Origin of the sequence: Agrococcus sp. BE272, assembly GCF_031457935.1 — a bacterium.
GTDB lineage: Bacteria > Actinomycetota > Actinomycetes > Actinomycetales > Microbacteriaceae > Agrococcus > Agrococcus sediminis.
This window is the reverse complement of sequence record NZ_JAVDXL010000001.1, coordinates 1-114007: the sequence shown is the minus strand read 5'-3', so window position 1 is coordinate 114007 and position 114007 is coordinate 1. Positions and strand designations below refer to the sequence as shown.

The 114007-nt window shown below is 73.4% G+C and carries 102 protein-coding genes and 2 rRNA genes (1 of these 104 cut by a window edge); 85 read left to right on the top strand and 19 right to left on the bottom strand.

Annotated features, from left to right (window positions below):
- Nucleotides 1-921 carry the 5' portion of a gamma-glutamyltransferase gene (locus J2X49_RS00515; RefSeq protein ID WP_310121202.1) on the bottom strand. It extends 804 nt beyond the left edge of the window, so 921 of the gene's 1725 nt are visible here — the first part of the coding sequence; its start codon is at nucleotides 919-921; its stop codon lies off the left edge, out of view.
- Nucleotides 922-931: 10 nt separating this feature from the next.
- Nucleotides 932-3103: a heavy metal translocating P-type ATPase gene (locus J2X49_RS00510; protein ID WP_396130675.1), complete on the bottom strand. Its 2172-nt coding sequence runs from the start codon at nucleotides 3101-3103 to the stop codon at nucleotides 932-934.
- 113 nt (nucleotides 3104-3216) lie between these two features.
- Between J2X49_RS00510 and J2X49_RS00505 the strand changes: the two genes are divergently transcribed.
- The 9 genes from J2X49_RS00505 (at nucleotide 3217) to J2X49_RS00465 (ending at nucleotide 20482) form a co-directional block, all read left to right on the top strand.
- Nucleotides 3217-4269, top strand: coding sequence for a DUF4192 family protein (locus J2X49_RS00505; RefSeq protein WP_310121199.1), 1053 nt, complete (start codon nucleotides 3217-3219; stop codon nucleotides 4267-4269).
- A gap of 9 nt (nucleotides 4270-4278) precedes the next feature.
- Nucleotides 4279-5463 (top strand): FAD-dependent oxidoreductase, encoded by a 1185-nt coding sequence (locus tag J2X49_RS00500; protein WP_310121196.1) that lies wholly within the window; start codon nucleotides 4279-4281, stop codon nucleotides 5461-5463.
- A 46-nt stretch (nucleotides 5464-5509) separates the two neighbouring features.
- Complete coding sequence (locus J2X49_RS00495) at nucleotides 5510-6352, top strand: PP2C family serine/threonine-protein phosphatase (protein ID WP_240671383.1); 843 nt, start codon at nucleotides 5510-5512, stop codon at nucleotides 6350-6352.
- A complete protein-coding gene (locus J2X49_RS00490; RefSeq protein WP_310121190.1) occupies nucleotides 6352-7713 on the top strand; it encodes a serine/threonine-protein kinase in 1362 nt (453 codons plus the stop codon). The genes J2X49_RS00495 and J2X49_RS00490 overlap by 1 nt, the downstream gene beginning before the upstream one ends.
- Nucleotides 7710-13436 (top strand): Ig-like domain-containing protein, encoded by a 5727-nt coding sequence (locus J2X49_RS00485; protein WP_310121188.1) that lies wholly within the window; start codon nucleotides 7710-7712, stop codon nucleotides 13434-13436. Before J2X49_RS00490 ends, J2X49_RS00485 begins: the two co-directional genes overlap by 4 nt.
- Nucleotides 13424-14407: an AAA family ATPase gene (locus J2X49_RS00480; protein WP_396130672.1), complete on the top strand. Its 984-nt coding sequence runs from the start codon at nucleotides 13424-13426 to the stop codon at nucleotides 14405-14407. The genes J2X49_RS00485 and J2X49_RS00480 overlap by 13 nt, the downstream gene beginning before the upstream one ends.
- Before the next feature lies 1 nt (nucleotide 14408).
- Nucleotides 14409-15590 (top strand): DUF58 domain-containing protein, encoded by a 1182-nt coding sequence (locus J2X49_RS00475; protein ID WP_310121184.1) that lies wholly within the window; start codon nucleotides 14409-14411, stop codon nucleotides 15588-15590.
- Nucleotides 15587-17737: a transglutaminase domain-containing protein gene (locus tag J2X49_RS00470; RefSeq protein ID WP_310121182.1), complete on the top strand. Its 2151-nt coding sequence runs from the start codon at nucleotides 15587-15589 to the stop codon at nucleotides 17735-17737. Before J2X49_RS00475 ends, J2X49_RS00470 begins: the two co-directional genes overlap by 4 nt.
- 63 nt (nucleotides 17738-17800) lie before the next feature.
- Complete coding sequence (locus J2X49_RS00465; RefSeq protein ID WP_310121181.1) at nucleotides 17801-20482, top strand: FtsK/SpoIIIE domain-containing protein; 2682 nt, start codon at nucleotides 17801-17803, stop codon at nucleotides 20480-20482.
- On the opposite strand, the gene ald is transcribed toward J2X49_RS00465, so the two are convergent.
- Nucleotides 20449-21561, bottom strand: a complete 1113-nt coding sequence (gene ald / locus J2X49_RS00460) for an alanine dehydrogenase (RefSeq protein ID WP_310121179.1) — start codon at nucleotides 21559-21561, stop codon at nucleotides 20449-20451. The genes J2X49_RS00465 and ald overlap by 34 nt on opposite strands.
- Nucleotides 21561-22892 (bottom strand): aminotransferase class III-fold pyridoxal phosphate-dependent enzyme, encoded by a 1332-nt coding sequence (locus J2X49_RS00455; RefSeq protein ID WP_128190364.1) that lies wholly within the window; start codon nucleotides 22890-22892, stop codon nucleotides 21561-21563. Before J2X49_RS00455 ends, ald begins: the two co-directional genes overlap by 1 nt.
- Nucleotides 22893-22932: 40 nt before the next feature.
- Here J2X49_RS00455 and J2X49_RS00450 point away from each other — a divergent pair, with 40 nt between their 5' ends.
- Nucleotides 22933-23445: an OsmC family protein gene (locus J2X49_RS00450; protein WP_128190363.1), complete on the top strand. Its 513-nt coding sequence runs from the start codon at nucleotides 22933-22935 to the stop codon at nucleotides 23443-23445.
- Entirely contained in the window at nucleotides 23445-24551 is a 1107-nt protein-coding gene (gene dxr, locus J2X49_RS00445) for a 1-deoxy-D-xylulose-5-phosphate reductoisomerase (protein ID WP_310121177.1), read from the top strand. The genes J2X49_RS00450 and dxr overlap by 1 nt, the downstream gene beginning before the upstream one ends.
- Before the next feature lie 12 nt (nucleotides 24552-24563).
- Here dxr and J2X49_RS00440 read toward each other — a convergent pair whose 3' ends face one another.
- Complete coding sequence (locus J2X49_RS00440) at nucleotides 24564-25160, bottom strand: DHH family phosphoesterase (RefSeq protein ID WP_128190361.1); 597 nt, start codon at nucleotides 25158-25160, stop codon at nucleotides 24564-24566.
- 46 nt (nucleotides 25161-25206) lie between these two features.
- Here J2X49_RS00440 and J2X49_RS00435 point away from each other — a divergent pair, with 46 nt between their 5' ends.
- A complete protein-coding gene (locus tag J2X49_RS00435) occupies nucleotides 25207-26535 on the top strand; it encodes an RIP metalloprotease (RefSeq protein WP_128190360.1) in 1329 nt (442 codons plus the stop codon).
- A gap of 9 nt (nucleotides 26536-26544) precedes the next feature.
- Here the strand turns inward: J2X49_RS00435 and J2X49_RS00430 are convergent, their stop codons facing one another.
- Entirely contained in the window at nucleotides 26545-27138 is a 594-nt protein-coding gene (locus tag J2X49_RS00430) for a ribonuclease H (protein ID WP_310121174.1), read from the bottom strand.
- A 60-nt stretch (nucleotides 27139-27198) separates the two neighbouring features.
- Here J2X49_RS00430 and ispG point away from each other — a divergent pair, with 60 nt between their 5' ends.
- Genes ispG through J2X49_RS00385 form a run of 9 tightly spaced genes read left to right on the top strand, consistent with a single transcriptional unit; the run spans nucleotide 27199 to nucleotide 36524 of the window.
- A complete protein-coding gene (ispG, locus tag J2X49_RS00425) occupies nucleotides 27199-28341 on the top strand; it encodes a flavodoxin-dependent (E)-4-hydroxy-3-methylbut-2-enyl-diphosphate synthase (RefSeq protein ID WP_310121172.1) in 1143 nt (380 codons plus the stop codon).
- A 1-nt stretch (nucleotide 28342) separates the two neighbouring features.
- On the top strand, nucleotides 28343-29599 hold the full coding sequence (locus J2X49_RS00420; RefSeq protein ID WP_310121171.1) for an MFS transporter: 1257 nt from the start codon (nucleotides 28343-28345) through the stop codon (nucleotides 29597-29599).
- Nucleotides 29600-29610: 11 nt separating this feature from the next.
- Entirely contained in the window at nucleotides 29611-30618 is a 1008-nt protein-coding gene (locus tag J2X49_RS00415; protein WP_246990692.1) for a MoxR family ATPase, read from the top strand.
- Between the two features lie 9 nt (nucleotides 30619-30627).
- Nucleotides 30628-31515 (top strand): DUF58 domain-containing protein, encoded by an 888-nt coding sequence (locus tag J2X49_RS00410; RefSeq protein ID WP_128190692.1) that lies wholly within the window; start codon nucleotides 30628-30630, stop codon nucleotides 31513-31515.
- Nucleotides 31502-31999, top strand: a complete 498-nt coding sequence (locus tag J2X49_RS00405) for a hypothetical protein (protein ID WP_146357339.1) — start codon at nucleotides 31502-31504, stop codon at nucleotides 31997-31999. The genes J2X49_RS00410 and J2X49_RS00405 overlap by 14 nt, the downstream gene beginning before the upstream one ends.
- Nucleotides 31990-32979, top strand: a complete 990-nt coding sequence (locus tag J2X49_RS00400; protein ID WP_310121163.1) for a VWA domain-containing protein — start codon at nucleotides 31990-31992, stop codon at nucleotides 32977-32979. Before J2X49_RS00405 ends, J2X49_RS00400 begins: the two co-directional genes overlap by 10 nt.
- Nucleotides 32976-33962 (top strand): VWA domain-containing protein, encoded by a 987-nt coding sequence (locus tag J2X49_RS00395; RefSeq protein WP_310121161.1) that lies wholly within the window; start codon nucleotides 32976-32978, stop codon nucleotides 33960-33962. The genes J2X49_RS00400 and J2X49_RS00395 overlap by 4 nt, the downstream gene beginning before the upstream one ends.
- Nucleotides 33959-34732, top strand: coding sequence for a hypothetical protein (locus J2X49_RS00390; protein WP_310121160.1), 774 nt, complete (start codon nucleotides 33959-33961; stop codon nucleotides 34730-34732). Before J2X49_RS00395 ends, J2X49_RS00390 begins: the two co-directional genes overlap by 4 nt.
- A 28-nt stretch (nucleotides 34733-34760) precedes the next feature.
- A complete protein-coding gene (locus tag J2X49_RS00385) occupies nucleotides 34761-36524 on the top strand; it encodes a proline--tRNA ligase (protein ID WP_310121157.1) in 1764 nt (587 codons plus the stop codon).
- A 4-nt stretch (nucleotides 36525-36528) separates the two neighbouring features.
- On the opposite strand, the gene J2X49_RS00380 is transcribed toward J2X49_RS00385, so the two are convergent.
- Entirely contained in the window at nucleotides 36529-38010 is a 1482-nt protein-coding gene (locus J2X49_RS00380) for an alanine/glycine:cation symporter family protein (protein WP_310121154.1), read from the bottom strand.
- A gap of 85 nt (nucleotides 38011-38095) precedes the next feature.
- On the opposite strand from J2X49_RS00380, the gene nusA reads away from it, so the two are divergent.
- The 4 genes from nusA (at nucleotide 38096) to rbfA (ending at nucleotide 42688) form a co-directional block, all read left to right on the top strand.
- On the top strand, nucleotides 38096-39085 hold the full coding sequence (nusA, locus tag J2X49_RS00375) for a transcription termination factor NusA (RefSeq protein WP_128190517.1): 990 nt from the start codon (nucleotides 38096-38098) through the stop codon (nucleotides 39083-39085).
- Nucleotides 39086-39112: 27 nt separating this feature from the next.
- Entirely contained in the window at nucleotides 39113-39406 is a 294-nt protein-coding gene (locus J2X49_RS12930) for a YlxR family protein (RefSeq protein ID WP_205649682.1), read from the top strand.
- A 70-nt stretch (nucleotides 39407-39476) separates the two neighbouring features.
- On the top strand, nucleotides 39477-42185 hold the full coding sequence (gene infB / locus J2X49_RS00370) for a translation initiation factor IF-2 (RefSeq protein ID WP_192575922.1): 2709 nt from the start codon (nucleotides 39477-39479) through the stop codon (nucleotides 42183-42185).
- A gap of 65 nt (nucleotides 42186-42250) precedes the next feature.
- Nucleotides 42251-42688, top strand: coding sequence for a 30S ribosome-binding factor RbfA (gene rbfA, locus J2X49_RS00365; protein WP_128190689.1), 438 nt, complete (start codon nucleotides 42251-42253; stop codon nucleotides 42686-42688).
- Here the strand turns inward: rbfA and J2X49_RS00360 are convergent.
- Nucleotides 42685-44121, bottom strand: coding sequence for an RNB domain-containing ribonuclease (locus J2X49_RS00360; RefSeq protein ID WP_310121147.1), 1437 nt, complete (start codon nucleotides 44119-44121; stop codon nucleotides 42685-42687). The two genes, rbfA and J2X49_RS00360, sit on opposite strands and share 4 nt — an antisense overlap.
- Before the next feature lie 10 nt (nucleotides 44122-44131).
- A complete protein-coding gene (locus J2X49_RS00355; RefSeq protein ID WP_310121145.1) occupies nucleotides 44132-45004 on the bottom strand; it encodes an A/G-specific adenine glycosylase in 873 nt (290 codons plus the stop codon).
- A 33-nt stretch (nucleotides 45005-45037) separates the two neighbouring features.
- Here J2X49_RS00355 and J2X49_RS00350 point away from each other — a divergent pair, with 33 nt between their 5' ends.
- Nucleotides 45038-45739, top strand: coding sequence for a uridine kinase (locus J2X49_RS00350; RefSeq protein ID WP_310121143.1), 702 nt, complete (start codon nucleotides 45038-45040; stop codon nucleotides 45737-45739).
- On the opposite strand, the gene J2X49_RS00345 is transcribed toward J2X49_RS00350, so the two are convergent.
- Nucleotides 45736-46743, bottom strand: coding sequence for a 2-dehydropantoate 2-reductase (locus J2X49_RS00345; protein ID WP_310121140.1), 1008 nt, complete (start codon nucleotides 46741-46743; stop codon nucleotides 45736-45738). The genes J2X49_RS00350 and J2X49_RS00345 overlap by 4 nt on opposite strands.
- Before the next feature lie 33 nt (nucleotides 46744-46776).
- Here J2X49_RS00345 and truB point away from each other — a divergent pair, with 33 nt between their 5' ends.
- The 7 genes from truB to J2X49_RS00310 all read left to right on the top strand — a co-directional run bounded on the left by truB (nucleotide 46777) and on the right by J2X49_RS00310 (nucleotide 52879).
- Complete coding sequence (gene truB / locus J2X49_RS00340) at nucleotides 46777-47691, top strand: tRNA pseudouridine(55) synthase TruB (protein WP_310121138.1); 915 nt, start codon at nucleotides 46777-46779, stop codon at nucleotides 47689-47691.
- Nucleotides 47688-48059, top strand: coding sequence for a hypothetical protein (locus J2X49_RS00335; protein WP_146357361.1), 372 nt, complete (start codon nucleotides 47688-47690; stop codon nucleotides 48057-48059). The genes truB and J2X49_RS00335 overlap by 4 nt, the downstream gene beginning before the upstream one ends.
- 24 nt (nucleotides 48060-48083) lie before the next feature.
- A complete protein-coding gene (locus J2X49_RS00330; RefSeq protein WP_128190166.1) occupies nucleotides 48084-48485 on the top strand; it encodes a hypothetical protein in 402 nt (133 codons plus the stop codon).
- Nucleotides 48482-49432 carry a bifunctional riboflavin kinase/FAD synthetase gene (locus tag J2X49_RS00325; RefSeq protein WP_310121131.1) on the top strand — a complete coding sequence of 317 codons (951 nt, stop codon included), beginning with the start codon at nucleotides 48482-48484 and terminating at the stop codon, nucleotides 49430-49432. Before J2X49_RS00330 ends, J2X49_RS00325 begins: the two co-directional genes overlap by 4 nt.
- 101 nt (nucleotides 49433-49533) lie before the next feature.
- Nucleotides 49534-50544: a deoxyribose-phosphate aldolase gene (gene deoC, locus J2X49_RS00320; RefSeq protein WP_146357363.1), complete on the top strand. Its 1011-nt coding sequence runs from the start codon at nucleotides 49534-49536 to the stop codon at nucleotides 50542-50544.
- A gap of 8 nt (nucleotides 50545-50552) precedes the next feature.
- Nucleotides 50553-51992: an aldehyde dehydrogenase family protein gene (locus tag J2X49_RS00315; protein ID WP_146357365.1), complete on the top strand. Its 1440-nt coding sequence runs from the start codon at nucleotides 50553-50555 to the stop codon at nucleotides 51990-51992.
- Entirely contained in the window at nucleotides 51992-52879 is an 888-nt protein-coding gene (locus J2X49_RS00310; RefSeq protein ID WP_128190169.1) for an aldehyde dehydrogenase family protein, read from the top strand. Before J2X49_RS00315 ends, J2X49_RS00310 begins: the two co-directional genes overlap by 1 nt.
- A 47-nt stretch (nucleotides 52880-52926) precedes the next feature.
- Here J2X49_RS00310 and J2X49_RS00305 read toward each other — a convergent pair whose 3' ends face one another.
- On the bottom strand, nucleotides 52927-53331 hold the full coding sequence (locus J2X49_RS00305; protein WP_310121124.1) for a hypothetical protein: 405 nt from the start codon (nucleotides 53329-53331) through the stop codon (nucleotides 52927-52929).
- Entirely contained in the window at nucleotides 53331-54629 is a 1299-nt protein-coding gene (locus tag J2X49_RS00300; protein ID WP_310121122.1) for a M20/M25/M40 family metallo-hydrolase, read from the bottom strand. The genes J2X49_RS00305 and J2X49_RS00300 overlap by 1 nt, the downstream gene beginning before the upstream one ends.
- Nucleotides 54630-54705: 76 nt before the next feature.
- Here J2X49_RS00300 and J2X49_RS00295 point away from each other — a divergent pair, with 76 nt between their 5' ends.
- The 3 genes from J2X49_RS00295 to J2X49_RS00285 are packed head-to-tail and all read left to right on the top strand — an operon-like array spanning nucleotide 54706 to nucleotide 57811.
- Nucleotides 54706-55560, top strand: coding sequence for a tryptophan 2,3-dioxygenase (locus J2X49_RS00295; protein WP_128190172.1), 855 nt, complete (start codon nucleotides 54706-54708; stop codon nucleotides 55558-55560).
- Complete coding sequence (locus J2X49_RS00290; protein WP_310121119.1) at nucleotides 55557-56585, top strand: hydrolase; 1029 nt, start codon at nucleotides 55557-55559, stop codon at nucleotides 56583-56585. Before J2X49_RS00295 ends, J2X49_RS00290 begins: the two co-directional genes overlap by 4 nt.
- A complete protein-coding gene (locus J2X49_RS00285) occupies nucleotides 56582-57811 on the top strand; it encodes an aminotransferase class V-fold PLP-dependent enzyme (protein ID WP_310121117.1) in 1230 nt (409 codons plus the stop codon). The genes J2X49_RS00290 and J2X49_RS00285 overlap by 4 nt, the downstream gene beginning before the upstream one ends.
- Here J2X49_RS00285 and J2X49_RS00280 read toward each other — a convergent pair.
- A complete protein-coding gene (locus J2X49_RS00280) occupies nucleotides 57798-58436 on the bottom strand; it encodes a hypothetical protein (RefSeq protein WP_310121116.1) in 639 nt (212 codons plus the stop codon). The two genes, J2X49_RS00285 and J2X49_RS00280, sit on opposite strands and share 14 nt — an antisense overlap.
- A gap of 122 nt (nucleotides 58437-58558) precedes the next feature.
- On the opposite strand from J2X49_RS00280, the gene J2X49_RS00275 reads away from it, so the two are divergent.
- The 3 genes from J2X49_RS00275 (at nucleotide 58559) to rpsO (ending at nucleotide 61709) form a co-directional block, all read left to right on the top strand.
- Nucleotides 58559-60058, top strand: coding sequence for an aspartate ammonia-lyase (locus J2X49_RS00275; RefSeq protein WP_246990713.1), 1500 nt, complete (start codon nucleotides 58559-58561; stop codon nucleotides 60056-60058).
- A 34-nt stretch (nucleotides 60059-60092) separates the two neighbouring features.
- Entirely contained in the window at nucleotides 60093-61343 is a 1251-nt protein-coding gene (locus J2X49_RS00270) for a PrsW family intramembrane metalloprotease (protein ID WP_310121111.1), read from the top strand.
- Nucleotides 61344-61439: 96 nt separating this feature from the next.
- Nucleotides 61440-61709, top strand: a complete 270-nt coding sequence (gene rpsO, locus J2X49_RS00265; protein ID WP_128190649.1) for a 30S ribosomal protein S15 — start codon at nucleotides 61440-61442, stop codon at nucleotides 61707-61709.
- Nucleotides 61710-61826: 117 nt separating this feature from the next.
- Here rpsO and J2X49_RS00260 read toward each other — a convergent pair whose 3' ends face one another.
- A complete protein-coding gene (locus tag J2X49_RS00260) occupies nucleotides 61827-62903 on the bottom strand; it encodes a hypothetical protein (RefSeq protein ID WP_310121102.1) in 1077 nt (358 codons plus the stop codon).
- 237 nt (nucleotides 62904-63140) lie between these two features.
- Between J2X49_RS00260 and J2X49_RS00255 the strand changes: the two genes are divergently transcribed.
- From J2X49_RS00255 to J2X49_RS00245, 3 genes are all read left to right on the top strand, one after another.
- Nucleotides 63141-65420, top strand: coding sequence for a polyribonucleotide nucleotidyltransferase (locus J2X49_RS00255; protein WP_310121099.1), 2280 nt, complete (start codon nucleotides 63141-63143; stop codon nucleotides 65418-65420).
- A 74-nt stretch (nucleotides 65421-65494) separates the two neighbouring features.
- Nucleotides 65495-66868, top strand: a complete 1374-nt coding sequence (locus J2X49_RS00250; RefSeq protein WP_310121097.1) for a pitrilysin family protein — start codon at nucleotides 65495-65497, stop codon at nucleotides 66866-66868.
- A gap of 64 nt (nucleotides 66869-66932) precedes the next feature.
- On the top strand, nucleotides 66933-67535 hold the full coding sequence (locus J2X49_RS00245) for a histidine phosphatase family protein (RefSeq protein WP_128189571.1): 603 nt from the start codon (nucleotides 66933-66935) through the stop codon (nucleotides 67533-67535).
- Between the two features lie 10 nt (nucleotides 67536-67545).
- Here J2X49_RS00245 and J2X49_RS00240 read toward each other — a convergent pair whose 3' ends face one another.
- Entirely contained in the window at nucleotides 67546-68004 is a 459-nt protein-coding gene (locus J2X49_RS00240) for a GNAT family N-acetyltransferase (protein ID WP_310121091.1), read from the bottom strand.
- Nucleotides 68005-68056: 52 nt separating this feature from the next.
- On the opposite strand from J2X49_RS00240, the gene dapB reads away from it, so the two are divergent.
- The 4 genes from dapB to J2X49_RS00220 are packed head-to-tail and all read left to right on the top strand — an operon-like array spanning nucleotide 68057 to nucleotide 70546.
- Nucleotides 68057-68761 (top strand): 4-hydroxy-tetrahydrodipicolinate reductase, encoded by a 705-nt coding sequence (gene dapB, locus J2X49_RS00235; protein ID WP_310121088.1) that lies wholly within the window; start codon nucleotides 68057-68059, stop codon nucleotides 68759-68761.
- The gene (locus tag J2X49_RS00230; RefSeq protein WP_310121084.1) at nucleotides 68758-69237 is read left to right on the top strand and encodes a hypothetical protein; all 480 of its coding nucleotides are present in this window, start codon (nucleotides 68758-68760) and stop codon (nucleotides 69235-69237) included. Before dapB ends, J2X49_RS00230 begins: the two co-directional genes overlap by 4 nt.
- Nucleotides 69234-70031: a thymidylate synthase gene (locus tag J2X49_RS00225; RefSeq protein WP_310121081.1), complete on the top strand. Its 798-nt coding sequence runs from the start codon at nucleotides 69234-69236 to the stop codon at nucleotides 70029-70031. Before J2X49_RS00230 ends, J2X49_RS00225 begins: the two co-directional genes overlap by 4 nt.
- Before the next feature lie 8 nt (nucleotides 70032-70039).
- On the top strand, nucleotides 70040-70546 hold the full coding sequence (locus tag J2X49_RS00220) for a dihydrofolate reductase (protein ID WP_310121076.1): 507 nt from the start codon (nucleotides 70040-70042) through the stop codon (nucleotides 70544-70546).
- Between the two features lie 6 nt (nucleotides 70547-70552).
- Here J2X49_RS00220 and J2X49_RS00215 read toward each other — a convergent pair whose 3' ends face one another.
- Nucleotides 70553-72145: a cell wall-binding repeat-containing protein gene (locus J2X49_RS00215; RefSeq protein WP_310121074.1), complete on the bottom strand. Its 1593-nt coding sequence runs from the start codon at nucleotides 72143-72145 to the stop codon at nucleotides 70553-70555.
- 174 nt (nucleotides 72146-72319) lie between these two features.
- Between J2X49_RS00215 and dapA the strand changes: the two genes are divergently transcribed.
- From dapA to dapF, 13 genes are all read left to right on the top strand, one after another.
- Nucleotides 72320-73291 (top strand): 4-hydroxy-tetrahydrodipicolinate synthase, encoded by a 972-nt coding sequence (dapA, locus tag J2X49_RS00210; RefSeq protein ID WP_281439989.1) that lies wholly within the window; start codon nucleotides 72320-72322, stop codon nucleotides 73289-73291.
- 103 nt (nucleotides 73292-73394) lie between these two features.
- Complete coding sequence (locus J2X49_RS00205) at nucleotides 73395-75068, top strand: ribonuclease J (protein WP_281439990.1); 1674 nt, start codon at nucleotides 73395-73397, stop codon at nucleotides 75066-75068.
- A 67-nt stretch (nucleotides 75069-75135) separates the two neighbouring features.
- Nucleotides 75136-77934, top strand: coding sequence for a DNA translocase FtsK 4TM domain-containing protein (locus J2X49_RS00200; RefSeq protein WP_310121067.1), 2799 nt, complete (start codon nucleotides 75136-75138; stop codon nucleotides 77932-77934).
- A gap of 17 nt (nucleotides 77935-77951) precedes the next feature.
- Entirely contained in the window at nucleotides 77952-78551 is a 600-nt protein-coding gene (gene pgsA / locus J2X49_RS00195; RefSeq protein ID WP_128189562.1) for a CDP-diacylglycerol--glycerol-3-phosphate 3-phosphatidyltransferase, read from the top strand.
- Nucleotides 78551-79087 (top strand): CinA family protein, encoded by a 537-nt coding sequence (locus J2X49_RS00190; RefSeq protein WP_310121064.1) that lies wholly within the window; start codon nucleotides 78551-78553, stop codon nucleotides 79085-79087. Before pgsA ends, J2X49_RS00190 begins: the two co-directional genes overlap by 1 nt.
- A 121-nt stretch (nucleotides 79088-79208) precedes the next feature.
- On the top strand, nucleotides 79209-79538 hold the full coding sequence (locus J2X49_RS00185) for a helix-turn-helix domain-containing protein (RefSeq protein ID WP_128189574.1): 330 nt from the start codon (nucleotides 79209-79211) through the stop codon (nucleotides 79536-79538).
- A 10-nt stretch (nucleotides 79539-79548) separates the two neighbouring features.
- Nucleotides 79549-79770, top strand: coding sequence for a DUF3046 domain-containing protein (locus J2X49_RS00180; RefSeq protein WP_128189560.1), 222 nt, complete (start codon nucleotides 79549-79551; stop codon nucleotides 79768-79770).
- A 161-nt stretch (nucleotides 79771-79931) separates the two neighbouring features.
- On the top strand, nucleotides 79932-81005 hold the full coding sequence (gene recA / locus J2X49_RS00175; RefSeq protein WP_128189559.1) for a recombinase RecA: 1074 nt from the start codon (nucleotides 79932-79934) through the stop codon (nucleotides 81003-81005).
- Nucleotides 81002-81574 carry a regulatory protein RecX gene (locus tag J2X49_RS00170; protein WP_128189558.1) on the top strand — a complete coding sequence of 191 codons (573 nt, stop codon included), beginning with the start codon at nucleotides 81002-81004 and terminating at the stop codon, nucleotides 81572-81574. The genes recA and J2X49_RS00170 overlap by 4 nt, the downstream gene beginning before the upstream one ends.
- Nucleotides 81575-81644: 70 nt before the next feature.
- Nucleotides 81645-82094, top strand: coding sequence for a hypothetical protein (locus tag J2X49_RS00165; RefSeq protein ID WP_310121057.1), 450 nt, complete (start codon nucleotides 81645-81647; stop codon nucleotides 82092-82094).
- A gap of 88 nt (nucleotides 82095-82182) precedes the next feature.
- Nucleotides 82183-83679 (top strand): tRNA (N6-isopentenyl adenosine(37)-C2)-methylthiotransferase MiaB, encoded by a 1497-nt coding sequence (gene miaB / locus J2X49_RS00160; RefSeq protein ID WP_310121055.1) that lies wholly within the window; start codon nucleotides 82183-82185, stop codon nucleotides 83677-83679.
- Nucleotides 83676-84584 (top strand): tRNA (adenosine(37)-N6)-dimethylallyltransferase MiaA, encoded by a 909-nt coding sequence (gene miaA, locus J2X49_RS00155; RefSeq protein ID WP_310121053.1) that lies wholly within the window; start codon nucleotides 83676-83678, stop codon nucleotides 84582-84584. The genes miaB and miaA overlap by 4 nt, the downstream gene beginning before the upstream one ends.
- On the top strand, nucleotides 84581-85447 hold the full coding sequence (gene dapF, locus J2X49_RS00150; protein ID WP_310121050.1) for a diaminopimelate epimerase: 867 nt from the start codon (nucleotides 84581-84583) through the stop codon (nucleotides 85445-85447). The genes miaA and dapF overlap by 4 nt, the downstream gene beginning before the upstream one ends.
- On the opposite strand, the gene J2X49_RS00145 is transcribed toward dapF, so the two are convergent.
- Nucleotides 85431-86042, bottom strand: a complete 612-nt coding sequence (locus J2X49_RS00145; protein ID WP_396130653.1) for a class I SAM-dependent methyltransferase — start codon at nucleotides 86040-86042, stop codon at nucleotides 85431-85433. The two genes, dapF and J2X49_RS00145, sit on opposite strands and share 17 nt — an antisense overlap.
- Before the next feature lie 21 nt (nucleotides 86043-86063).
- On the opposite strand from J2X49_RS00145, the gene hflX reads away from it, so the two are divergent.
- Nucleotides 86064-87590 carry a GTPase HflX gene (hflX, locus tag J2X49_RS00140; RefSeq protein WP_310121047.1) on the top strand — a complete coding sequence of 509 codons (1527 nt, stop codon included), beginning with the start codon at nucleotides 86064-86066 and terminating at the stop codon, nucleotides 87588-87590.
- Nucleotides 87591-87627: 37 nt separating this feature from the next.
- Here hflX and lexA read toward each other — a convergent pair whose 3' ends face one another.
- The gene (lexA, locus tag J2X49_RS00135) at nucleotides 87628-88251 is read right to left on the bottom strand and encodes a transcriptional repressor LexA (RefSeq protein WP_128189552.1); all 624 of its coding nucleotides are present in this window, start codon (nucleotides 88249-88251) and stop codon (nucleotides 87628-87630) included.
- A 234-nt stretch (nucleotides 88252-88485) separates the two neighbouring features.
- Between lexA and J2X49_RS00130 the strand changes: the two genes are divergently transcribed.
- The 6 genes from J2X49_RS00130 (at nucleotide 88486) to J2X49_RS00105 (ending at nucleotide 92873) form a co-directional block, all read left to right on the top strand.
- A complete protein-coding gene (locus tag J2X49_RS00130; RefSeq protein ID WP_128189551.1) occupies nucleotides 88486-88836 on the top strand; it encodes a hypothetical protein in 351 nt (116 codons plus the stop codon).
- A 38-nt stretch (nucleotides 88837-88874) separates the two neighbouring features.
- A complete protein-coding gene (locus J2X49_RS00125; RefSeq protein WP_128189550.1) occupies nucleotides 88875-89954 on the top strand; it encodes a histidinol-phosphate transaminase in 1080 nt (359 codons plus the stop codon).
- Nucleotide 89955: 1 nt separating this feature from the next.
- Nucleotides 89956-90564, top strand: a complete 609-nt coding sequence (gene hisB, locus J2X49_RS00120; protein ID WP_192575789.1) for an imidazoleglycerol-phosphate dehydratase HisB — start codon at nucleotides 89956-89958, stop codon at nucleotides 90562-90564.
- Entirely contained in the window at nucleotides 90561-91208 is a 648-nt protein-coding gene (hisH, locus tag J2X49_RS00115) for an imidazole glycerol phosphate synthase subunit HisH (protein WP_128189548.1), read from the top strand. Before hisB ends, hisH begins: the two co-directional genes overlap by 4 nt.
- Before the next feature lie 68 nt (nucleotides 91209-91276).
- Nucleotides 91277-92026, top strand: coding sequence for a bifunctional 1-(5-phosphoribosyl)-5-((5-phosphoribosylamino)methylideneamino)imidazole-4-carboxamide isomerase/phosphoribosylanthranilate isomerase PriA (gene priA, locus J2X49_RS00110; protein ID WP_128189572.1), 750 nt, complete (start codon nucleotides 91277-91279; stop codon nucleotides 92024-92026).
- 4 nt (nucleotides 92027-92030) lie between these two features.
- Nucleotides 92031-92873: an SseB family protein gene (locus J2X49_RS00105; protein WP_310121035.1), complete on the top strand. Its 843-nt coding sequence runs from the start codon at nucleotides 92031-92033 to the stop codon at nucleotides 92871-92873.
- Between the two features lie 13 nt (nucleotides 92874-92886).
- On the opposite strand, the gene J2X49_RS00100 is transcribed toward J2X49_RS00105, so the two are convergent.
- Complete coding sequence (locus J2X49_RS00100; protein ID WP_128189997.1) at nucleotides 92887-93246, bottom strand: DUF1844 domain-containing protein; 360 nt, start codon at nucleotides 93244-93246, stop codon at nucleotides 92887-92889.
- A 221-nt stretch (nucleotides 93247-93467) separates the two neighbouring features.
- Between J2X49_RS00100 and infC the strand changes: the two genes are divergently transcribed.
- From infC to J2X49_RS00005, 19 genes are all read left to right on the top strand, one after another.
- The gene (infC, locus tag J2X49_RS00095) at nucleotides 93468-94583 is read left to right on the top strand and encodes a translation initiation factor IF-3 (RefSeq protein ID WP_128189996.1); all 1116 of its coding nucleotides are present in this window, start codon (nucleotides 93468-93470) and stop codon (nucleotides 94581-94583) included.
- A gap of 9 nt (nucleotides 94584-94592) precedes the next feature.
- Entirely contained in the window at nucleotides 94593-94787 is a 195-nt protein-coding gene (gene rpmI / locus J2X49_RS00090; RefSeq protein ID WP_128189995.1) for a 50S ribosomal protein L35, read from the top strand.
- 36 nt (nucleotides 94788-94823) lie between these two features.
- On the top strand, nucleotides 94824-95210 hold the full coding sequence (gene rplT / locus J2X49_RS00085) for a 50S ribosomal protein L20 (protein WP_128189994.1): 387 nt from the start codon (nucleotides 94824-94826) through the stop codon (nucleotides 95208-95210).
- Nucleotide 95211: 1 nt separating this feature from the next.
- Nucleotides 95212-96024: an RNA methyltransferase gene (locus tag J2X49_RS00080; RefSeq protein WP_310121026.1), complete on the top strand. Its 813-nt coding sequence runs from the start codon at nucleotides 95212-95214 to the stop codon at nucleotides 96022-96024.
- A gap of 63 nt (nucleotides 96025-96087) precedes the next feature.
- A complete protein-coding gene (locus J2X49_RS00075; protein ID WP_310121023.1) occupies nucleotides 96088-96825 on the top strand; it encodes an amino acid ABC transporter ATP-binding protein in 738 nt (245 codons plus the stop codon).
- Nucleotides 96826-96855: 30 nt separating this feature from the next.
- Nucleotides 96856-97779 (top strand): glutamate ABC transporter substrate-binding protein, encoded by a 924-nt coding sequence (locus J2X49_RS00070; RefSeq protein ID WP_246990734.1) that lies wholly within the window; start codon nucleotides 96856-96858, stop codon nucleotides 97777-97779.
- A 73-nt stretch (nucleotides 97780-97852) separates the two neighbouring features.
- A complete protein-coding gene (locus J2X49_RS00065) occupies nucleotides 97853-98500 on the top strand; it encodes an amino acid ABC transporter permease (protein WP_246990735.1) in 648 nt (215 codons plus the stop codon).
- Nucleotides 98497-99408, top strand: a complete 912-nt coding sequence (locus J2X49_RS00060) for an amino acid ABC transporter permease (protein WP_246990736.1) — start codon at nucleotides 98497-98499, stop codon at nucleotides 99406-99408. Before J2X49_RS00065 ends, J2X49_RS00060 begins: the two co-directional genes overlap by 4 nt.
- A 35-nt stretch (nucleotides 99409-99443) precedes the next feature.
- Nucleotides 99444-100490: a phenylalanine--tRNA ligase subunit alpha gene (gene pheS, locus J2X49_RS00055; protein ID WP_310121011.1), complete on the top strand. Its 1047-nt coding sequence runs from the start codon at nucleotides 99444-99446 to the stop codon at nucleotides 100488-100490.
- On the top strand, nucleotides 100490-102976 hold the full coding sequence (pheT, locus tag J2X49_RS00050; protein WP_310121008.1) for a phenylalanine--tRNA ligase subunit beta: 2487 nt from the start codon (nucleotides 100490-100492) through the stop codon (nucleotides 102974-102976). The genes pheS and pheT overlap by 1 nt, the downstream gene beginning before the upstream one ends.
- Nucleotides 102977-102986: 10 nt before the next feature.
- Entirely contained in the window at nucleotides 102987-103661 is a 675-nt protein-coding gene (locus J2X49_RS00045; RefSeq protein ID WP_310121005.1) for an SIMPL domain-containing protein, read from the top strand.
- 9 nt (nucleotides 103662-103670) lie between these two features.
- Nucleotides 103671-104717 carry an N-acetyl-gamma-glutamyl-phosphate reductase gene (argC, locus tag J2X49_RS00040; RefSeq protein WP_310121003.1) on the top strand — a complete coding sequence of 349 codons (1047 nt, stop codon included), beginning with the start codon at nucleotides 103671-103673 and terminating at the stop codon, nucleotides 104715-104717.
- The gene (gene argJ, locus J2X49_RS00035; protein ID WP_310121002.1) at nucleotides 104714-105886 is read left to right on the top strand and encodes a bifunctional glutamate N-acetyltransferase/amino-acid acetyltransferase ArgJ; all 1173 of its coding nucleotides are present in this window, start codon (nucleotides 104714-104716) and stop codon (nucleotides 105884-105886) included. Before argC ends, argJ begins: the two co-directional genes overlap by 4 nt.
- Complete coding sequence (gene argB, locus J2X49_RS00030; RefSeq protein WP_310120999.1) at nucleotides 105876-106796, top strand: acetylglutamate kinase; 921 nt, start codon at nucleotides 105876-105878, stop codon at nucleotides 106794-106796. Before argJ ends, argB begins: the two co-directional genes overlap by 11 nt.
- On the top strand, nucleotides 106793-107722 hold the full coding sequence (argF, locus tag J2X49_RS00025) for an ornithine carbamoyltransferase (protein WP_128189982.1): 930 nt from the start codon (nucleotides 106793-106795) through the stop codon (nucleotides 107720-107722). The genes argB and argF overlap by 4 nt, the downstream gene beginning before the upstream one ends.
- Nucleotides 107719-109143 carry an argininosuccinate lyase gene (argH, locus tag J2X49_RS00020; protein ID WP_310120996.1) on the top strand — a complete coding sequence of 475 codons (1425 nt, stop codon included), beginning with the start codon at nucleotides 107719-107721 and terminating at the stop codon, nucleotides 109141-109143. Before argF ends, argH begins: the two co-directional genes overlap by 4 nt.
- Nucleotides 109144-109162: 19 nt before the next feature.
- Entirely contained in the window at nucleotides 109163-110476 is a 1314-nt protein-coding gene (gene tyrS / locus J2X49_RS00015; RefSeq protein ID WP_146354264.1) for a tyrosine--tRNA ligase, read from the top strand.
- Nucleotides 110477-111103: 627 nt separating this feature from the next.
- Nucleotides 111104-112624 (top strand): 16S ribosomal RNA (locus J2X49_RS00010).
- A gap of 402 nt (nucleotides 112625-113026) precedes the next feature.
- Nucleotides 113027-114007 (top strand): 23S ribosomal RNA (locus J2X49_RS00005); the annotation flags it as partial.

The following is a 114007-nucleotide window of genomic DNA, read 5'->3' as shown; positions in this document are numbered from 1 at the left end:
CTCGGCTGCGGCGTGCACGATGTCGGCGTCGAAGGCGTCCGCGCGCTCCGGCAGCAGCGGGTCGAGGATGCCGAGCGCCTCGAGCAGCGCCGGGCCCTGCGTCCACGCGCCGGCCTTGTGCACGGTCGTGCCGCGCCAGGGCATCGCGAGCGACGGCTCCCAGGCGGGCCGCCACGCCGCCATGTCGTCGCCGGTGAGGAGGCCCTGGTGCGCGTCGCCGGAGGAGTCCATCGCCGCCTCGCGCCCGTGCCGGTCGACGGCCTCGGCGACGAAGCCCTCGCTCCACGCCGAGATCGCCGCGTCGCACGCGGCCTCGCGCCCCATGCCGCGGCCGGCGTCGGCGAGGCGGCGGTACGTCTCGGCGAGCGCGGGGTTGCGCACCACGTCCCATGCCTCGGGGGCCGGGTCGGCCCAGAGCGCCGCGGAGGCGGCCCAGTGCTCGCGGAAGAAGTCGGCGCGGCCGGCGATGGTGCGCGCGACGCGCGGCAGCACGCGGTGGCCCCGCTCCGCGAGCTCGATCGCGAACGCGAGCACGTCGGCCGGCGCCCACGTGCCGTGGTCGCGCACGAGCGTGAGCCACGCGGGCACCGCGCCCGGTACGACGGCGGCGAGCAGGCCGGTGCCGGGGATGTGCGCGATGCCCTCGGCGCGCATCCGCTCGATCGTGGCGGCGCCGGGCGTCACGCCCTGGCCGCACAGCACCTGCGGCTCCTGCCCGGGCAGCCGCACGATCGCCGGCAGGTCGCCGCCGGGGCCGTTGAGGTGCGGCTCGACGACGTGCAGCACGAAGCCGGCGGCGGCGGCCGCGTCGGCGGCATTGCCGCCCCGCTCGAGCACGGCCATGCCGCTCGACGAGGCGAGCCAGTGCGTCGAGGCGACGGCTCCGAACGATCCCTGCAGCGGCGGTCTGGTGCGCATCATGCGCGACACGCTATCGGGCGGCGCTGGCTGCCGGGTCGAGGTCGAGCCGCCGCAGCAGCTGCGCGTTGACCGCCACGACGATCGTCGACAGCGACATGAGCACGGCGCCGACCGACATCGGCAGCACGAAGCCGACCGGCGCGAGCACGCCCGCGGCCAGCGGCACCGAGATGAGGTTGTAGCCCGCCGCCCACCACAGGTTCTGCACCATCTTGCGGGCGCTCGCGGTCGAGAGCTCGACCACCGACAGCACGCTGCGCGGGTCGGAGCTCGCGAGGATCACGTCGGCCGAGGCGATCGCCACGTCGGTGCCGGCGCCGATCGCGAGGCCCACGTCGGCGCGCGCGAGCGCGGGCGCGTCGTTGACGCCGTCGCCCACGAACGCGACGGTGCGCCCCTCCTCCTGCAGCCGCGCCACCTCTCGCTCCTTGTGCTCGGGGCGCACGTTGGCGGCGACGCGGTCGATGCCGAGCTCGGCGGCGACAGCCTGCGCGACGGCGTCGGCGTCGCCCGTGACCATCGCGACCTGGATGCCCCGCCGGTGGAGCGCATCCACCGCCTGCCGCGACTCGGCCCGGATCTCGTCGGCGAGCCGCAGGGCACCGGCGACGCGGCCGTCGACGACGACGTGGAGGATGATCGCGCCGGCGTCCCGCCACGGCTCGACCTCGGGCAGCTCGTCGGCGCCCTCCTCCTGCAGCATGTGCGGGCCGCCGACCCGCACCGTGCTGCCCTCGACCGCGGCGGTGACGCCGACGGCGGGGGAGGAGGTGAAGTCGGATGCGCCGGGCACGTCGAGCGCGCCGTGCTCGGCGGCGCGCACGATCGCTCGCGCCAGCGGGTGCTCGCTCTGCGACTCTGCGGCGGCCGCGAGCCGCAGCAGCTGGTCGACGTCGCCGTCGACCGCGTGCGCCTCGACGACCGCGGGCTCGCCGGCGGTGAGGGTGCCGGTCTTGTCGAAGAGCACGACGTCGACGCGGCGCATCGTCTCGAGGGCGAGCCGGTCGGCGATCAGCACGCCGCCGCGCGCCGCGCGCTCGGTGGCGATCGACACGACGAGCGGGATCGCGAGGCCGAGCGCGTGCGGGCAGGCGATCACGAGCACGGTGACCGCGCGCACGACCGCGTCGTCGGGCATGCCCGCGACCGACCAGACGACGGCGGTGATCGCCGCCGCGGCGAGCGCGAACCAGAACAGCCAGCCGGCCGCGCGGTCGGCGAGCCGCTGCGCCCGCGACGAGGAGGCCTGCGCCTCGGCGACGAGGCGGCGGATGCCGGCGAGCGCGGTCTCGTCGCCGGTCGCGTCGACCTCGACCCGCACGCCGGAGTCGGTCGCGACCGTGCCGGCGACGACGCGGTCGCCCACGCCGCGCTCGACCGGCCGGGACTCGCCCGTGATCATCGACTCGTCGAAGCTCGCGGCGCCGCCGACGATCGCGCCGTCGGCCGGCACGCGGGCGCCGGGGCGCACGACGATCACGTCGCCGACGCGCAGCGCATCGGGGGCGACGCGCTCGGTGCCGCCGTCGACCTCGCGCTCCGCCTCGTCGGGCAGGAGCGCGGCAAGCGAGTCGAGCGCGGAGGAGGTCTGCGCGAGCGAGCGCATCTCGAGCCAGTGGCCGAGCAGCATGATGGCGACGAGCAGCGCGAGCTCCCACCAGAAGTCGAGCTGGTGGTCGGCGATGCCGAGCGTGGCCGCCCACGACGCGACGAAGGCCACGGTGATCGCGAGGCCGATGAGCAGCATCATCCCGGGCTTCCGCGCGCGGAGCTCCTCGACGGCGCCGGTGAGGAAGGGTCGCCCGCCGACCACGTACATGACGGTGCCGAGCAGCGGCGAGACCCAGGCGAGCCACGGCCAGTCGGGCAGGTCGTAGCCGACGATCATCGCGAACATGCCGCTCAGCAGCACGGTCGGCACCGCGAGCACGAGCATCGCCCAGAAGAGCCGCCGGTAGGTGGCGACGTGGTCGCCGTGGCCGGCGTGCCCCATGTGGCCGTCGGCGTGGCCCTCGCTGTGGCCCTGGGTGTGGTCGCCGTGGTCGCCGCTCGCCGGCTGCGCGGGGTGGTCCGCGTGCTCGGCCGTGACGGCCGGCGTCGCGCCGTGCTGCCCGTGGTCCTGCCCGTGCTCGTGGCCCTGGCCGTGGTCGTGATGCTGGTGGTTCCCCTGCGTCCCGCTCATGCACGCACGATATACCCCTAGGGGGTATAGCGCAAGGGGCTGCGGACGGTGCTTCTCCACAGGGGCGTCGACCGGCGGCGCGCGCTGCCTGGCCCATGCCGCACTGTCCCGCCATGGAGACCCTCCGCATCCGCACCCCGCAGTCCCTGCTCCGCCTGCTGCCGCACCTCGTCGGCGCCCCTGAGCCCCCGTGCCTCGTCGCGCTGCCGTTCGCCGGCGGGCGCTCCGGCATGCCGATGGTGCTCGACCTGCCGGATCGCAGCGCGGTCGCCGCGACCGCGCGGGCGGTCCGCGGCGGTGCGCGCGGCGCCGACGCCGTCGTGCTCGTCGCATGCCTCGCCGACCCGCTCGGAACCGGCGCGCTGCCGCGGCGGCTCGAGCTCGCGCGCGTGGCCGAGCGGCTCGAGCGCGCCGGCCTCCGCGTGCTCGACGCGCTCGCGCTCGGTCCCGACTCGTGGGGCGACTACGCGGCGCCGGATGCGGCGAGGGGCCCGCTCGCCGAGCTCGACCTGCTCGACGACCCGGCGCCCGGCGTGCCGCTGCCGGCACCGATCCCCGGCGCTCCGGAGACGGGCGACGACCGCTCGATCGCCGCGGTGCTCGGCTGGATCGACGCGCTCGGTGCCGCCGAGGTCGATGCCGCGCGCGACGACCCGATCGCCGCGCTCGAGCTCGCCGTCGAGCTCGCGCCCGGGCTCGGCAGCGGGCCGGGCGCGCTCGGCGTCGACCCGGCGAGGGCCGCCGCGCTCGCGATCGGCCTCGTCTGGAGCCCGCCCGTGCGCGACCTCGCCATCGAGCTCGCGCTCGACGGCGTCGACGCGGCGCGGGCCACGCTCGCCGCGCTCGACCGCGACGGCGACGTCGCGGGCGATGCCGCCGCGGCCCGCTTCCTCGGCACCGGCCCGGCGCCCGACGCCGCGCGCCTGCTCGACCGGCTGCGCCGCTGGAGCGCGATCGCCGAGGCCGCCCCGCTCGAGCTGCGCGCCCCGGTGCTCGTCATCGTCGGCTTCCTGCACTTCTTCGCGGGCCGGGGCCGCACGGCCGGCCGCTGCGCCGAGCTCGCGATGGCGATCGACCCGACGCTCACGATGGCCCCGCTGCTGCGCGACATCGTCGACGCCAAGGGCGCACCCGACTGGGTGCTGCGCCCAGCCGACCCGGAGTAGCGTCGCGGCATGGCGAGCGAGCAGCGGCATGACGTCCTCATCATCGGCGGCGGCAACGGCGGGCTCTCCGCCGCGGCGCACCTGCTGCGGCGCGGCTGCCGCGACGTGGCGCTCATCGAGCCGGCCGAGCAGCACGTCTACAAGCCGCTGCAGCACTACCTGGGCACCGGCATCGCATCCGAGCGCGAGCTCTCCCGGCCGCAGGCGTCGCTCATCCCCGACGGCGTGCGCTGGTACCGCAGCGCCGCGGTCGCCGTCGACCCCGAGCGCCGTGCGGTGCGCTGCGCCGACGGCACCGAGGTGCGCGGCGCCGACCTCATCGTCGCGCCCGGCGCCCGCATCGACTGGTCGCGCCTGCCCGGTGCCGAGCGCGCGCTCGCCGAGGGCACGGCCGTCACGACGTTCGTCGACGACCTGCTGCCCCGCACGAGGCAGCGCCTCGACGCCCTCGACCGCGGCCGCGCCGTCTTCCAGGTGCACGAGCAGCCCGCCTCGGGCCGCGAGACGGCGTTCAAGCCGCTGCTCATCTCGTGCGACCGCTGGCGCGCCCGCGGCGTGCTCGACCGCATCGAGGTGGTGCTCGTGCACGAGGGCGCGCGCCTGCACCCGGTCGCCGCGATCGAGGCGGAGATCCGCCGCCACCTCGACGACTACGGCATCGACGTGCGGCTCGGCACGCGCATCCGCAGCATCGACGGCGACGCCGTCGAGCTCGAGGGGCCCGCGGGGGAGACGACGCTGCAGGCCGATCTGCTGCACCTGCACCCGCCCTACGCGGCGCCCGCCTTCCTCGCCGAGTCGGGGCTCGACGACGCGAGCTCCGGCGGCTTCGCCGCGGTCGACCCCGAGACGCTCCGGCACCGCCGCCACCCGCGCGTGTGGGCCGTCGGCGACGGCGCCGACCTCGGGGACGCCCGCACCGGCGGCGCGCTCCGCGAGCAGGTGAAGACGGTGGTCGAGAACATCCGCCGCAGCCGCGCCGGTCAGCCGCTCGAGCGCTACGACGGCTACACGGTGGCGCCGATCGCCACCGCGCGGCGCAGCCTCTCCTTCGGCGAGTACGACCGCGCGCTGCGGGTGCGGCGCTCGCTGCCGGTCCCCGACGAGATCCGGTCGAGGCTCGTGTGGCACGTGCTCGACCGCTACGGCCTCCCGCAGGTGTACTGGCACCGCATCCTCAAGGGGCGGCTGTGATCGCGCGGTGCGAGAGTCACCGGCCGAGCATGGGAGACTGGAGGACGTGACCCACATCGGAGCTGCGACCGGCGAGCACGCCACCCAGGGGCCGGAGGCCCGGCAGTTCGCCGTGCGCTGGGCGGGGATGACCGACACCGGCTTCCGCCGCCAGCACAACGAGGACTCGCTCGTGACGCAGCCGCCCGTGTTCGCGGTGGCCGACGGCATGGGCGGCCACTCGCACGGCGACCTCGCGAGCCGGGCCGTCGTCGAGCAGCTCGGCACGCTCTCGACGCTCGAGAGCGTCGAGCCGATCGACGTCGTCGAGGCGCTCCGCCGCGCGACCGACGAGATCGAGAAGCTCGGCGAGGGCGAGGGCGCCGCGGGCACCACCGTCACCGGCTGCGCCTTCGCGATGCACGAGGGCGCGCCGCACTTCGCCGTCTTCAACGTCGGCGACTCGCGCACGTACGCGATGCTCGGCGAGCGGCTGACGCGCATCACCATCGACCACTCCGTCGTGCAGGAGCTCATCGACGCCGGGCTCCTCACCGAGGAGGAGGCCGAGACGCACCCCGAGGCGAACGTCGTCACGCGCGGCGTCGGCGCCGGCATCGACCCGGTGCCCGACTACTTCCTGCTGCCGATCATGCCGCAGCTGCGCCTGCTCGTCTGCTCCGACGGCCTCACGAAGGAGGTGCCCGACATCGAGATCGAGCGCCTGCTCTGGGAGCACGCGGAGCCGGCGGCAGCCGCGAACGCGCTCGTCAGCGCCGCGCTCGACAGCGGAGGCCGCGACAACGTCTCGGTCATCGTCGTCGACGTCACGAAGGCGCCCTCGGTCGACGACGTCGACCGCACCGTGCCGCGGACGACGCTGCGCGACGAGGAGACGCGGCGGGCCTGATGGCGAGGCGGCTCCCCTCCGCGCCGCCGGTCCTGCCCGGCTTCTCGCACCTCCACGTGCTCGGCACGGGCGGGTACGCCGATGTCTTCCTCTACGAGCAGGCGCTCCCGCGCCGGCCCGTCGCCGTCAAGGTGCTGCTCGCCGAGCTCGTCGACGAGGACGTCCGCCGCTCGTTCCGCAGCGAGGTCAACCTCATGGGCCGCCTCTCGGCGCACCCCGGCATCCTCACCGTCCACAGCGCATCCGTCGCGAGCGACGGCCGCCCCTACCTCGTGATGGAGCTCGCGAACCCCGAGCTCGGCGAGCGGTTCCGCTCCGAGCCGCTCCAGCCCGAGGCGGCGCTGCGCGTCGCGATCCGCATCGGCGCGGCCGTCGAGACCGCCCACCGCGCGGGCGTGCTGCACCGCGACATCAAGCCCGCCAACATCCTCAGCACGGCCTTCGGGCACCCGGTGCTCAGCGACTTCGGCATCGCCGGCCTCCAGCACGATGCGACCGAGGCCGCCGGCGTCTCGGTGCCGTGGGCGGCGCCCGAGGTGCTCCGCGGCGAGACGGGCGGCACCGTCGCGACCGAGGTCTGGTCGCTCGCCGCCACGATCTTCTCGCTCATCGCCGGCCGCAGCCCCGCCGAGCACCCGGGGCGCGCCAACGACCACGCGGCGCTCACCGAGCGGATCCTGGCCCACGACCTGCTGCCGTCGCGCGCCATCCCGGCGCCGCTGCGGCGCGTGCTCGACAAGGGCCTCGCCGCCAAGCCCTCCGACCGCTACGCGCGCGTCGAGGACATGCTCGTCGACCTGCAGGCCGTGCAGCGCGAGCTCGGCTTCGAGGAGACGCCGATCGAGGTCGAGATCGACGCGTGGGCAGCCGAGGCGCCCGCGGCGGACGCGGGCATCGACGAGGACTCGGATGCGCTGCGGCTGCGCCAGCGCCGCTCCCGTCGGTCGGCGGGCATCACGGGCAGCCGGGTCGACATCTCGCAGTCGACGGGTCGGCGCGAGCCGCAGAAGCCCAAGCGCTTCGCGATCGGCCTCGGCATCGCCGTCGCGAGCGCGGTGGTGCTCGGCATCGTCGCGATCGCCGCGATCGCGCTGTCGAGCGTGTCGTCGCAGATCCCGCTCGTCGCCGAGATCGCCGTCGCGCCCGACTCGGGCCGGGTGTCGTTCAGCTGGGAGGACCCGGGCCTCGTCGACACCGACACGTACCACGTGCGCACGTCCACGGGCGACGCCCTCATCCAGGGCGGGCGCGAGTTCACCCTCACCGGCGAGCCCGGCGAGGAGCTGTGCATCGAGGTCGCGGTCAACCGCGACGGCGCGACCGGCGAGGCGACCGAGGCCTGCGGGGAGCCGCTGCCGTGAAGCGCGGCACCGCGGGCGCCGCGCTCGGCACGCTCCTCGTCGCCGGCGTCGTCGCCGGAGCGGTGCTCAGCCCCGGCTACGCCGCCGTGGAGCCGCAGCTCGACGGCTCGAGCGTGTGGATCGCCGACGGCGAGGCCGGCGCGATCGGCCTCGCGAACACCGCGAACGCGACCATCGAGCGCGTGGTCGACGTCGGCGGCGTCGACGAGGCCCACCAGGCGGCGAGCGGCACCGTCATCGTCGACCGCGACGCCTCGACCATCCGGGTCGTCCGCGACGGCGCCACCCGCGCGGGCGCGGCCGTGCCGATCGCCTCGGGCGCCGACGTGCACGTGCGCGACGACCGCATCCTCATCACCTCGCCCTCCACCGGCGACGTGTGGCGCACGACGGTCGGCGCGGTCGCCGAGGGCGCGCGGCTCGAGGAGGAGGTCGTGGCGCTCGGCCGCGGCGGCGTCGCCGTGCTCGGCGAGCGCAGCGTGCTCGCCGCCTCGCCGGGGCTCGGCCGGGTGCTGCGCATCGACAGCGCGGGCGAGGTCGTCGCGACCGAGCGCGCGCCCGTGTCGCCCTCGGCGCCCGACCTGCAGCTCACGGCGCTCGGCGACGACTGGGTGCTCTACGACGCCGGCTCCGGCGTGCTCTCGACGAGCACGTGGCAGACGTCGGTCGACGCGAGCGGGGTGCGGCTGCAGCAGCCGGGGCCTGCGGCGCCGGAGGTGCTGTACGCCGCCGACGGCACGCTCGTGCAGCAGGTGCTCGGCGTGCAGTCCTCCGAGGTGCTCGCCTCCGGGGCGAGCGGCCGAGCGGCGCGGCCGGTGGTGTCCGACGGATGCGTGTTCTCGGCGTGGCGGGACGGCACGGCCTGGCGCGCCTGCGACGGCCAGGAGCCGGTGGTGCTCGGCCTCGAGGGCGTCGGCGCCGAGGCCGACCTCCGCATCGTGCAGCGCGGCAGCGCGACGGCGCTCGTCGACCCTGCGAGCGGCGACGCGTGGGCGATCGACCGCGACGGCGAGCGCATCGAGGGGTGGCAGGTCGAGAGCGACGAGCCGACCCCCGAGCAGCCGACCGAGGGCGAGATGGTCGAGGAGACGGTCGAGGCCGCCCCGGCGCCCCCGGTCGCCGAGGACGACGAGCTCGGCGCCCGCCCCGGCGCCGTCACGGTGCTGCCGGTGCTGCTCAACGACAGCGACGCGAACGGCGACCCGATCGTGATCACCGACGTCACCGCGACGCCCGACGTGATCCCCGCCTCGATCACGCCCGACGGCCGCGGCATCCGCCTCGAGGCGCCGGAGGAGGGGGGCGTGCAGATCGCCTACCGGGTCTCCGACGGCACCGCCGGCGACGAGGCCGTCGCGACCGTCAGCATCCGCTCGGGCAACGAGCCGCCTGAGCTCGTGCGCCCGGCGCAGGCGACGCTCGAGGCCGGCGGCACGGTCGTGCTCGACGCCCTCGACGGCTGGCTCGACCCCGACGGCGACCAGCTCGCGGTCGTCGAGGCGACGGCTGCGGCGCCCGACCGCGTGAGCGTGCGCGCCGACGGGAGGCTCGAGTTCCGCGACGGCGGCGCGGGCGCGCAGCGCGAGGTGCAGGTGACCGTCACCGACGGGCGCACCACCGCGACCGCGCCCATCGCGCTCACCGTGCACGCCGGCGCCGTGCCGATCAGCGCGCAGCCCGTGACGGCCGTCACGCGCGTCGGCCAGCAGCTCGTGCTCGAGCCGCTGCTCGCCGCGCAGGGCGGCTCGGGCGAGCTGAGCCTGCACAACGTGGTCGCGACCGGCCTGCCCGTGGAGCCGAGCCTCACCGAGGGCACCATCGCGGTCACGCCCACGGAGCCGGGCCTGCTGCGCTTCACCTACGTCGTCTCCGACGGCACGGCCACGCAGGACGGGCTCGTGGCGGTGCGGGTGCTCGAGGGTGCCGACGCCTCGTCGCCGCCCGTGACGATGCCCTCGCGCGCCGCGCTGCCCTCGATCGGCTCCGTCGAGCTCGACGTCGACGACCTCGCGTTCGACCCCTCGGGCGGCGTGGTCGCCCTCTCGCTCGCCTCGAGCGGCTCCGATGCGGTGCGGGCGGAGGTCATCGACGGCGAGCGGCTGCGCCTCGGCCTCGCCGACGAGCTCGAGGGCGAGGCGACGGTGCGGTACACCGTCACCAACGGCATCCAGAGCTCCGCCGGCGAGCTGCGCATCTCCGCCGCGGGCGGCGCCTCGGTGCAGGCGCCCATCGCGCGCGACGACGCGGTCTCGGTGCGGCCGGGCGGCCTCGTCGAGATCCCCGTGCTCCTGAACGACGAGCATCCGGACGGCCTCGCGATCGCGCTCGAGCCGCAGGTGGTGGCGACGCCGGAGGCGGGCCTCCTCTTCGTCGACGGCGACCGGATGCGCTACGTCGCCGGCGAGGAGCCCGGCACGTTCACGGCCACCTACGCGGTGCGCGGGCCCGACGGGCAGACGGCCACGGCCGACATCGCCCTGCGGGTCGCGGCTGCGGCGCGCACGACGAACGCCGCGCCGGAGGCCCCGACCGTCGAGGCGCGCGTCGTCGCGGGCGCGAGCGTCGACCTCGAGCTGCCGATCTCGAACGCCGACCCGAACGGCGACCCGGTGCAGCTGCTCGGGCCCTCGACGGCGCCCGCGCTCGGGTTCGTGACGCAGGCCGGCCGGTCGACGCTGCGCTACCAGGCGGGCGACTACTCGGCGGGGACCGACGAGTTCCGCTACCGCGTCGTCGACGACCTCGGCGCGGTGGGCGAGGGGGTCGTGCGCGTCGCCGTGGTCGAGCCGTCGCCCGCGCTGCCGCCCGTGCTCGGCGCCGACGAGGCCGTCATGCGCCCCGACTCGACGCTCGTCGTGCCGGTGCTCGAGAACGACCGCGACCCGGCCGGGCTGCCGCTCGAGATCGTCGGGGTCGACACTGCCTCGCCGGGCGCCTCCGCCGAGGTGCGCGACGGCGCCGTGCACGTCGCAGCCGGCCCCGACAGCGCCGACATCGGCATCGTCGTCACCGTCGAGAACTCCGCCGGCACGTCCGCGGCGAGCTGGCTGCGCGTGGAGGTCGACCCGGCCGCGCCGCCGCCGCCGCCCGACGTCGAGGACGTGCAGGTGGCCATCCAGTCGATCGCCGACGCCGACGCCGTGCGCATCGACCCGCTCGCGTACGCGAGCGTGCGCGACGGGCGCACCGACGTGCTCGAGGCGACCCTGCCGATGGTGGCCGCCGGCGTCGAGCTGCGCGAGGACGGCACCGTCGAGATCCCCGTCGGCGAGCGCACGCGCTTCGTGCCGTTCACGGTCGTGCGCACCGACGACCCCTCTGCCGTCGCGACCGGCGTCATCGCGGTGCCCGGCAGGCTCGACGCCCTGCCGCAGCTGCGGCCCGGGGTGGCGCCGCTGTCGGTGCGCTCCGGCGAGACGCTCGAGATCGCGATCGACGACGTGGTCGACACCGTCGACGGCGACGGCGCGGTGCTCACCGACGCGAGCGCCGTGCGCGCGTCGCCGACGGACGGCTCGAACCCGGTGATCGACGAGCGCACGCTGCGCTTCGTGCCCCCGCCGGGCTACTACGGGCCGGCGAGCATCACCTTCGAGGTCACCGACGGCGACAGCCCGACCGATCCGGACGGGCGGGTCGGCACGATCGTGCTGCCGATCGAGGTGCTCGCGGGCGACGACGTGCCGCTCACGGTGCAGGGGGCGTACGTGCAGCTCGAGCCCGGCACCGAGCGCGTCATCGACCTGACACGCATCACCCGCGCGCCCGACCCGGGGCGCCTCGACGGCGCCGCCTGGGAGTTGCTCGGCGACGTGCCGGCCGGCTTCGAGACGTCGGTGTCGGGCGCCGAGCTGACGGTGCGCGCGCTCGAGACCACGCCGGCCGGCACCACCGCCGAGCTGCAGCTCGGCGTGAGCGACGGCGCCGGGGAGGGGGTGCCGGGCGGCATCGTGCTCTCGGTCATCTCGTCGACCGCCCCGCGGGTGGCGCCGCTGCCCGACGAGGTGACGGTGCAGCGCGGCTCGAGCGCGCAGGTGGCGCCGCTCGCCAACGACGAGTCGTCGAACCCGTTCCCGGGCACGCCGTTGCGGCTCGGCGACCTCCGCACCGCAGGTGCCGCCGAGCGCGGCGTCGAGGCAAGCCTCGACGACGGCACGGTGACGATCTCGGTCGGCGCGGGAGCCTCGATCGGCGCGACGATCGTGCAGGTGCTCGTGCTCGACGCCACCGGCGACCCCCGCCGCGGCGTGTGGAGCCCGATCACCGTGACCGTGCAGGACGTGCCGGATGCGCCGGCGCCGCCCGTGCAGGCGTTCGACGAGCACGTCGACGGCGTGGTCTTCATGACCATCGAGCCGCCCGCCGCGAACGGCAGCCCGATCACCGGGTACCGGATCGTCGGCGACGGCGTCGACGTCGCGTGCGGCGCGGAGCCGCGCTGCCGCATCGACGGCCTGCCGCTCGGCCGCGACGTGCGGCTGCGCGCGATCGCGACCAACGCGCTCGGCGCGAGCGAGGCATCCGCCCCCTCCGAGCCCGTGCACGCCGACCGGCTGCCCGGCGCCGTGCCGCGCATCACGGCGACCCCGGCCGCGCAGCCCGGCGCCGTGCGCGTGCAGTGGCAGGGCGTCGCGCAGCCGCAGGGCGGCACACCCGTCGAGGCCTACCTCGTGCGCATCACGGGCAGCGGCATCGACCAGGTCATCCGCGTCGGCGCGGCCGAGCGCACCGTGACGGTGCCCGACCTCACGCCCGGCCGCGCGTACGCGGTCGAGGTGGCCGCGACGAACGACGCGGGCGTGCCCGACGCAGCGTGGCGCTGGCCCGCCGCGCCGGTGCCCATCACGGCGGTGGGGGAGCCCGGCACGGCACCCGTGCTCATCACCGGCCGCTCCGGCGGCTCGGTCACGGTGCGCTGGTCGGCGGTCGACGCCGGCGGCGCGGCGGCGGTCGGCTACACCGCGCGGATCGTGCCGGTCGCCGACGCCGCCTCGCTCGACTGCGCGAGCACCGGCACCGGCACGCCCGCCGGCAGCGCGCAGCTGAGCGCCACGCTCTCGGTCGCCCAGGGCTCGCGGGTCGTCGTCGCGGTCACCGCCGACAACGGCTGGCACTGCTCGGTGTCGGTCTCCGATCCCGTCTTCGGCACGCCCGCGCCCATCGACGCCTCCCAGGTCGAGGTCGCCTCGGGTGACGCGCAGGTGCGCGACGACGCGCGCGACCTGCAGCTCACCCGCGCGCCCGCGGTGCCGGAGGGGCAGTGGATCGAGGCGCGCGTGCGCCAGTCGCCGCAGGCCACCGAGCCCGGCTGGCGCCAGGTCGCGCAGGGCGCGTGGCTCACGCCCACCACCACCTCGTTCGTCTACGGCCGCGACGCGAGCGTCGAGCTGCGCGCGTGCGCGCCGTCGGGCGCCGGCTCCGGCTCGGTGTGCTCGGCGCCCACGACCGTCGGCAGCGCCATGCCGCTGAGCCTGAGCGCGATCGTCACCGCCTGCCGGCCGCTCGTGCCGCTCGAGGCGACGGCGCCCCAGAATGCGACCCTGTCGGCGCGCGGCAGCGTCGTCGCCTCGTACCTCGTCGACGGCGCGTGGACGGCGGAGCAGCCCGCGAGCCAGCGCGTGCCCGCCGGGGCGACGCGGGTGCGGGCCACGGGCGTCGTAACCTATCTGGAGTCCGGGCCCCACAGGGACCCCGTGCCGACCGTGGCGGGATGCGGGCTGTGATCAAGAGTGAGGAGCCTGCCGTGAGCGTCGACGTCGCGAGCATCCAGGAGCTGGCGGAGCACGTCGTCGAGCGCGTCGAGCGGGTGCTGGTGGGCAAGCCGCACGTGGTGCAGCTCGCGCTCACCGCCATGCTCAGCCACGGCCACCTGCTCATCGAGGACAACCCGGGCACGGGCAAGACGTCGCTCGCCCGCGCGCTCGCGGCGTCCATCCACGGCACCGCGAGCCGCATCCAGTTCACCCCCGACCTGCTGCCGGGCGACATCACCGGCGTCAGCATCTGGAACCAGGGCACGCGCGACTTCGAGTACCGCCCGGGCCCGGTGTTCGCGAACGTGGTGCTCGCCGACGAGATCAACCGCGCGAGCCCGAAGACGCAGTCGGCGCTGCTCGAGGTGATGCAGGAGGGCCGGGTCACCGTCGACGGCATCACGCACCCGGTGCCGCAGCCGTTCATGGTGATCGCGACGCAGAACCCCATCGAGCACGCGGGCACCTACCAGCTGCCCGAGGCGCAGCTCGACCGCTTCGCGCTCAAGGCGTCGATCGGCTACCCCGACCACGCGTCGACGCTGCGCATCCTCGCCGACTCGGGCGACGAGCAGTCGCCCGACGAGATCGTGGCGGTGGCGGATGCGCGGGCCGTGCAGGAGATGGCGGCCAGGATCCGGCAGGTCCACGTCGAGGCGTCGATCGTCGACTACGTCGCGCGGCTCGTCGAGGCGACGCGCGAGGCCGACGAGGTGCGGCTCGGGGTCTCCGTGCGCGGCGCGCTCGCGCTCGTCCGCACGTCGCGGGCATGGGCGGCCATCCACGGCCGCGACTACGTGACGCCGGACGACGTGAAGGCGCTCACCGTGCCGGCGCTCGCGCACCGGCTCGTGCTGCAGCCCGAGGCCGAGTTCGACGACGTCCGGCCCGAGAGCATCGTGCAGCAGCTCATGCTCACGGTGGCGCCGCCCAGGCGCTGACGTGCGCTGGCTCGACGCCGCCACGCGAGCGATCACCCCGTGGGGGTGGGCGCTGCTGGCGACCGTCGCGATGGGCGTCGTGCTCGCGCGCTCGCTCGGCTGGACGGAGGCGCTCGTCGCCGCCGTCGCGGCCGCGGTGCTCGTGCTCGGCGCCATCCCGTGGATCGTCGGCGAGCGCTGGGCGCGCGCCCGCATCGGGCTGAGCGCCGAGCGCGTGCCGGTCGGCACCGAGGCGCTCGCGCTCGTCGAGGTGTCCCGCCCGACCCGCGCGGCGACGCCGCGGCAGGTCGACCTCGACATCGGCGACGAGGAGGCGGTGCTCGAGATCCCGCCGCTCGAGGTCGGCGGCCGGGTGCTGCGCAGCGTGCCGCTCGACACGAGCAGGCGCGGGCTGCGCTCCATCGGCCCGGCGACGATCATGCGCACCGACCCCTTCGGCGTGCTCGAGCGCCGGCACCGGCTGACCGAGACGCGCACGCTCGTCGTGCACCCGCGCGTCGTGCGGCTGCCGGGCGGCGCGGGCGGCATCGTGCGCGACCTCGACGGCGAGGCGGCCGCGGAGCGCACCGCCGACGACGTCTCCTTCCACAGCCTGCGCGAGTACGCGCCGGGCGACGACCGACGGCTCGTGCACTGGCGCTCGAGCGCCCGCCACGGGGCGCTGCTCGTGCGGCAGTTCGAGCCGTCGCGCCGCGCCGACACCCTGATCGTGCTCTCCACCGACCCCGCCGAGTACGACGGCGACGACTTCGAGCTCGCGCTGTCGCTCGTGGGCACGCTCGGCCTCGCGGCGATGGCCGACCGGCGCGCGCTCCGGGTCGTCGAGAGCCCGCGCACCGAGCGCGGAGCGGCGCAGCCGGTCGACTCGGCCACCCGCGAGCGCCTGCTCGACGCGCTCGCGGTGCTCGAGCCGCGCAGCGGCCACGGCATCGCCCAGGCGGCGCGCGCCTCGCGCGGCGCCGCGGCCGGCAGCGTCGCGTGGCTCATCACCGGCTCCACCGTGCCGCCGCGCACGCTCCGCACCGCGGCGAACGGCATGCCCGCGGGCGTCGTCTCGGTCGTCGTGCGGGCCGCGGTCGGCGCGCTGCCGTCGCGCTCGCGGCTCGGCGACGCCGACGTGGTCACGGTCGGCGCGATCGAGGACCTCTCGCGCGGCATGGGCTCGGCGGGCGGCACCCGATGATCGCGCGCGCCCCGAGCGTCGGGCTGCTGCTGCTCGCCATGGTCGCCGCGTGCCTGCCGATGTGGTGGATCTTCGGCACCCTGCAGCTCGTCGTGGCGCTCTCGGTCGCGCTGCTCGTCGGCACCGCCATCGCCTGGCTCGGCGCCGTGCGCCGCTGGAGCTCGCTGTCGATGCTGCTCACCGGGCTCGGGGCGCTCGCGCTGCTCGCCGTGCCGCTCACCGCCCCGCAGCGCATCGCGCGCGGCGAGTGGGCGCCGGCGCTGCTCGACGCGGGGGCGGCCGTCGTGCTCTCCTGGCGACGGCTGCTGACCATCGGGCTGCCCGTCGGCACCGACGACGCGCTGCTCATGGCGCCGGTGATCCTCGTGCTCTTCGGCGCGATCATCGGCGTCGCGATCGCGCTGCGCTCGCCGCGCGCCGAGGTGGCGGTGCTCGTGCCCTCGATGATCGCGACGTGGAGCATCCTCTGGGGGCCCCGCGACCTGCCGCTGCCCTGGCTCTCGGCGCTCGTGACGGTCGCGCCGCTCATCGCGTACGTCACGGTCGTCCGCCAGGCGCGTCGGCGCAGCCGGGCGCCCCGGGCGCTGTCCTCCCTCGCGCGCCGCGTCGGCGCGGGCACCGTCGTCGCGCTGCTCGCAGCCGGGGCGGCAGGCGCGGCCGGGGCGCTCGCCGACCTGCCGGAGCGCATCGTGCTGCGCGGCGACAGCCCCACGTCGGTGACGCTCGACGGCGCGTCGCCGATGGCCGCCTACCGCGGCTTCTGGGAGGCCGAGGCCCGCGACGCCGGACAGCTCACCGCCACCGGGCTCGAGGCCGGCGACCGCATCCGCCTCGCCGTGCTCGACCGCTACGACGGCGAGGTGCTGGGCGTCGCGCGCGCCGAGTTCGAGCGCGTCGCGAGCGCCGAGGAGGGCGAGGGCCGGCTGGTCGGCGTCACGGTCGGGCAGCTCGCGAGCCAGTGGCTGCCCGTCGTGGGCACGCCGTCGGCGATCCGCTTCGTCGGCGAGCGCTCCGACGTGCTCGCCGCCGGCCTGCACCGCGACGAGGCGCTCGACGCGCTGCTGGTCGAGCCCGGCATCCGGTCGGGTGACGGCTACCAGCTGCTCGTGCAGCCGGGCCCGGCGGTCGTCGGCGCCGAGGCGCTCGCGGCGCTCGAGCCCGCCGACCCGGTGCAGGGCGTGCCGGCGCTGCCCGACGACATGCTCGCCGCGCTCGCGGCGTGGACGGGCGACGCCGCCGCGCCGGGCGCGCGCCTCCAGGCGATGGTCGAGGGCCTGCGGGCCGACGGCTACGTGAGCCACGGCGTGCTCGAGGAGGAGGCGCCCTCGCGCCCCGGGCACTCGCTCGAGCGGCTCGACCGGCTCTTCGACGAGACGATGATCGGCGACGCCGAGCAGTACGCGACCGCCGCGATGCTGCTGGCGCGCCAGCTCGGCTTCGACTCGCGCGTCGTGCTCGGCTTCACGCCCGAGATCGTGCCCGGCCAGCCGACGACGGCCGTCGGGTCGGACGCGGATGCGTGGATCGAGGTGCGCACGGAGGCCGGCTGGGTGGGCGTCGACGTCGTGCCCGAGGAGCGACCGATCCCGGAGCAGGAGCAGGGCGCGCCCGCGGTGGTGGAGGAGCCGCCCGCGCAGCAGGCGCCCGCCCCGGCGCCGGGCGGGCAGGAGCAAGGCGCGGACCCGGCCGCGCCGAGCGCGCCGGAGGACACCGGTGCGGGCCTGTCGCGCCTGCTCGAGACGCTCGCCGCGATCGCGGCGGTGCTCGGCATGCTCGCGCTCATCGCCGCGCTGCCGGTCGGACTCATCGTCGCGAAGATCGTGCGCCGACGTCGGCGACGGCGCGCCGACGAGCCGCGCGACCGCGCGGTGGGCGCGTGGGCCGAGGTCGTCGACGGGCTGCGCGACCGCGGAGAGCTCGCCGAGGCCGAGGGCACGCGCGTCGAGCAGGCGGGGGCGGATCCCCGCATGCGCGAGCTCGCGCACCGGGTCGACCGCGCCGTGTTCGCCGCGCAGCCGCCGACCGAGCCCGAGATCGACGCGGCCTGGTCGCTGAGCGCCGCGGTGCTCGCCGCGCGCGACGAGGGCGGCAGGCGGCTGCGGCCGCTGCTCGCCCGGCTGAACCCCGCCTCGCTCGTGCGCCGGTAGCGCTCTCCACAGGTGCGGGCGCGCGCCGTGCGTGCCGGGGTCGCCGCGGCGCATCCTGCCGCCATGGAGACCCGCATCGACCTGCCGAGGCCGCCCGTCGACCCCGAGCCCGCCTCGTTCCCGGTGCTCGCGAGCCTCGCGCCGGTGCTCGGCGCCGGGGCGATGTGGCTGCTGCTGCAGACGCCCACGGTGCTGGTGTTCGCGCTGCTCGGCCCCGTGATCGCGCTCGCCTCGCTCGGCGACGGCCGGAGGGTGCGCCGCCGGCGCCAGCGCCGGGAGGCGGCGAGGTGGCGCGCCGAGATCGCCGACGCCGAGGCCCGCGTCGACGCGGCGCTCGACGAGCGGCGGCGCGAGCTCCGTGCTGCGAGCCCCGGCCCGCGCGCGGTCGCGGCGAGGCCGCCGCACGACCCCCACCGCTGGCGTCGCTCGGCGGATGCGCCGGTGCCCGTCGTGCTCGGCACGGGACCGCTGCCGAGCGGCATCGTCGTCGACGGCGCCGTGCCCGCCGCCGACCCCGCGGTGCGGCGCCTCGGCGCGGCCGAGCAGGCGGCGCGGCTGCGGTCGGCGGCCGCGGTCGTCGACGGACCTGTCGTCGCCGACGCGCGCGACGGTCTCGGGTTCGTCGGCCCGCTGCCGATCGCGACCGCGCTCGCGCGATCGGCGCTCGTGCAGGCGCTCGATGCGGTGCCGCCGGACGCCGCGGAGGTGATCGCGCCCGACGACGCCGCGTGGGACTGGCTCGACGGCGTCCCGCACCGGCTGCACCGCGAGCCCGGCACCGCGGTGCGCATCGTGGGCGACGGCGTGGAGGTGACGATCGCCGTCGCGCCGGACGCCTCGCTCCTGCCGCGCGAGTGCCGCACGGTCGTGCGCGCCGCGCTCGACGTGGCGCGCACGGGGGAGCGCTCATGCGCGCCGGCCGCCATCACGGCGCTCGAGGCGGCGCAGGCGGTCGGGACGCTCGCGGACGCCGCCGAGCACGCGGGCCTCAGGCGCTCCGGCGGGCTGCCGTCGCACGTCGAGCTCGAGGCGCTCCCGATCGCCGCGGGCGGGCTCGCGGCCGCGTTCCTCGCCGCCGAGGCTCCCATCGAGCTCGACCTCGTGCGCGACGGCCCGCACGCGGTGGTCGGCGGCACGACGGGCTCCGGCAAGAGCGAGCTGCTCATCGCCTGGGTCGCCGCGATGGCCGCGGGGCGCTCGACCGAGGAGGTCTCGTTCCTGCTCGTCGACTTCAAGGGCGGGGCCTCCTTCGCACCGCTCGAGGGCCTCGCGCACTGCGTCGGCGTCATGACCGACCTCGACGAGGGCGGGGCGCGTCGCGCGATCGAGAGCCTCCGCGCGGAGCTGCGCCGGCGGGAGCGCCTCCTCGCGGGGCAGGGGGCGCGCTCGATCGACGAGGCGGTCGGCGTGCCGCGCCTCGTGATCGTCGTCGACGAGTTCGCGGCGATGCTGCAGGAGCTGCCCGACCTGCACCGGCTGTTCGTCGACCTCGCCGCCCGCGGACGCTCGCTCGGCGTGCACCTCGTGCTCTGCACGCAGCGGCCGGCCGAGGCGGTGCGCGACGCGCTGCTCGCCAACTGCGGCATCCGCATCTCGCTGCGGGTCACCGACGAGCACGACGCCGTCGCCGTCACCGGCAGCGCCGAGCCGGCCGCGATCCCGCTCGATGCGCGCGGACGCTGCGTCGTGCGCGTCGCGGGCGGCGAGACCCGGGCGGCGCAGGCGGCGCTCGCGAGCCCCGCCCACCTCGAGCGGCTCGTCGCCGCGTCGGCGCGCATGCCCCGCCCCGCGAGGCCGTGGTGCGAGCCGCTGCCGGCGCGGCTGCCGCTCGCCGACGTGGATGCCGCAGCCGGGGCGAGCGCAGGTGCGAGCGACGCGGTGCGGCTCGGGCTCGTCGACCGGCCGGCCGAGCAGCGCGTCGCACCCGTGCGCTGGCGGCCGGCGCTCGACGGGCCGCTGCTCGCCGTCGGCGGCGCCGCGAGCGGCCGCTCCACCCTCGCCGAGCTCGTCGCGGCGCAGCTCGGCACCGCCGTCGTCGACCGCGAGGATGCGCTGTGGGACGCGCTCCACGAGCCCGGCCCGCTCGTCGTCGACGACCTCGACCTGCAGCTCGCGCGGCTCGGGGAGGAGCAGCAGGCGGTCGTCGTGCAGCTGCTGCAGCGGCGCATGCGCGAGGGAGTGCCCGTCGCGCTCACCGCCCGCCGCGTCTCGAGCGCGATGGCGCAGGTCGCGCCGCTCGCCGAGGTGCGCATCCTGCTGCGCATCGCGAGCAGGCAGGAGCACATCGTCGCCGGCGGCACCGGCCAGCTGCACGACGCCTCGCTGCCGCCCGGCGCCGGCTGGCTGCACGACGAGCGCGTGCAGCTCGCGCTGCCCGAGGCGCCGGTGCCGCGCCGTCGGCCGCGGTCGGTGCCGCTGCGCTCCGAGCGCGTGGCGGTGGTGCTGGGGGCGGGCGCCGACGTGCCGGCGGCGCTCGCCCGGGCGGCGGCGAGGCCGGGGGCGGATGCGTCGGCCGACGTCGTGCTCGGCACGGTCGGGGAGTGGGAGGCGGCCTGGGGCGAGCTCGACCGGCTGCGCGCCGAGCGCCCCGTGGTCGTCCTCGGCGTCGACGAGCGCCAGCTGCGGCAGGTGCTGCGGCACGCGCCCGCGCCGCCGCCGATGCGCACGGCGCCCGCCTGGGTGCTCGAGGGCGGTCGCTTCGAGCGGCTCCGCTACGCCAGCAGCGAGGCGACCGGTGCGGCCTGAGCGCCGAGCGCCGAGGCGACGCCCTCGTGAGCGACGCGGCCACCGGCCGTGTTCAGTCCCGCCGCCAGGCCCGCATCCGCTCGCAGCGCCTCGCGCCAGCCGAGGTCGGCGATCCGCACGGTGGCGTGCAGCGTGGCGTTCGTGAGCGCCTCGGTCGACGTGCGCGGCACCGCGCCGGGCAGGTTCGCGACGCACGCGAAGACCGTCCCGTGCACGCGGAAGCTCGGCTGCCGGTGCGTCGTGGGGCGGGAGTCGGCGAAGCAGCCGCCCTGGTCGATCGCGATGTCGACGAGCACGGAGCCCGGGCGCATGCGCGCGACGAGCTCGGTGGAGACGAGCTTCGGCGCCCGCGCGCCGGGGATGAGCACCGAGCCGATCACGAGGTCGGCGTCGGCGACCGCCTGGTCGACCGTGACGCGGTTGGAGTGCAGCGTCTGCACGCGTCCGCCGTAGAGGGCGTCGAACTGCCGCAGCCGCGGCAGCGACACGTCGAGCACCGTCACGCGCGAGCCGAGGCCGACGGCCATCTCGACCGCCGCCGTGCCCGCGACGCCGCCTCCGAGCACGACGGTGTGGCCGGCGCGCGTGCCCGGCACGCCGCCGAGCAGCAGCCCGGCGCCGCCGGCGGGCGCCGTCAGCAGCGAGGCGCCCTGCGTCACCGACAGGCGGCCGGCGACCTCGCTCATGGGCGCGAGCATCGGCAGCGACCCGTCCGGCGCCCGCACCGTCTCGTAGGCGATCGCGGTCGTGCCGCGCTCGAGCAGCGCCTGCGCGAGCTCCGGCGCCGCGGCCAGGTGCAGGTAGGCGAACAGCGTCAGGTCGTCGCGCAGCAGGCCCAGCTCGTGCTCGACCGGCTCCTTGACCTTGAGCACCAGCTCGGCCGACCACGCCTCCTCGGCCGTCGCGACGATCCGCGCGCCGGCAGCCTCGTAGGCCTCGTCGGGGATGCCGCTGCCGGCGCCCGCGCCCGTCTCGACCAGCACCTCGTGGCCGTGCGCCACGAGCTCCGTGGCGCCGGTCGCGGTGAGCGCGACCCGCGCCTCGTCGGTCTTGATCTCGCGCGGGACGCCGACGAGCATCAGGCCGTCTTCGACGACGCCATCGCGCGGTCGATCACCTCGACGGCCTCGCGCAGCTGGTCGTCGGTGATCGCGAGGCTCGGCAGGAACCGCAGCACGTTGTAGTCCGTGCCCGCGGTGAGCACGAGCACGCCGTCGAGGCCCGCCGCCTGCGAGATCGGCGCGGCGGGGATCGGCGCGCCCGACTCGGGGTCGATGAGCTCGACCGCGAGCATCGCGCCGCGGCCGCGCACCTCGATGATCTCGGGGTGGCGCTCGGCCAGCTCGTCGAGCAGGGGCCGCAGCACGCGCTCGATGCGCTGCGCCTCGCCGTTCAGGTCGTTCGCCTCGATCTGCTCGAAGACCGCGACGGCGGCGGCGCACGAGACGGGGTTGCCGCCGAAGGTGCCCCCGATGCCGCCGGTGTGCACGGAGTCCATGATCTCGGCGCGGCCGGTGACGCCCGCGAGCGGCATGCCGCCGGCGATGCCCTTCGCCGAGAGCACCATGTCGGGCACCCAGCCGAAGTGCTCGGAGGCGAACGTCGCGCCCGTGCGGCAGATGCCGGACTGCACCTCGTCGGCGATCATGACGACGCCGTTGGCCGTGCACCACTCCTGCATCGCGGGCAGGTAGCCGTCGGCGGGCACGATGAAGCCGCCCTCGCCCTGGATGGGCTCGATCACGAGGCAGGCGAGGTCGCTCACGCCCACGTGCTTCTCGAGGTAGTACTGCGTGCGCTCGGCCGCCTCGGCGCCGTCGAGGCCGTCGTGGAGCGGGTAGGAGCCCGGCGCGTGGAAGATGTCGGAGGCGAGCGGGCCCATGCCGGTGGCGTAGGGCGCGGGCTTGAAGTTCATCGTCATCGTCAGGTTCGTGCGGCCGTGGTAGCCGTGCTCGACGACGGCGACCGCGCGGCGGCCGGTGAACTTGCGGGCGATCTTCACGCCGTTCTCGACGGCCTCGGAGCCGGAGTTGACGAAGAACGACTTCTTGTCGTGGTCGCCGGGGGTGTGGGCGGCGAGGTACTCGGCGACGCGCACGTACGGCTCGTAGGGGGTCGTGCCGAACAGCGAGTGCGTGAGCTTGCCGACCTGCTCGCGCACGGCCGCGACGACCGCGTCGTTCGTGTGGCCGACGGTCGTGACGCCGATGCCGCAGCCGAGGTCGATGAAGCGGTTGCCGTCGACGTCGGTGATGATGGCGTCGTGCGCCTCCGCGATGAACACGGGGAGCTGGTGCGGGACGCCCTGGGGCACGGCGGCGGCCTTGCGCTCGAGGAGCGCGCGGCTGTTCGGGCCGGGGATCTCGGTGACGACGGAGCGGGACGGCGCGGAAACGGCGGTGTCGGTCATGTGCCCGATCCTACGCCGCCGTGCGGCCTACGCTGGGGCCATGCCGATGCGCCACGCCTACGCCGTCGATGTCGAGTGGACCGGTGCCGGTGCCGAGGGCACCAGCACCTACCGCTCCTACACCCGCGACCACGTGGTGCGGGTCGAGGGCCTGCCCGACATCCTCGGCTCCGCCGACCCGACCTTCCGCGGCGACCGCGGCCGGCACAACCCCGAGCAGCTGCTGCTCGCGGCGCTCGCGCAGTGCCACATGCTCAGCTACCTCCACCAGGCGGCGAGCCGCGGCATCGTCGTCACCGCCTACCGCGACGCGGCGACGGGCGAGATGGAGACCGCCGGCACCGGGGGCCGCTTCACGCGCGCGGTGCTGCACCCGGTGGTGACCATCGCGGATGCGGCCCGGGCGGCGGACGCGCTCGACGCGCACCTGCAGGCCGGCCGCGACTGCTTCATCGCCGCATCCGTCGCCTTCCCCGTGCTCCACGAGCCGACCATCGTCGTCGACGGCGAGGTCGTCGCCCGGCACGGCGCCGCGACGGGCGGGGAGCTCTGATGGCCGAGCGCGCGCCGAGCGGCGAGCGCCGCCGCATCCTGCTGCTCGGGTCGACCGGCTCGATCGGCACGCAGACGCTCGACGTCGTCCGCGCGAACCCGCGCCGGTTCGAGGTCGTCGGGCTCGTCGCGGGCAGCGACCGCGCGGGTCTCGAGGCACAGCAGGCCGAGTTCGGCGGCGAGGCGGCGCTCGGCGCCGACGCGGCCGTGACGATGATCGAGTCGGTCGAGTGCGACGTCGTCGTCAACGGCATCACCGGCTCCGTCGGCCTCGCCCCGACCCTCGCCGCCCTCGACGCCGGCCGCACGCTCGCGCTCGCCAACAAGGAGTCGCTCATCGCCGGCGGCGACCTCGTGATGTCGCGCGCGGCGCCCGGGCAGATCGTGCCGGTCGACTCCGAGCACTCCGCGATCGCGCAGTGCCTGCGCGCCGGCGACCACGGCGAGGTGCGCCGGCTCGTGCTCACCGCGTCGGGCGGCCCGTTCCGGGGCTGGAGCCGCGAGCGCATGGCGGCCGTGAACCCGGCGGATGCGCTGGCCCACCCGACGTGGGACATGGGCCCGATGGTCACGACCAACTCGGCGACGCTCGTGAACAAGGGGCTCGAGGTGATCGAGGCGCACCTGCTGTTCGACATCCCGCTCGACCGCATCGACGTGACCGTGCACCCGCAGTCGATCGTGCACTCGATGGTCGAGTTCGTCGACGGCTCGACGATCGCGCAGGCGTCGCCGCCCGACATGCGCCTGCCGATCTCGCTCGGCCTCGACTGGCCGCACCGCGTCGCCGGCGTCGGGGCGCCGCTCGACTGGACCCGCGCATCCGCCTGGACCTTCGAGCCGCTCGACGAGGCGGCGTTCCCGGCGGTGGCGCTCGCGAAGAGCGTCGGCCGCTCGGGCTCGACCTACCCGGCGGTCTTCAACGCCGCCAACGAGCAGGCGGTGCGCGCCTTCCACCTGGGCGAGATCGGCTTCCTCGACATCATCCCCGCGATCGAGCGCGTGCTCGAGCAGCACGAGCCGGGCGGGCTGACGCTCGAGGGCGTGCTGCATGCCGAGCGCTGGGCGCGCCGCACGGCCGACGAGATCTGCGGCGTCGGCCGCTAGGCCGCTCGGCCGCTAGGCGGGGTCGACGACCACCACGGCGTCGGAGGCGTCGATCGCCTCGACGACGGCGCCCGCGTCGTCCCACCAGCGGGCGTAGTGGTCGGGGTCGCGGTTGATCTGCACCGCGTGCGCGACGCGCGTCGGCGGGAGCGCGTCGCGCCCCTCGAGCTCGGCGAGCGCCCGGTAGAAGAGCACGGCCGAGCCGTACGCATCCATGCGCACCTCGTACGGCCCCCACGGGTCCCGCTGCTGGAAGAGGCCGCGCGAGTCGGGCCCGGCCCGGTCGCCTCGGTCGATGACGCGCAGGCTCGACTCGCCCATCGCGGTCATGACCGCGACGCGCACGTCGCGCTCCGACATCCCCAGGTCGCGCCCGGCCTGCATGACGATCGCGGCGTTCGCGAGCTGCTGGCCGCTCCACCCGGCGACCGCGGCCGGCAGCCTGCCCTCGACGGTCGCGCTCTGCTGCGCGGGGTCGGGCGCGGGGCGCGCGACGATCCACGCGAGGAGCACCACGAGCAGCAGCCCGATCGCGCCCAGCACGATGCCGCGGCCGTCGGAGGACGACCGGGGGACGCGCTCGGCGACGCGTGCAGGGCCAGCTGCCATGCGCGTCAGCGTAGGCACATCGGCTATGGGGCTAGCCTGAGCGGCGATGGAAGCCGTCCTCCTCTACATCCTGGGCGTGCTCGTCGTCGTGGTCGGCCTCGCCGTCTCGATCGGCCTGCACGAGCTGGGCCACCTGTGGCCCGCGAAGGCCTTCGGCGTGCGCGTCGGCCAGTGGATGATCGGCTTCGGCCCGACCCTGGTCTCCTTCCGCCGCGGCGAGACCGAGTACGGCGTGAAGGCCATCCCGCTCGGCGGCTACATCTCGATGTCGGGCATGTTCCCGCCGCTCAAGGCCGGCGGGGAGTCGAGGGATGCGTCGACGGGCTTCTTCGACACGCTCGTGCAGGATGCGCGGGCCACGAGCGCCGACTCCATCCACGAGGGCGAGGAGGGCAGGGCGTTCTGGCGCCTCGCCACCTGGAAGCGCATCGTGATCATGCTCGGCGGGCCGCTCATGAACCTGCTGCTCGCGATCGTGCTCTACGGCGTCGTGCTGAGCGGCTTCGGCATCGCGGTGCCGTCGACGACCGTCTCGACCGTCTCGGAGTGCGTGATCCCGGCATCGGAGGAGCGGCAGGAGTGCGAGGCTGCCGATCCGCTCGCGCCCGCAGCCGAGGCGGGCATGCTCCCGGGCGACACGATCGTCAGCATCGGCGGCGAGCCGGTCGCCGGGTGGGAGGACGTGCAGACCGCGATCCGCGAGCTCGCGGGCCGCGAGACGGCGTTCGTCGTCGAGCGCGACGGCGCCGAGCGGACGCTCCAGGTGACGCCGCTCGCGACAGAGCGCTACGTCTTCGACGACCGCGGCGAGCAGGTCGAGGTCGACGGGGAGCCCGTGACCGAGACGGTCGGCTTCGTGGGCGTCGGCCCGCAGTACGTCGTCGAGCAGCAGCCGCTCGGCGCGGTGCTGCCGGCGGTGGGCGACAACGTCGTGCGCGTGGGCGAGCTGATCCTCAACCTGCCCCAGCGGCTCGTCGACGTGGCCGAGGCGGCCTTCGGGCCGGGGGAGCGCGACCCGAACGGGCCCATGTCGGTCGTCGGCGTCGGCCGCATGGCGGGCGAGATCGCGGCGCTCGACCAGGTGCCGGTGCTCGAGCGCATGAGCGCGATGCTGCAGCTGCTCGCGAGCCTCAACGTGGCGCTGTTCGTCTTCAACCTCATCCCGCTCATGCCGCTCGACGGCGGGCACATCCTGGGCGCGATCATCGACGCGGTGCGGCGCGGATGGGCGAAGGTGCGCGGCACCGTGGCGCAGCCGCTCGACACCGCGAAGTGGGTGCCGGTGACGCTCGTCGTCACGGGCGTGCTCGGCGTGATGAGCGCGCTGCTCATCTACGCCGACATCGTGAAGCCCATCAGCCTCTTCGGCGGGTAGGGCTGCGGCTCAGCCGTTGCGCCGGCGCGCTGACTCGTCGCCGAGCAGGTCGAGGCCGTCGAAGAGGTCGGGGGCGGGCGCCGCGGGAGGCGCGGATGCGGCCGGCGCCGCCGACGGCACGGCGCGCGTCACGCCGCCGAACCCGGGCCCCGCATCCGGCACGAGGCCGCGCTGATACGCGGCGGCCGCGCCGTTCGCGAGCCGGTCGGCCGCCTCGTTGAGCGGGTGGCCCGCGTGGCCGCGCACCCACTCGAAGCGCACCACGCCGCCCTCGGCCTTCCGCGCAGCCATCAGCCGGTCGAGCTCCTCGAGCAGCTCGCGGTTCATCACCGGCTTGCCGTCGGCCTTCCGCCAGCCCTTGCGCTTCCAGCCCGCCATCCACTTCGTCACCGAGTTGATGACGTACTGGCTGTCGCAGAGGATGAGCAGCTCGTCGACGCCCGCGCTCTGGCGCAGCAGGTCGACGACCGCGGCCAGCTCGCCGATGTTGTTCGTGCCCTGCGGCTGCCCGCCCGCGGCCCAGCGCGCCTCGTCGACGTACCAGCCCCATCCGGTGGGGCCGGGGTTGCCGAGGGAGGAGCCGTCTGCTGCTGCGGTGATCACCCATCGAGTGTGCCAGCCGATCGCGGCGGTCCTGACAGGAGCGGAGCGTAGGCTTGCACCATGGCAGCCATCAACCTCGGGAGCCCCGCCCCGCTCACGCTCGCGCCGCGTCGCAAGACCCGGCAGATCAAGGTGGGGAAGGTGCTCGTCGGGGGCGACGCGCCCGTGTCGGTGCAGTCGATGACGACGACCAAGACCACCGACATCAACGCGACGCTGCAGCAGATCGCCGAGCTCACCGCCACCGGCTGCGACATCGTGCGCGTCGCGGTGCCGAGCCAGGACGATGCCGACGTGCTGCACATCATCGCCAAGAAGTCGCAGATCCCGGTGATCGCCGACATCCACTTCCAGCCGAAGTACGTGTACCAGGCCATCGACGCCGGCTGCGCGGCCGTGCGCGTCAACCCCGGCAACATCCGCAAGTTCGACGACCAGGTCGGCGAGATCGCCAAGCGCGCGAAGGCCGCGGGCGTGAGCCTCCGCATCGGCGTGAACGCGGGCAGCCTCGACCCGCGCCTGCTCGAGAAGTACGGCAAGGCGACGCCCGAGGCGCTCGTCGAGTCGGCGGTCTGGGAGGCGAGCCTGTTCGAGGAGCACGACTTCCACGACTTCAAGATCTCGGTCAAGCACAACGACCCGGTCGTGATGGTGAAGGCCTACCGCATGCTCTCCGAGCGCGGCGACTGGCCGCTGCACCTCGGCGTCACCGAGGCCGGCCCCGCCTTCCAGGGCACGATCAAGTCGGCGACGGCCTTCGGCATCCTGCTCTCCGAGGGCATCGGCGACACCGTCCGCGTCTCGCTCTCGGCGCCGCCCGCCGAGGAGGTCAAGGTGGGCCTGCAGATCCTGCAGTCGCTCAACCTGCGCGAGCGCAAGCTCGAGATCGTCTCCTGCCCCTCGTGCGGCCGCGCGCAGGTCGACGTCTACACGCTCGCCGACGACGTCACCGAGGGCCTGAAGGACGTGCAGGTGCCCCTGCGCGTCGCGGTCATGGGATGCGTCGTGAACGGCCCGGGCGAGGCGCGCGAGGCCGACCTCGGGGTCGCCTCGGGCAACGGCAAGGGCCAGATCTTCATCAAGGGCGAGGTCGTGAAGACCGTGCCCGAGTCGGAGATCGTCGCGACCCTCATCGAGGAGGCGCGCAAGCTCGCCGACGAGCAGGGCCTGCCCGCGGGCGAGGCCGAAGTCATCACCGTCTGACGTGACGGCCGCGCCGAAGGAGCAGCCGGCGGCGCATCCCGCGCAGCGCCGCACGCTCACCGTGCTGTCGATCGCGCAGGCGCTCGGCGGCCTCTCGAACGGCGTCGCGCTCGGCGTGGGCTCGCTGCTCGTCGCTCAGGTGACCGGGCGCGAGGAGCTCGCGGGCCTCGCCGCGACCCTGCTCACGCTCGGCGGGGCCGCGCTCGCGGTGCCGCTCGCGAAGCTCGCGCAGCGGCGCGGCCGCCGCGTCTCGCTCACCACCGGCGCCCTGCTCGCGCTCGCGGGCGCCGTGACGCTCGCCGTCGGCGGCGCGCTCGACGCGCCGTGGATCGTGCTGCCGGGCTTCTTCGTGCTCGGCGGCGCGATGGCCGTCAACCTGCAGTCGCGCTTCGCCGCCACCGACCTCTCGACGCCCGAGCGTCGCGGCCGCGACCTCGCGCTCGTCGTCTGGATGACGACCATCGGCGTGATCGTCGGCCCCAACCTCATCGGGCCGGGCGACGCGCTCGGCGTCTCGCTGGGGCTGCCGAGCCTCGTCGGGGCGTACGTCATCTCGGCCGCCGCGATGGCGGTGACGGCGGCGGTGCTGTGGTCGTCGCTGCGGCCCGACCCGCTGCTGGAGAGCCGCATGGGCGTGCCGGTCGAGGCCGAGGCTCCCCGCCTGCGCCTCGCGGCGCATCCGCGCGCCCTCGCCGCCGTCGTCGCGGTCGCCGCGGCGCACGCGACCATGGTGGGCGTCATGGCGCTCACGCCCGTGCACCTCGACCACGCCGGCCAGGCGCTCGGCGTGATCGGCTTCACGATGAGCGCCCACACGGCCGGCATGTACGCCCTCTCGCCCGTCTTCGGCTGGCTCACCGACCGCGTCGGGGCGCGGGCGACGGTGCTCGCTGGTGCGGGCATCCTGCTGCTGGCGGTGCTCGCCAACCTGCTGCTGCCCGTCGCGCTCGCGCCCGTCGGCCTCGCGCTGCTCGGCCTCGGCTGGAGCGCCTCGACGGTCGCCGGCTCGACGCTCGTCGCCGCCGCCGTCGAGCCGCGCCTGCGGCCCGCGCTCCAGGGCCGCAGCGACCTCGTGATGGGGCTCTCGGGCGCCGCAGCCGGCGCCGCCGCCGGCCCGCTGCTGGGCCTCGCGGGCTACGGCGGGCTCAACCTCGCGATGCTGCCGGTGATCGCGACGGTCGCCGTCGCGGCGGTGCTCGCCACCCGCTCAGCACGAGCAGATAGCGTGACCGGGGCGACAGCCCCCACGACCGACTGAAGGAGCGCCGCGTGTCCAATGCAGTCCCCGGCAGGGACCCGATCACGCCCGAGGAGCTCGAGCGCGCCAAGGCCATCGTGCGGTCGATCGAGCAGTCGTTCCAGTCGACCGTCGTCGGCCAGCACCAGCTGCTGCGCTCCCTGCTCGTCGCGCTCCTGACGGGCGGCCACGTGCTCATGGAGTCGGTGCCGGGCCTCGCGAAGACGACCGCGGCCGCGACCCTCGCGCGCTCGGTCTCGGCCTCCTTCCACCGCATCCAGTGCACGCCCGACCTGCTGCCGAGCGACATCGTCGGCACGCAGATCTACGACCAGCACTCGGGCGACTTCCGCACGCAGCTCGGCCCCGTGCACGCGAACTTCGTGCTGCTCGACGAGATCAACCGCTCGAGCGCCAAGACGCAGTCGGCGATGCTCGAGGCGATGCAGGAGCGGCAGACGTCGATCGGCGGCGAGACGCACGCGCTGCCGGAGCCGTTCCTCGTGCTCGCGACCCAGAACCCCATCGAGCAGGAGGGCACGTACACGCTGCCCGAGGCGCAGCTCGACCGCTTCCTGCTCAAGGAGGTGCTCACCTACCCGACGCCGACGGAGGAGGCCGAGATCGTGCGTCGCGCCGAGACCGGCGTGTTCGAGCGCGGCCACGACGGGCCGGTCGCGTCGCTCGACGACGTGCGATTCCTGCAGTCGCTCGTGAAGCGCGTCTACGTCGACCAGGCGATCACCAACTACGTCGTGCAGCTCATGTACGTCACGCGGCACGCCGAGGAGTACATCGGGGCGCAGCTCGCGGGCTACATCGAGTACGGCGCGAGCCCGCGCGGCTCGCTGTCGTTCTCGATGGCGTCGCGCGCGCTCGCGCTCGTGCAGGGCCGCGACTGGGTGATCCCGGAGGACGTCAAGGACCTGCGCCACGCCGTGCTGCGCCACCGCCTCATCCTCGGCTACGAGGCCGAGGCCGACGGCGTCGCGAGCGAGCAGATCATCGACGCCGTCTTCGGCGCCGTGCGCACGCCGTAGGAGCGGTCGATGGAGCGACGTCTGCGCAAGGTGAAGACCACCATGTCGATCCACGCGCACCGCCGCACCCTCGAGCTGCTCGACGGCGAGTACGCCTCGATCCACCACGGCCGCAGCCACGACTTCGACGACCTGCGCGAGTACCAGCCGGGCGACGAGGTCAAGGACATCGACTGGAAGGCGACGGCGCGCAGCCACGTGCCGCTCATCAAGCGCTACATCGCGTCGCGCCAGCACACGCTGCTGCTGGTGGTCGACTCCGGCCGCAACATGGCCGCGACCGCCGAGTCGGGGGAGTCGAAGCGCGAGATCGCCATCCTCGTCGCCGGCGTGCTCGGCTACCTCGCGACCCGGCACGGCGACCGCGTCGGGCTGCTGATGGGGGATGCGTCGCGCACCGAGAGCATGCAGGAGGGCGGCTCGGAGGCGCACCTGGAGCGCATGCTGCGCCGCGTCGACGACGCGATCGGCCTCGACGGCCCGCACTCGCACCTCGAGGGCGTGCTCGAGCACGCCGTGCGGCGCATGCGGCGGCGCTCGCTCATCGTCGTCATCGCCGACGACCTCGCGTACACGCACGACCTCGACGTGCACCTCGGCAGGCTGCACGCCCGCCACGAGGTGCTGTGGGTGTCGATCGGCGACGCCGACCTCATGGCGCGCGCCGGCGACCACCGCGACCTCGTCGGCGTCGACTCCGGCGTCGGGCTGCCGCCGTTCCTCCGCCGCGACCGGGGGCTCCGACGCGCGTTCGACGAGCAGACCGCGCTCCGCCGCGAGCGCCTCGAGGCGGGCCTGCGCTCGCTCGGCATCGCGTCGGTGCGCATCGGCTCCTCGGCGTCGGCGATCGGGAGCCTCTTCCGCCTGCTCGAGAGGCACCGCCGTGCGCGCCGCTGACGCGCAGGCGCTCGCGCTCCTGCCGGCGCCCGACACGTACGGCCCCTTCGGCTACGGGCCGTGGTGGGTGCTCGGCGGCGTGCTGCTGCTGCTCGTGCTCGCCGCCTACGCCTTCGCGTGGCTCTGGACCCGGCCGCGCGGCCTGCTCGAGCCGCCGCCGCCCCCGCCGGTGCCGATCGACGTGCGGAGCGTGAAGGAGAAGTACCTGGGCCTCATCGACGAGGTCGCCAAGGAGCACGCCGACGGAGAGCTCGACCCGCGGGCCCTCGCGCAGCGGCTGAGCCTCGTGCTGCGGTTCTTCGCCCACGAGTCGACGGGCGTGGTGGCCGAGGTGATGACGCTGCGCGACCTGCGCTCGGCCGACCTGCCGACCGTGCAGGGCGCGGTCGAGCAGTACTACCCGTCGTCGTTCCGGCGCGCGGCGAAGCACGACCCGGACGCGGCGATCGCCGCCGCCCGCCAGGTGGTGGCGACGTGGATGTGACGCTGCTGTGGCCGTGGGTGCTGCCGGTCGTGCTCGTGGTCGGCATCGCCCTCGTGGTGGTGGGGCTCGTGCTGCCGCGGCGCCGTCGCGACCGCGGCCTGCCCGTCGCCCACGTCGACCGCATGACGGGCCTCGCGGCCTTCCGCGGCGCGCTCCTGCGCTACCGGCTCTGGATCGCCGGCGCCCTCGTCGCTTCGATCGCCGGGCTCGCGGTCGCGGGCACGGTCGCGTCGCGGCCGTCGGGCGTGCACGCGAACCAGGAGGACGACTACAAGCGCGACATCGTGCTGTGCCTCGACGTGTCGGGCTCGATGGTCGACGTCGACGCCGAGATCCTGGGCGTCTACCAGCAGATCGCCGCGGAGCTCGACGGCGAGCGCGTCGGCATGCGCATCTTCGACGCGTCGAGCGTGATGGCGTTCCCGCTCACGAGCGACTACGACTACATCCAGGAGCAGCTGGGCCGCTACGTGCGGGCGCTGAACGGCACGCTCGGGCCCGACGAGCAGTTCAACTACCTCGCGGGCACCGCGAGCGGGCTGGGCGCGTCGCTCGTCGGCGACGGCCTCGCCTCCTGCGTGCTCGACTTCGCCGACCTCGAGGCGAGCGACCGGCCGCGATCGATCATCCTGGCCACCGACAACGTCGTGAACGGCCAGCAGATCTACTCGCTGCCGCAGGCCGGCCAGCTCGCGGTCGACAACGAGGTGCGCGTCTACGCGATCAACCCGTTCGACTTCGGCGGCGACCAGTACTCGCAGGAGCTGCGCGAGACGGCCGAGGGCACCGGCGGCGCGTACTTCGCGCTCGACTTCGCGCAGACGGTGCCGCAGATCGTCGACCGGGTGAACGCGATCGAGGCCGGCTACATCGAGACGCCGCCGCAGATCCAGGTCGTCGACCGGCCGGGCGCCCTGCCGCTCGTCGTGCTCGTGCTCGTGGCCGGCGTCTGCCTGATCGCCTGGAGGGTGCGGCTGTGATCACGTTCCATCCGACCCTGCCGGTGCTCGTCGCCGTCGTCGGCGTCGCGCTGCTGGCGCTGTGCGCGTGGCAGCTCGTCGCGGCGCGGGGCAGGCGCATGGCGTGGCTGCGCCGCACGCTGCTCGTGGCGCTCGCGGTCGCGATGGCCTTCCGGCCCGCGCTCCCCGGCGGCGAGGTGCCGACCGCGTCGATCCAGGCGCGCGTGTTCGTGATGGTCGACACGTCGCAGTCGGTCGCCGCCGAGGACTGGGGGAGCGAGCCGCGGCTCGTCGGCATGCAGGAGGACGTCGTCGAGATCGCGCGCTCCTTCGCGGGCGCCGACATCTCGGTGATCTCGTTCGACTCGACCGCGTCGCTGCGCGTGCCGCTCACCGACGACGGCTCCGCGGTGATCGAGATGGTGCGGGCGCTGCGGCCCGAGATCGCGCAGCAGTCGCGCGGCACGTCGGTCGCGGCCGCGCACGACCTGCTGCTCGCCGAGCTCGAGCGCAGCGCCGCCGAGGAGCCCGACTCGCCCGCGATCGTCTTCTACCTCGGCGACGGCGAGCACACCGCCGAGGAGCCGCCGCAGTCGTTCGACGACGCCGCCGGGCTCGTGGACCGCGGCTTCGTGCTCGGCTACGGCACCGAGGAGGGCGGGCGGATGCGCGTGTCGAGCTTCGACCCGACCGACGAGGCGTACCTGCAGGATCCGGCGGGCGGCGACGCGATCAGCCGCATCGACGAGCAGCAGCTGCAGTCGATCGCCGATGAGCTGGGCATCAGCTACCTCCACCGGCAGCCGGGCCTGCCGCTCGCCGACGCGCTCGGCCCCATGGCCGTGCTCGACGGGGAGGCCGACCTCGACCGCACGGAGGAGGCGCGGCTCGAGGTGGCGTGGGTGCTCGCCGGGCCCATCGCGCTGCTGCTCGCCTGGGAGGGGCTCAGCCTCGCCCGCTCGCTGCGCTCGACGCGCGGCATCCTGCGGGAGGAGGCGCGATGAGGCTCCCGGGGATCCGCCGCCGCGTGCTCACCGACCGGCAGCGCCGCACCCTGCGGTGGTGGCTCATGCTCGGGCTCATCCCCGTGGCGCTCGCCGTGCTCGTGCTGTCGACGAAGCTCATCAGCGTCAACGCGCTCTCGCAGACGGCGATCGACCGCTTCGAGGGCCGCGCCTACGGCCAGGCCGCGGAGGCCGCCCGCGGGCTCGAGCTGTGGAACTGGATCGAGCCGTGGAAGGCGCCGTTCGACCTGGGCGTCTCGCTCGTGATGGGCGGCTCGCTCGAGGAGGGCAGGGCCGAGATCGAGGAGTCGCTGCAGCTGCACGGCGAGCCGGAGACGCCCGTCCAGCTGCACGAGCACTGCATCATCGTCGCCTCGCTCGTCACGGCGATCGAGAAGCAGGGCGATGTCGCCCGGGAGGCCGACGACACGCAGGCCGCGAACGGCTTCTACGGCGAGGCGCTCGCCCTCATCGACGGCCTCCCCGAGGGGTGCCTCGACGAGCCGCGCGAGGGCGAGGCCGACACGCAGGCGCAGTTCGAGGCCGCCCAGCCGCGCATCGAGGAGAAGATCGAGGACGAGTCGTCCGACGAGGGCGACGGCGACGGCGAGGGCGAGGGCGAGGGCGAGGGCGAGCAGGAGCCGCAGACGCCCGAGGAGCAGCTCGAGGAGCAGAACCAGGACGCCCAGACCGAGCAGCAGCAGCAGGACCAGTACGACGAGGGCGGCGAGCAGGAGGGCGGCGGCTCGGGCGTCGAGCGGCCCTGGTGAGCCTCGCGCGCCGCCTAGACTCGCAAGGGTGATCCGCCTCTCCGAGCTCTTCTTCACCACGCTGCGCGAGGACCCGGCCGAAGCCGAGGTCGCGAGCCACCGGCTGCTGCTGCGCGCCGGCTACATCCGCCGCGCGGGTGCCGGGCTGTACTCGTGGCTGCCGCTGGGCCTGCGCGTGCGCCGCAACATCGAGCGCGTCATCCGCGAGGAGATGACGGCCGCAGGCGCCCAGGAGGTGCTGTTCCCGGGGCTGCTGCCGCGCGAGCCGTACGAGCGCACCGGCCGCTGGACGGAGTACGGCGACGGCATCTTCCGCCTCCAGGACCGCAAGGGCGCCGACCACCTGCTCGCGCCGACGCACGAGGAGGTCTTCACGCTGCTCGTGCAGGACCTCGTGTCGAGCTACAAGTCGCTGCCGCTGACGATCTACCAGATCCAGGACAAGTACCGCGACGAGGCGCGGCCGCGCGCGGGGCTCCTGCGCGCGCGCGAGTTCACGATGAAGGACGCCTACTCCTTCGACGTCGACGACGCCGGCCTCGACGCCTCGTACCAGCGCCAGCGCGACGCCTACGAGCGCATCTTCCGGCGGCTCGGGCTCGAGTACGTCATCGTCTCGGCCGACGCGGGCGCCATGGGCGGCTCGAAGTCGGAGGAGTTCCTGCACCCGACGCCCGTGGGCGAGGACACCATCGTGCGCTCGGCGGGCGGCTACGCGGCCAATGTCGAGGCGTTCGAGACCGTCGCCCCCGACCCGCTGCCCGTCGAGGGCCTGCCCGCCGCCGTCGTGCACGACACCCCGGACACGCCCACGATCGAGACGCTCGTCGCCGACGCGAACGCGCGCTTCCCCCGCGAGGACGGCCGCCCGTGGACGGCCGCCGACACGCTGAAGAACGTCGTGCTGCGCCTGACGCACCTCGACGGCTCGAAGGAGCTCGTCGTCGTCGGGCTCCCCGGCGACCGCGAGGTCGACGACAAGCGCGCCGAGGTGGCGTTCCAGCCCGCCGAGGTCACCGCCGCCGACGAGACCGACTTCGCCGCCAACCCGGGCCTCGTGAAGGGCTACATCGGCCCGTGGTCGGCCTCCGGCGCCGTGCTCGGCGAGCAGGGCTCCACGCGCATCCGCTACCTCCTCGACCGTCGCGTCGTCGACGGCACCGCCTGGATCACGGGCGCCAACGAGCCCGGCCGGCACGTGTTCGGCCTCGTCGCGGGCCGCGACTTCGCGGGCGACGGATGGGTCGAGGCAGCCGACGTGCGCGAGGGCGACCCCGCGCCCGACGGCTCCGGCCCGGTCACCCTCGAGCGGGGCATGGAGATCGGCCACGTCTTCCAGCTCGGCCGCAAGTACGCCGAGGCCCTCGGGCTCAAGGTGCTCGACCAGAACGGCAAGCTCGTCACGGTGACGATGGGCTCGTACGGCATCGGCGTGACGCGCAACCTCGCGGCCATCGTCGAGAAGTCGCACGACGAGAAGGGCATCATCTGGCCCCGGGAGATCGCGCCGTTCGACGTGCACGTGGTCGCCACCGGCAAGGACCAGGCTGCGTTCCGGGTCGCCGAGACGGTCGTCGCCGACCTCGAGGCGCGCGGGCTCGAGGTGCTCCTCGACGACCGGCCGAAGGTCTCACCCGGCGTGAAGTTCGGCGACGCCGAGATCATCGGCGTGCCGCAGATCGTGATCGTCGGCCGCGACGCCGTCGCAGGCCTCGTCGACGTCTGGGACCGCGCGACGGGCGACCGGCAGCAGGTGCGGATCGACGAGCTCGAGGCGGCGCTCGGCCGCTGACGGACTAGCGGCGCGGGTGCCGGCCGGCCTCGTCGGCCGGCAGCGCCTCCCACTGCCCGGTGACCGACTCCACGCTCTCCCACACCTCGACGCCCTGCACCTCGGGGAGCATGTCGCGGGTGAAGACCGGGTCCTTGCCGGCGCGTCGCTGCTCGTCGAAGTTCTTGAGCAGCTTGAACGCGACGCCAGAGAGCAGGCCGATCGCGATCAGGTTCACGATCGCCATGACGCCCATGAGCAGGTCGGCCGTGCTCCAGATGGTCGCGGTCGCCACGACCGAGCCGCCGAGCACCGCCGCCACCGCGAGCGCGCGGTAGGCGGTGAGGGCAGCGCGGCGCTCGGTGATGAACTCGATGTTCGACTCGCCGTAGTAGTAGTTGCCGATGATCGACGAGAACGCCAGCAGGAAGACGATCACCGAGAGCGCGACGCCCGCCCACGCGCCCAGCTGGCCGGTCACCGCGTCGAAGGTGAGCGCGATGCCGCCCTCGGCGCCGGTGAGGTCGGGGGTCGAGACGAGGATGATGAAGGCCGTGATCGAGCAGACCAGGAAGGTGTCGAAGTAGACGCCGAGCGTCTGCACGAGCCCCTGCTTGACCGGGTGGGTGACGGCGGCGGAGGCGCCCGCGTTCGGGGCGGAGCCGAGACCCGCCTCGTTCGAGAACATGCCGCGCTTGACGCCCTGCATGATGATCGTGCCGAGCGCGCCGCCCGCCACCTGCTGGAAGCCGAACGCGCCGGCGTAGATCTCGCCGAGCACCCGCGGCACCTCGGAGATGTTCATCGCGACGATGATGATGCCGAGGATCAGGTAGAGCAGCGCCATCGCGGGCACGAGCGACTCGGTCACCTTCGCGATGCGGCGCACGCCGCCGAAGACGATGAGGCCCGTGAGGGCGGCGACGAGGATGCCGACGACCCAGGGGAGCCACTCGGCGTCCGTGCCGATCGTGGACGAGACCGTCGCGACGATCGTGTTGGCCTGCAGCGACGAGAAGGCGAAGGGGAAGCAGATGATCAGGATGACGGCGAAGAGGACGCCCATCCACCGCTTCCCGAGGCCGCGCTGCATGTAGTACGCGGGGCCGCCGCGGAAGCCGTCGGCGTCGCGGTGCTTGTAGAGCTGCGCGAGCGACGACTCGATGAAGGCGGATGCGCCGCCGACGAACGCCATCGTCCACATCCAGAAGACGGCGCCGGGGCCGCCGAACGCGATGGCGGTCGCGACGCCGGCGATGTTGCCGACGCCGACGCGGCTCGCGGCCGAGATCGTGAACGCCTGGAAGGAGGAGACCGACTGCGCGTTGCCGTCGCGGTCCTTCGGCGTCCTGTCGGTCAGCACGCGGAACATCGCCGGGAGCAGCCGCAGCTGCACGACGCCCGAGCGGACGGTGAAGTAGATGCCGAGCACCGCCAGCACGGGCAGGACGATCCACGTCCACCAGAAGTCGCCGGCCGTCACGATCAGTTCGTCGAGTGCTTCCACGGGCGACCACACTAGCCGCCGGCGCGGTAGGATGGCCGGTCGGCATCCCGTGCCGTGAGCGAGCAGCAGAACAAGGAGTCCACAAGTGAAGATCGATCTGAGCGTGCTGAAGACCGTCGAGCGCGAGCGGGAGATCTCGTCGGACGACCTGATCCGCATCATCGAGCAGGCGATCCTCCAAGCCCACGTCCGCTCGGGCGAGAAGCACGACGCGACGGCGCCGCAGCCGCGCGTCGAGGTCGACCGGAAGACCGGCGAGGTCACCCTGTACGAGCCCGAGCTCGACGAGGACGGCAACCGCATCGGCGAGTCGATCGCCACGACCGACGACTTCAGCCGCATCGCCGCGACCGCCGCGAAGCAGGTCATCTTCCAGGCGCTGCGCGACAAGAGCGACGAGTCGGTGCTGGGCGCCTACAAGGATCGCGAGGGCGACATCATCGCCGGCGTCGTCCAGCAGGGCACGAACCCGCGCATGGTGCACGTCAAGCTCGGCGACGACATGGAGGCGCTGCTGCCGCCCGAGGAGCAGGTCCCGGGCGCCGAGTACAAGCACGGCCAGCGCCTGCGCGTCTACATCACGAAGGTCGAGCGAGGCCAGCGCGGCCCGCAGGTGACGGTGAGCCGCACGCATCCGTCGCTCGTCCGCCGCCTGTTCGCCCTCGAGGTGCCCGAGATCGCCTCGGGCGCTGTCGAGATCGTCGCCATCGCCCGCGAGGCCGGCCACCGGTCGAAGATCGCGGTGCGCGCGACGCAGCCGGGCATCAACGCCAAGGGCGCCTGCATCGGCGAGCTCGGCGCCCGCGTGCGCGCCGTGCAGGCCGAGCTCGGCGACGAGAAGATCGACATCGTCGACTTCTCCGAGGACCTGCCCGCGTTCGTCGCGAGCGCGCTGAGCCCGGCTCGGGTGTCGGATGCGTTCATGCTCGACGAGAAGACGAAGGCCGTGCGGGCGCTCGTGCCCGACTTCCAGCTCTCGCTCGCCATCGGCCGGGAGGGCCAGAACGCCCGCCTCGCGGCGAAGCTGACGGGGGCGAAGATCGACATCCAGCCCGACTCCGTCATGGAGGACTGAGCGATCTCCCTGCGTCCCGGGCGTGTCGTGCGGTACGATGGGGACATCCGAACGTGTCTTGGCTGTCGCGCGCGCACTGAACCCGCACATCTCGTGCGGATCGTCGCGCAGGGCGACGCGGCTGTCGTCGATCCCGATCGACGGCTTCCCGGCCGAGGCGCATGGGTGCATCCGACGCAGCAGTGCGCGGAACGCGCGCTCCGCGCGCTTCCCCGGGCGCTGCGCCATCCGCACCTGGACACCTCGCCCATCGCACGATGGGCACAGGACGGGCTCGACCCGAGCCCCGACCGAAGGAATGAACGGCACATGGACAACTGATGAGCAGCTCGAAATGAGACCCGTCAGCTAATCGTCCGCCCTGTCCTGGGCGGACCAGGACAGGAGAGAAGTGGCAAACCCACGCGTGCATGAGATCGCCGCCGAGATCGGCGTCGAGAGCAAGGTCGCCATGGCCAAGCTCAAGGAGATGGGCGAGTTCGTCAAGGGACCCGCCTCGGCGATCGCACCCCCGGTCGCCCGCAAGCTCAAGGCCGCCCTCGAGGCGGAGGGGCACACCGCTGCCCCCGCGGAGCCCGCGAAGGCGCCCGCAGCCAAGGCCCCGGCGACGAAGGCTCCGGCCGCGAAGCCGGCGGCAGCTGCTCCGGCACCCGCGCCGGCACCCGCCGAGCCCAAGGCCGACGCCGCCCCGGCGCCGTCGCCCGCCCCCGCAGCGGCGCCCGCGCCGCGCGCCGAGACGCCCGCACCTGCGGCGCCGGCAGCACCCGCGGCGCCTGCCGCGCCCGCTGAGGCCGCCCCCGGCGGCGACGCGTCGGGCAGCAGCATCCCGCGCCCGATGGCGCGCCCGGGCGCTCCCCGCCCCGGCAACAACCCGTTCGCCTCGAACCAGGGCATGGGCCGCCCCCGCGGCGGCAACAACCCGTTCACGAGCAAGCAGGGCGCCCCGCGCCCCGCGGCTCCGCGCCCCGGCGCACCTCGTCCCGGCGCACCGCGTCCCGGCGCCCCGCGCCCGGGCTCGCCCCGTCCGGGTGGCGCAGGCCGTCCCGGTGCCGGCGGCGGCGGCGCGTTCCAGCGTCCCGGTCAGGGCGCGCCCGGTCGTGGCGCTCCCGGTCGCGGCGGTCCCGCGTTCGCGGGTCGTCCCGGCCCCGGCGGCCGCGGCCGCGGCGGCACCGCCGGCGCGTTCGGCAAGGGCGGCGCCAAGGGCAAGTCCCGCAAGTCGAAGCGCACGAAGCGCCTCGAGTTCGAGATGCGCGAGGCGCCGTCGATCGGCGGCGTCAAGGTCCGGCGCGGCGACGGCACGACCGTCATCCGCATGCGTCGCGGCGCATCCATCGCCGACTTCGCCGAGAAGATCGACGCGAGCCCCGGCGACCTCGTCACCGTGCTGTTCCACCTCGGCGAGATGGCGACGGCGACGGAGTCGCTCGACGAGACCACGTTCGAGCTGCTCGGTGCCGAGCTGGGCTACAAGATCCAGATCGTCAGCCCCGAGGACGAGGACAAGGAGCTCCTGGAGGGCTTCGACATCGACCTCGAGCAGGAGCTCGAGGACGAGAGCGACGAGGACCTCGAGTACCGCTCGCCCGTCGTCACCGTCATGGGCCACGTCGACCACGGCAAGACGCGCCTGCTCGACGCGATCCGCGGCGCGAACGTCATCGACGGCGAGGCCGGCGGCATCACCCAGCACATCGGCGCCTACCAGGTCTGGCAGGAGCACGAGGGCGAGGACCGCGCGATCACGTTCATCGACACCCCGGGCCACGAGGCGTTCACCGCCATGCGCGCCCGAGGCGCTCGCGTCACCGACATCGCGATCCTCGTGGTCGCGGCGGACGACGGCATCATGCCGCAGACGATCGAGGCGCTGAACCACGCCCAGGCGGCCGACGTGCCGATCGTGGTCGCGGTGAACAAGGTCGACAAGGAGGGCGCGAACCCGGCGAAGGTCCGGCAGCAGCTCACCGAGTACGGCCTGGTGGCAGAGGAGTACGGCGGCGACACCATGTTCGTCGACGTCTCGGCGCTGGCCCGCACGGGCATCGAGGACCTCCTCGAGGCCGTGCTGCTCACGGCCGACGCCGGCCTCGACCTGCGCGCCAACCCGCACAAGGAGGCCCGCGGCGTCGCCATCGAGGCGAAGCTCGACAAGGGCCGCGGCTCGGTCGCGACCGTGCTCATCCAGTCCGGCACGCTCCGCGTCGGCGACGCGATCGTCGCGGGCACGGCCTACGGCCGCGTCCGTGCGATGGTCGACGACCGCGGCGAGCTGGTCGAGGAGGCCGGCCCGTCGATGCCCGTCCAGGTGCAGGGGCTCTCGAGCGTCCCGCGCGCCGGCGACACCTTCATCGTCACCGAGGAGGACCGCACGGCCCGGCAGATCGCCGAGAAGCGCGAGGCCGTCGAGCGCAACGCCATGCTGGCCAAGGCCCGCAAGCGCCTGTCGCTCGAGGACTTCAAGCTCGCCATGGAGCAGGGCAAGGTCGAGACGCTCAACCTCATCATCAAGGGCGACGTCTCGGGTGCCGTGGAGGCGCTCGAGGAGTCGCTGCTGAAGATCGAGATCGACGACACCGTCGACCTGCGCATCATCCACCGCGGCGTCGGCGCGATCACCGAGTCGGACGTGAACCTGGCGACGGTCGACTCGGCCGTCATCATCGGCTTCAACGTGCGCCCCGACACGAAGGCCCGCGAGCGCGCCGCCCGCGAGGGTGTCGACGTGCGGTTCTACAACGTGATCTACGCGGCGATCGAGGATGTCGAGAACTCGCTCAAGGGCATGCTGAAGCCCGAGTACGAGGAGATCCAGTCGGGCGTGGCCGAGATCCGCGAGGTGTTCCGCTCCTCGAAGTTCGGCAACATCGCGGGCTGCATCGTCCGCTCCGGCACGATCACCCGCAACGCCAAGGCTCGCGTCATCCGCGACGGCGTCGTGCTGGCCGATGGCCTCGCCATCGAGTCGCTGCGCCGCTTCAAGGACGACGTCACCGAGGTCCGCACCGACTTCGAGTGCGGCATCGGCCTCGGCAGGTTCAACGACCTGCAGATCGGCGACGAGATCGAGACCACCGAGATGGTGGAGAAGCCGCGCGTCTGACGTGCGGAACGAGGTGTGGGGCGGCTGCGGTCGCCCCACACCCGTCTGAAGCGAGAGGAAGTCCCATGGCCGAGAACCCCAGGGCGAGGAAGATCGCCGACCGCATCCGCGAGATCACCGTGCGCGCGCTCGAGCGCGAGGTGAAGGACCCGCGGCTCGGGTTCGTGACGATCACGGATGTGCGCGTCACCGGAGACCTGCAGCACGCGTCGATCTTCTACACGGTGTACGGCACCGACGAGGAGCGGGCCGACACCGAGACGGCGCTCGCGAGCGCCAAGGGCGTCGTGCGCCGCGAGATCGGCAAGGGCATCAGCCTGCGGCTGACGCCGTCGATCGAGTTCATCCTCGACGCGCTGCCCGAGAGCGCGGCGTCGATCGAGCACCTGCTCGACGAGGCGCGCCAGCGCGACCTCGCCGCCCAGCAGGCGGCCGCGGCGGCGCAGTTCGCCGGCGAGCCCGACCCGTACCGCAAGCCGCGCGAGGAGGACGAGGAGGCTTAGCGGGCCTCCTCGAAGCGCAGCCGCCGCGCCGCCAGGTCGGCCTCGACCAGGCGGGCGCGGATGCGCTCGCCCGGCTCCGCCGAGGTCGCGCACGCGGCCTCGGCGGGCGGGTCGAGCAGCTGCACCGTGGCGCCGTCCTTCCGGGTCTCCACGACGACCGCATCGAAGTCCTCGCCGATCCGGTGCCGCAGCATCGCGATCTCGACCGCGTCGATCGACTCCCGCTCGAGCCGGCTCGCGACCTGCCCCGACTCCTGCATGATCTCCGGCAGCCCGACGAGGCCCTTCGACGCCCACGCCGGGATGTCGCGGCCGTTCGCGATCGCCTCGCAGTGCGCGAGCACGTACCGGTCGACGAGGCGCCGCAGCGGCGCCGTCGTGTGCGCGTACGGCGCGCCGATGGCCGCCTGGATCAGCGACGCATCCGATCCGCCGCCCGGCGCCGTGCCGTCGAGCACGGTGTAGCCCGCGCCGCGGAACAGCCGCCGTGCGACCTGCAGGATCGCGAGCGTCGTCGGCTTCGAGCGGTCGAGGCGGCGCAGGAACGCGCCGTAGTGCTCGCCTTCGGCCCACTCCTCGCCGATCGCGCGCACCTCCTTGCGGAAGCGCCGCACGTCGCCCTTCGGGGGCCGCGGCATCGTGCGGAGGATGCCCCGCCCCGCGCCGAGCATGAGGTCCGCCGCCTCCATGCCCGTCATGAGCGAGACCTGGGCGTTCCAGCGCTCGACGGGCAGCAGCTCGCGGCGCTCGAGCCGGTAGTCGTCGCCGTGGCGGGCGATCTCCTCCTCGGGCATGTCGAGGCTCGCGCCGTCGCGCGCCTCCTCGAGCGTGATGCGCAGCTCGCCCACCTCGCGAAGCAGGCCCAGCATCGCGTCGCTGCCGTCGATGCGCGCCTGCGCCTCGCGGTAGGTGAGCTGCTCGCGCGAGCGCACCCGGGCGCGCTCGAGCGTCGTCCCCGTGACGTCGCCCGACGCATCCAGCCGCATCGTCCACACGTACGCGGCGCGCTCCTGCCCCTCGAGCAGGCTCGCGGCGCCCTCGCTCACGACGGGCGGGTGCAGCGGCACCCGGCCGTCGGGCGCGTACATCGTCTGGCCGCGGCGGCGCGCCTCGGCGTCGATCGCGCCGCCGGGTTCGACGAACGCTGCGACGTCGGCGATCGCGTAGTGCACGACGAAGCCGTCGCCGTCGCGCTCGAGGTGCAGCGCCTGGTCGAGGTCGGTCGAGCCCTCGGGGTCGATCGTCACGAACGGCACCTGCGTCCGGTCTGGCTCCGGCAGCCGCGGGTCGGCGGCGTACGCCGCGGCCTCGGCCTCGGCGGCGGGCGGGAACTCGGCGTCGAGGCCGAGCTCCTCGCGGATCGCGGCGAGGGCGGCGGCGAGCTCGTCGCTCGCGGCGGGACGGTCGATGAGGCGCTGGTGTCGTGCCGGCATGGCGCACAACCTAGTCGGGCAGCCTGACCGCCCCGTGCTCGCGCAGCACCAGGCCGTCGGCGGCGAGCGAGACGACGGCGCGCTCGAGCTGCGCCGCGTCGGGCCAGAGCGGCGCGAGATCGGCCTCGGCGAGCGGCACGTCGACGGCCCGGAGCGCCCGCAGCACCGTGCCGCGCGCCTGCCGGTCGCTGCCCGCGAACGCCGCCTGCCGAGGCGCGCGCCGGCCCTCGTAGGGCGGGTAGCCGGCCGCGCGCCACGCGCACGCGTCGGCGATGGGGCACGCGTCGCACCTCGGCGCCCGCGCGGTGCACACCAGGGCCCCGAGCTCCATGAGCGCGATGGAGACGACGGATGCGTCGGCGGGGGAGGCGGGCAGCAGGGCCTCGACGTCGGCCAGGTCGCGCTTCGCCGCCGGCGCCGCCTCGCCGCGGCCGTGCACGGCGCGGGCGACGAGGCGGCGCACGTTGGTGTCGACGACCGGGTGGCGGTCGCCGAAGTGGAAGACGGCGACGGCCCGCGCCGTGTAGTCGCCGATCCCCGGGAGCGCGAGCAGCGCATCCACGTCCCTCGGCACCTCGCCGCCGTGCCGCTCGACGATGGCGCGCGCGGTGTCCTGCAGGCGCAGCGCCCGCCTGGGGTAGCCGAGCGTGCCCCACTGCCGCAGCACCTCGTGGGTGGGCGCATCGGCGAGGTCGGCGGGCGTCGGCCAGCGCTCGAGCCAGCGGTCGATCTCGACCGCGACGCGCGCCGCCTGCGTCTGCTGCAGCATGATCTCGCTCACGAGCGTGCCCCACGCGTCGAACTCCGGCCGCCGCCACGGCAGGTCGCGGGCGCTCGCGCGATACCAGGCGGCGAGCGCGGGCAGCGAGCGGCCGTCGAGCATCCCGCCAGCGTACCCAGCGCCTAGGCTGGCGGCATGGTCGACCGCGCGCTCCTCATGAAGGCGGCCTCCTGGACGCCCGAGCAGAAGGCCCTATATACGAGCCTCGTCGAGCAGCTGCTGCGGCGGAACCCGCGCGGGCGGCGGCTCATCGCGGTCGAGGGGCGCGACGGCGTCGGCAAGACGCGGTTCGCGGATGCGCTCCAGGTGGCGTTCGCGCGCGCCGGCGTCGAGGCGTTCCGCGCGAGCGTCGACGACTTCCACCGGCCGCAGGCGTTCCGCTACCGCCAGGGGCGCGAGTCGTCGAAGGGCTACTACGAGGACGCGTTCGACATCGAGCTGCTCGACCGCGTGCTGCTGCAGCCGTTCCGCATGGGCGGCTCGACCGGCTTCCAGACGGCCGCCTTCGACCTCGCGACCGACCGCAGCATCGAGATGGAGTGGGAGACGGCAGGGCCGGATGCGGTGCTCATCGTCGACGGCGTCTTCCTGCAGCGGCCCGCGCTCGCGGGCAAGTGGCACGCGGTGCTGCTGCTCGAGGCCGACGACCGCGTGCGGGGAGCGCGGATGCGCGCGCGGGACGGCGCGCACCCCGACGTCGCGCACGAGTCGCACCGCCGCTACCGGGAGGCGCACGAGCACTACGAGCGCACGGTCGTGCCGCGCCGCCGGGCCGCGTTCATCGTCGACAACACCGACTGGCGGGCGCCCCGGCAGAGCTTCGCCGACAGCTGCTAGGCGAGCCGGCGCACCGCCGACGCCGGCAGGAAGCGGCCCGTCCGCTCGACCTCGTGCACGAGCTCGACGAGCGCGGCGTTGACGGGAGCCTCCCGCCCGAGGCGCGCCGCCGCATCCACCACCGCGCCGTTGATCAGGTCGACCTCGGTCGGCTGCCCGCGGCGGATCGACTGCTGCGTCGAGCCGAGGTTCGGCACGTCGCCGAGCCGGTCCTTGATGCGCAGCGGCACCTGCTGCGCGATGCGCCGCGGCGCGAAGGCCACGAGCCGCACGAGCAGCGGCGTGAGCCCCTGGAGCGGCTGGAAGCGCACGCCCGACGCGAGCCCGATGCGCGCCGTCTCGCGCATCGACGCGAGCATCACGCGCCGCAGCCCCGGGTCGCGGATGACGTCCTGCACCGAGTGGCCGACGATCGCCGGCAGGGCGTTGACCATGTTGATGAGCAGCTTCGTCCACTGCGCGCCCTCGATCGAGGGGGTGAGCGACGTGGGCAGCGCCTCGCCGAGCAGCGCCGCGAAGCGCTCGCCCTCGGCGCCGCCGACGATCGTGTCGCCGGCGGCGGTGACGGTGACGACGCCGGGCTCCATGGAGTTCGCGGCCATGAGCGCGATGCCGCCGGCGACCCGGTCGTGCCCGAGCAGTCGCGCGGCGGCCCGCTCGCCGCCGAGCCCGTTCTGCACGACGAGCAGCGGCACGTCCGCGAGGGCCGCCCGGCTCGCCTCGAGCGCCGCCGCCGTGCCCGTCGCCTTGGTGGCGAGGATCGCGACGTCCGGCGCCTCGGCGAGCGACTCGAGCGCGGTCACGCGCGCCGTGTGCGCGCCGTACGCGCCGCGCAGGCGCAGCCCGTGCTCGCGGATCGCGGCGAGGTTCTCGCCGCGCGCCGTGACCGTCACGTCGTGCCCGATCGCGTCGAGCCGCGCCGCGATCGTGCCGCCGATCGCCCCCGCGCCGATCACCGCGACGCGCTGCCGCGCCGTCGCATCCGCCGTGCCCTCATGCGCCATGTCGAGGAGGCTATCGGCGGCTAGGCTCGTCGGGTGCCCGACGCCCCACCCGCCCCCGACGGCATCCTGCTCGTCGACAAGCCGCAGGGCATCACGAGCCATACCGCCGTGAGCCGCGCGCGCCGCGCCCTCGGCACCCGCAAGGTCGGCCACGCCGGCACGCTCGACCCGATGGCGACGGGCCTGCTCATCCTGGGCGTCGGGCCCTCCACGCGCCTGCTGACCCACATGGTGGGCCTCGACAAGACCTACACCGCCACCATCGCGCTCGGCGCCGCCACGAGCACCGACGACGCCGAGGGCGACGTCACGAGCACGGCGGATGCGTCGCACCTGTCGGGCGACGACCTCGCGGCGCCGATGGCGCGCCTCACGGGCGACATCGAGCAGGTGCCGTCGAGCGTGAGCGCCATCAAGGTCGACGGCGAGCGCGCGTACGCCCGGGTGCGGGCGGGGGAGCAGGTCGAGCTGCGGGCCCGCCCGGTCACCGTCGCGCGCTTCGAGGCGCTCGCCTTCCGGCCGGGCCCCCTCGCCGAGGTCGACGTGGTCGTCGACTGCTCGAGCGGCACGTACATCCGCGCGCTCGCGCGCGACCTCGGCGCCGCGCTCGGGGTCGGCGGGCACCTGACGGCGCTGCGCCGCACGCGCATCGGGCCGTTCGACGTCGAGGGAGCGCCGATCGCCGACGCCCTCCCCGAGCAGGGCGCGAGCGATCTGCTGCTGACCCCGGCCGAGGCGGCGTCCCGCATCCTGCCCGTCGCGCGGCTCGACGACGAGCGCGCCGCGAACCTCGCGAGCGGCCGCCGCACCGTCGCGCTCGAGGGGGAGGCCGGCATCGTCGCCGCCGTCCACGGCGACCGCCTCGTCGGCATCGCGCGCATCGACGGCCGGCGCATGCTGCCGGTGACCAACTTCCCGACGGGCGCCGCGGCCGAGGGGGCACGATGATCAGCTGGGTGATGCTCGCGCAGGCGATCGGCCTGGGCGTGATCGGCGGCGTCGTCGCGATCGTCGGCCTCACGAGGCGGCCGTTCGGCGACGGGGTCCTCGCTGCCGCGGCGCTCACGCTCCTCACCCTCGTCGTGCAGACCGTCGCATCCGTCGTCGCCCCGATCATGGGCGCGGGCCCCACCGGCGACCTGCTCGAGTACTGGACCTACCTCATCACCGCGCTCGTCATCCCGCCGGCGGCGGTCATGTGGGCGCTCGTCGACAAGAAGGGGGAGTGGTCGACCCTCGTCGTGGGCGTCGGCATCCTCGCGGTCGCGGTGATGGTCTACCGGATGCACCAGATCTGGTTCGTGCAGCTGGCCTGATCGCGGCGATTAGACTCGCTTCCGATGAGCGAGCGCAAGCATGCCGGGATCGGGCGGGTCCTCATCGCGGTGTACGCGGTGCTGGCGATGGCGGCGACCGGTCGCTCGTTCGTGCAGATCGTGCAGCGCTTCGACGAGGCGCCGCTCGCCTACTCGCTGAGCGCCGTCGCCGCGGTCGTCTACCTGCTCGCGACGGTCGCGCTCGCGATGCGGGCGGATGCCTGGCGGCGCGTCGCGCTCGCGGCCGTCTGCTTCGAGCTCGTCGGGGTGCTGGTCGTCGGCACCCTCTCGCTCGTGGCGCCCGAGCTCTTCGCGCACGACACCGTCTGGAGCCGCTTCGGGATGGGCTACCTCTTCATCCCCGCCGTGCTGCCGTTCCTGGGCCTGTGGTGGCTGCGCGCGAGCCGCGAGCGGGTGGCGGCGTGAGCGGCGACCGCGGGGCCGGCATGGACTGGATCGACGCGCTCGAGGCCGTGCCGAGCGCGGTCACGATCGGCAAGTTCGACGGCGTGCACATCGGCCACCAGCGGATCATCGAGCAGCTGCGCGCGCTCGCCGAGCCCGCGGGCCTCGCGACCACCGTCGTCACCTTCGACCGCAACCCGCTCGAGATCGTGCGGCCCGACCGCGCGCCGCTGCCGCTCGTGTCGCTGCCGCACAAGGTGGAGCTGCTGCGCGCCGCGGGGGCCGACCGGGTCGTGGTGGTGCCGTTCACGGGCGAGACGGCGGCGCAGCCCGCGGAGGAGTTCGCCGAGCGCGTGCTGCTCGACGGGCTGGGCGCGCGCGTGCTGCTCGTCGGCGACGACTTCCGCTTCGGCCACCGCGGCGCCGGCGACGCGGCCATGCTGCGCGCGCTCGCCGAGCCGCGCGGCGCCCGCGTCGAGTCGATCGACGACATCTGCTTCGCCGACGGCCGGCGCGTGTCCTCCACGTGGATCCGCGAGGCGCTCGAGCTCGGCCGCGTGCAGGAGGCCAACGGCATGCTCGGCCGCCGCCACGTCCTGCGCGGCGACGTCGTGCGCGGCTTCCAGCGGGGGCGGGCGCTCGGCTTCCCGACCGCCAACCTCGGCGCGCCCGTCGAGGGCTTCGTGCCCGCCGACGGCGTCTACGCGGCCCTCGCCCACGTCGACGCCGGCACGTTCCCCGCCGCCGTCTCGATCGGCGACAACCCCACGTTCGACGGCGTCGCCGCGAAGACGGTCGAGGCGTACCTCCTCGACGTCGACCTCGACCTCTACGACCGGCCCATCAGCCTCGAGCTCGTCGACTTCGTGCGGCCCATGCACCGCTTCGAGAGCCTCGACCAGCTCATCGCCCAGATGTCGCGCGATGTGGACCGCACGCGCGAGCTCGTCGCGGCCGCCACGGCCTGACCTGTCCGGACAGGGCTCCCGCGGCCGGTAGACTGCCCAGCACCCCGTACGCCGCGACACACCTGGCGGACGACCGCACCGCGGCGGGAAGAAGGATCAGCGTGACCACACCCAGCGCAGCGCTCGCGCCCGCAGAGCGCGCCGTCCAGCTGCTCGGCGGCGACCTCTCCGAGGTCGCACTCCGCCGACACCTCGAGGGCCTGCCGGCCGTCGACGCCGTGGGCCTCGAGGCCCGCGCCGCATCGCTCGGCACCCGCTCCATCAAGACGAGCTCCAAGCAGGCGGCGCTCGACCTCACGATCCGCATGATCGACCTCACGACCCTCCAGGGCAACGACACCCGGGGCAAGGTGCACTCGCTCGTCGCGAAGGCGCTCGTGCCCGACGCATCCGACCCCTCGACGCCGCGCCCCGCGGCCGTCTGCGTCTACGGCGACATGGTCGGCAACGCGGTCGAGGCGCTCGGCTCGGCCTGGAGCAACGGCCGCGACGACGGCATCAACGTCGCCGCCGTCGCGACCGCGTTCCCGTCCGGGCGCGCGAGCCTGCCGGTCAAGCTGCAGGACACCCGCGACGCGGTCGCTGCCGGCGCCGACGAGATCGACATGGTCATCGACCGCGGCGCGTTCCTCGAGGGCAACTACGGCAAGGTCTTCGACGAGATCGTCGCCACCAAGGAGGCGTGCCGTCGCACCGACGGCACCTTCGCGCACCTCAAGGTCATCCTCGAGACGGGCGAGCTCGTGACGTACGACAACGTGCGCCGCGCCTCGTGGCTGTCGATCCTCGCCGGCGGCGACTTCATCAAGACCTCCACCGGCAAGGTGCAGCCCGCGGCCACGCTGCCGGTGACGCTGCTCATGCTGCAGGTCGTGCGCGACTGGGAGCGGCTGACGGGCGAGCGCATCGGCGTGAAGCCCGCGGGCGGCATCGCCACCGCGAAGGACGCCATGAAGTACCTCGTCACGGTCGCCGAGACCTGCGGCGAGGCGTGGCTCGACCCGCACCTGTTCCGCTTCGGCGCCTCGAGCCTGCTGAACGACGTGCTGCTGCAGCGCCAGAAGCTCACCACCGGCCGCTACTCCGGCCCCGACTACGTCACGATCGACTGAGGCTCCCCATGGCATTCCTCGACTACGCGCCGGCTCCCGAGTCGACGTCCATCCTCAACCTCCGCGACGAGTACCGGCTCTGGATCGGCGGCGAGTGGGTCGCCGGCGGCGGCGCGAGCTTCGCCTCCGTCTCGCCCTCGACCGAGCAGCCCATCGCCACGTTCGCGACCGCCGACGAGGGCGACGTGGATGCTGCGGTGCGGGCCGCGCGCACCGCGTTCCGCACCGTCTGGGGCCCGATGTCGGGCCGCGACCGCGGCAAGTTCCTCTTCCGCATCGCGCGCATCCTGCAGGAGCGCGCGCGCGAGCTCGCCGTCGCCGAGTCGCTCGACAACGGCAAGCCGATCAAGGAGACGCGCGACGCCGACGTGCCGCTCGTCGCCCAGTGGTTCTTCCACTGCGCCGGATGGGCCGACAAGCTCGACTACGTCGGTCTCGGCGCCGCGCCGCAGCCGCACGGCGTCGCCGCGCAGGTCATCCCGTGGAACTTCCCGCTGCTCATGCTCGCGTGGAAGGTCGCGCCGGCGCTCGCCGCCGGCAACACCGTCGTGCTGAAGCCGGCCGAGACGACGCCGCTCACGGCGATGCTCTTCGCCGAGGTGTGCGAGCAGGCGGGCCTGCCCGCCGGCGTCGTCAACCTCATCACGGGAGCGGGCGAGACGGGCGCGGCGCTCGTGCGCCACCCCGACGTCGACAAGGTCGCCTTCACGGGCTCCACCGCGGTCGGCCGCGAGATCGCGAAGGCGCTCGCCGGCACGCCGAAGCGGCTGACGCTCGAGCTGGGCGGCAAGGGCGCGAACATCGTCTTCGACGACGCGCCCCTCGACCAGGCGATCGAGGGCATCGTCAACGGCATCTTCTTCAACCAGGGCCAGGTGTGCTGCGCGGGCAGCCGCCTGCTCGTGCAGGAGAACGTGCACGACGCGGTGCTCGAGCGCCTCAAGGAGCGCATGGCGACGCTGCGCCTCGGCGACCCGCTCGACAAGAACACCGACATCGGCGCGATCAACTCCTCCGAGCAGCTCGCGCGCATCACGCGCCTCGTCGACCAGGGCGAGGCCGAGGGCGGCGAGCGCTGGGCGCCCGACTGCGAGCTGCCGGCGAAGGGCTACTGGTTCCCGCCGACCGTCGTCTCGGGCGTCGAGGCGTCGTCGACGATCGCCCGCGAGGAGATCTTCGGACCCGTGCTGTCGGTGCTCACCTTCCGCACGCCCGACGAGGCGATCGCGAAGGCGAACAACACCCCCTACGGCCTCTCGGCCGGCATCTGGAGCGACAAGGGCTCCCGCGTGCTCGCGGTCGCCGACAAGCTGCGCGCCGGCGTCGTCTGGGCGAACACGTTCAACAAGTTCGACCCCGCGAGCCCGTTCGGCGGCTACAAGGAGTCCGGCTACGGCCGCGAGGGCGGCGTGCAGGGCATGCAGGCGTACCTGAAGGCAGGCAAGTGATGGCGACCACGACGAAGACCCCGGCCCGCACGGCGACGCGCCTCGACGTGCCCAAGACCTACAAGCTCTTCATCGGCGGCGCGTTCCCGCGCAGCGAGTCCGGGCGCGTGACCGAGGTGCTCGACAAGCGCGGCGCGTTCGTCGCGAACGTCGCGAAGGCCTCCAGGAAGGATGCGCGCGACGCCGTCCGCGCGGCCCGCAAGGCCCAGCCCGGCTGGGCGGGCGCGACCGCGTACAACCGCGGCCAGGTGCTGTACCGGGTCGCCGAGGTGCTCGAGGGCCGCAAGGCGCAGTTCGTCGACGAGCTGCAGCGCACCGAGGGCCTGACCGCCGCGCGGGCGCAGCAGCAGGTCGAGGCCGCGATCGACCTGTGGGTGCTGCATGCCGGCTGGACCGACAAGGTCGCCCAGATCGGCGGCCACGCCAACCCCGTCGCCGGCCCCTACTTCAACCTGTCGGTGCCCGAGCCGACCGGCGTCGTCGCGATCATCGCGCCGCAGGAGCAGGGCCTCCTGGGCCTCACGTCGGTCGTCGCGCCGGCGCTCGTGACGGGCAACGCGGTCGTCGTGGTGCCCGCCGCGGCCTCGCCGCTCGTCGCGATCTCGCTCGCCGAGGTGCTCGCGACGAGCGACCTGCCTGGCGGCGTCGTGAACGTGCTGACGGGCGACCCGGCCGAGCTCGCGCCGTGGCTCGCGGGCCACGCCGACATCAACGCGCTCGACCTCACCGGCGCCGGCGACCTCGACTGGGTCGAGCTCGAGGTGATCGCGGCCGACACGCTGAAGCGCGTGCTGCGTCCCGAGCCGGGCCTCGCGCCCGAGACGCCGCAGCGCATCCTCGCCCTCACCGAGACGAAGACGGTCTGGCACACGAAGTCCCGCCTCTGACCGCCTGAGCGGCGCCCTGCGCAGGGCGCCGCTCGGCCGTCTGCGCCTCAGCCGAGCGCCGCGACGAACCCGCCCCACGGCATCCGCTCCACGACGCCCTCGGCGGCGGCCGCGAGCTCGGGGTCGTCGGTGACGAGCGCGTCGGCCTGCAGCGACGCGACCGCGAGCGGCTCCGCCCGCGTCGCGTCGTCCCAGCCGAGCCGCGCGGCGTGCCGCCAGGCGACCGAGCGCGAGACGCGGTCGGCGAGCAGCCGCACCTTGAGCGACGCGAGCGCCTCGAGCTGCGCGCGCCCCTCCGCCTCGGGCAGGTCGCCCGCGCGCACCTCGGCCCACAGCAGCTGCATGACCTGCGAGCGCAGCGCCCCCACGCCGACCAGCTGGTGCCCGCCCACGTCGACGCGCTCGCGCACGATCCGCAGCGCGGTGGGCGCGTCGATCGCGAACCGCGCCATCAGCAGCTCGACTCGATGAGGTCGGCGTACCAGCGGCAGCCGCCCAGCCACGTGTCGACGCGGATGCGCTCGTCGCGCGCGTGCAGGGTGAGGCGCTCGTCGCGGGTCATCGCGAAGGGCGCGAAGCGGTAGACGCGGTCGGTGATGCGATGCGCGTGCCGGCCGTCGGTGCCGCCGAGCATCACGTACGGCACGGTGAGCACGTCGGGCCGCAGCCGCGCGATCGCCGCCGCGACGTCGTCCCAGCCGGGGCCGGCCGAGGGGCTCTCGGGGCTCGGCCCGTGGCCGTGCAGCACCTCGAGCGACACCTGCGGGTCGGCGACCGCTCGCCGCACGTGCGCGACCGTCTCGTCGACGCTCGAGCCGAGCGCGATCCGTGCGTTCACGACCGCGACCGCCTCCTCCGCGAGCGCGTTGGGCGCGGCCGCGCCCGAGAGCTGCGTGACGACCGCGGTGGTCGAGAGCATCGCCCGCGTCTCGTCGCCGCGCGCCAGGATGCGCTCCACGAGCGGCCGCGCGCGCCGCACCCGCCGCAGCACCGCGCCCTGCGGCCCCGACGCATCCGCCCCCAGCAGCTCGAGCATGCGCAGCGCGGGCTCCGGCAGCGAGCGCGGAAAGGGGGCGCGGTCGAGCCGCCGGATCGCGCGCGCGAGCCGCGACGTCGCCGGCAGCCTCGGCGGGGTCGACGCGTGCCCGCCCACCTGCGCCACGCGCATCCGGATGTTCGCGAAGCCCTTCTCGGCCACGCCCACCACCGCCACGTCGCGCGCGACGCCCGCGACCGGCGGCTCGATGATCGCGCCGCCCTCGTCGAGCGCCCACGCGGGCCGCACGCCGCGGGCGTCGAGCTCGGCGATGGCCGACGCGGCGCCGGTCCCCATCGTCTCCTCGTCGTGGCCGAAGACGAGCCACACGTCGCGCGCGGGCGCGAAGCCCGCCGCGAGCAGCGCCTCGACGGCGACGCAGATGCCGACGAGCGAGCCCTTGTCGTCGAGCGTGCCGCGGCCCCACACGTGCGTCGCGTCGCGGTGCCCGGCGTAGGGCGGATGCGTCCACCCGGCGGGCGGGGCCGGCACGACGTCCTGGTGGGCCATGAGCAGCGCCGGCGCACCCGCGCCGCGCCCAGGCCACCGCGCGAGCAGCGTCGCCCCGATCGGCTCGACCTCGAGCGAGGCGAACAGCCGCGGGAAGCGCTCGCGGAGCGCCGCCTGGAAGGCGGGCAGCTGGGCCGCCTCCTCGGTCGGCACGCGCACGAGCGCGATCAGGTCGTCGACGGCCGCGTCCGGGATCTCCACCACGCCGCCAGCGTAGGGCGGCCGGGCCGACGGCGGGCACCGCGGCGCGTTACCGTGGAGGCGAGCCGAAGGAGGCCCCGTGCCCGTCGAGGACAACACCCGCGAGATCGAGTCGACGATCGTCACCGACCTGCGCGAGCGCATGAGCTACGGGTCGTACCTCGGGCTCGACACGCTGCTCGCCTCGCAGCACCCGCGCAGCGAGCCGGAGCACCACGACGAGCTGCTGTTCATCATCCAGCACCAGACGACCGAGCTGTGGCTCAAGCTCGTCATCCACGAGCTCGACGACGCCCGCCGGCTGCTCGCCGCCGACGACCTGGGCGCGGCCCTCAAGCGCATCGCGCGCGTGAAGCACATCCAGGAGGTGCTGACGCAGCAGTGGTCGGTGCTCGCGACGCTCACCCCCACCGAGTACGCGCAGTTCCGCGGCGCGCTCGCCAACGCCTCGGGCTTCCAGAGCGCGCAGTACCGGCTCGTCGAGTTCGCGCTCGGCAACAAGCACGAGCGCATGCTGAAGGTCTTCGAGTCGAGCCCCGACGACCACGCGGCGCTCGCGGCCGAGCTCGAGCGGCCGAGCCTCTACGACGAGTTCCTCCGGCATCTCGCCCGCCGCGGCCACGCCGTGCCGACGGCGGTGCTCGAGCGCGACGTGCGGAAGGCGCACGTCTACTCCGAGGAGCTCGTGCCGGTCTTCCAGCGCATCTACGAGGGCGCCGACGACAACTGGCGCGCCTACGAGACGTGCGAGGAGCTCGTCGACCTCGAGGACAACTTCCAGTTCTGGCGCTTCCGGCACCTGCGCACCGTCACCCGCACGATCGGGCGCAAGACCGGCACGGGAGGCTCGAGCGGCGTCGACTTCCTGCAGCGCGCGCTCGACCTGACGTTCTTCCCCGAGCTCTACGCGGTCCGCACGCGGATCGAGGAGTGAGCGCCCCGCGGCTCGTGCGCGTCGCGCACGCGCGCGTCGACGGCGCGTGGCATGCGGATGCGGTGCTGCGGCTCGGCGACGACGGGGTCGCCCTCGCGGGCGGCGACGAGGCCGCGGCCCGCGACCTGCCGAGGCTCGACCTCGCGCTGCTGGCGCCGCTCACCGACGCGCACGTGCACCTCGCGCTCGCCGACCTCGGCGGGCTCGAGGGGAGCCGCATCGCCCGGGTCCTCGACCTCGGCGCCGACCCGGCCGCCGTGCCGGGCCTCGCCGACGCGGCGCGGGCGACGCATCCGGCCCTCGACGTGCGCTTCGCGGGCGCGTTCCTCACCGCGCCGGGCGGCTACCCGTCGGACCGTGCGTGGGCGCCGCCCGGCGGCGTCGTCGAGGTCGCGGGCGGCGCGGCGGCGGCCGCGGCGGTGCGCGCCCAGGCGGCGGCAGGCGCGAGCCTCGTGAAGCTCGTGTCGAACACCGACGACGGGCCGGCCCTCGACGACGAGGCGCTCGCGGCGGCGGTGGCCGAGGCGCACGCGCTGGGGCTCCGCGTCGCGGTGCACGCGCAGGGCGCGGGCCAGCCGGAGCGCGCGATCGCCGCGGGCGCCGACGTGCTCGCGCACACGCCGTGGACGCATCCGCTCGCCGACGACGTCGTGCGTCGCGCCGCCGGGCGCACGGTGTGGATCTCGACCCTCGGCATGCACGCGCGCGACGGCGACGACGAGGCCTTCGCGCGCGCCACCGACAACCTCGCGCGCTTCGCGGCGGCCGGGGGAGCGGTCGCCTACGGCACCGACCTCGGCAACGGCTCGAGCCGCCTCGACCTCGACGAGGCGGAGGTCGCGGCGCTGCGGCAGGCCGGGGTCGAGGGGGCGGCGCTCGTCGACGCGCTCACCGCGGCCCGGCTGCTGCCCGGCGGCCCCGTCGCGAGCGCCTTCCCGCCCGACGTCGACGGCGACGCCGCCGCGCTCGCATCCCTGCACCGGTCGCGGCCCGTGCGCATCACCGACCTGGAGGCCCCTCGATGACCGACACCGCCCGTCTCGCCGCCGAGCTCGACGCCGCCGACCCGCTCGCCGCCCACACGGGCGCGTTCGTGCGCGACCCCGGCGTCGTCTCCTACCTCGACGGCAACTCGCTCGGCCGCCCGCTCGCGTCGCTCGAGGAGCGCTTCGCGCGCTTCGTCGGCCACGACTGGGGCAGCCGCCTCATCCGCGGCTGGGACGAGGGCTGGATGCGCCTGCCGTACGAGCTCGGCGACCGCATCGGCGCGCTCGTCGGCGCGGCGCCGGGCCAGACCGTCGTCGGCGACTCGACCACGGTGCTGCTCTACAAGCTCATCCGCGCCGCGGTCGACGCGCCGCGCAGCGCCGCCCGCACCGAGATCGTCATCGACGACGACAACTTCCCGACCGACCGCTTCATCGTCGAGGGGGTCGCCGCCGAGCGCGGCCTCACGATCCGGTGGATCGAGGTCGACCGCACGGCCGGCGCGACGCTCGAGCAGGTCGAGGCCGCCGTCGGCGAGCGCACGGCGCTCGTCGTGCTGAGCCACGTCGCCTACCGCTCGGGGTTCCTCGCCGACGTCGCTGGCGTCACGCGCGCCGTGCACGACGCGGGCGCGCTCGTGCTGTGGGACCTGTGCCACTCGGCGGGCGTCATCCCCACCGAGCTCGACGCGCACGGCGTCGACCTCGCGGTCGGCTGCACGTACAAGTACTTGAACGGCGGGCCCGGCTCGCCCGCCTTCGCCTACGTGCGGCGCGAGCTGCAGGGCGAGCTGCAGCAGCCGATCCAGGGCTGGATGGGCGCCGCCGACGTCTTCGCGATGGCGCCGAGCTACCGGCCCGCGCCCGACCTGGCCCGGTTCCTGAGCGGCACCCCGCCGGTGCTCGCGACCGTCGCGCTCGAGGCGATGGTCGAGCTCGTCGAGCAGGTGGGCGTCGCCGCCGTGCGCGAGAAGTCGATCGCCCTCACCGGCTTCGCCGAGCAGGCGCTCGCCGCGCACGTGCTGCCGCACGGGGCGGTGCTCGCGAGCCCGCCCGCCGGGCCGCGCCGGGGCAGCCACCTCACCGTCGCGCATCCGTCGTTCCGCGAGGTCAACGCGAGGCTCTGGGAGCGCGGCGTCATCCCCGACTTCCGGGCGCCCGACGGCATCCGCATCGGGCTGTCGCCGCTCAGCACGACGTTCGCCGAGGTCGAGCTCGGCGTCGCGGCGCTCGGGGAGGAGCTCGCGCGCGCTACTCGCGGATGAGGTCGTGCACGGCGACCGCGGCGTCGACCGCCTGCTGGCCCGTGAACGCCGCCTCGGCGCCGTCCCAGCCGACCGAGACGGTCTCGAACTGGTCGAAGGTGTTCACGGTGCCCGAGAACGTCTCGCTCAGCACCGGGGGCTCGCCAACGCCCATCACGAACAGGCCGCGCTCGTTGGCGCCCGGGTCGGCGACGGTGAGGCGCGAGCTCGCGAGCGCGATGAGCTCGTCTGGCGCGAACGTGATGCCGCTGAGCGTGAGGCGCAGCGTGCTGCCGCCGGCCGTCCACGCGCACTGGCGCTCGACGGCGATGTCCTCCTGGTCCTGCGCGTCGCTCGCGGCCTGGTCGAAGTCGAGGCCGCCGGTGAGCTCGGCGACCGCGCCCTCGAGCGCCGCGCACTCGGGGAACTCGGTCGGCGGCGCGATCGGGTAGCCCTCGGGGGCGTCCGGGTCGCCCTCGGCGGTCACGGGCGACTCGGATGCGGCGGGGTCGGATGCGGCCGGCTCGCTCGCGGTCGGCTGCGGGCCGGCGGCGGTGGGCTCGGGCGTCTCGTCGGGCGCGGCGGAGCCGCAGCCGGCGAGCGCGAGGGCGGAGACGACGGCGAGGGGGAGCAGGAGTCGGGGCACCAGGGCAGGGTACCGGCACCGCGGACCCTCCCCGGCTAGGCTCGTCAGCGGCGGGCGACCCCCGCATCCGCACACCTCCCAGGCCCACCAGGCGCTGGGCCACCGACGGCGATGGAGCCCGCATGACCGACACGCCCCAGTACAAGCTCGACCCGGCCCCGCAGGGCGAGCACCACTACACGGGTCCGACCCGCCTCGAGCGCGACTCGCTCGGCGAGCTGCCGGTCCCCGCCGACGCCTACTGGGGCATCCACACCGAGCGCGCGCTCATCAACTTCCCGATCACCGGCCGCTCGATCTCGGTCTACTCCGACCTCGTCAACGCGCTCGCGGTCGTCAAGCAGGCGTGCGCGCGCGCCAACCGCGAGATCGGGGTGCTCGACCCCGAGAAGGCCGACCTCATCGACCGCGTCTGCCGGCGCATCCGCGGCGGCGAGCTGCACGACCAGTTCAAGGTGGGCGTCATCCAGGGCGGCGCCGGCACCTCGACGAACATGAACACGAACGAGGTCATCGCCAACGCGTGCCTCGTCGAGCTCGGCTTCCCGAAGGGGTCGTACGAGCACTTCAGCCCCATCGACGACGTCAACCGCTCGCAGTCGACGAACGACACCTACCCGACCTCCATCAAGGTCGCGATGTCGTTCACGCTGCGCCGCCTGCTCGACGAGCTGACGCGGCTGACGGATGCGTTCGACGCGAAGGCCGACGAGTTCCGCGACGTGCTGAAGGTCGGCCGCACGCAGCTGCAGGACGCCGTGCCGATGACGCTCGGCCAGGAGTTCCACGGCTTCGCCGTGACGCTGCGCGAGGACCGCGACCGGCTCGAGGAGACCATCAAGTGGCTGAGCGAGGTCAACCTCGGCGCCACCGCGATCGGCACGGGCATCACCGCCGACCCGCGCTACGCCGAGGCCGCCTGCCGGCACCTCGCCGAGCTCACCGGCCTGCCGATCACGGCCGCCGCCGACCTCATCGAGGCGACGAGCGACACCGGCGTGTTCATGACGCTCTCGGGGACGCTCAAGCGCTGCGCGGCGAAGCTCTCCAAGATCTGCAACGACCTGCGGCTGCTCTCCTCCGGCCCGCAGGCGGGCTTCGGCGAGATCTCGCTGCCCGCGAAGCAGGCCGGGTCGTCGATCATGCCCGGCAAGGTCAACCCGGTCATCCCCGAGGTCGTGAACCAGGTCGCGTTCGCCGTCATCGGGTCGGATGCGACGGTGACGGCGGCGTCGGAGGCCGGGCAGCTGCAGCTCAACGCGTTCGAGCCCGTGATCGCCCACTCCATCCTGCAGAGCCTGCACTGGATGACGCAGGCGTGCCTGACGCTGCGGGTGAACTGCGTCGTCGGCATCGAGGCGAACCGCGAGCGGCTCGACCTCATGGTCGGCACGTCGGTCGGCGTCGTCACGGCGCTCACGCCGTACCTCGGCTACGCCGAGTCGGCGAAGCTCGCCCACGAGGCGCTCACGAGCAGCAAGTCGATCGCCGACCTCGTCGTCGAGGCGGGCCTCATGGAGCGCGAGCGGGTCGAGAAGCTGCTGCAGCCCGCGCGCCTGTCGGGCCTGCAGCCCGTGACGCAGGCGATCCCGGTCATCCCGCTGCCCGACGCCGAGCGCTGAGGCGCGGCACGGCACGGCTCGGTACGCTCCTCGGGTGACCGCCACCGCACCGCTCTCGCCGCTCGCGCGCCGACGGGAGGGCCCGAACGTCGGGCTGATCGTCGGCATCATCGGCATCGCGGTGCTCGCGCTCGCCTCGTTCGGCGTGATCTTCGTGCTCGGCGGCGCGATCGGCAACCCGCTGCTCGTCGCCGTCTCCGGCGTCATGGCGCTCGTGCCGCTCGGCTTCGTCATCTGGGCGGTCGTCGCGATCGACCGGTGGGAGCCTGAGCCGCGGGTGGCGATGTGGTTCGCGGGCCTCTGGGGCGGTGTCGCGGCGGTGCTGCTGACGCTCGCGCTCAACGAGTGGGTGCTGCAGCCGCTCGTCGTGCCGCTGCTGCGCTCGCAGGAGGAGTTCGAGTTCTACGCGACCGTCATCCAGGCGCCGGTGGTGGAGGAGCTCTGGAAGGCGATCCCGGTCGTCATCATGTTCCTGTTCTTCCGGCGCACGTTCGACGGGCCGGTCGACGGCGTCGTCTTCGCGGCGCTGTCGGCAGCGGGATTCGCGTTCACCGAGAACATCCTCTACTTCGGCACGTCGCTCGCCGAGTCGGGCGACGGCTCGTTCATCTTCTTCCTGCGCGGCATCATGAGCCCGCTCACGCACGCGATCTTCACGGCGGTCGGGATCGGGCTCGCGCTCGGCTTCGCGGCGAGGCTGCGCAGCCGGTGGTGGATCCTCGTCGCCTTCCCGGCGGGCTGGCTCGTGTCCGCCGCGCTGCACGCGCTGTGGAACTCGGCGAGCTGGTGGGTGCCTGGCGGCACCGTCGGCTTCTTCGTCTACTACCTCGTCGTGCAGGTGCCGCTGTGCGCGCTCGCCGCCGTCGCGGTCTGGCTCCTGCTGCGCCAGGAGGTGCGGCTCACGCGGCTCCGCCTCGACGACTACGGGCGCGCCGGCTGGTTCACGCGCGAAGAGGTCGAGCGGCTCTCGAGCGGCGACGGCCGCGCCTCGCTCATGGACTGGGCGAAGCGCCGCGGCGTGCGGCGGTCGATGCACCACTACATCCAGACCGCGACGAAGCTCGCCAACCACCGCCAGCGAGCGCTCGTCGGCCGCACGGGCTCCGGCCACGCCGCCGACGAGACGGCGCTGCTCGGCGACCTCATGCACCACCGCCGCTCGATGGCCGCCGCCGCGATGGGGCAGCCGGTGCAGCTGTCGCACGGCCAGGCTGTGGCAGCACCGGTCGGCGGCCGCGTGCAGCGCTTCGGCGAGCTCGACGCCCGATGGCCGGTGCGCCGCTGACCTGGTAGTCTTGGCCGGTTGCCGTACATCGGCCGCGGACAGAGAGCGCTCGTGCATCCCGCACGGGCACCGCGCTGTGAGCAGAGAGGGGTCCACATGAGCCTGAACGCAGAGGTCAAGAAGGCCATCATCGAGGAGTACGCCACGCACGAGGGCGACACCGGGAGCCCCGAGGTGCAGGTCGCGATGCTGTCGCGCCGCATCAAGGACCTCACGGAGCACCTGAAGGAGCACAAGCACGACCACCACTCGCGTCGTGGTCTGCTGCTGCTCGTCGGTCAGCGTCGTCGTCTGCTCGGCTACCTGTCCGACGTCGACATCGAGCGCTACCGCTCGCTGATCGAGCGCCTCGGCCTTCGCCGATAGCCTTCCCCAGCGTTCCCGAAGGGCCGTCCCGCGAGGGGCGGCCCTTCGTCATGCTCAGGGACCGCCCTTCGTCGTGCTCAGGGGCCGCCCTCCGTCGTCGCTGCGGTCGGCGACCGGTCACCCCGGGCGCACGAGCGCGAGCGCGAGCGCACCGGCGATCAGCGTGGCGACCGACAGCGCCGCCCACAGCCACTTGCCGCGCCGCCGCCGCCGCGACGCGGGGTCCTGGCTGTCGCCGAACGCGAGCGGTGCAGCCGACCGAGCCTCGGCCGCGGCGAGCGCCTCGTGCGAGCCGTAGAACAGGTGCGCCTGGATCGGCTGCATGCCCGAGGCGGCGACGAGCTCGCGCACGCGATGCACGAAGCGCTGCGTCTCCGGCTCCGTCAGGTCCCAGCCGCGCTCGGCGAGCACGGTGACGCTCGTGCCGCTGCAGTCGAGCGCGAGACGGCCCGGCTCTTCCGCGAGCAGCTCGAGCAGGCCGGCCGGCACCGCGCCCACCGTGGCGTCGATCGGCTCGCCGACGGTCTCAGCCGACAGCGTGACCTCCCAGCTGCCGCGCCGCTCGACGCGCGTCGCGAGGCCCGCCTGCTGCGCCCGCTCGGCGTCCTCGATCGCCAGGCGCCTGGTCACGGGCGTCGTCGAGCGCTCCGCGTCGAGCATCTGCACCCAGATCGCCCTGCCGGGTCGACGCTCGACGATGATCGTGAGGAAGCCCCAGCGCAGCCACGGGGCGCGCCCGAAGGACTCGCGCATGGCGAATCCGCCGAACATGGCCGAGCCGCCCAGCAGCGCGTGCTCGACGATCCGATCGACGCCCGACTGCAGCACGAGCGAGCCGGCTCGATGGTCGGTGCTGCGCGCGATCGCGCCGAGCGCGTTGTCGCGCGCGAAGCGCAGCAGCTTCGCCTGGCGTCGCACGGCCATCCGTCTCGTCACGACGATCCAGACCGCGAGCCCGAGGCAGAAGGCCCCGAACAGCCCGCAGACGATCGCCATCTCGGCGTCGCCGCTCGTGACGCCCATGAGCGAGACGAGCAGCATGAGCACCCCGATCGGGATGGTGACCCACAGCACCAGCCGCAGCCGCGGGTCGTGCTGGCCGGCGGCGGTGAGCCAGGCGCGGGTGCGACGCACGTCGTCGTCGGAGAGCGGTCGGTCGAGGGAGGACACGTCGAGCCGGGGCACCGTCTGCATCGGCTCATCGTACGAGGCAGCGTCTCCGGGTCTTCCGAGGCGCCGACTGCTACCATCGATCCGGTTGCTGTTCATCCATCGCAGCCATCGCGCGTCCGCAGACGAGACCCAGAGGCTGGTCGTTGGTGGAGGATGCCGAAGCGGAGCTTCGACCTCGCCCACTGATGACCACACCTCCTCGAGCAGGCGACGCGCGGAACCGCAGCGCGTCCTCGCGCCCACGAGAGGAGTGACCCTATGGAGGGTCCAGAGATCACATTCGCCGAAGCCGTCCTCGACAACGGCCGCTTCGGCACCCGCACCGTCCGCTTCGAGACCGGCCGCCTCGCGCAGCAGGCGCAGGGCGCCGCGGTCGCGTACATCGACGAGGAGACGATGCTGCTGAGCGCCACGAGCGTCTCCAAGCAGCCGAAGGACCACTTCGACTTCTTCCCGCTCACCGTCGACGTCGAGGAGCGCATGTACGCCGCGGGCCGCATCCCCGGCTCGTTCTTCCGCCGCGAGGGCCGCCCCTCGACCGACGCGATCCTCACGTGCCGCCTCATCGACCGGCCGCTGCGTCCGTCGTTCGTGGAGGGCATCCGCAACGAGGTGCAGGTCGTCGTCACCGTGCTCGCCATCGAGCCCGACGAGATCTACGATGCGCTCGCGATCAACGCCGCGTCCATGTCGACGCAGCTCTCGGGCCTGCCGTTCGACGGCCCGATCGGCGGCGTGCGCGTCGCGCTCATCGACGGCCAGTGGGTCGCCTTCCCCAAGCACTCGCAGCTCGAGCAGGCCGTGTTCAACATGGTCGTCGCCGGCCGCGTGGTCACCGACGCCGCCGGCGTCGAGGACGTCGCGATCATGATGGTCGAGGCCGAGGCCACTGACAACGCCTGGGAGCTCATCCAGGGCGGCGCCGTGAAGCCGACCGAGGAGATCGTCGCGCAGGGCCTCGAGGCCTCGAAGCCGTTCATCAAGCAGCTCGTCGCCGCGCAGGCCGAGGTCGCCAAGACCGCCGCCAAGGAGACGCAGCAGTACCCGCTGTTCCCGCCGTACTCGGAGGAGGCGCTCGTCGCCGTCCGCGAGGTCGCGCAGGAGCGCCTGTCGGAGGTCTACCGGATCGCCGGCAAGCTCGAGCGCCAGGACGCCGACGACCAGCTCAAGGAGCAGGTCAAGCAGGAGATCAACGGGCGCATCGAGCGCGGCGAGCTGGAGGCCGTCGTCGCGACGCAGGTCTCGGGCGCCTACAAGGCCGTGACGAAGGAGGTCGTCCGCGGACGCATCCTCTCCGAGCAGGTCCGCATGGACGGCCGCGGCCTCGCCGACATCCGTCCGCTCGACGCCGAGGTCGCGGTCGTGCCGCGCGTGCACGGCTCCGCGATCTTCCAGCGCGGCGAGACGCAGATCATGGGCATCACGACCCTGAACATGCTGAAGCTCGAGCAGCAGATCGACTCGCTGAGCCCGGTCACGTCGAAGCGCTACATGCACAACTACAACTTCCCGCCGTACTCGACGGGCGAGACGGGCCGCGTCGGCAGCCCGAAGCGCCGCGAGATCGGCCACGGCGCCCTGGCCGAGCGCGCGCTCGTGCCCGTGCTGCCGAGCCGCGAGGACTTCCCGTACGCGATCCGCCAGGTCTCGGAGGCGCTGGGCTCGAACGGCTCGACGTCGATGGGCTCGGTCTGCGCGTCGACCCTCGCGCTGCTGAACGCCGGCGTGCCGCTCAAGGCGCCCGTCGCGGGCATCGCCATGGGCCTCGTCAGCGACACGGTCGACGGCGAGACCCGCTACGCGGCGCTCACCGACATCCTCGGCGCCGAGGACGCGCTCGGCGACATGGACTTCAAGGTCGCCGGCACGCCGGAGTTCATCACGGCCATCCAGCTCGACACGAAGCTCTCGGGCCTGCCGGCCTCGGTGCTGACGAGCGCGCTGACGCAGGCGAAGGAGGCGCGCACGAAGATCCTCGAGGTCCTCAACGCCGCCATCGACGCCCCCGACGAGATGGCGCCCACTGCGCCGCGCGTCATCAGCGTGCAGATCCCGGTCGACAAGATCGGCGAGCTGATCGGCCCGAAGGGCAAGACGATCAACCAGATCCAGGACGACACGGGCGCCCAGATCTCGATCGAGGACAACGGCACCGTCTACATCGGCGCCGTCGACGGGCCGTCGGCCGAGGCCGCGCGCTCCGCGGTCAACGCGATCGCCAACCCCTCGAACCCCGAGGTCGGCGAGCGCTTCCTCGGCACCGTCGTGAAGATCGCGTCGTTCGGCGCGTTCGTCTCGCTGATGCCGGGCCGCGACGGCCTGCTGCACGTGACCGCCATGCGCGCGCTCAACGGCGGCAAGCGCATCGAGAGCGTCGAGGACGTCGTCTCGGTGGGTCAGAAGATCCAGGTCGAGATCACGAAGATCGACGACCGCGGCAAGCTCTCGCTCGAGGTCGTCGACGAGTCGGCGCCCGTCGCCCCCGTCGCCGCGGACGGCTCCGCGGAGTCGTCCGTCTCGGCAGACTCGGCCGAGTAGCGCACGACGACGGATGCCCCCACCCCGCCGGGTGGGGGCATCCGTCGTCTCCGGGCGGCTCGTAGACTGGACGGATGCCTGCCGTCGCCCTCCCGCTCGAGACCCCCGAGATCGCCATCGCCGCCGCCGGCGGTGCCGTCGTGCGCCGCAGCGTGCTGCCGAGCGGCGTGCGCGTGCTCACCGAGCAGGTGCCGGGCGCGCTGAGCGCGTCGGTCGGCTTCTGGGTGCCCGTCGGGTCGCGCGACGAGCCGGGCGACGCGCGCGGCGCGACGCACTTCCTCGAGCACCTGCTCTTCAAGGGCACCCCGACGCGCACCGCCTTCGACATCGCGGTGGCGTTCGACGAGGTCGGCGGCGAGCACAACGCGCTCACGGCCAAGGAGCACACCTGCTACTACGCGAAGGTGCGCGACCGCGACCTGCCGATGGCCATCGACGTGCTCGCCGACATGGTCACGTCGTCGCTGCTCGACGCCGACGAGTTCGAGCACGAGCGCGAGGTCATCCTCGAGGAGCTCGCGATGGCCGACGACGACCCGGGCGACGTCGCGGGGGAGCGCCTGAGCGAGCTCGTGCACGGCGAGCAGGCGCCGCTCGGCCGCCCCATCGGCGGCACGCCCGAGTCGATCCGGGCCGTCTCGCGCGACCGCGTGCACGAGCACTACCGCGAGCACTACGCGGCGCGCGACCTCGTCGTCACCATCGCGGGCGCCGTCGACCACGACGCGGTCGTCGAGCAGCTGCAGCTCGCGCTCACCCGCTACGGCTGGTCGCTCGCCGACGCCGCCCCGCGACCCCGGCGCACGGGCAGCGGCGAGGGCTACGCGGCCGGCGGGCTCGCCCTCGTGCAGCGCCCGCTCGAGCAGGTCAACCTCATGCTCGGCACGCCCGGCCTCGTGGCCACCGACGAGCGGCGCAGCGCCATGGCGGTGCTGAACGCGGTGCTCGGCGCCGGCATGTCGTCGCGGCTGTTCCAGGAGATCCGCGAGAAGCGCGGCCTCGCCTACTCGGTCTACTCGTTCGCCTCCGGCTACGCCGACGCGGGGCTCATGGGCATGGCCGCCGCGTGCGCGCCTCGCAAGACGCTCGAGGTGGCCGGCCTCATGGTGGGCGAGCTCGAGCGCCTCGCCGAGGGCGTCGACGACGACGAGCTGCGCCGCGCGAAGGGGCAGCTCGCGGGCGGCTCCGCGCTCGCGCTCGAGGACACCGACACGCGCATGTCGCGCCTCGGCCGGGCCGAGCTGACGCTCGGCGAGTTCCTCGACATCGACGCCACCCTCGAGCGCATCGAGCGCGTCACCGACGCCGACGTGCGCGCACTGGCCGCGCAGCTCGCATCCGGACCCCGCTCGATCGCGGCCGTAGGCCAGGTGCCGGACGGCCTCGACGCGCTCGCCGTGTCCCCCACGGCGGGTAGGGTGGACGGAGCGGCGGCGGCCGCTCACTGACAGCGAACGACGGCGCGTCCGCGCGCCCACGACGGGGCGCGATGCTGCGCCCGCCGGAGGAACGATGGCGCACCTGCTCTACCTGGTCCGACATGGGGAGCAGCTCGATGCGGAGCACGGCGTCGAGGACGGCCGGCTCTCCGGGCGCGGCGTGCGGCAGGCCCACGCGATCGCGCAGCGGCTCTCGGGCGTCGACTTCGACCACGCGTGGACCTCCCCGCTGCAGCGCGCCACCGAGACCGCCGCGATCATGGGGGAGCGGCTGCCCGCGGTCGAGTTCGAGCGGTCGTCGCTGCTGCTCGACTGCATCCCGTCGGGCCTCGAGCCCGACACGCCCGTGGGCTTCCACCGCTTCCTCGAGAGCGTGCGGCCCGCCGAGGCCGAGGCGGGCGCCGCGCAGATGCACGACGCCGCCGAGCACTGGCTGCGCCCGTCGCGCGGCGACCTCAACGAGCTGCTCATCACCCACAACTTCGTCATCGGCTGGTTCGTGCGCGAGGTCATGCAGTCGCCCAGCTGGCAGTGGATGGGCCTCAACCAGGCGAACTGCGGCCTGACGATCATCCGCCGCCGCTCGGGCAAGCCGCCGCAGCTCGTCGTGCACAACGACCTCGGCCACCTGCCGCCGGAGGACCGCACGGGCCTCCCGATCCCGCAGCCGTACTAGCCTCGGCGCCTCAGCCCAGGGGCTTCAGGAACCAGGTGGTCGCGTTCGGGTTGTCGTTGTAGGCGGGCACGGATGCGTAGCCTCGGGTCGTGTAGAGGCGGTTCGCCACCTCGAGCGCGCTGTTCGTGTCGAGCACGACCTCCGTCGCGCCGAGCTCGGCGGCGCGCGCCTCGAGCGCCGCGAGCAGCGCGGCGCCGGTGCCCTGCCCGCGGCCGGCGGGGGCGACGTAGAGGTGCTTGACCTCGAAGCGCGACGGTCCGAGCCGTCGCAGCGCACCGCATCCGACCGCCTCGTCGCCGCTCCAGGCGACGAGGAAGGCTCCGTCGGGGGCGAGGAGCGTCGCGGGGTCGGCCGGCTTCGGGCGGTACTGCCCGCCGACGAAGGTGATCGCCCGGTCGGCGAAGTAGGCGTCGAGCAGCCCCTGCGCGACGGCGGAGGCGGGGTCCTCGGGAGCGATCGTGACTGCCACGGTGCCACTCTACGGGCGGGCCGGGCACGCTCCTCGCCGTAGGCTGGAGGGCATGGCAGGCCCCACCCGCATCGGCATCGCAGGCTCCACCGGCAGGCTCGGATCGCTCGCGCTGCGGCTCGCCCAGGAGGCCGACGACCTCGAGCCGGTCGAGCTCGACGTGCGCGAGGGGCTCGACCTCGACGGGCTCGACGTCGTCTTCGACGCGACCGTGCTCGGCGCGAGCCAGCAGCTCGTCGAGGCGGCGGTCGCCGCGGGCGTGCCGGCGGTGGTCGGCACGAGCGGCTGGACCCATGAGCGCATCGAGGCGCTGCGCGCCCGCGGTGCCGAGCGCATCCGCATCGTCCCCAACTTCTCGCTCGGCAGCGTGCTCGAGACGCACCTCGCGACGATCGCGGCGCAGCACTTCGCCGCGGTCGAGGTCGTCGAGGCGCACCACGACCGCAAGCGCGACGCGCCGAGCGGCACCGCCACGCGCACCGCGGAGGCCATCGGCGCCGTGCGCGGCTTCCACCCCGCGACGCCCGACGAGCCGGGCCGTGGCGCGATCGTCGCGGGCGTGCCGGTCCATGCGATCCGGCTGCCGGGCGTCGTGGCGCGGCAGGAGGTCATCTTCGGCGGCGTCGGCGAGACCCTGACGATCCGTCATGACACGACCTCGAGCGACTCCTACTCGGCCGGCATCCTGCTGGCGCTGCGCGCCGACGCGCGACCCGGCGTCACCGTCGGCATCGGCGACCTGCTGGGGCTCGCGTGACCGAGCGCCCCGCGGCTCGCACCGCGACGCGCAAGTGGGCCGCGCTCGCGATGGCCGCCGTGCTCGCGCTCTACGTCGTGCTCGCCGGCGACCGCGCGGTGCGCTTCCTCGCCTCGGGCGAGCCCGTCGCGATCGCCGTCGGCGTCGCGCTCGTCGCGACGTTCCTCGTCGGCGCGTGGGCGCTCGTGCGCGAGGTGGTCTTCGGGCTGCAGCTCGAGCGCGCGACCCGGCAGCTCGCCGACGAGGGCGGCATGCCCGCGCCGCTGCCGGGCACGCCGTCGGGTCGCGCCGAGCGCGACGCCGCCGAGCAGGCGTTCCCGGTCGCGAAGGCCGACGTCGAGGCGCACCCGGAGTCGTGGCGCTCGTGGCTGCGCCTGTCGATGGCGTACGACGCGGCACGCGATCGGCGGCGCGCGCGCATGGCTGCGCGGAAGGCGATCGCGCTGCGGAAGACTGAGAGCCTGGAGGCACGATGACGCACCCCTACGAGGAGCTCCTCGCCGACGTGCTCGCGCACGGCGAGCACAAGAGCGACCGCACCGGCACCGGCACCCGCTCGGTGTTCGGCCGCCAGCTGCGCTACGACCTGTCGGAGGGCTTCCCGCTCATCACGACGAAGCGCGTGCACTTCAAGTCGATCGCGCTCGAGCTGCTGTGGTTCCTGCGCGGCGACTCCAACGTGCGCTGGCTGCAGAAGCGCGGCGTCACGATCTGGGACGAGTGGGCGGCTGCGGACGGCGAGCTGGGCCCCGTCTACGGCGTGCAGTGGCGCTCGTGGCCGACGCCCGACGGCGGCACCATCGACCAGATCCAGCAGGTGATCGACGAGATCCGCCGCAACCCCGACTCGCGGCGCCTCATCGTCTCCGCGTGGAACCCCGCCGACATCCCCGAGATGGCGCTCGCGCCGTGCCACGCCCTCTTCCAGTTCTCCGTCGCCGACGGCCGGCTCTCGTGCCAGCTGTACCAGCGCTCGGCCGACATGTTCCTCGGCGTGCCGTTCAACATCGCCAGCTACGCGCTGCTCACGCACCTCGTCGCCGACCAGACGGGCCTCGAGGTCGGCGACTTCATCTGGACCGGCGGCGACTGCCACATCTACGACAACCACGTCGAGCAGGTCGCCGAGCAGCTCTCGCGCGAGCCGTTCCCGCTCCCGACGCTGCGCCTGAAGACCCACCGCGCGTCGATCTTCGACGTCGAGTACGACGACCTCGAGGTGGTCGGCTACCAGCACCACCCGGCCATCAAGGCACCGGTCGCCGTCTGATGCTCGGCATGATCTGGGCCGAGGCGCGCGGCGGCGTCATCGGCGAGGCCGGCGACATGCCGTGGCGGCTGCCCGAGGACATGGCGCGCTTCAAGGCGATCACGATGGGCCACCCGGTGGTGATGGGGCGACGCACCTGGGAGTCCTTCCCCGAGCGCTTCCGCCCGCTGCCCGGCCGCGACAACATCGTCATCACCTCCGACCGCGACTACGTCGCTCCCGGCGCCCGCGTCGTGCCGAGCCTCGAGCGCGCGCTCGAGGTCGCCGCAGAGCTCGGCGACGAGGCGTGGGTCGTCGGCGGCGGACGCGTCTACCGCGATGCCATGCACCTCGCCGACCGGCTCGAGATCACCGACATCGACCTCGACGCATCCGGCGACACGACCGCGCCCGACGCCACGACGGAGGGTGCGGATGCGTCGTGGCGGCTGGTCGCGCGCGATCCGGCGGAGGGGTGGCACGTCAGCCGCACGGGCCTGCGCTACCGCTACCGCACGCTCGAGCGCGTCCGCTGACGCCGCTCAGCGGACGGAGAGCGCCCAGCTGCTGTCCGTCATGGCGCGCACGCCGATGACCGAGAGGCCGCCGGCGATCGGGGCCGAGCTCGGGAACTGCGTCCCCACGGCGAACGGCTCCTGCGACTGCCAGTAGCCGTACAGCTGACGGATGCCGGTCGTGCGGGTGGAGCCGCCGCTGCTCACCGTCAGCGTCGCCTCGGGTCCCATCCGCAGCAGCACGGCGTCGGAGGAGCCGGTTGCGGAGCCGGACAGCACCGGGGCGTTGGTCAGGTCCCGCACCTCGAGCGTCCACGACCCCTGCGCCTCGACGCGCAGGTACCGGGCGGGCGATGGGCCCCCGTACGGCGCCAGCAGCGACGTGCCCCGGTAGGGCGCCCAGCCCCCGCCGATGGTGTCGAGGTGCCCCCGGTCCCGGTCGAGCGCATGGATGAAGACCGAACCGCTGCCCTCGATGCGCGCGATCACCTGGGCGTAGCTGATGCTGCGGCCGAGGTCGATGACCCGGGGCCCGGTGCCGGAGTGCTGCTGTGCCGGGAAGGCCCCGTACACCTGCGCGATCTGCTGCCGCAGCGACGTAGTGCACGGCTCGAGCCGCAGGGCGGCGTCGCTGACCGTCGCCGAGCTTCCCAGGCCCACGACGGCCTCGACTCCCAGCTGGTCCGCGCGATCGCGCAGCATGGGCGTGATGGCCGCATGGCAGCCGTTCGGGGTGAGGAACATCGGGGCGTTCGACATCGCCGAGAGCGCCGCCCCGGCGAGGGCGTCCGGGAAGTCCTGCCCCGTGGCGAGCAGCATCACGGGCGACTGCTCGTCGCTCCACGCCGCGTTGATCTCGCGCGCGGTGTCGTAGCGATCGCGTCCCGCGAACCGCGCGACCGATGCCGCTCCCACGCGCTCGAGGCCGAGCGCATCCGCCGCACTGACAGAGGGCTCGCCGCCCGCGATGGCGAGGTGCCGGCCCTCGACCGACGACGCCACGGTCGCCAGCCACGCCTCGGCCGCGGCGGGAGTGCTGCCGTGGTGGTCGAGCACGACGGCCTGGTGGTGACGACCGGCGACGGACGCCGCGACGAGGGCGTCGGGGAACTTCGACCCGGACGCGATCCAGATCTCGTCCACCGGCCCGCTGCGCTCGAGCCGCTCGAGCAGCAGGAGCGACGTCTCCACGCGGCCGGCGCCGCCGAGCCGCGCCACCTCGGCGCGGCTTCCGCCGCGCTCGGCAGCGGCCACGGCCTGCTGGACGACCGCGTCGGAGATCGAGGCCTCGGAGCCGACGATCACGATCTCGCTGGGGGCGAGCTCGGCGATGCGCTCCGCGACCACGCCCGGCAGCGCCTGCTGGGCGGTGAGCAGCAGGTGGCCGCCCTCAGCGGCGACGACGGGGGCCGCGGAGAGGGCGTCCGGGAACTTCTGGCCGTTCGCGAGGAAGACCGGCCCGCCGGCAGCGTCCATGGCGCGGTCGACCTCGACCGCCGTCGTCCAGCGGTCCGGTCCCTCGAGGCGGTGCGCCTCGAACGCCTCGGCGGGCGCCGCCGCCGTGGTCAGGCCGGTCGCGACGAGCGCGAGGGAGGCGGCGAGGGCGACGAGAGCGCGCATGGCTGTCCTAGCTGCGAGGGGCAGCATGGGGGCTGCACGACGGGGGTCAGCGCGATCCTATGAAGAACCCTCAGCTGTGCGCGGCTCGGCACGGTAACGATTCGGTCACACCCAGCGTGGCGACGGCTGAGGCCCCTGCCGCCACCTGGGACGTGCACCCGATAGCCTGGGGGAGTGAACCCCAATCCCTTCGGCCAGGTGCTCGTCGCGCTCGTGACCCCGATGGGCGCCGACGGCGAGGTCGACTGGGACGACGTCGAGCGGCTCATCGACGACGTCGTCACCCACGGTGCCGACGGCATCGTCGTCTCCGGCACCACCGGCGAGACCTCCACGCTCACCGACCCCGAGAAGATCAAGCTCGTCGAGGTGGCGAAGGCCGTCGCCGGCGACCGGGCGAAGATCATCCAGGGCGGCGGTTCCAACGAGACCGCGCACGCGATGGACCTCTACCGGCAGGCGGAGCAGGCGGGCGCCGACGGCGTCATGATCGTCACGCCGTACTACAACAAGCCCACGCAGGCGGGCATCCTCACGCACTTCCGGATGATCGCCGACGCGACCGACCTGCCGGTCATCCTGTACGACATCCCCGGCCGCGCAGGCATCCCGATCCGCTACGAGACGCTGCTCCGCGCGGCGAAGCACCCGAACATCCTCGCCGTGAAGGACGCCAAGGGCGACTTCGCCGAGGTGAGCCGCGTGCTCAACCAGACCGACCTGCTCTACTTCTCGGGCGACGACGCCAACGTGCTGCCGCACCTCGCGATCGGCGCCTCCGGGCTCATCGGCGTCACCGCCAACATCGCCCCGCGCCCGTACCGCACCATGATCGACGCGGTGAACGAGGGCGACCTCGCGACGGCCCAGGCGCAGCACAAGGCGCTCGAGCCGCTCGTGCGTGCGACGATGACGCACGTGCCCGGCACCGTCGCGACGAAGTACATCCTCCACGGCCTCGGCCGCATCGGCAGCCCGCGCGTGCGCCTGCCGCTCGTCGGCCCCGAGGACACCGAGGCGGCCCTCATCGAGGACGAGATCGCCCTCGTCCGGGGCGTCGACGGCCTCGACCTGAGCCGCTTCCGGCCCGACCGCAACGCGGCGGCCGGCGGCGCGCTGCCCAAGGTGCACGGCACCACCCGATAGGGCCACGGCCCACGCAGACCACAGAGCGCGCGAGGTGCGCGCACCCCACCACATCCGCTCGACCCCGGCACACCGCGGGCGAGCCCCACATGAAGGAGGCCCATTGACGGCCATCACCCAGCCCGCCCCGCTCGAGGCAGGCACGCTCCGCATCTTCCCGCTCGGCGGCCTCGGCGAGGTCGGCCGCAACATGACGGTCTACGAGCTCGACGGCAAGCTGCTCATCGTCGACTGCGGCGTGCTCTTCCCCGAGGAGCACCAGCCCGGCGTCGACCTGATCCTGCCCGACTTCGGCCCCATCCGCGACCGCCTCGACGACGTGGTCGGCCTCGTGCTCACGCATGGCCACGAGGACCACATCGGCGCCGTGCCGTACCTCCTGCGCCTCAAGGCCGACATCCCCCTGCTCGGCTCGCAGCTCACGCTCGCGCTCGTCGAGGCGAAGCTCAAGGAGCACCGCATCAAGCCCTACACGCACACGGTGCGCGAGGGCGAGAAGGAGCAGCTCGGCCCGTTCGAGACCGAGTTCATCGCGGTCAACCACTCCATCCCCGACGCCCTCGCGGTCGCGATCCGCACCCGCGCGGGCCTCGTGCTCCACACGGGCGACTTCAAGATGGACCAGCTGCCGCTCGACGACCGCATCACCGACCTGCGCGCCTTCGCGCGCCTCGGCGAGGAGGGGGTGGATGCGTTCCTGGTCGACTCCACGAACGCCGACGTCCCCGGGTTCACGGCTCCCGAGCGCGAGATCGGCCCCGTCATCTCGCAGGTCATCGCGAAGACGACCGGTCTCGTCGTCGTCGCGTCGTTCTCGAGCCACGTGCACCGCGTGCAGCAGGTGCTCGACGCCGCCGCCGAGAACGGCCGCAAGGTCGCGTTCGTCGGCCGCTCGATGGTGCGCAACATGGGCATCGCCGCCGACCTCGGCTACCTGAAGGTGCCGGACGGCATCGTCGTCGACCAGAAGAAGGCCGAGGGGATGCCGCGCGAGCAGGTCGTCTTCATGTCGACCGGCTCGCAGGGCGAGCCGATGGCGGTCCTCAGCCGCATCGTCAACGGCGAGCACCGCATCGAGGTGGGGGAGGACGACACCGTCATCCTCGCCTCGAGCCTCATCCCCGGCAACGAGAACGCCGTCTTCCGCATCATCAACGGCCTCATGCAGCTCGGCGCGAAGGTCGTGCACAAGGGCTCGGCGAAGGTGCACGTCTCCGGCCACGCCTCCGCCGGCGAGCTGCTGTACTGCTACAACATCCTCGGCCCGCGCAACGTCATCCCCGTGCACGGCGAGTACCGCCACCTGCACGCGGCCGCGCAGCTCGCGATCGACACCGGCGTGCCGCGCGAGCGCGCGATGGTCGGCGAGAACGGCACCGTCTGGGATCTCAAGGACCACGAGATCCGCGTCGCCGGACAGCTCGAGATCGGCTTCGTCTACGTCGACGGCTCCTCCGTCGGCCGCATCGACGAGGCCGACCTGAAGGACCGCCGCATCCTCGCGGAGGAGGGCTTCATCTCGATCTTCATCGCGCTCGAGCCGCAGACGGGCAAGGTCATCGTCGGGCCCGAGATCCACGCGCGCGGCTTCGCCGAGGACGACAAGGTCTTCGACGACATCCGCCCCAAGATCATCAAGGCGCTCGCCGAGGCCGGCGAGCAGGGCGTGCGCGACCAGCACCAGTACCAGCAGGTCGTCCGTCGCACGGTCGGCCGCTGGGTCGGCACGCGCATCCGTCGCCGCCCGATGATCATCCCGGTCGTCATCGAGGCGTAGGCCGCGGGATCGGGGAGGCGCGGAGCGCCTCCCCGTCCCTGTCGCCGCCTCGATCTAGGGTGTGCGCATGTCCACGAGCACCAAGCCGACGCGCCCGCAGCCCAAGGGGAAGTCGACCGCGAGCACCGCCAAGACGCAGCGCCAGACGCGCGCGACGACGGTGCAGCCGACGTTCGAGGAGACCGGCCCGGGCGTCGGGCAGCGCGCCTGGATGGGGCTCGCGCACGCGACCGGCGCCGCCGCGCGCGTGTTCGGCCGCGAGTCGCTCGCCAAGGAGGAGCGCCGCGACGGCGTGCCCTTCTTCCTCACGATCCTCGCCGTGCTCGGCGCCGTGGTCGAGTGGATCCTGCCCGCGAACCCGGTCGCCCAGGCGATCTCGGCCTACACGTGGGGCGGGCTCTTCGGCCAGGTCGCGATCGCGCTGCCCGTCGTCTTCGTGCTGCTCGCGCTGTGGATGTTCCGCCACCCCGCCTCCGTCAGCGACAACGGCCGCGTCGGCGTGGGCCTCGCCCTGCTGCTGATCTCGGTGGCGGGCCTGTGCCACGTGGTGCTGGGCATGCCGGATGCGTCGCAGGGCATGCCGGCGCTCGCCGACGCGGGCGGCATCCTCGGCTGGGTCGCCTCGGCGCCGCTCGCCGCGCTGCTGACCCCGATCGGCGCGGGCATCGTCTGCGGCCTCGTGGCCCTCCTCGCCGTGCTCGTGATCACCCGCACGGCGCCCAACCGCATCCCCGAGCGCCTCGTCGAGCTCTACGGCTACCTCTTCGGCGTCGAGACCGCGAGCGCCGAGGAGCGCGAGGAGGCGCGCCGCGCGCGCAAGGAGGCGAAGGAGCTCGCCCGCGCCGAGGCGGCCGACGCCGCCGACGACGAGCCGGTCGACGACGATCCCGACGCGCTGCCGTTCTGGCGCCGCAACGCCACCGGGCGCGAGGTCGACCCGGCCTACGACACGCCGGTGCTCATCGACCGCGACCAGCCGACCACGCGCGTCGACGAGGTGCCGGCGGCGACGCCCGAGCCGCTGCCCGCGGCGACCCCGGCGCCCGACGAGCACGACGACTACGCGACCGCCGTGCTCGCCTCGCTCGAGCAGGCGGAGGAGGCGATGCGCCGCCACACCGGCGAGGTCGCCGAGGCGCCGGCGGCGCCGCCCGCCGCGGCCCCCGCCCCCGCGCGCGAGCGCCCCTACCGGCTTCCGTCGATCGCGTCGCTCGGCCAGGGCGATCCGCCCCGCGCGCGGTCGCAGGCCAACGACGACATCGTCGCCGCGATCACGCAGGTGCTCGGCTCGTTCAACGTCGACGCGAAGGTCACGGGCTTCTCGCGCGGCCCGACCGTCACCCGCTACGAGATCGAGGTCGCGCCGGGCGTCAAGGTGGAGCGCGTCACCGCGCTGTCGAAGAACCTCTCGTACGCCGTCGCCTCGAACGAGGTGCGCATCCTCTCGCCCATCCCCGGCAAGTCGGCGATCGGCATCGAGATCCCGAACCCCGACCGCGAGACCGTGAAGCTCGGCGACGTGCTGCGCTCGCGCGCGGCCGCCGACTCGAAGCACCCGATGACGATCGGCATCGGCAAGGACGTCGAGGGCGGCTACGTCGTCGCGAACCTCGCGAAGATGCCGCACCTGCTCGTGGCCGGCTCCACCGGCTCCGGCAAGTCGTCGTTCGTCAACTCGATGATCACGAGCCTGCTGATGCGGGCGAGCCCGGCCGACGTGCGGATGGTGCTCGTCGACCCGAAGCGCGTCGAGCTCACCGCGTACCAGGGCGTGCCGCACCTCATCACGCCCATCATCACGAACCCCAAGAAGGCAGCCGAGGCGCTGCAGTGGGTCGTGAAGGAGATGGACATGCGGTACGACGACCTCGCGTCGTTCGGCTACAAGCACATCGACGACTTCAACAAGGCGGTGCGCGCCGACGAGATCGTGCTGCCCGCCGGCAGCCAGCGCACGCTCAAGCCCTACCCGTACCTGCTGGTCGTCGTCGACGAGCTCGCCGACCTCATGATGGTGGCGCCGCGCGACGTCGAGGACTCCATCGTGCGCATCACGCAGCTCGCGCGCGCGGCCGGCATCCACCTCGTGCTCGCGACGCAGCGCCCCTCCGTCGACGTGGTGACCGGCCTCATCAAGGCCAACGTGCCCTCGCGCTTCGCGTTCGCGGTCTCCTCGGTGACCGACTCGCGCGTCATCCTCGACCAGCCGGGCGCCGACAAGCTCATCGGCCAGGGCGACGGGCTGTTCCTGCCCATGGGCGCGAACAAGGCGATGCGCGTGCAGGGCGCGTGGGTCGACGAGGCCGAGATCCAGCGCGTCGTGCAGCACGTCACCGGGCAGGCGCAGCCCGAGTACCGCGACGACGTCGCCGAGGTCGCCGAGAAGCGCGAGATCGACAGCGACATCGGCGACGATCTCGAGGACCTCTGCGCGGCCGCCGAGCTCGTCGTCTCGACGCAGTTCGGCTCCACCTCGATGCTGCAGCGCAAGCTGCGGGTCGGGTTCGCGAAGGCCGGTCGCCTCATGGACCTGCTCGAGTCCCGCGAGATCGTCGGCCCATCCGAGGGCTCGAAGGCGCGCGACGTGCTCGTGCCGCCGGACGGCCTCGCCGCCGTGCTCGCCTCGCTGCGCGGGGAGGGCCCGGCGCCGGCCGCCGCGCCGGCCGCACCCGCCGCGCCGCCCGTCGCGGCCGCCGCGCCTGCCGCGCCCGAGCCCGCCGACGCATCCGACGACGACGAGGGCGCGTGGGTCGAGACCGACGACCGGTACGCCGACCCCTTCGACGAGGCGAATCGCGACGGGCTCGAGGTCGTCGAGGCCGAGGGCGGCGACGACGACGCGTGGTCGCTCACGGGCCGCGACTGACGCGTTAGCCTGCCTCCATGGGGATCCTGAGCCCGTGGCGCGGTCGCGTCTGGCGCCGCGGCGACGAGCCTGCGAGCGTCGCCAGCGTGCCGAACATCATCTCGGTCGTGCGCATCCTGCTCACCCCGGTGTTCATCGCCGTTGCGCTCACCAACCCAGAGCCCGGCCTCGCGCGCACGATGGGCGCGCTGCTGTTCGCGGTGCTCATCGCCACCGACTTCGTCGACGGGCAGATCGCGCGCGGCCGCGGGCTCGTGACCGACTTCGGCAAGCTCATCGACCCGATCGCCGACAAGGCGATCACCGGCAGCGCCTTCGTGGTGCTGTCGATCCTCGGCGAGCTGCCGTGGTGGATCACCGCGGTCGTGCTGCTGCGCGAGTGGGGCATCACCGCCTACCGGCTCGTGGTCGCGAGCGACGTCGTGATCGCCGCCGACTGGGCGGGCAAGGCCAAGACCATGGCGCAGGCGATCGCGCTGCCGCTCGCGCTCCTGCCGCTGCAGGCGTGGCTCGGCGACTGGGCGGTCTGGGTGTGCGTCGTCACGATGACGGTTGCGGTCGCGCTCACCATCTACTCCGGGGTGGAGTTCGTCGTGCACGCGGTGAGGAGCCGGTGATGGATGCGGAGGCGGTCGCAGCGAGGATCGTCGCCAGGGCGGCGGCGAGGGGCGTGACCGTCGCGGTCGCCGAGTCGCTCACGGGCGGCCTCATCGCCGAGACGCTCGTGCGCACGCCGGGCGCGTCGTCGGTGCTGCGCCTCGGCGTCGTGGCGTACGCGACCGAGATGAAGCAGCAGGTGCTGCGGGTGCCGGCGCGACTGCTGCAGGAGCGCGGGCCGGTCGATCCCGAGGTGGCGATCTGGATGGCGCGCGGCGTGCGGCAGCTGGCGGCGATCGATCGCGGCGCCTGCACGATCGGCGTGGCGACCACTGGGGTCGCGGGCCCCGCGGCCCAGGACGACCACGCGCCGGGGGAGTTCCACATCGGCATCGAGCTCGACACCGTGGGCGGGCTCGTCGCCGAGTCGTCGTCGCACCTCGTGCGCGGCGATCGCGAGGAGGTGCGGCGCGCCGCGCTCGAGGCGGCCCTCGCGCACCTCGACGCTGCGCTCGAGCGCACCGACCTCCGGATGCACAGCGAATCCACACAGTGAGCAGTGCCCGCCGCGGAATGCCCGGTGTGACACTGGCGTTGTCCAGGTCGTGAGGGCTTCAGCAGGCGGCGGGATCGCTGCCACTAGGCTGATGCATCCGACCACGGTGAAGGGGGAGACCATGGTGCTGGTACGACAGGAGATCGGCGACGTGCTGCGCGACGTGCGCCTGCGACAGGGCAGGACGCTCCGCCAGGTCGCCTCGCGCGCCTCGGTCGCCCTCGGCTACCTCAGCGAGGTCGAGCGCGGCCAGAAGGAGGCCTCCAGCGAGATCCTCGCGTCGGTCGCCGACGCGCTCGAGGTGCCGCTGTCGAGCATCCTGCACCAGGTGGGCGACCGCCTGGCGGTGCTCGAGGGCCTCGGCTACAGCGAGCTCGAGCCGCTCGGCTCGACCGTGCCCGACACCCTGCCCGACGAGCTCGTGGCGGAGTTCGACTCGGCCGTGCGCTGAGGGCCCGCGGATGCGGACGAGCGAGCTGCAGATCGCGATCGAGGAGGAGTTCGGCGCCCTGGGCGCCGTGCTGATGACCGACACGACGCTCGGCAGCCTCGGCGGCCGCACCGGCGCCGAGGCACTGGCCGCCGGCGTCCCCGCGCGGGACGTCTGGCGCGCGCTGTGCGACGCGAAGGACGTCCCGGCGAGCCGCCGGCACGGGCGGGGGATGCGCGAGCCCCAGCGCTGAGGGCGGCGCGCGACACGCCGACGCGGCGTTCGAAGACTCGTTCGATCCGGGCGTAGGCTCGAGGTGCTCGTCGGGGCCGTCATCCACAGGTGACGACCCGAGCCGCACGCATGTCAGCGGCCGGACGTAGCGTGAGCGCACCACCAACGGAAAGGCCGGCAATGCCCACACCCGCAGACCGCGACAAGTCGCTCGAGGCGGCGCTCGCGCAGATCGACCGTCAGTTCGGCAAGGGGTCGGTGATGCGCCTCGGCAGCGAGGAGCGCGCACCGGTCGACACCATCCCCACCGGCTCGATCGCCCTCGACGTCGCACTCGGCATCGGCGGGCTCCCGCGCGGCCGCATCATCGAGATCTACGGCCCGGAGTCCTCGGGCAAGACCACGCTGACGCTGCACGCGATCGCCAACGCCCAGCGCAACGGCGGCATCGCCGCCTTCATCGACGCCGAGCACGCGCTCGACCCCGAGTACGCCAAGAAGCTCGGCGTCGACATCGACGCGCTCCTCGTCTCCCAGCCCGACACGGGCGAGCAGGCGCTCGAGATCGCCGACATGCTGATCCGCTCGGGCTCGATCGACCTGATCGTCATCGACTCCGTCGCGGCGCTGGTGCCGCGCGCCGAGATCGAGGGCGAGATGGGCGACAGCCACGTCGGCCTGCAGGCCCGCCTCATGTCGCAGGCGCTCCGCAAGCTGACCGGCGGCCTCAACCAGACGCAGACGACGATGATCTTCATCAACCAGCTGCGCGAGAAGATCGGCGTGTTCTTCGGTAGCCCCGAGACCACCGCGGGCGGCAAGGCGCTGAAGTTCTACGCGTCCGTGCGGCTCGACATCCGCCGCATCGAGACGCTGAAGGACGGCTCCGACGCGGTCGGCAACCGCACGCGCGTCAAGGTCGTCAAGAACAAGATGGCGCCGCCCTTCAAGCAGGCCGAGTTCGACATCCTCTACGGCGTCGGCATCTCCCGCGAGGGCAGCCTCATCGACTTCGGCGTCGAGCACGGCATCGTCCGCAAGTCGGGCGCCTGGTTCACGTACGACGGCGACCAGCTGGGGCAGGGCAAGGAGAAGGCCCGGCAGTTCCTCATCGACAACCCCGACATCGCGGCCGACATCGAGCGCCAGATCCTGACCAAGCTCGGCATCGGCGCGGGCAGGGCCGCCGCGGCCGACGCCAAGGGCAGCGTCGAGTCGCTCGACGCCCGCCGCCAGGAGCGCCAGGGCGCGTGAGCGATCGCGACCGGCTCGCCGCCATCACCGAGCTCTCCGCCTGGGTCGCCCAGCGCGACGAGCCCGAGGAGGCGGCTGAGCCGGGCGACGCGGCCCCGGTGGAGCGCGTCGACGAGGAGTCGGCGCGCTCCATCGCGCTGCGGGCGCTCGGGCGCAGGGCCGCCAGCCGGCAGGAGCTCGATCGCACCCTCGAGCGCCGCGACGTCGAGCCCGAGGTGCGCGCGAGCGTGCTCGATCGGCTCGCCGCCGAGGGACTCGTCGACGACGCGCAGCTGGCTCGCGACCTCGCCGACCGCCTGCGCGAGCGCAAGCAGCTGGGCGAGCGCGGCGTCTCGGCCGAGCTCCGCCGGCGCGGCCTCGACCCCGCGGTGCTCGACGACCCCGATCGCGACGACGAGCTGCAGCGGGCGATCGACGCCGCCGGCGAGCGACGGCGGCGCATGGGCTCGCTCGACGACGAGACCGCCGAGCGCCGCCTCGCCGGGTGGCTGCAGCGGCGGGGCTTCGGAGGCTCCGCCGTGCGCGTCGCGATCGAGCGCACGCGGCCGAAGGGCCCGCGCTTCCGGTGACCGCAGTGCGTCCGGGAGACCTCCAGGACGCATCCAGTCTCGGTTCCTGGGAGAGGGCTAGATTCGAGCCATGAAGAGCACCAGGATCCTCGCCTTCCCGGCCATCGCGGCCGCCTCCCTCCTCGCCCTCACGGGCTGCTTCCAGCTGCCCCCGATGGGCGGCGGCACCACGACCGAGACGCAGGCTCCCGCGCCCTCCGGCGACGGCGGCGACACCGGCTCGGCCTCGGTCGACCTCGCCGACACCGCCTGGTCGGGCGAGGACGCCGCGGGCAACACGATGGATCTCGTGCTCGAGGGCGACGGCACGGTGCTGCTCAACGACTGGAACGGGCAGAACTGGGACGAGGCCGGCGACACGTGGGAGGTCGCGGGCGACCAGATCACGATCTTCATCGGCGGCATCGAGAACATCCAGAGCCTCACGTACACCGGCACCGCGCAGCTCGAGACGATGGAGCTCACCGGCGTCGACGGCAACGGCGACAGCGGCTACGACGTCACCCTGACCCAGGGCTGATCGCCGCGCCGGCGGGAGTCGGCCGCGGCAGCACGAGCGGGGCGGGCCACGCGGTCCGCCCCGCTCGCGCGCTCGGTACGCTGAGGGCATGTCCGCGATCGCCCCGCAGCGCACCTACGAGGTGAAGACGTTCGGCTGCCAGATGAACGTGCACGACTCCGAGCGGCTGCGGGGCTCGCTCGAGGAGGCCGGCTACGCCGCCGCCGTCGACGGCGCCCCCGACGTCATCGTGATCAACACGTGCGCGGTGCGCGAGAACGCCGACCAGAAGCTCTACGGCCACCTGGGCCACCTGGCCAAGACGAAGCGCGAGCGGCCCGGGTTCCAGATCGCCGTCGGCGGCTGCCTCGCGCAGAAGGACCGCGCGACGATCGTCGAGCGCGCCCCCTGGGTCGACGTCGTCTTCGGCACCCACAACATCGGGTCGCTGCCGACGCTGCTCGAGCGCAGCCGCCACAACGGCGACGCCGAGGTCGAGATCCTCGAGGCCCTGGAGGTCTTCCCGTCGACGCTGCCGACGAAGCGCGAGTCGACGTACGCCGGCTGGGTCTCGATCTCGGTCGGCTGCAACAACACCTGCACGTTCTGCATCGTGCCGTCGCTGCGCGGCAAGGAGCGCGACCGGCGGCCCGGCGAGATCCTCGCCGAGGTGCAGGCGCTCGTCGACGACGGCGCGATCGAGGTGACGCTGCTGGGCCAGAACGTCAACTCCTACGGCGTCGAGTTCGGCGACCGGCTGGCCTTCGGCAAGCTCCTGCGCGCTGCGGGCGCGATCGACGGGCTCGAGCGCATCCGCTTCACGAGCCCGCACCCCGCGGCGTTCACCGACGACGTCATCGATGCGATGGCCGACACCGACGCGGTCATGCCCCAGCTGCACATGCCGCTGCAGTCGGGGTCCGACCGCGTGCTGCGCGCGATGCGCCGCTCCTACCGCTCCTCGAAGTTCCTCGGCATCCTCGACCGGGTGCGCGATCGCATCCCGCACGCGGCGATCACGACCGACATCATCGTCGGCTTCCCGGGCGAGACCGAGGAGGACTTCGCCGAGACGATGCGGGTCGTCGAGGCGTCGCGCTTCGCCTCCGCGTTCACCTTCCAGTACTCCATCCGCCCCGGCACCCCGGCCGCCACCATGCCCGACCAGGTGCCGAAGGCGGTCGTGCAGGAGCGCTTCGAGCGCCTCGTCGAGCTGCAGGACCGCATCGCGCACGAGGAGAACCGCGCGCAGGTCGGCCGCACGGCCGAGGTGCTCGTCTCGGTCGGCGAGGGCAAGAAGGATGCGCAGACCCACCGGCTGAGCGGGCGCGCCGAGGACAACCGCCTCGTGCACTTCGCTCCGGCGCCGGACGGCGAGCAGCCGCGGCCCGGCGACGTCGTCACCGTCGAGATCACCGAGGCGGCGCCGTTCCACCTCATCGCCGATCGCGGACCGCTCGCGCTCCGCCGCACGCGCGCCGGCGACGCCTGGGACCGCGCGCAGGCCGACTCGTGCGGCGTGCCCGCGCCCACCGGCGCATCCGCCGCCGCGGGCGCCGCCGGTCCGGTCCTGCTCGGCCTGCCCACGCTGCGCGTCGGCACGTGACCCTCATCGCCGTCGTCGGCGCCACCGGCACCGGCAAGACGGCGCTGTCGCTCGACATCGCCGACGCGGTGGTCGCGCTCGGCGCGCGCTGCGAGCTCGTCAACTGCGACGCGATGCAGCTGTACCGCGGCATGGACATCGGCACGGCGAAGGCGAGCGCCCACGAGCGGCGGGGGCACCCGCACCACCTGATCGACGTGCTCGACCCGTGGGAGGACGCCGCCGTCGCTGCCTACCGCGAGGCGGCCCTGGCGGCGATCGCCGGCATCGAGGCCCGGGGGGCGGTGCCGGTGCTCGTGGGCGGGAGCGGCCTCTACGCCTCGAGCGGCCTGTACGAGTTCGCCTTCCCGGCGACCGATGCGACGCTCCGCGCCGAGCTCGAGGCCGAGCTCGCCGAGCGGGGCCCGACCGCCATGCACGAGCGGCTCGCCGCCGTCGACCGGGCGGCCGCCGACGCCATAGGGCCGCACAACGGCAGGCGCCTCGTGCGCGCGCTCGAGGCGGTGACGCTCACCGGCGAGCCGTTCCGGGTGGGGCTGCCGCCCGAGGAGTCGCTGCTGCGGCCGACGATCATCCAGCACGTGCGCGTCGAGCGCGATCGGCTCGTCGCGCGGCTCGACGAGCGGGTGGAGCGGATGTGGCGGCTCGGCATCGTCGAGGAGGCGCGGGCGCTGCGCGCGGCCGGCATCGAGCGCGGCACGACCGCGCAGCAGGCCATCGGCTACCGCCAGGCGCTCGACCAGCTCGACGGCGCGATCGACGAGGCCGAGGCCATCGCGCGCACCCAGGCGCTCACCCGTCGGTACGCGCGGCGGCAGGTCTCGTGGTTCCAGCGCTACCCGGCGGCGCCGCCCGCCGACCCGGCAGCGCTCGCCGCGCGCGCGGTCGCTAGCCTGGAGGCATGACGCAGCGCGCGAGCGGCCCGTTCTCCAAGGGCCACGGCACCGGCAACGACTTCGTGCTCGTGGCCGATCCCGAGGGCGCGCATCCCCTCAGCGCGGCACGCGTGCGCGAGCTGGCCGACCGCCGCTTCGGCGTCGGCGGCGACGGCGTGATCCGCGCGGTGCCCGCGGGCGCGACCGGCGACGCGGTGCTCGACGCGCTGCCGGCCGGCACGTGGGCGATGGACTACTGGAACGCCGACGGCAGCCTGAGCGAGATGTGCGGCAACGGCGTGCGCGTCTTCGTGCGCTTCCTGCTCGAGTCCGGGCTCGCCGAGCTGCCGGAGGGCGGCGCGCTCGACGTGGCGACGCGGGCGGGCCTCAAGCGCGTCGTGCGGCGCGGCGGCCTGCTCTCGGCCGACCTCGGGCCGTTCGAGCTCGGCGGCACCCGACTCGTCGCATCCGCCGGCCTCGACGTTCCCCGCCCGGGCCAGGACGTCTCGACCGGCAACCCGCACGTCGTCGTCGCCCTCGCGAGCGAGGAGGAGCTCGCGGGCCTCGACCTGCACCGCGCGCCGGCGCTCGAGCCGGCGGCGGAGGACGGCGCGAACGTCGAGTTCGTCGTGCCGGGCACGATCGCCGACGGCGTGGGCTCGATCCGCATGCGGGTGCACGAGCGCGGGGTCGGCGAGACGCTCTCGTGCGGTACCGGCGCCGTCGCGGCCGCCATGGCGACGCGGCACTGGTCGGGGGATGCTGCCGACCGGTGGATCGTCGACGTGCCGGGCGGCAGGCTCGAGGTCGAGCTCGACGACCGCGGCCACGTGTGGCTCACCGGTCCGGCGGAGATCGTCTTCCGAGGAGAGACGCTCAGTCCGGTGCCGTGACGGCGATGATGCGATACGTCTTCCGCGAGTCCGCGCGCTCCACCTCGTACCCGGCGAAGCGCTCGGCCAGCCAGCGCAGCAGCGAATCGGCGCCGAGGTGCTTCTGCACCACGAGCCACGCGGTCGCCCCCGGCGCGAGCCGCGGGATCCAGGTCTCGAGCAGCGTGTGGAGCTGCGGCTTCCCGATGCGGATGGGCGGGTTCGACCAGATGGCGTCGAAGCGCACGTCGGCGGGCACGCGCTCGGGGAGCGCGGGGGTGATGTTCGATATGCTGAGCAGCTCGGCATTCCGCTCCACGAGCGAGAGCGCTCGGGCGTTGACGTCGACCGCCCACACGCGGGCGGCGGGGGAGCGGAGCGCGAGCGTCGCCGCGATCGGCCCCCAGCCGCAGCCGAGATCCAGCAGCTCACCGGTCTCGGGCGGCGCGGGCACGGCATCCAGCAGCACCGCCGTGCCGACGTCGAGGCGGTCGCCGGAGAAGACACCGGTCGCCGTGACCATCTCCCGCTCGCGACCGTCGAGCGGGACCCGGATGGTCCGGACCGCCTCGGGCGCGACGGGATCGGGTGAGAAGTAGTGGTCCGGCACGGACACGACAGTAGCGAAGGACGAAGCATGGCAGCACCGAACGAGGCAGACCCCACCCAGCCCGGCCCCGCCGAGGCCGAGGGTCACGGGCGCGCGACGGAGCGCATCCTGGCCTGGGCGGCCCCCGGCGAGCGCGAGCTGCTCGCCGCGCGCGCGCAGGCGCTCCAGGAGGGCGACGACGCCGTCGACCCCGACGGCGTCCAGCTCGACCGCGACGAGCGCGCGGCGCTCCGCCGCGTCGACGGCCTCCGCACCGAGCTCGAGGACGTCACCGAGGTCGAGTACCGGCAGCTGCGCCTCGAGAACGTCGTGCTCGTGGGCGTCTACTCGGGCTCGGCGGAGGACGCCGAGAACTCCCTCCGGGAGCTCGCGGCGCTCGCCGAGACCGCAGGCGCGCTCGTGCTCGACGGCATGCTGCAGCGCCGCCCCAATCCCGATCCCGCCACGTACGTGGGCCGCGGCAAGGCCGAGGAGCTCGCCGCGATCGTGAAGGAGCTGGGCGCCGACACCGTCATCGCCGACAGCGAGCTCTCGCCCAGCCAGCGGCGCGCGCTCGAGGACCGCGTCAAGGTGAAGGTCATCGACCGCACCGCCGTCATCCTCGACATCTTCAGCCAGCACGCCAAGAGCCGAGAGGGCAAGGCGCAGGTCGAGCTCGCGCAGCTCGAGTACCTGCTGCCGCGCCTGCGCGGCTGGGGCGAGTCCATGTCGCGCCAGGCCGGTGGCCAGGTCGGCGGCCAGGGCGCCGGCATGGGCTCCCGCGGCCCCGGTGAGACCAAGATCGAGCTCGACCGCCGTCGCATCCACTCGCGCATGGCGCGGCTGCGCAAGCAGATCAAGGGCTTCGCGCCGGCGCGGCAGGCGAAGCGCGCGAACCGCGACCGGTTCGAGGTGCCGGGCGTGGCGATCGCCGGCTACACGAACGCCGGCAAGTCGAGCCTGCTCAACCGCATCACCGGTGCCGGCGTGCTGGTCGAGAACGCGCTGTTCGCGACCCTCGACGCGACCGTGCGCCGCGCGCGCACGCCGGACGGCCGGGAGTTCACGATCGCCGACACCGTGGGCTTCGTGCGCAACCTGCCGCACCAGCTCGTGGAGGCGTTCCGCTCGACGCTCGAGGAGGTCGCGGAGTCGGAGGTCATCGTGCACGTCGTCGATGCGAGCCACCCGGATCCGGCCTCGCAGATCGCGACGGTGCGCGATGTGCTGGGCGAGACGGGCGCGCGCTCGATCCCCGAGATCGTCGTCTTCAACAAGGCCGACCTCGTGACCGCCGACGAGCGGCTCGTGCTGCGCGGCCTGCAGCCCGACGCGGTCTTCGCGTCGGCCCGCACCGGGGAGGGCGTCGACGAGCTGCTCGCGCGGATCGCCGAGCTGCTGCCGCGCCCGCAGGTCGCGGTGTCGCTGCTCGTGCCCTACGACCGCGGCGATGTCGTGGCCGACCTCCACGAGCGCTTCGAGGTGCTGCGCGAGACGCACGACGAGGCGGGCACGCGCATCGATGCGATGGTGACGGAGGCCGCGGCGGGCCAGCTGGCCGAGTTCCGGGCCTGATCGGGCGGCCCGGGCGGCCCGGGCGCCGCCCGGGCCGTCAGACCGACCGGAGCACGGCCACCACGCGGCCGAGCACGTCGGCCTCGTCGCCGAGGATCGGCTCGAACGCGGAGTTGCGCGGCAGCAGCCAGGTGTGGCCGTCGCGCTGGCGGAACACCTTGACCGTCGCCTCGCTGTCGAGCATCGCGGCGACGATGTCGCCGTTCTCGGCCGTCTGCTGCTGGCGCACGACCACCCAGTCGCCGTCGCAGATCGCGGCGTCGATCATGGAGTCGCCGACGACCTTCAGCATGAAGAGGTCGCCGGTGCCCACGAGCTGCCGGGGGAGCGGGAAGACGTCCTCGACCTGCTGCTCGGCCGTGATGGGCACGCCTGCGGCGATGCGGCCGACGAGGGGCACGAACGCGGCCTGGTCGATGCTGCCGGCGGTCTCGTCGACCTCGTCGTCGATGAGCACCTCGATCGTGCGCGGGCGGGAGGGGTCGCGGCGGATGCAGCCCGCGAGCTCGAGCTGGCCGAGCTGGTGCGTGACGCTCGAGAGCGACGAGAGCCCCACGGCGTCGCCGATCTCGCGGTAGCTCGGCGGGTAGCCGCGCTGGCGCACTGCCCGCTGGATGACCTGCAGGATCGCCTGCTGCTTCTCGGTCAGCTGCCTCGTCATGCCCGCTCCGCTCCCTCAGGTGCATCGCGTGTCAGTGGCCCGCGATTGACTCCTCGTGGTTCGAAAGCGTATCCGACAGGACGCCCGGATCAAACGGATGTTCGAGTGTGTCGTGGAGAAACTCCGCGACAGGGCTTGACGCATCCGGAGGATCGAAGATAGGTTCGAAACAGAGATTCGCGGCCGGTGCTCCCGGCCGAGCACCGGCCGCGGACTCCACCGAGAGGAACTGCGATGACTGCGATCACCACCACCACGCCGGGTGCCCGCGTGCGCCTGACCGCCCGCGGCCGCCGTGCCCTGGCACTGCTCGTCGCCGCGCCCGTGCTCGCCGCAGGCGCGCTCGCCGGCGCCGGCGTGCTCGGCGACGCCCTCGCCGGTGCCGTCGCCTCGTCGACGGCCGAGACGGCGCAGTTCGAGCACATCACCGTCATGCCGGGCCAGTCGCTGTGGCAGATCGCCGAGGCCGTCGCGCCTGAGGCCGACCCGCGCGACGTGGTCGCCGAGATCGAGCTGCTGAACGGCATCGCCGGAGCCATCCAGCCGGGCGAGCGGCTCGCGATCCCCGCGCACTACTCCGGCTGAGCCACGAGCGGCATCCGCGCCGGTCCTAGGCTGGTTCGGTGACGAGCCTCGACGACCTGCCCATCCGCGACGACCTGCGCGGCCTGACGCCCTACGGCGCGCCGCAGCTCGACGTGCCGGTGCGGCTCAACGTGAACGAGAACGCGTACCGCGTGCCGGAGGCCGTGGCGCTCGACATCGTGCAGGAGATCGCCCGCGCCCTGCCCGACGCCAACCGCTACCCCGATCGCGAGTTCGACGCGCTGCGCGCGGCCTTCGCCGGCTACCTCGGCCACGGCCTCCAGTCCGCGCAGATCTGGGCCGGCAACGGCTCCAACGAGGTGCTGCAGCACGTGCTCCAGGCATTCGGCGGCCCGGGGCGCTCCCTGCTGTCGTTCACGCCCACCTACTCGATGTACCCGCTGCTCGCGCAGGGCGTCGGCATGCGCTGGGTGCCCGTGCCCCGTGCCGACGACTTCACGCTCACGCCGCAGGCCGTGCGGGAGGCGATCGCCGAGCACGATCCCGACGTGGTGTTCCTCTGCTCGCCCAACAACCCCACCGGCACCGCCATCGACCTCGAGACGATCGAGGCAGCCGCCGAGGCCGCGCGCGGCATCGTGCTGGTCGACGAGGCCTACGCCGAGTTCGCCCACGACCGCAGCCGCACGGCGCTGACGCTCCTGGAGCGGCACCCCCGGCTGCTCGTCTCGCGCACGATGAGCAAGGCCTTCGCCTTCGCGGGCATCCGCGTGGGCTACCTCGCCGCCGATCCGGCGGTGATCGACGCGCTGCGGCTCGTGCGGCTGCCCTACCACCTGTCGGCGCTGACGCAGGCGGCTGCCGTGGCGGCGCTGCGCCACAGCGACGCGATGCTCTCGCGCGTCGACGAGCTGCGCACGCAGCGCGACCGCATCGTCGACGAGCTCACGGCGCTCGGCTACCGTCCCTACCCGTCCGACGCGAACTTCGTGCTCGTGGGCGGCATCGACGACCCCCGGGCGACGTTCGAGGCGCTGCTCGAGCGCGGCATCCTCGTGCGCGACGTCGGGCTGCCGCACACCCTCCGCATCACCGCCGGCACCGCCGCCGAGACGACCGTGCTGCTGTCGGCGATGGCAGCGCTGCGCGCGGAATAGGATCGAGGCCATGGCCCGCACCGCATCCATCGAGCGCACGACGAGCGAGTCGAGCATCCGCCTCTCGCTCGACCTCGACGGCACCGGCGCCTCGTCGATCTCGACGACGGTGCCGTTCTACGACCACATGCTGACGGCCTTCGCGAAGCACTCGCTCATCGACCTGCAGGTCGAGGCGAGCGGCGACACCGACATCGACGCGCACCACACGGTCGAGGACACCGCCATCTCGCTCGGCCTCGCGCTCGCCGAGGCCCTGGGCGACAAGGCCGGGGTGCGCCGCTACGGCGACGCGACCGTGCCGCTCGACGAGGCGCTCGCGCGCGCCGTCGTCGACCTCTCCGGCCGACCGTTCCTCGTGCACTCCGGCGAGCCCGCGGGCTTCGAGCTGCACCGCATCGGCGGGCACTTCACCGGCTCTCTCGTGCGGCACGTGCTCGAGGCGATCACCCTGAACGCCCGCATCACGGCGCACGTCGAGGTGCTCGCGGGCCGCGACCCGCACCACATCGCCGAGGCCGAGTTCAAGGCGCTCGCCCGCGCGATGCGCGTGGCGGTCGAGCCCGACCCGCGCGTCACCGGCGTGCCCTCGACGAAGGGCGCGCTGTGACGCGCTCCCCGCTCGCCCGGCCGCGCGTCGCGCTGCTCGACTACGGCCTCGGCAACGTGCACTCGGCGGCGAAGGCCCTCGAGGCGGCCGGCGCCGACGTCACGCTCACGGCCGACCGCACCGCGGTCATGGAGGCCGACGGCCTCGTCGTCCCCGGCGTCGGCTCGATGGCCTCCTGCATGGCCGGCATCCAGGCGATCCGCGGCGGCGAGCTCATCGGCCGGCGCCTCGCCGGCTCGCGCCCCGTGCTCGGCATCTGCGTCGGCATGCAGGTGCTGTTCTCGAGCGGCGAGGAGGGCGGCGGCACGACCGCGGGCCTCGACGAGTGGCCGGGCACCGTGCGGAGGCTCCGCGCCGACATCCTGCCCCACATGGGCTGGGCGCAGGTCGAGGCGCCCGAGGACTCCGTGCTCTTCGAGGGCCTGCGCGACGAGCGCTTCTACTTCGTGCACACCTACGCCGCCACCGAGTGGCACATCGACCCGCACCCGCGCATCCGCCCCCCGCGGGTGACGTGGGCCGAGCACGGCGAGCGGTTCATCGCCGCCGTCGAGAACGGCCCCCTCTCCGCCACGCAGTTCCACCCCGAGAAGTCGGGCGAGGCGGGCATCCGCCTGCTCGGCAACTGGGTGCGCGGCCTCTGAGCTGGCCGCCGCCGAGCGGCGGCAGTAGCATCGCCGTGGCCCCGACACCGGAAGGCATCCCCATCCCCATGACCGACTTCAACCAGTCGCCCAAGCTGCAGCTGCTGCCCGCGATCGACGTGGCGGGCGGCAAGGCCGTGCGGCTCACGCAGGGCAAGGCCGGCACCGAGACCTCGTTCGGCAGCCCCGTCGACGCCGCCGAGGACTGGGTGCGGCAGGGTGCCGAGTGGATCCACCTCGTCGACCTCGACGCCGCCTTCGGGCGCGGCGACAACCGCGCCGTCATCAAGAAGGTGATCAAGGCCAGCAGGGGTCGTGTGCAGGTCGAGCTCTCGGGCGGCATCCGCGACGAGGCCTCGCTCGAGTCGGCGCTCGCCACCGGCGTGAAGCGCATCAACCTCGGCACCGCGGCGCTCGAGAACCCCGAGTGGACGGCCTCCGTCATCGCCGAGTACGGCGACCAGATCGCGGTGGGCCTCGACGTGCGCGGCACGACGCTCGCCGCCCGCGGCTGGACGCAGGACGGCGGCGACCTGTGGGATGTGCTGGCGCGCCTCGAGGCCGCAGGCTGCAGCCGCTACGTGGTCACCGACGTGACGAAGGACGGCACCCTCCAGGGCCCGAACCTCACGCTCCTGCGCCAGGTCGCCGAGCGCACGCAGAAGCCGATCGTCGCCTCCGGCGGCGTCGCGAGCCTCGACGACATCGCCGCGCTCCGCGAGCTCGTGCCGTACGGTGTCGAGGGCGCCATCGTGGGCAAGGCGCTCTACGCCGGCGCGTTCACGCTCGCCGCCGCGCTCGACGTCGCCGGCCAGTAGGCCGGTGGCCGACGGGCAGCCGCGTCGCGCGGCCGACTCGGCGGGCCGGCCGTGGGAGGGGCGCTCCTTCGACCACCACGACACGGCCTACGCGCACGACGACGGCTCCGCGCCCGCGGGCTTCGTCGACGCGGTGCGCGCGCTCGCCGACGGCAGCGGCGGCCGCTCGGCCGTCGTGGACGCGCTGCGCGGCGCGCGGCTGCTCGTGCCGCTGCTCGCGGCGGCGGGGGAGACCAGCGTCGACGAGCGGGGCCGCACCGTCGACAAGACGCAGGAGCTCTCGATCGTGACCGTCCTCGGGCCCGACGGACGGCCCATCCTGCCCATGTTCTCGTCGGTCGACGGCATGCGCGGCTGGAACGCCGCCGCCCGCCCCGTGCCGACCGGCATCGACCGCGCCGCCGCGGCCGCGCTCGACGGCCCCGGCCGCATCGTCGTCGACCCGGGGGCCGCGACCGAGGTCGTGCTCACCCGCACGATGCTCGAGGCGCTGCTGACGGATGCGCCCTGGACGTGGGGCGTCGAGGACCCGGCCGTGCAGGGGGCCGTCGTCGACGCGATGCTCGCCCAGCCCGCGGTGCAGGCCGTCGTGCTCGCGACGGGGGACCCGCGCAGCACGCTCGCGGGCGCCGATCTCGAGGTGCACGCGCTCGTCGACGCGGCGCCCGACGCCGCCGAGCAGGTGCAGCGCGCAGCGGCGGCGCTCGCCGAGGCCGAGCTCGTGCGCGAGCGCATCGACAGCGTGGCCGTGCGCGTGCACCGCTGGGACGGGGGCGCGGCGCGGCTGCCGCTGTGCGCGCCAGCGGTGCTCGCCGTCACGCGCGCCGAGCGCGAGGCCGCGCGCTAGGCAGGCCCTCCGACTAGGAGACGGGGCCGGTGAACTTCTCGCCCGGGCCCTTGCCGGGGGCGTCGGGCATCGGGCTCGCCTCGCGGAACGCGAGCTGCACCGACCGCAGGCCGTCGCGCAGCGGCGCGGCGTGGATGCCGCCCACCTCGGGCGCGGCCGCGGTGACGAGGCCTGCGAGCGCGTTGATGAGCTTGCGCGCCTCGTCGAGGTCGAGCTGCTGCTCGGGGTCGTCGGCGAGGCCGACCTTCACCGCGGCGGCGCTCAGCAGGTGGATCGCGACGGTGTTGATCAGCTCGACCGCCGGGACGTCGGCGATGTCGCGCGCCTCGGTCAGCGCGTCGTCGTGGTGGTCGTGCTCGATCGGGTCAGTCATCGCGCTCTTCTCCTGGAGGCCGGTGTCTGGTAGAGTTCTGCAGGTTTCGGGCTTCCGCCCGGAGGTGAAAGAGGAGCAATCCCACCCGCAGCCGTTCCAGGCTATCGGGTCAGCAGCACCGGGCAGCGCGTCGTGAGGCGGGCACCGCGGTGCTGAGCCACGCAGGTCGATCCCGCGCTCTGGTTCCTCGTTCGCCGTGCACCAGCACACAGCACAGCAACGTGAAGGAGCCCGCGATCAGCGATCCCCGCACCAACGAGCGCATCCGCGTCCCCGAAGTCCGACTGGTCGGCCCTGCCGGCGAGCAGGTCGGCGTCGTCCGGGTCGAGGATGCCCTTCGTCTTGCCCGTGAGGCAGACCTCGACCTCGTCGAGGTCGCGCCGAACTCGCGCCCGCCCGTCGTCAAGATCATGGACTACGGCAAGTTCAAGTACGAGCAGGCGCAGAAGGCCAAGGAGGCCCGTCGCAACCAGGCGAACACCGTCCTCAAGGAGGTCCGGTTCCGCCTGAAGATCGACGATCACGACTACGAGACGAAGCGCAAGCGTGCACAGGGGTTCCTGGAGGCGGGCGACAAGGTCAAGGCGATGATCCTCTTCCGCGGCCGCGAGCAGTCGCGCCCCGAGATGGGCGTCAAGCTGCTGCAGCGCTTCGCGGAGGACATCCAGGAGTACGGCGCGGTCGAGTCGTCGCCGACCATCGACGGTCGCAACATGGTGATGATCGTCGGCCCCATGCGCTCGAAGTCGGACGCCAAGGCCGAGCTGAACGCGACCCGCACCGCGCAGCGCAAGGCCGACCAGGAGAAGCGCCGTGCCGAGGCCGAGCGGCAGGCGGCACGCCAGGCCGAGGTCGAGGCGTCGCGCCCCGCTCGCCCGACGCTGCCCGCGGGCAGCTCGACGAACGGCGACACCGAGCTCACCCGCTCGCCGCGCCCGGCCACGTCGCGCCCGTCGACCACGTCGCGCCCGGCCGGCTCGTCGCGGCCGTCCTCCGACAGCCGCGGCTCCGACGCGCGCCCGCCCCGCTCGTCCGAGCGCAGCTCGGAGCCGCGCTCCGACTCGCGCTCGTCCGAGCCGCGCAGCGACTCGCGTCCCCGCCAGGCGCCGCGCACCGTCCAGCCGACGCCCGCCCAGGCGCCCCGGCCGGCGTCCGCGCCCAAGCCCGCTGCCGCATCCGCCGCAGCCGCCCCCGCTGCACCCGCAGCCGCCAAGCCCGCCGCGACGCCCGCGACGCCGAAGCCCGCGGGTAAGCCCGCAGCGCCGGGGTCCGCGAAGCCCGCTGCGCCCAAGGCCAAGCCCGCAGGCTCGCCCGCGAGCAAGCCAGCATCCGAGTAGGAGACAAGAATGCCCAAGCAGAAGACGCACTCCGGTGCGAAGAAGCGCTTCAAGATCACCGGCACCGGCAAGATCCGCAAGCAGCAGGCCGGCATGCGCCACAACCTCGAGGTGAAGTCGTCGGTCCAGACGCGCCGCCTCAACAAGGACAAGGTCGTCGCGCCCGCCGACGCCAAGATCATCAAGAAGCTGCTCGCCCGCTGACGCGCGCGACGACGAAGAGATAGAGGGAACACACTCATGGCACGTGTCAAGAGGGCGGTCAACGCCCACAAGAAGCGTCGCGTCATCCTCGAGCAGGCAGCCGGCTACCGCGGGCAGCGCTCGCGCCTGTACCGCAAGGCCAAGGAGCAGCTGCTCCACTCGCACGTCTACGCCTTCCGCGACCGCAAGGCGAAGAAGGGCGAGTTCCGCCGCCTGTGGATCCAGCGCATCAACGCCGCTGCCCGTCAGAACGGCCTCACCTACAACCGCCTGATCCAGGGCCTCGGCCTCGCGGGCATCGAGGTCGACCGCCGCATGCTGGCCGAGCTCGCCGTGCACGAGCCCGCCACCTTCACGGCGCTGGTCGAGGCCGCGAAGGCGGCCCTGCCGACCGACACGTCGGCTCCGCAGAACGCGGCCTGACATGCTCGACAGCCCCCGCGCGCCCCGCGTGCGAGAGGCTGCGAGACTCCAGCAGCGAGCAGCCCGGTCATCGACCGGGCTGTTCCCGTTGGAGGGCCCCGCGGCGCTCGACGAGGCGGTGCGCTGGCAGCCCGCGCAGCTCGTCGACGTCTTCGTCACCGACGCGGCGCGGGAGCGCCACGCCGACCTCATCGACCGCGCCGCGCAGCACGCGCCGGTGACCGCCGCCTCCGAGCGCGCGCTCGCCGCCATCGCCGACACCGTGCATCCGCAGGGCATCGTCGCGGTCGCGAAGCAGACCCCCGTCCGGCTCGAGGACGCCATCGCGCGCGCCGCTGCCGCCGAGCACCCGCTCGTCGCGATCCTCCACGAGGTGCGCGACCCCGGCAACCTCGGCACGATCCTCCGCGCGGCCGACGCGGCCGGCGCATCCGCCGTCATCGTCACAGCCAACTCCGTCGACCCCTACGCGCCCAAGGTCGTGCGCTCGACCACGGGCTCGCTCTTCCACGTCGACATCGCCGTCGGCGCCGCCACGATCGACGCGGTCGAGGCCGCCGCCGCGGCTGGCCTCAGCGTGCTCGCTGCCGACGTGTCGGGCGAGGACCTCACGGCGCTGCGCGCCGAAGGCGTGCTCGCGCGGCCCGCCGCGTGGCTGTTCGGCAACGAGGCGCGCGGTCTCGACGCCGCGACCCTCGCGCTCGCCGACCGCGCGGCCAGGCTGCCCGTCTACGGGCGCGCCGAGTCGCTCAACCTGGCCACCGCGGCATCCGTCTGCCTCTACCAGAGCGCCTTCGCGCAGCGCGACGTGTAACCGTTTCGTTTCGATCCGAACGAGCGGCCACAGCGGGGCCATAGGTCGTGCTTTGATGAGCGCATGCAGCCCCTCGTCGAGCTCGATCACGTCAACAAGCACTACGGCGACCTGCACGTGCTGAACGACATCGACGTCGCCATCCCCAAGGGCCAGGTCGTGGTCGTCATCGGCCCCTCCGGCTCCGGCAAGTCGACCTTCTGCCGCGCGATCAACCGGCTCGAGACGATCGACGACGGCGAGATCCGCATCGACGGCGTGCCGCTGCCCGCCGAGGGCAAGGAGCTCGCGCAGCTGCGCGCCGACGTCGGCATGGTCTTCCAGTCGTTCAACCTCTTCGCCCACAAGTCGATCCTCGAGAACGTGACGCTCGGCCCCATGAAGGTGCGCGGCAAGAAGCGCAAGGAGGCCGAGGAGCACGCGATGGCGCTGCTCGAGCGCGTCGGCATCGCGAGCCAGGCGCACAAGATGCCGGCGCAGCTCTCGGGCGGTCAGCAGCAGCGCGTCGCGATCGCCCGCTCGCTCGCGATGGAGCCGAAGCTCATGCTCTTCGACGAGCCCACGAGCGCGCTCGACCCCGAGATGATCAACGAGGTGCTCGACGTGATGGTCGAGCTCGCGCACGGCGGCATGACGATGATCACGGTCACGCACGAGATGGGCTTCGCCCGCAAGGCGGCCGACCGCGTGCTCTTCATGGCCGACGGGCGGGTGATGGAGGACACCACTCCGGAGGAGTTCTTCTCGAACCCGCGCACCGAGCGGGCCAAGGACTTCCTGTCCAAGATCCTCAGCCACTGACCCGAACCACCCCACAGAAGGAGCAGCACCATGCGCAGCAAGCTCATGATCGGCGCGGCAGCGCTGTCGGTATTCGCGCTCACCGCCTGCGGCGGCCCCGCGGGCACGTCGTCCACCGGCGAGCCCGAGGAGCCCGGCGAGACCGGCGCCACCAGCGAGCACCCCTACGGCCTCGAGGTCGTCGAGTCGCCCGAGTTCGAGGAGGGCACCACGATGGCCGAGCTCGCCGAGGCGGGCTCCATCACGATCGGCACGAAGTTCGACCAGCCGCTGTTCGGCCTCGTCGGCCCGGACGGCGCTCCCGTCGGCTTCGACGTCGCCATCGGCTCGCTCATCGCGGCCGAGCTCGGCATCCCGTTCGAGAGCATCGAGTGGACCGAGACCGTATCGGCGAACCGCGAGCCCTTCATCGAGCAGGGCCAGGTCGACATCGTCGTCGCGACGTACACGATCAACGACACCCGCAAGGAGATCATCGACTTCGCCGGGCCGTACTTCATGGCCGGACAGGCGCTCATGGTGCAGGCGGGCAACCCCGAGGGCATCACGGGCCCGGAGGACGTCGAGGGCCAGCCGGTGTGCTCGGTCGAGGGCTCCACGCCCGCAGCGACCATCGTCGAGGAGTACGGCGCCGAGCTCGTCGCGACCGACGTCTACTCGAACTGCCTCGACCCGCTGCGCAACGGGCAGGTCGTCGCGGTCACGACCGACAACGTGATCCTGGGCGGCTTCGTCGACCAGAACGCCGGTGAGTTCGAGCTCGTCGCCGACGGCGAGACCTTCACGGAGGAGCCGTACGGCATCGGCCTGGCGAAGGGCGACGACGAGTTCCGCGCCTTCATCAACGACACGCTGGAGGCCGCCTTCGAGGACGGCCGCTACGAGTCGCTCTGGGAGCAGACGGCGGGCGCAGTGCTCCCGACGCCCGAGCCCCCGGCCGTCGACCGGTACTGATACCCGGCCGAACCGACCCTGACGGGCGGGGCCCGCGACGCGGGCCCCGCCTCGTCGAGACTGACGGAGACGCATGGAAGCCCTGCTCTCGAACGGACCGCTGTGGTGGGACGGCATGCGCAGCACGCTGCTGCTCGTGCTCGTGACCACCGCCATCGGCCTGCCTGCCGGCGCCATCATCGCCGGCATGCGCGTGTCGCCAGTGGCGGCACTGCGCGTGGCGGCGGCGGTCTACACCGAGCTCGCGCGCAACACCCCGCTGACGCTGGTGTTCTTCTTCGTGTTCTTCGTGCTGCCGCGCGTGGGCGTGACGCTCGACTTCTTCCTCTCCGGCGTCATCGCGCTCGCGTTCTACACGACCGCGTTCTTCGCCGAGGCGGTGCGCAGCGGCATCAACTCCGTCGCCTTCGGGCAGGCGGAGGCCGCGCGCTCCATCGGCCTCGGCTTCCGGCAGACCATGACCGAGGTCGTGCTGCCGCAGGCCATCCGCTCCGTCGTCCCGCCGATCATCAACGTGATCATCGCGCTCACGAAGAACACCTCGGTCGCGATGGGCTTCTTCATCTTCGTGCTCACCTCGGTCGCGCAGCGCCTGTCGAACACCAACGGCGACCAGACCCTCGAGATCTTCCTCGGCATCGCCCTGAGCTACCTGCTCATCACCGTGCCGCTCGGGCAGCTCGCCGACTGGCTCGAGCGCAAGTGGAGGGTGGTCCGATGAGCGCCAGCGTCCTGTACGACGAGCCCGGCCCGAAGGCGCGGCGCTTCTCCCGCATGCTCTCGGTCGTCTTCGCGGTCGTGTTCGCCGCGGTCATCGGCTGGGCGGTCTACCAGCTGTGGCTCGGCGGCACCTTCTACGCCGACCGCTGGGACATCTTCCTCGAGCCGGCCTACTGGACGGGCGCTCGCGGCCTGCTCTTCGGCCTCCAGACCACCCTCATCACCGCGGCGATCGCCTCGGTCGGGGCGATCGCGCTCGGCCTCGTCTTCGCCGTCGGCCGCAGCGCCCGCAGCCGTTGGGTGCGCATCCCCGTCACGATCGTGCTCGAGTTCTTCCGCGGCATGCCGGTGCTGCTGATGATCCTCTTCGTGCTGCTGGCCATGCGGATGGGCCCGATGATCTCCGTCATCATCGCGCTCATCGTCTACAACGGCGCGATCATCGGCGAGGCGATCCGCACAGGCGTCGCGGCCCTGCCCAAGGGCCAGCGCGAGAGCGGGCTGGCGATCGGGCTGAGCCCGCTGCGCACGCTCGCGCTCATCGAGCTGCCGCAGGCGATCCGCATCATGCTGCCGGTCATCATCGCCCAGCTCGTGGTGCTGCTGAAGGACACGGCGCTCGGCTACATCGTCTCGAGCCCCGAGCTCATCACCATCGGCCGCGACCTGGCGGAGTTCTACGGCGCGGGACAGTACGCGCTGTCGACCACGTTCGTGCTGCTGGCGATCTACCTGGCGCTCAACCTCTCGCTCACCTGGCTCGCGCACCGCACCGCCGCGTGGGCGTCGCGGCCGCGCACGAAGGGCAAGCGCCCGGACGGCACGCCGACCACGAGCATCCCCGTCTCGACGCGGGCCATCCGGCAGCAGCGGCAGCAGCCGGACCAGGATCCGACCGACCTCACCTGAGCAGGCGGGCCCGCCCCGCTCGATAGGATCGTCGGGTGCCAACCCCTGACGAGAACGCCGACCTCGGCGCGCGCGTCGACGCCGCGGTGGCCGCGGCGCTCGCCGCGATCGAGGCCGCGCAGACGACCGCCGACCTGCAGGCCGCGAAGGCCGCCCACAACGGGCAGGGCTCCGAGCTCGCCGGCCTCAACGCGAGCCTGCGCGACATCGCGCCACAGCAGCGCAAGGCCGCCGGCCAGACGATCGGCGCCGGTCGCGGCCGCGTCGCCGAGGCGATCGCCGCCCGCCAGCAGGAGCTCGCGGCGGCCGAGGAGGCGGCCCAGCTCGAGGCCGAGCGCGTCGACGTCACCGCGCTGCCGCGCATCCGCACCGCCGGTGGCCGCCACCCGCTGACGATGCTCATGGACGAGATGAGCGATGTCTTCGTCGGCATGGGCTGGGAGGTCGCGGAGGGCCCCGAGCTCGAGCACGAGTGGTACAACTTCGACGCGCTCAACGTCGACCCCGACCACCCCGCGCGCAGCGAGTCCGACACCTTCTACGTCGCGCCCGCAAACCGCCACATGGTGCTGCGCACCCAGACGAGCCCAGTGCAGGCGCGCTCGCTGCTCACGCGCGAGCTGCCGGTGTACATCGTCGCGCCCGGCCGCGTCTACCGCACCGACGACATCGACGCCACGCACCTGCCGGTCTTCACGCAGATGGAGGGCCTCGCCGTCGACAAGGGCATCACGATGGCCAACCTGCGCGGCACGCTCGAGCACCTCGCGCGCATCATGTTCGGCGACGAGGCGAGGATCCGCCTCCGCCCCAACTACTTCCCCTTCACCGAGCCGAGCGCCGAGATGGACGTCTGGCACCCCGGCATGCGCGGCGGCCCGCGCTGGGTCGAGTGGGGCGGCTGCGGCATGGTCAACCCCAACGTGCTGCGCGCGGCGGGCGTCGACCCGGAGGTCTACTCGGGCTTCGCGTTCGGCATGGGCGTCGAGCGCACCCTCCAGTTCCGGTACCAGCTCGACGACATGCGCGACATGATCGAGGGCGATGTGCGCTTCACCGAGCAGTTCGGGATGGTGATCTGATGCGGATCCCGCTGTCATGGCTGCGCGAGCACGTCGACGTGCCCGCCGACGACGCCGCCGACTGGCTGCACGCGACGCTCGTGCGCGTCGGCTTCGAGGAGGAGACGGTGCACGGCGGCGAGCTGCGCGGCCCGATCGTCGTCGGCCGCGTGCTCTCGTTCGTCGAAGAGCCCCAGAAGAACGGCAAGACCATCCGCTACGCGCAGGTCGACGTCGGCGAGGCGAACGGCGGCGTGCGCGGCATCGTCTGCGGCGCGCTCAACTTCGTCGAGGGCGACCGCGTCGTCGTGACGCTGCCTGGCGCGGCGCTCCCGGGCGGCTTCGAGATCGCCGCGCGCAAGACCTACGGCCACGTCTCCGACGGCATGATCGCGTCCGAGCGCGAGCTCGGCCTCGGCGACGACCACGACGGCATCATGCGCCTCGACCCGCTCGGCATCCCGGGCGAGGTCGGCGCGGATGCGCTGGCGCTGCTGGGCCTGGACGACCAGGCGGTCGAGATCAACGTGACGCCCGACCGCGGGTACGCGCTCTCCATCCGCGGCATCGCCCGCGAGGTGGCGTCCGCCACGGGGCAGGCGTTCGTCGACCCCGCAGACACCGCGCGCGCCGCGGTCGACGCGGGCCCCGCATCCGGCTTCCCGCTCGAGCTGCGCGACGACGCGCCCATCCGCGGCCGCGCCGGCTGCACCCGCTTCGTGGTGCGCGTGGTGCGCGGCATCGACCCGACCCGCGCGACGCCGTCGTGGATGGCCTCGCGGCTGCGGCTCGCGGGCATCCGCTCCATCTCGCTGCCGGTCGACATCACCAACTACGTGATGCTCGAGCTCGGGCAGCCGATCCACGGCTACGACCTCGCGAAGCTCCGCGGCGGCATCGTGGTGCGCCGCGCGCAGCCCGGGGAGCGGCTCACGACGCTCGACGACGTCGACCGCGCGCTCAGCCCCGAGGACCTCCTCATCACCGACGATCGCGGCGCGATCGGCCTCGCGGGCGTCATGGGCGGCGCCGAGACCGAGATCGACGCGACGACGACCGATGTCCTCATCGAGTCGGCAACCTTCGACGGCGTCACGATCGGGCGCTCGGCACGCCGGCACAAGCTGTTCTCCGAGGCGTCGAAGCGCTACGAGCGCGGCGTCGACCCGGCGGTGGCCGACGCGGCAGCCGCCCGCGTGGCCCAGCTGCTCGTCGACCTGGCGGGCGGCACGATCGACGCCCTCGGCGCCGACCAGGGCGAGGTGCCCGTGATGCGGCCGATCACGATCGGCGTCGGCTTCTGGAACGCGCTGCTCGGCACCGACTACCGCGTCGAGGAGGCGCGCGGCGCGCTCGAGCGCATCGGCGCTGTCGTCGTCGAGCAGGGCGCGGATGCGTGGACGGTCACGCCGCCCACGTGGCGCCGCGACCTCGTCGACCGCGAGGGCCTCGTCGAGGAGATCGCGCGCATCGTCGGCTTCGACCGCATCCCCTCCGTCCTGCCGGTCGCGCCGCCCGGGCGCGGCTACACGCGGCCGCAGCGCCTGCGGCGACGCGTCGCCGACGCGCTCGCCTCGGCCGGCCTGACCGAGGTGCTCGTGGCGCCCTTCGCCACCGAGCGCCAGGCGCGCATGACGGGCGCCGAGCCCGTGCGGCTCGAGAACCCGCTCGACGGCGAGCGCCCGTGGCTGCGCACCGCGCTGCTGCCGGGCATGCTCGACACAGCGCACCGCAACCTCGGCCGCGGCCTCACCGACCTCGCGCTGTTCGAGCTCGGCCGCGTGTTCGTCGCGGTCGACGGCCAGGGCACCGACGAGCTGCCGGCCGCCGACGCGCGCCCCGCCGACGACGTGCTCGCCGCGCTCGACGCGCTGCCCGCGCAGCCCGACCACGCGGCGGTGCTGCTGGTGGGCGAGCGGGTGCGCAAGCAGCCCGGCACTGCGCCGGCGCGCTACGGGATCGCCGACGCGATCGAGGCCGCGGAGCGCGTCGCGCGCACGCTCGGGCTCGAGCTCGACGTGCGCCAGGGGCAGCGGGAGTGGCTGCACCCGGGGCGCACCGCCGAGCTGCTCGTCGGCGCCGAGGTCGTCGGCGTGGCAGGCGAGCTGCTGCCGCAGGTGGCGGCCGACGCCGACCTCCCGCGGGTGGTGGCGGTCGCCGAGCTCGACCTCACCGCGATGATCGCCCGCGCCCGCGTCGGGCTCGACACCGCGCGCATCGCGCCGGTGCCGGCGGCCACACAGGACCTCTCGCTCGTGGTGCCCATCGGGGTGCCGGCGGGCGAGGTGCAGCGGGCGGTGCGCGACGGTGCAGGCACGCTCCTCGAGCACATCGCGCTCGTCGACGACTACCGCGGGCAGGGCCTCGGCGAGGGCGAGAAGTCGCTCACGTTCGCCCTCCGCTTCCGGGCGCCCGACCGCACGCTGACCGCGGCCGAGGCATCCGAGGCGAAGCTCGCGGGGCTGCGGGTCGCGACCGACCGGCACGGGGCGAGGCTGCGCGAGTAGCATCGCGGCCATGGTCGAGATCCTGGTCACCGGAGAGGCCGTCGAGCGAGCCGCCGCCGAGCGAGCGACCGTCACGGTGCAGTCGCGGTGGCAGGCGGATGCGCCGGAGGCGGCGATGACGCTCGTCGCGAAGGCGCACAGCCGGGTGAGCGCCGAGGCGCGCGCCTTCGCGGAGTCGGGGGCCGTCGACACCTGGCACGCCGACCGCGTGTGGGTCTCGCACCACCGCGAGTGGGTGGGGGAGGGCCAGCCGCAGCGGCTGGTCTTCACGGCTTCGGCCTCCGTCACCGCGACGTTCGTCGACGTCGAGGCGCTCGGCACCTGGATCGGCGAGCTGGGCGCCGAGCAGGTGCACGAGGTGGGCGGCATCGCCTGGTCGCTCGCCGAGGGCACCGAGCGCGAGCTCGCGAGCCGCGCCCGCTCGCGCGCGATCGCCGACGCGGTGGCGCGCGCGGCCGACTACGCCGAGGCCGCGGGCCTCGGCGCGCCGGTCGTGCGCAGCATCCGGGAGCCCGGGGCCGAGCCGCCCCGCCCGCTGCTCGCCAAGCGGCAGCGCGGCGTCGAGTCGATGGTGCTCGGCGCGGCCGACGCGGGCGGCGCGGTCGAGCTCGCGGCGGGCGACATCGAGGTGCAGGCGCTCGTCGAGGTGGGCTTCTCGGCGGAAGCCGCATCGCGCGGCGACTAGCCTGGAGGCATGAGCCTCTCCGTCGCCGTCGCAGGGGCGAGCGGGTACGCAGGGGGAGAGCTGCTGCGGCTGCTCGCCCACCACCCCGAGCTGGAGGTGCGCACCGTCACCGCGCACGCCAACGCCGGGCAGCCCCTCGTCTCCGTGCACCCCAACCTCCGCTCCTTCGCCTCGCTGACCTTCCAGGAGACGACCGCCGAGGTGCTCGCCGGCCACGACGTCGTCTTCCTCGCGCTGCCGCACGGGCACTCGGGCGGCATCGCAGCGCAGCTGCCCGAGTCGACGCTCGTCGTCGACGCCGGTGCCGACCACCGGCTCGAGCGCGCCGACGACTGGCAGGCGTTCTACGGCACCGAGCACGCGGGCACCTGGCCCTACGGGATGCCCGAGCTGATCCTCGCCGACGGCGGCCGCCAGCGCCGCGAGCTGCGCGCCGCGCGCCGCATCGCGGTGCCCGGCTGCAACGCGACCGCGGTCACGCTCGCCGCCGCCCCCGGCATCGCCGCGGGCCTCATCGACGCGACCGCGCTCACCTCCGTGCTGGCCGTGGGCTCCTCGGGCGCCGGCCGCGCCCCGAAGACGCAGCTGCTCGCGGCCGAGCTCACCGGCAGCGCCACGCCGTACGGCGTCGGCGGCAGCCACCGGCACCTGCCCGAGATCGCGCAGAACCTGCGCGCGGTCGGCGCGGCCGAGGTGCGCCACTCCTTCACGCCGGTGCTCGTGCCCATGACCCGCGGCATCCTCGCGACCGTCACCGCGCCGCTCATCGGCGAGGCGACGCCCGAGCAGGTGCGCAGCGCCTGGCTCACCGCCTACGGCGACGAGCGGTTCATCCACGTGCTGCCGACGGGCGAGTACCCGCGCACGGCCGACGTGCTCGGCTCCAACTCGGTGCACATCGGCGTCGGCCTCGACGAGGCGGCGGGCCGCGTCGTCATGATCGCCGCGATCGACAACCTCGGCAAGGGCACGGCGGGCGCGGCCGTGCAGTCGGCGAACATCGCGCTCGGCTTCGACGAGCAGCTCGGCCTCCCCGTCGACGGGGTCGCCCCGTGAGCGTGACGGCGGCGGCCGGCTTCCGCGCGGCCGGCGTCGCCGCAGGCGTCAAGGCGTCCGGCGGGCTCGACGTCGCGATGGTCGTGAACGACGGCCCGCTCTCGGCCGCGGCGGGCGTCTTCACGTCCAACCGCGCGAAGGCCAACCCGGTGCTGTGGAGCGAGCAGGCGCTCGCGGGCGGCAGCGCCCGCGCGGTCGTGCTCAACTCCGGCGGCGCCAACTGCTTCACCGGCGCATTCGGCTTCCAGACGACCCACCAGACCGCCGAGCGCGCCGCCGAGCGCCTCGGCATCGGCGCGATCGACGTGCAGGTGTGCTCGACCGGCCTCATCGGCGTCGGCGACGAGTCGTTCCGCGCGGCCGTGCTGCGCGGCGTCGACCTGGCGGCGGATGCGCTGGCCGGCGCGGGCGGGGACGCCGCGGCCGGGCTGACCGCCGCCCAGGCCATCATGACCACCGACTCGGTGCCGAAGCAGGCGGTCGCGCGCGGCGACGGCTTCACCGTCGGCGGCATGGCGAAGGGCGCGGGCATGCTCGCGCCGGGCCTCGCCACGATGCTCGTCGTGCTGACGACCGACGCCGCGTGCACCGCCGACGTGCTCGACCGGGCGCTGCGCGCCGCGACCCGCGTCACCTTCGACCGGCTCGACTCCGACGGCTGCATGTCGACGAACGACACCGTGCTGCTGCTCGCGAGCGGCGCCTCGGGCGTCGAGCCCGACGAGGCCGCCCTGGCGGCGGCGGTCGCCGCGGTCTGCGACGACCTCGCCCGGCAGCTGCAGGAGGACGCCGAGGGCGCGAGCCACGACATCGCGATCGAGGTGCGGCATGCCGCGACCGAGGACGAGGCGGTCGTCGTCGCGCGCTCGGTCGCGCGCTCCAACCTCTTCAAGGCGGCGATCTTCGGCAACGACCCGAACTGGGGCCGCGTGCTCGCGGCGATCGGCACGACGGATGCGTCCTTCGACCCGTACGCGGTCGACGTCCACTTCAACGGGGTGCGCGTCTGCCACGCCGGCGAGCCCGACCGCCCGCGCGACGAGGTCGACCTGACGCCGCGGGCGACGGCGATCGTGATCGACCTGTTCGCGGGCGAGGCGACCGCGACCATCCGCACCAACGACCTCACCCACGAGTACGTGCACGAGAACTCCGCATATGCCAGCTAGGGACGCGGCGCTGCTGGCGCAGAAGGCCGAGACGCTCATCGAGTCGCTGCCGTGGCTCGAGCGCTACCGCGGCGCGACGATGGTCGTGAAGTACGGCGGCAACGCGATGGTCTCGGCCGAGCTGCAGCGCGCCTTCGCCGAGGACATGGTGTACTTGCGCCACGTCGGCATCCGACCGGTCGTCGTGCACGGCGGCGGGCCGCAGATCAGCGAGGCGCTGCGCATCCACGGCATCGAGAGCGAGTTCCGCGGCGGCTACCGCGTCACGAGCCCCGCGGCGATGGACGTGGTGCGGATGGTGCTCACCGGTCAGGTGGCGCGCACGCTCGTGTCGCTCATCAACGCGCACGGCCCGCTCGCCGCGAGCATGTCCGGCGAGGACGCGGGGCTCTTCACGGGCCGGCGTCGCGGGACGGTCGTCGACGGCGAGGAGGTCGACCTCGGCCAGGTCGGCGACGTCGTCGCGGTCGACCCGGCGCCCGTCCAGCGGCTCGTCGAGGCGGGCCTCATCCCGGTGGTGTCGTCGATCGCGCCCGACGGCGACCGCCCGGGGGAGTCGCTCAACGTGAACGCCGACGCCGCCGCGGCGGCGCTCGCGGCTGCGCTCGGCGCGCAGAAGCTCGTCATCCTCACCGACGTCGAGGGCCTCTACCGCGACTGGCCCGACCGCGGCTCCCTCATCAGCGAGCTCACCGACCGCGAGCTCGAGGCGCTGCTGCCGTCGCTCGAGTCGGGCATGATCCCCAAGATGCAGGCGTGCCTCCACGCGGTGCGGGGCGGCGTGCCGAAGGCCGCCATCATCGACGGCCGCGCGCCCCACTCCATCCTCACCGAGATCTTCACGAGCGCCGGCTCGGGCACCGAGGTCGTGCCCGCCGACGCGCCGACCCAGGGCAAGGAGCCTGCATGACCCGCCACTTCCTCCGCGACGACGACCTGAGCCCGGCCGAGCAGCGCGAGGTGCTCGAGCGCGCGACGCGCATGAAGGCCGACCGCTTCGCGGAGCGGCCGCTCGAGGGCCCTCGTTCGGTGGCGGTCATCTTCGACAAGTCGTCGACCCGCACCCGCGTCTCGTTCCACGTCGGCATCTCGGACCTCGGCGGGTCGCCGCTCATCATCTCGACCGCGTCGAGCCAGCTCGGCGGCAAGGAGACCGCGGCCGACACCGCGCGCGTGCTCGAGCGCCAGGTGGCCGCGATCGTGTGGCGCACCTACGCGCAGGCGGGGCTCGAGGAGATGGCCGAGGGCACGACGGTGCCGGTCGTCAACGCGCTCTCCGACGACTTCCACCCCTGCCAGCTGCTCGCCGACCTGCTCACGATCCGCGAGCACAAGGGCGAGCTCGCCGGGCTCACCGTCGCGTTCGTCGGCGACGGGCGCTCGAACATGGCGCAGTCGTACCTCCTGGCGTGCGCGACCGCCGGCATGCACGTGCGCGTCGGCGCGCCGGCCGAGTACGCGCCGGACGCGCGGGTCGTCGCCGACGCGCAGCGCATCGCGAGCGGCACCGGCGGCAGCGCGTCGCTCACGACCAGCGCGTCCGAGGCGGTCGCGGGCGCCGACGTCGTCGTCACCGATACCTGGGTGTCGATGGGCAAGGAGGACGAGAAGGCCGAGCGGGTCGCGACCTTCGGCGGATTCAAGGTCGACGCGGCGCTCATGGCGCAGGCGAAGCCCGACGCGGTCTTCATGCACTGCCTGCCCGCCGACCGCGGCTTCGAGGTGACCGCCGACGTCATCGACGGACCGCAGTCGATCATCTGGGACGAGGCGGAGAACCGCCTGCACGCGCAGAAGGCGCTGCTGGCCTGGCTGCTCGAGCGGAGCGCGGCATGAGCGACCAGCACGGCACGAACGAGGGCTCCCTCTGGGGCGGCAGGTTCGCCGCGGGGCCGAGCCCCGAGATGGCACGGCTGTCGAAGTCGACGCAGTTCGACTGGCGGCTCGCGCAGCTCGACATCCGCGGCTCCAAGGCCCACGCGACCGCGCTGCACGCGGCCGGCCTGCTCTCGGACGACGAGCTGGCCGGCATGCGCGCCGCCCTCGACGAGCTCGCCGAGCGCGTGCGCACGGGGGCGTTCGTCGCCGCCGAGTCCGACGAGGACGTGCACGGCGCGCTCGAGCGCGGCCTCATCGAGGTGGCGGGCGCAGAGCTCGGCGGGCGGCTGCGCGCCGGCCGCTCCCGCAACGACCAGATCGCGACGCTCGTGCGGGTGTGGATGCTCGAGGAGAGCGTCGAGGTCGAGCGCGGCATCCGCGCGGTGATCGAGGCCCTGCGCCTGCAGGCCGACGCGCATCCGCACGCACCGATGCCCGGGCGCACGCACCTGCAGCACGCGCAGCCGGTGCTGCTCGCGCACCACCTGCTCGCGCACGCGTGGCCGCTCGTGCGCGACCTCGAGCGGCTCGCCGACTGGCGCGAGCGGGCGAGCGAGTCGCCCTACGGCTCGGGCGCGCTCGCCGGATCGACCCTCGGGCTCGACCCCGCGCTCGTGGCGCACGAGCTGGGGCTCGCGGCCCCGAGCCCGAACTCCATCGACGCGACCGCGGCGCGCGACGTCGTCGCCGAGCTCACCTTCGTGCTCACGATGACGGCGATCGACCTCTCGCGGCTCGCCGAGGAGGTCATCTTCTGGACCACGCGCGACGTCGGCTTCGCGCGCCTCCACGACGGCTTCTCGACGGGGTCGTCGATCATGCCGCAGAAGAAGAACCCCGACATCGCCGAGCTCGCCCGCGGCAAGGCCGGCCGGCTCATCGGCGACCACGCGGGCCTGCTCGCGACGCTCAAGGCGCTGCCGCTGGCCTACAACCGCGACCTGCAGGAGGACAAGGAGCCGGTCTTCGACGCGGTCGACCAGCTGCAGGTGCTGCTGCCGGCCTTCGCCGGCATGGTCGCGACCCTCGCGTTCGACGAGGAGCGGATGCGCGCGGGCGCGGCTGCGGGATACGCGCTCGCGACCGACGTGGCCGAGTGGCTCGTGCGGCGCCGCGTGCCGTTCCGGGAGGCGCACGAGATCGCGGGCAGCCTCGTGCGGCTGTGCGAGGAGCGCGGGATCGAGCTCGACGAGGCGACCGACGACGACTACCGCTCGGTGTCCGAGCACCTGCTGCCCGAGGTGCGCGAGGTGCTCACCGTCGACGGGGCGATCGCCGCGCGCGACGGCGTCGGCGGCACGGCGCGGTCGGCCGTCGACGTGCAGCTCGCCACGCTCGACGCGCGCCTCGCGCGCCTCGCGCGCCTCGCCGAGCGCTGACGTTCGATAGGTTCGACGGGTGACCGAACTCGCTCCCATCCAGCTCGACCCGGCGTTCCCGAATGTCTGGGACGAGCTGCAGTACCGCGGCAGCGTGCACGTGTCGACCGACCCGGAGGCGCTGCGGTTCCTCCTCGGCGGCGCGCCGATCACCTTCTACTGCGGCTTCGACCCGACCGCGCCGAGCCTGCACCTCGGCAACCTGGCGCAGCTCATCATCATGCGCCGCCTGCAGCTGGCCGGCCACCGGCCGCTCGCGCTGGTCGGAGGCTCGACGGGCCTCATCGGCGACCCGAAGCCGACCGCCGAGCGGCAGCTCAACGACCGCGAGACGGTCGCCGAGTGGGTCACCTACCTCGGCGAGCAGATGCTGCGGTTCCTCTCCGCCGAGGGCGACAACCCGGTCGAGCTCGTGAACAACCTCGACTGGACGGCGCCGATGTCGACCGTCGACTTCCTGCGCGAGATCGGCAAGCACTTCCGTGTCGGCACCATGCTGCGCAAGGACGCCGTCGCATCGCGGATGGAGTCCGAGGAGGGCATCTCCTACGCCGAGTTCAGCTACCAGGTGCTGCAGGGGCTCGACTTCCGCGAGCTCTTCCTCCGCTACGGCTGCATCATGCAGCTCGGCGGGAGCGATCAGTGGGGCAACCTCACCGCCGGCACCGAGCTGATCCGCAAGGCGGAGGGCGTGCACGCCCACGCGCTGGGCTCTCCGCTCGTCACCGACGCCGATGGGAAGAAGTTCGGCAAGAGCGAGGGCAACGCGGTCTGGCTCGACCCGCAGCTGACCACCCCGTACGCGATGTACCAGTTCTGGCTCAACCAGGACGACGCGATCGTGGTGCAGCTGCTCAAGACGTTCACGTTCCTGCCCTCGTCGCGCATCGAGGAGCTCGCGCAGGCGACGGCGGATGCGCCGTTCCGGCGCGAGGCGCAGAAGGAGCTCGCGCTCCAGGCGACGTCGTTCATCCATGGGGAGCCCGCGACGCAGCAGGCCATCGCCGCATCCCACGCGCTGTTCGGCGCCGGCGACCTCCAGGCGCTGGGGGAGGACACGCTCGCCGCAGCTGTCGCCTCGCTCGACAAGCAGGCGACCGCGACACCGGACGCCCCGGTGCTGCAGCTGCTGCAGGAGACCGGGCTCGTCGACTCGCTCTCGGATGCCCGGCGCGCGATCGCCCAGGGCGGCGTCTCCGTGAACAACCAGCGCATCGACGACCCGGCCGCCACGCTCGAGGGCCGGCTCCTGCACGGCCGGTACGCCGTGCTGCGGCGCGGCAAGAAGACGCTCGCGGGCGTCGATGCAGGGCTCGACGCGGCGCGAGCCTGACCACCCGGGCGCGCGCCCTGCTCCCCGGATCTCCGGGCGAGGAGCGAGACACGCCCGGGATGCGCGGGGTTTGGGATGCGGGCCCGGTTGCCGTGTAACGTGATCCCTCGTCACCCCATAGACGCCGGGCCGAGAGGCTGGCGGATCAAGAGGGACCAACACCTCCTCGTCTTCGGGTTCGTGCGCACGTTGTGCGCTGGCTCGTGGGGCGAGTATCGTGACTACTCCACTTCGATGATGAGTGTGCGGATGGCGCGCGGGCAGCTGAGGCTGCTGGCGGGCCGGCTTGAACAGGCGTTCCGGATCGTGTAACCTAGCGAGGTTGCCATGAGCCGGATCTGAAGGTCTGGTGTGAGCTGCGCTCCGCACGGTGTGTCGATTTGACACTCGTCGAGAAGTGGTTACGATTGAGAAGTTGCCTCGGCGCAGACCCGGAAGGGAATGCACGAGAGCGTCTGATCCTTGAGAACTCAACAGCGTGCACAATGTCAAATGCCAAATATTAACTCGTCGTGCCTGAGGGCACAACGAATTCCTTTGGATGAGACAGATTGTCAGTAGACAGTCTATTTTGTCAGTTTCAAACTCGCTGCCGACCGGTTTTCCCCGGCCGGCATGCAACATTTCTTTACGGAGAGTTTGATCCTGGCTCAGGACGAACGCTGGCGGCGTGCTTAACACATGCAAGTCGAACGATGAAGGAGGAGCTTGCTCCTCTGGATTAGTGGCGAACGGGTGAGTAATACGTGAGCAATGTGCCCTTGACTCTGGGATAAGCGCTGGAAACGGCGTCTAATACCGGATACGACCCTCGGAGGCATCTCCTGATGGTGGAAAGAACTTCGGTCAAGGATCAGCTCACGGCCTATCAGCTAGTTGGTGAGGTAACGGCTCACCAAGGCGACGACGGGTAGCCGGCCTGAGAGGGTGACCGGCCACACTGGGACTGAGACACGGCCCAGACTCCTACGGGAGGCAGCAGTGGGGAATATTGCACAATGGGCGCAAGCCTGATGCAGCAACGCCGCGTGAGGGACGAAGGCCTTCGGGTTGTAAACCTCTTTTAGCAGGGAAGAAGCGAAAGTGACGGTACCTGCAGAAAAAGCACCGGCTAACTACGTGCCAGCAGCCGCGGTAATACGTAGGGTGCAAGCGTTGTCCGGAATTATTGGGCGTAAAGAGCTCGTAGGCGGTTTGTCGCGTCTGCTGTGAAAACCCGAGGCTCAACCTCGGGCTTGCAGTGGGTACGGGCAGACTAGAGTGCGGTAGGGGAGATTGGAATTCCTGGTGTAGCGGTGGAATGCGCAGATATCAGGAGGAACACCGATGGCGAAGGCAGATCTCTGGGCCGTAACTGACGCTGAGGAGCGAAAGCATGGGGAGCAAACAGGCTTAGATACCCTGGTAGTCCATGCCGTAAACGTTGGGAACTAGATGTGGGGACCATTCCACGGTCTCCGTGTCGTAGCTAACGCATTAAGTTCCCCGCCTGGGGAGTACGGCCGCAAGGCTAAAACTCAAAGGAATTGACGGGGGCCCGCACAAGCGGCGGAGCATGCGGATTAATTCGATGCAACGCGAAGAACCTTACCAAGGCTTGACATATACCGGAAACGGCCAGAGATGGTCGCCCCGCAAGGTCGGTATACAGGTGGTGCATGGTTGTCGTCAGCTCGTGTCGTGAGATGTTGGGTTAAGTCCCGCAACGAGCGCAACCCTCGTCCTATGTTGCCAGCACGTAATGGTGGGAACTCATGGGATACTGCCGGGGTCAACTCGGAGGAAGGTGGGGATGAGGTCAAATCATCATGCCCCTTATGTCTTGGGCTTCACGCATGCTACAATGGCCGGTACAATGGGCTGCGATACCGCAAGGTGGAGCGAATCCCAAAAAGCCGGTCTCAGTTCGGATTGAGGTCTGCAACTCGACCTCATGAAGTCGGAGTCGCTAGTAATCGCAGATCAGCAACGCTGCGGTGAATACGTTCCCGGGCCTTGTACACACCGCCCGTCAAGTCATGAAAGTCGGTAACACCCGAAGCCAGTGGCCTAACCTTTTGGAGGGAGCTGTCGAAGGTGGGATCGGTGATTAGGACTAAGTCGTAACAAGGTAGCCGTACCGGAAGGTGCGGCTGGATCACCTCCTTTCTAAGGAGCATCTCGCCGGCTCAGCCGGCGCAGAGCCACTACGGTCGCACACGTCGACCGGTGGTCAGCTCAAGGGTGGAACATTGACATTGGTGCTCGAGGGATCGGGTCCAGCTCAGTACGACTGCTTGCAGTCAGGAACGGCGGGACGCGGGAGATCGAGCACATGCACGCTGTTGGGTCCTGAGGGACCAGACGGCGCCTTTTGGCGTCTTCGGAACCTCGGACCGGCCGGTCGCAGCGCAGGGCGCTGGGGCTGACGGTACCGACCGTAAGTTGAGAACTACACAGTGGACGCGAGCATCTTAGATTCGAGCTTCGGCTCGAGTCTTGATGATCTTTATAGATCATTGGTCGCCATCGCCTCGGCGGTGGTGTCCTAACCAAAATACTCATGTATGTGGTCAAGTTTCTAAGAGCAAACGGTGGATGCCTTGGCATCTGGAGCCGATGAAGGACGTAGTAATCTGCGATAAGCCTCGGGGAGCTGATAAACGAGCTTTGATCCGAGGATCTCCGAATGGGGAAACCCCGCTGGGCGGCGTGCCGACCCAGTGACTCCCGCCTGAATATATAGGGCGGGTAGAGGGAACGTGGGGAAGTGAAACATCTCAGTACCCACAGGAAGAGAAAACAACAGTGATTCCGTAAGTAGTGGCGAGCGAACGCGGAAGAGGCTAAACCGATCGTGTGTGATAGCCGGCAGGCGTTGCACGATCGGGGTTGTGGGACATCTCAGCTGCTCTGCCGAGCAGCAAGCGTTACAGACCGCGGTAGGCGAAGAGCTTGGAAAGGCTCATCGAAGAGGGTGACAATCCCGTAGCCGAAACCGCGCAATGGCGCGAGGTCCATCCCAAGTAGCACGGGGCCCGAGAAATCCCGTGTGAATCAGCCAGGACCACCTGGTAAGCCTAAATACTCCCAGATGACCGATAGCGGACAAGTACCGTGAGGGAAAGGTGAAAAGTACCCCGGGAGGGGAGTGAAATAGTACCTGAAACCGTTTGCTTACAAACCGTTGGAGCAGCCCTAGCAGCTGTGACAGCGTGCCTTTTGAAGAATGAGCCTGCGAGTTAGCGATATGTGGCGAGGTTAACCCGTGTGGGGTAGCCGTAGCGAAAGCGAGTCTGAATAGGGCGATTCAGTCGCATGTCCTAGACCCGAAGCGAAGTGATCTATCCATGGCCAGGTTGAAGCGAGGGTAAGACCTCGTGGAGGACCGAACCCACTTAGGTTGAAAACTGAGGGGATGAGCTGTGGATAGGGGTGAAAGGCCAATCAAACTTCGTGATAGCTGGTTCTCTCCGAAATGCATTTAGGTGCAGCGTTGCGTGTTTCTTGCCGGAGGTAGAGCTACTGGATGGCCGATGGGCCCCAAAAGGT

Excerpts from the sequence above, each read along its gene's own strand:
- J2X49_RS00510 (WP_396130675.1), bottom strand. The coding sequence starts at position 3,103 with ATGAGCGGGACGCAGGGGAACCACCAGCATCACGACCACGGCCAGGGC.
- J2X49_RS00505 (WP_310121199.1), top strand. The coding sequence starts at position 3,217 with ATGGAGACCCTCCGCATCCGCACCCCGCAGTCCCTGCTCCGCCTGCTG.
- J2X49_RS00500 (WP_310121196.1), top strand. The coding sequence starts at position 4,279 with ATGGCGAGCGAGCAGCGGCATGACGTCCTCATCATCGGCGGCGGCAAC.
- J2X49_RS00490 (WP_310121190.1), top strand. The coding sequence starts at position 6,352 with ATGGCGAGGCGGCTCCCCTCCGCGCCGCCGGTCCTGCCCGGCTTCTCG.
- J2X49_RS00480 (WP_396130672.1), top strand. The coding sequence starts at position 13,424 with ATGCGGGCTGTGATCAAGAGTGAGGAGCCTGCCGTGAGCGTCGACGTC.
- J2X49_RS00470 (WP_310121182.1), top strand. The coding sequence starts at position 15,587 with ATGATCGCGCGCGCCCCGAGCGTCGGGCTGCTGCTGCTCGCCATGGTC.
- J2X49_RS00465 (WP_310121181.1), top strand. The coding sequence starts at position 17,801 with ATGGAGACCCGCATCGACCTGCCGAGGCCGCCCGTCGACCCCGAGCCC.
- ald (WP_310121179.1), bottom strand. The coding sequence starts at position 21,561 with ATGCTCGTCGGCGTCCCGCGCGAGATCAAGACCGACGAGGCGCGGGTC.
- J2X49_RS00455 (WP_128190364.1), bottom strand. The coding sequence starts at position 22,892 with ATGACCGACACCGCCGTTTCCGCGCCGTCCCGCTCCGTCGTCACCGAG.
- J2X49_RS00450 (WP_128190363.1), top strand. The coding sequence starts at position 22,933 with ATGCCGATGCGCCACGCCTACGCCGTCGATGTCGAGTGGACCGGTGCC.
- dxr (WP_310121177.1), top strand. The coding sequence starts at position 23,445 with ATGGCCGAGCGCGCGCCGAGCGGCGAGCGCCGCCGCATCCTGCTGCTC.
- J2X49_RS00440 (WP_128190361.1), bottom strand. The coding sequence starts at position 25,160 with ATGGCAGCTGGCCCTGCACGCGTCGCCGAGCGCGTCCCCCGGTCGTCC.
- J2X49_RS00435 (WP_128190360.1), top strand. The coding sequence starts at position 25,207 with ATGGAAGCCGTCCTCCTCTACATCCTGGGCGTGCTCGTCGTCGTGGTC.
- ispG (WP_310121172.1), top strand. The coding sequence starts at position 27,199 with ATGGCAGCCATCAACCTCGGGAGCCCCGCCCCGCTCACGCTCGCGCCG.
- J2X49_RS00410 (WP_128190692.1), top strand. The coding sequence starts at position 30,628 with ATGGAGCGACGTCTGCGCAAGGTGAAGACCACCATGTCGATCCACGCG.
- J2X49_RS00390 (WP_310121160.1), top strand. The coding sequence starts at position 33,959 with ATGAGGCTCCCGGGGATCCGCCGCCGCGTGCTCACCGACCGGCAGCGC.
- rbfA (WP_128190689.1), top strand. The coding sequence starts at position 42,251 with ATGGCCGAGAACCCCAGGGCGAGGAAGATCGCCGACCGCATCCGCGAG.
- J2X49_RS00360 (WP_310121147.1), bottom strand. The coding sequence starts at position 44,121 with ATGCCGGCACGACACCAGCGCCTCATCGACCGTCCCGCCGCGAGCGAC.
- J2X49_RS00355 (WP_310121145.1), bottom strand. The coding sequence starts at position 45,004 with ATGCTCGACGGCCGCTCGCTGCCCGCGCTCGCCGCCTGGTATCGCGCG.
- J2X49_RS00350 (WP_310121143.1), top strand. The coding sequence starts at position 45,038 with ATGGTCGACCGCGCGCTCCTCATGAAGGCGGCCTCCTGGACGCCCGAG.
- J2X49_RS00345 (WP_310121140.1), bottom strand. The coding sequence starts at position 46,743 with ATGGCGCATGAGGGCACGGCGGATGCGACGGCGCGGCAGCGCGTCGCG.
- J2X49_RS00335 (WP_146357361.1), top strand. The coding sequence starts at position 47,688 with ATGATCAGCTGGGTGATGCTCGCGCAGGCGATCGGCCTGGGCGTGATC.
- J2X49_RS00330 (WP_128190166.1), top strand. The coding sequence starts at position 48,084 with ATGAGCGAGCGCAAGCATGCCGGGATCGGGCGGGTCCTCATCGCGGTG.
- J2X49_RS00315 (WP_146357365.1), top strand. The coding sequence starts at position 50,553 with ATGGCATTCCTCGACTACGCGCCGGCTCCCGAGTCGACGTCCATCCTC.
- J2X49_RS00310 (WP_128190169.1), top strand. The coding sequence starts at position 51,992 with ATGGCGACCACGACGAAGACCCCGGCCCGCACGGCGACGCGCCTCGAC.
- J2X49_RS00305 (WP_310121124.1), bottom strand. The coding sequence starts at position 53,331 with ATGGCGCGGTTCGCGATCGACGCGCCCACCGCGCTGCGGATCGTGCGC.
- J2X49_RS00285 (WP_310121117.1), top strand. The coding sequence starts at position 56,582 with ATGACCGACACCGCCCGTCTCGCCGCCGAGCTCGACGCCGCCGACCCG.
- J2X49_RS00275 (WP_246990713.1), top strand. The coding sequence starts at position 58,559 with ATGACCGACACGCCCCAGTACAAGCTCGACCCGGCCCCGCAGGGCGAG.
- rpsO (WP_128190649.1), top strand. The coding sequence starts at position 61,440 with ATGAGCCTGAACGCAGAGGTCAAGAAGGCCATCATCGAGGAGTACGCC.
- J2X49_RS00260 (WP_310121102.1), bottom strand. The coding sequence starts at position 62,903 with ATGCAGACGGTGCCCCGGCTCGACGTGTCCTCCCTCGACCGACCGCTC.
- J2X49_RS00255 (WP_310121099.1), top strand. The coding sequence starts at position 63,141 with ATGGAGGGTCCAGAGATCACATTCGCCGAAGCCGTCCTCGACAACGGC.
- J2X49_RS00250 (WP_310121097.1), top strand. The coding sequence starts at position 65,495 with ATGCCTGCCGTCGCCCTCCCGCTCGAGACCCCCGAGATCGCCATCGCC.
- J2X49_RS00245 (WP_128189571.1), top strand. The coding sequence starts at position 66,933 with ATGGCGCACCTGCTCTACCTGGTCCGACATGGGGAGCAGCTCGATGCG.
- dapB (WP_310121088.1), top strand. The coding sequence starts at position 68,057 with ATGGCAGGCCCCACCCGCATCGGCATCGCAGGCTCCACCGGCAGGCTC.
- J2X49_RS00225 (WP_310121081.1), top strand. The coding sequence starts at position 69,234 with ATGACGCACCCCTACGAGGAGCTCCTCGCCGACGTGCTCGCGCACGGC.
- J2X49_RS00220 (WP_310121076.1), top strand. The coding sequence starts at position 70,040 with ATGATCTGGGCCGAGGCGCGCGGCGGCGTCATCGGCGAGGCCGGCGAC.
- J2X49_RS00215 (WP_310121074.1), bottom strand. The coding sequence starts at position 72,145 with ATGCGCGCTCTCGTCGCCCTCGCCGCCTCCCTCGCGCTCGTCGCGACC.
- J2X49_RS00200 (WP_310121067.1), top strand. The coding sequence starts at position 75,136 with ATGTCCACGAGCACCAAGCCGACGCGCCCGCAGCCCAAGGGGAAGTCG.
- pgsA (WP_128189562.1), top strand. The coding sequence starts at position 77,952 with ATGGGGATCCTGAGCCCGTGGCGCGGTCGCGTCTGGCGCCGCGGCGAC.
- J2X49_RS00190 (WP_310121064.1), top strand. The coding sequence starts at position 78,551 with ATGGATGCGGAGGCGGTCGCAGCGAGGATCGTCGCCAGGGCGGCGGCG.
- J2X49_RS00185 (WP_128189574.1), top strand. The coding sequence starts at position 79,209 with ATGGTGCTGGTACGACAGGAGATCGGCGACGTGCTGCGCGACGTGCGC.
- J2X49_RS00180 (WP_128189560.1), top strand. The coding sequence starts at position 79,549 with ATGCGGACGAGCGAGCTGCAGATCGCGATCGAGGAGGAGTTCGGCGCC.
- recA (WP_128189559.1), top strand. The coding sequence starts at position 79,932 with ATGCCCACACCCGCAGACCGCGACAAGTCGCTCGAGGCGGCGCTCGCG.
- J2X49_RS00165 (WP_310121057.1), top strand. The coding sequence starts at position 81,645 with ATGAAGAGCACCAGGATCCTCGCCTTCCCGGCCATCGCGGCCGCCTCC.
- miaB (WP_310121055.1), top strand. The coding sequence starts at position 82,183 with ATGTCCGCGATCGCCCCGCAGCGCACCTACGAGGTGAAGACGTTCGGC.
- dapF (WP_310121050.1), top strand. The coding sequence starts at position 84,581 with ATGACGCAGCGCGCGAGCGGCCCGTTCTCCAAGGGCCACGGCACCGGC.
- hflX (WP_310121047.1), top strand. The coding sequence starts at position 86,064 with ATGGCAGCACCGAACGAGGCAGACCCCACCCAGCCCGGCCCCGCCGAG.
- lexA (WP_128189552.1), bottom strand. The coding sequence starts at position 88,251 with ATGACGAGGCAGCTGACCGAGAAGCAGCAGGCGATCCTGCAGGTCATC.
- J2X49_RS00130 (WP_128189551.1), top strand. The coding sequence starts at position 88,486 with ATGACTGCGATCACCACCACCACGCCGGGTGCCCGCGTGCGCCTGACC.
- priA (WP_128189572.1), top strand. The coding sequence starts at position 91,277 with ATGACCGACTTCAACCAGTCGCCCAAGCTGCAGCTGCTGCCCGCGATC.
- J2X49_RS00100 (WP_128189997.1), bottom strand. The coding sequence starts at position 93,246 with ATGACTGACCCGATCGAGCACGACCACCACGACGACGCGCTGACCGAG.
- rpmI (WP_128189995.1), top strand. The coding sequence starts at position 94,593 with ATGCCCAAGCAGAAGACGCACTCCGGTGCGAAGAAGCGCTTCAAGATC.
- rplT (WP_128189994.1), top strand. The coding sequence starts at position 94,824 with ATGGCACGTGTCAAGAGGGCGGTCAACGCCCACAAGAAGCGTCGCGTC.
- J2X49_RS00080 (WP_310121026.1), top strand. The coding sequence starts at position 95,212 with ATGCTCGACAGCCCCCGCGCGCCCCGCGTGCGAGAGGCTGCGAGACTC.
- J2X49_RS00075 (WP_310121023.1), top strand. The coding sequence starts at position 96,088 with ATGCAGCCCCTCGTCGAGCTCGATCACGTCAACAAGCACTACGGCGAC.
- J2X49_RS00070 (WP_246990734.1), top strand. The coding sequence starts at position 96,856 with ATGCGCAGCAAGCTCATGATCGGCGCGGCAGCGCTGTCGGTATTCGCG.
- J2X49_RS00065 (WP_246990735.1), top strand. The coding sequence starts at position 97,853 with ATGGAAGCCCTGCTCTCGAACGGACCGCTGTGGTGGGACGGCATGCGC.
- J2X49_RS00060 (WP_246990736.1), top strand. The coding sequence starts at position 98,497 with ATGAGCGCCAGCGTCCTGTACGACGAGCCCGGCCCGAAGGCGCGGCGC.
- pheT (WP_310121008.1), top strand. The coding sequence starts at position 100,490 with ATGCGGATCCCGCTGTCATGGCTGCGCGAGCACGTCGACGTGCCCGCC.
- J2X49_RS00045 (WP_310121005.1), top strand. The coding sequence starts at position 102,987 with ATGGTCGAGATCCTGGTCACCGGAGAGGCCGTCGAGCGAGCCGCCGCC.
- argC (WP_310121003.1), top strand. The coding sequence starts at position 103,671 with ATGAGCCTCTCCGTCGCCGTCGCAGGGGCGAGCGGGTACGCAGGGGGA.
- argB (WP_310120999.1), top strand. The coding sequence starts at position 105,876 with ATGCCAGCTAGGGACGCGGCGCTGCTGGCGCAGAAGGCCGAGACGCTC.
- argF (WP_128189982.1), top strand. The coding sequence starts at position 106,793 with ATGACCCGCCACTTCCTCCGCGACGACGACCTGAGCCCGGCCGAGCAG.
- argH (WP_310120996.1), top strand. The coding sequence starts at position 107,719 with ATGAGCGACCAGCACGGCACGAACGAGGGCTCCCTCTGGGGCGGCAGG.